Genomic DNA, 113,545 nt, shown 5'->3' on the forward strand with positions numbered 1-113,545 from the left:
CTTGACCACGAACAGGCGCGTCAGCCCGGCGTGGCCGACCTCGCGCTCCATGAGGGCCTTGGGGATCACGCCGGTGGCTTCGCCGCCCAGGCGCAGCACCTCGTCGGCGATCACGCCCATCAGGCCGACCTTGCCGCCGCCATAGACCAGGCCGATGTTGTGCTCGACCAGGGCGCGCGCCAGCGCGCGGGCGGCGTCGGCATACAGGGGATGGGCGCCGTGCGAGGCGCCGCAGTAGACGGCGATGGTTTTCATGGTGCGGCAGCTTACACGAATTCGGCGCCGGGGCGCGCTTCGGCGGACAGCTTCTTCAGGTATTCCTCGGACAGCTTTTCGAACAGCAGCCGGGTGTCGCCGCGCAGGTAGGGCCCGACCATCGACAGCACCTGGTAGCAGCCGCGCGCCAGCGCGTCGGCGATCGCCTGCTGCTCGCTGTACTTGCGCGGGTTGCGCACGTATTCGTAGGACAGCCAGTAGGTCGCCACCACCACCATGTTGGTGGCCATGGCGGCGATCTGCTGGTCCGAGGCTTCCAGCGAGCCTTCGCTGCGCAGGTCTTCGCACAACTGGCGCGCGACCTTGATCTTGTGCGCGAGGATGGCCTTGAAGTGCAGCTCCAGCTTGCGGTTGCGCGACAGCAGGTCGTTCAGGTCACGGTAGAAGAAGCGGTAGCGCCAGATCAGCTCGAACATCAGGTGCAGGTAGAGCCACACGTCTTCCATGTTGGAACGGCGCCCCGCCGGCACCGTCAGGATGCGCTCGATCTCCGCCTCGAACTGGACGAAGATCGAATTGACGATGTCGTCCTTGTTGCGGAAATGGTAGTACAGATTGCCCGGGGAGATGTTCATCTCCTCGGCAATGACGGTGGTCGTGATGTTCGGCTCGCCGAACTCGTTGAACAGCCTGAGCGAGAGCTCGAGGATGCGTTCGCGGGTGCGGCGCGGAGCTTTTTGTTGCATGTAAGGCGCGCGGTAAGTGACTTACCGCAAGCATATCATCGAACGGTCGTTCGTTGGATGCTAACGGTGGCCTTTCGGTCCGGCCGGCGCGTGCGCCATCAGCTCGGCCACCTGGGCCTCCAGCTCGGCCACCCGGCGCTGCAAGGCCTCGACCTCGGCCGCCGCCGGCGCCCCGATGCGCTGCAGCGCCAGGGCCACCCGCTCCTCGAACACCTGCTCCAGCTTGTTCCAGGAACTGGTCCCGCGCCGCTTGGCCCGTTCGGCCGCGCGCCCCACGGTGCCGGTCGCGTCTTCCACCTCGCGCGCATAGCGCTGCAGGGCGGTGCCGTCGCGCACCAGGCGCGAAAACGCGCTGCCGCCCTCGGCCTGGGCCTTGGCGAAGGCGCCCAGGCCGGCCTGCCAGATCTGCTGGGCGGAGGCGCGCACCGCCTGGGCCAGCGCCTCCTCGTCCTCCGGCGGTGCGAGTTTCTTGCTCATGATGTTCTCTTGCTGCGTCGATGGCCCCATTGTAGTGGCGCGCGGTAGAAATCTGCTTCTAAAGCGCGGCCCTGGGGGCCTGCCGGTCCTCGGCCCGGCGCGGCGGCGCGCCGGGGGGCACCGGGAGCGCCTGGCGGCGGCGGTCCGCCTGGCGGTAGTAGCGGGGAGAACACAGGACCCGCAGCGCCACATCGCGCGGCACGCCGGCCTGTTCCATGTAAGTGAGGGCCGGATCCAGCCCGTGACGGGCGCACACGGCGAGGCCCTGCTCCACCCGGCCGGCGGTCGAGACGTCGCTGCGCGCATCGTTTCTGCTCTGTTCGCTCATACCTTCCTCCATGCAAGCCGAGGATGCTAGCAGCGCGGCAGCTGAACTTAAAGTAGTTTCTCAAGAGCGTGTTTTACACGCTTGATTTTCGTAGCTTATTCGCAAACTTACATGTTTGGCATTGCAGGGATCCGCGAGGGATGCTCTCAAGTATTGACGGCTGGGCTCAGGCGGCGGCGCCGCTGCGCCGGCGCTGCAGGCGAAGGGCGTCCTCGACATAGCCCCGCAGCGAGGCGGTGCTGACCGGTTTCGCGTGGTGGGCGTCGACGATGCCGGCCGCGGTCGCCGCCTCGATCTCCGCCAGGTCGGTCTGGCCCGAGAGGATCAGGCGCACCGTCGACGGATGGCGGCGCGCCACCTCGGCCAGCAGCGCGGTGCCGGTCATGCCCGGCATGGCCTGGTCGGCCAATACCACGGCGACCGGCTCGCGCTCGAGCACGGCCAGCGCTTCGGCGCCGGAGGCGGCGCTGAGCACCCGGTAGTCCTGGCCGGCCAGCATGTCGGCCAGCACGCCCAGCATGAAGCCGTCGTCGTCCACCAGCAGCACGCCGGGCGCCACCGCCGCCTGCGCGGCCGGCAGGAAGGCTTCGAGTTCGGCGACGAAGCTCTCGGGTTCGATCGGCTTGCTGATGTAGCCGTCGAAGCCGGCCGCCAGCACCTGCTCGCGGTCGCCCGCCATGGCCAGCGCGGTCACGGCCAGCACCGGCATCTGGGCGAGCTCGGGCTCGGCGCGCAGCGCGGACAGGACCGCGAAGCCGTTCATGCCCGGCAGGTTGACGTCGCAGGCGACCAGGTCGGGCCGCTCGCTGCGCGCGACGGCGACCCCGCGCGCGCCGTCGGGGGCGGTCAGCGGCGTGTGACCATAGGCGCTGAGCAGGAAGGACATCAGTTCTATGTTGGCTGGGTTGTCTTCGATGATGAGGATGCGGGCCAAGGGACGCTCCAGTTTTCGCACTGGTGTCACTGTACCATGGGCCAGCCTCAGCGCGAGACCCCCACGCCCTCGCGGACCGGGGCGCAACGCCCGATCTCGTCCATGACGGCGTCCAGCACGCGCGGGTTGCGGCCGAGCGCCACGTGGCCCACCCCGCCGAAGGCGAGGTTGCGCGCGCCCGCCAGTTCGCTCGAGGTCTGGGGCGAGACGATGTTGTCGTGGTGGGTGTAGATCGAGGTGATGAGGGCGCGGCTGGCCGGCGTCTCGCTGGCGCCGAGCGCCCGCAGCCAGTCGCCATCGCGCCGCATCTGCCGGGCGTTGGCGCCGATGCCGAGCGCCGCCAGCCCGGTGCCCGCATGCGGGCTGCCGAGCGTGATCAGGCGCGCCAGCCGCGCCGTGCCGTAGGCGCGCATCCAGGCCCGCCCCACCAGCCCGCCCATGCTGTGGCCGACCAGGATCACCTTCCCCGCCCCGCTGGCGCAGCGCAGCGCCTCGACCGCCTCCTCGACCTGGCGCGCGAAGCCGTCGATGTCGCCGGTGATCGGCTCCATGTCCAGGGTGGCGTGGCTGATGCGGGCCGCTTCCAGGCGCGGCAGCAGGCGCCGCCAGTAGCCGCTGTTGCAGCCGTAGCCGTGCAGCAGCAGCACCGGCGGCAGCATGCATTCCGGGTAGATGCGGGTGCGCGCCACGCCGCGCACGCCATGCCAGGACGAGTACATCATGCTGGCGGCGAACTCTTCAAGGAACAGGCGCAGGCTGGCCAGCGGGCGCAGGCGGAATTCCTCGGGCGTCGGGCTGGCGCAGCGCGCCGCCATGCGGAAATTGTTGGCGTTGATGGCGGCGCGCACCAGCACCACGCTGCCCAGGCCGGCGGCCAGCGCGGTCCAGCGGCTGGCCTCCAGCCAGTAGAGCACGGCCAGGCCGATGCCGAGCGCGCCCAGGGCCTGCAGGGCCAGCACCAGCTCCAGCATGGCGCGCGCGCTCAAGGGCTTCATGCCAGCGCGACGGCCGGGCGGCCGCTGAGGGTGGCGGCCAGGCCGCTCGCCAGGAGCGCGCTCAGACCGTAGATCGAGAGCTGGGGATTGGCGCCGATCGAGGTCGGGAACAGCGAGCCGTCGTGCACCGACAGGTTGTCCAGGCCGCGATAGCGCCCCAGCGGATCGGTCACGCCCAGCCGCTCGTCGCCGGACATCGCGCAGCCGCCCATTACGTGGGCCGAGGCCACCCGGGTCTGGTGCAGGCGCTGCGGCAGGGCCGCGATCTCGCGCCTGGCCTCCTGCCAGCTGGCATAGGCCCGCGCGCCCTCGTGGACCGGATGGACGGCGCGCGCGCCGGCCGCGAACTGGATTTCGGCCATGCTCAGCAGGCCGCGCCGCGCGCCCTCCCAGAACACTTCGCCCAGCGGGTAGTCGAGCTCCGGGCTGCCGTCCGCGCGCAGGCCCACGCTGCCGCCCGCCGACTCGGCATGGAAGCCGTCGCGCAGCAGCGCCAGCATGCCGTTCATGTGCGGGTACTCGCGCATCAGGGCCGCATGGGCCGGGCCGAAGCCGCTGACCACCGTGGCCAGCAGCACCGGATGCATGGGCGGGGCTTCCAGCTTGTAGCCGAGCGGGCCGTCGATCGGGGCGGCGTGCAGGAAGTGGTCCGAATACACGCTTTGCGGCGCGCCGGCCCAGGGCTCGACGCGCTGGGGGAAGAAGGCGGCCGAGATCACGCTCGGGTGCAGGAAGGTGCGCTTGCCCAGCATCCCGCTGGGGTCGGGCGCGCTCGAGCGCAGCAGCAGCGCCGGCGAATTGATGGCGCCGCCCGCCACCACGTAGTGTCGCGCGCGCAGGCGCAGCGCGCGTCCGCTCGGGCGCAGGCCGTCGGCCGCCAGGGCATGGCACAGCAGTTCTTCGACGTGGTCGCCGCGGATCAGGAAGTTCTGCGCCCTGGCCCGGGTGACCAGGGTCGCGCCATGGTCGAGGGCGGCCGGGATGGTGGTCACCAGCATCGACTGCTTGGCGTTGGTCGGGCAGCCCATGCCGCAGTAGCCGAGGTTCCAGCACCCCTTCACGTTGCGGCGGATGAAGCCGACCGGGATGCCGAGCTGCTGGGCACCGCGGCGCAGGATATCGTTGTTCTCGTTGGGCGCGGCCTGCCAGTCGCCGATCTGGAGGCGCCGCTCGACCATCTCGAACCAGGGCGCGAGCGCCTCCGGGCTGGCCTCGGGCAGGGCGTAGTGGCGGCGCCACCAGGCCAGGGTCTCGGGCGGGGTGCGGAAGCTCGAGGTCCAGTTGACCGTGGTCGAGCCGCCCACGGTGCGGCCCTGCAGGATGGTGATGCCCTTGTCGCGGGTCTTGCGCGCCGCCGATTCCTGGTACAGCGCCGGATAGGCCTCGGCCTCGCGCATGCCGAAGTCGCGCGAGGACTTCAGGCCGCCCTCTTCCACCACGATCACCGACAGGCCCGAGCGGGCCAGGATCTCGGCGCTGATGCCGCCGCCCGCGCCGCTGCCGACGATGACGACGTCGGCATGCATGGTCCGGTCCTCAATCAGGCGCGCGGCGTCGACCACGGTCCAGCCGCGCGCCAGGCCGGCCTGGATGGGGTCGGGGATGAATTCTTCCTTCTTCAAGCCAGCTCCTTCATCGGTCCGGGATAGCCGATCGTCTCCCAGCTGGCCGGCTGGGCGTACCAGGCGGCCATCGCCAGCGCATGCAGGCCCTGGTAGGCGCCGCGCAGCAGGCCGAGGCGGTGGCTGCGCCAGTCCTGCAGGAAGGCGGCGACCTGGGCCGGTTCGGCCCGCTCCCAGCCGCCGCTCACGCCGGTCAGCAGGCGGCGCGCGGGGGCCAGGGCGAGCAGGCCGAACAGGTCCTGGATTTCCTTCTGGGTGGCGGGCGGCAGGCCGAGGATGGCCTGGTGCACGCCGTCGATGGTGGCGGCCAGCGCCTGGGTGCGCCTTGCCGGCTCGGCCGGCAGCGCGCCGGCCAGCAGCGCCGCCGCGATCGCGTCCAGCGCGGCGCGCGCCTCGCCGTCGAGCACGAAGCGGTGCGGCGCGGCCGGATGGGTGGCGCGGTACCAGGCGCCCCCGCCAGCAAGCAGGACGGCGCCCAGGCCGCCCACCTTCAGGAAAGTCCTGCGTGATGTCCCCATGGTCAACCTTTTGTGTTTTTTTCTTAGTGTACGCGAAAGGAATTCACCCAAACGGCCCGCGACTAGAGGGCAGCGTCTAGCCGCGGCGCGACGCTTCGGCCCACGCCGAAGCATGGCCCGGCACGGGGCGGATAGCATGCGGGGCATGGAACTCATCCACTACCTCCAGCACCATTTCCTCACCCGCGAGCAGTTGCTGCGCGCCGCGGGCATCGAAGGCGCCCGGCTCGACGCCCTGCAGCAGGCCGGGAGCGCGCCGCGCCCGTCCTACCGGCTGCGGCTGCGGATAGCCTGCGAATCCTTCTTCGGCCCGCACGGGGAGGAGCACGGCATCGACTACTACGCGCGCGGCTATGCGCAATGGATCGCCGCGCTGCCGACGACGGGCGAACCCTTCGGCCTGTTCGCCGGGCGCTACCGCGCTGCCCTCGGCGCGCTGCCCCTTGCGACGGACGCCGGGCTCGGGCAGGAAGCGCATCTGCGCGAGGAATGGCGCCACTTCCTGGAGGGGACCTACGGGCTGTGCACCCGCTCCGGCCTGCCGGAGGACATCGCGGCCAAGGAGGCCGCCGTGCGCGCCATCGGCGCGCTGACGGCGGCCGAGCCGGTCGACCTGGCGCGCCTGCGTGTGGCGGTCGACCTGCTCGACCGCGCCAGCAGCCCGTTCGCGCCGCACGAACGCGCGCGCAGCTCGCGCCGGCGGCTGGTCGACGATCTCAGGGCGCGTTACGGATTGTGATGCGGGCAGGCCTGCCGTGTGCAAAGAATATTTGCACGCCACGCCCGCGGTGCAAATTTTCTATGCCTGATCTTTCGGCGGCGCATGCTTGATGATTTCGCGCGCAATGCCGCGCAGGATGTTGACCTCTTCCGTCTCGAGCTGGGTGCGGGAAAACAGGCGCTTCAGGCGCGGCATCAGCTTCTTCGGATTGTTCGCGTTCAGGAAGCCCAGCGCCACCAGCGCCTCTTCCAGGTGGGCGTACATGCCCTCGATCTGGGCCAGGCTGGCCGCGTCGCCCTGGAAGCCGACGCCGCGCGGATCGACCCCGTCGCCGACCGCCGCCAGGCGCGCCTCGTAGGCCAGCACCTGGGCCGCCTGCGACAGGTTGAGCGAGGAATACGCGGGGTTGGCGGGAATATTAATCAAGACATTGCACTGCTCGACGATCCCGTTCGGCAGCCCCACCCGCTCGTTGCCCAGCACCAGGGCCGGCCGCAGCTCGGGCTGGCCGGCCGCATGCGCCGAGAAGGCGCGCGGCGTCCACACCGGCGGCGAGTATTCGCGCAAACGGGCCGAGACCGCCGCCGCGAAGTTGCAGCCCTCCAGGGCCTCGCCGATGCTGCCGACGATGCGCGCCGACGCCAGCACGTCGCCGGCGCCGCTGGCGAAGGCCACCGCTTCCGCGTCCCCGAGCGGGTTGTCGCACTTGGGCGAGACCAGCACCAGGTCGGAAAAACCCATGGTTTTCATGGCCCGGGCCACCGAGCCCACGTTGCCGGCGCGGCTGGTTTCGACCAGCACGAAGCGCAGCCGGCCGAAAAGAGAAGTGTCGGTTTGGTTCTGGTTCATTTACAATAGCGCTATCGCGCGGTGTGCGGACGGTTCAAGGACGGGTGAAAAGCTCGCGATTGTAACGGGTTCGGCACCGCTTTGCTCTTTCTTACTCTCATAGCTGACCGTTCACAGCGCCCGCGTGCGTTCGTGGGCCGTTCGCGTTTTTTCACGGAAAGCCTCATGCACCCAATGCTCAATACGGCCGTCAAGGCCGCTCGCCGCGCCGCCACCGTCATCAACCGCGCGTCCTTCGACATCGACCGCATCACCGTATCTGAAAAGCAACACAACGATTTCGTCACCGACGTCGACCAGGCGGCGGAACAGGCGATCGTGGAAACCCTGCTCAAGGCCTATCCGGATCACGCGATCCTGGCCGAGGAATCGGGCGCATCGAGCAACCTGAACGACGAGAGTGAGCATGTGTGGATCATCGACCCGATCGATGGCACCACCAACTTCCTGCACGGCTACCCCAACTACTGCATCTCGATCGCCCTGCAACAGCGCGGCGTGATCACCCAGGCCCTGGTCTACGACCCGGTGCGCAACGACCTGTTCACCGCCACCAAGGGCGCCGGCGCCTACCTGAACGACAAGCGCATCCGCGTGCGCAGCACCGAGCGCGTCGGCCGCGCCCTGCTGTCCTCGGGCCACGGCCCCGATCCGCGCGCGCTGGCCGAATACCTGCGCATGTACGAAGTGGTCGCCTCGCGCAGCCACGGCGTGCGCAGCGGCGGCTCGGCCGCCCTGGAACTGGCCAACGTGGCCGCCGGCCGCATCGACGGCTTCTTCGAGAAGGGCCTGAAGGTCTGGGACATCGCCGCCGGTGCGCTGCTGGTGACCGAGGCGGGCGGCATCGTCGGCGAGTTCAGCGGCGAGTCGGACTACCTGCACAAGGGCGACGTGATCGCCGCCGGCCCCAAAGTGTTCGGCGCGCTCGTCCCTCTCCTGTCGCCTTTCGCGTAATCGCGTAGAATACCCACCGTGCTTCCGGGCGCGCAGGTCCAAGAGTCTGCGTGGCAGAAAATTTCCTTCTGCCGCACAGGCTCCTAGCCTGCGGCGCTTCGCGTCCACCGGCCGGAAAGGCCGTCTCTTACCAAAGAAACTTTCCAGAGTGAAACTTTTTTCACTATAATCCCGGTTAGCCGCTGAAAAGCGCTAGCGTCCGGGCGGATGCGCTCATCCCGCGCCTGCCTACCTGACCAATCGATTTCCCGGCCTGCGCCTTCGTGGCGGCGGGCTGCACTTGACTGAAAATTTATGTCTTTTTCTACACTTGGCCTGTCCGAAGCCATCGTGCGCGCGGTTGCTGAACAAGGTTACACCGCGCCGACCCCGATCCAGGCCCAGGCCATCCCCGCCGTGCTGAACGGTGGCGACCTGCTTGCGGGGGCCCAGACCGGCACCGGCAAGACCGCCGGTTTCACCCTGCCCATCCTGCACCGCCTGTCGACCGACAAGATCGGCGCGGCCCAGCGCAACAAGACCACGCCGCGCGTCATCCGCGCCCTGGTCCTGACCCCGACCCGCGAACTCGCGGCCCAGGTCGAGGAAAGCGTGCGCGTCTACGGCAAGTACACCAACCTGAATTCCGCCGTGATCTTCGGCGGAGTCGGCATCAACCCGCAGATCAAGCTGCTCAAGCACGGTGTCGACATCCTGGTCGCCACCCCGGGCCGCCTGCTCGACCACGCGTCCCAGGGCACCGTCGACCTGAGCAAGATCGAGATCCTGGTGCTGGACGAAGCCGACCGCATGCTCGACATGGGCTTCATCCACGACATCCGCAAGGTCCTGGCCCTGCTGCCGCCGAAGCGCCAGAACCTGCTGTTCTCGGCCACCTTCTCGGACGACATCAAGGCCCTGGCCGACCGCCTGCTGGACAACCCGGCCTCGATCGAGGTCGCGCGCCGCAATTCGACGGTCGAGGTGATCGCCCAGAAGATCCACCCGGTCGACCGCGACAAGAAGCACCCGATGCTCTCGCACCTGATCAAGTCGAACAACTGGCACCAGGTGCTGGTGTTCACCCGCACCAAGCACGGCGCCAACAAGCTGGTCGAACAGCTGGGCAAGGACGGCATCGGCGCGATGGCGATCCACGGCAACAAGAGCCAGTCGGCGCGCACCAAGGCCCTGGCCGAGTTCAAGGACGGCAGCCTGCAGGTGCTGGTCGCGACCGACATCGCGGCGCGCGGCATCGACATCGACCAGCTGCCCCACGTGGTCAACTACGACCTGCCGAACGTGCCGGAAGACTACGTGCACCGTATCGGCCGCACCGGCCGCGCCGGCGCCAGCGGCGAAGCGGTCTCGCTGGTGTGCGTGGACGAGCACCAGATGCTGAAGGACATCGAGAAGCTGATCAAGCAGACCCTGCCGCGCCAGGTGATCCCGGGCTTCGAGCCGGACCCGAGCGCCAAGCCGCAGCCGATCCAGCTGCGCAGCGGCGCCCCGGGCCACCCGAACCGTGGCCGTCCGGGCGGCAACCGCGGCGCCGGCAACGGTGGCGGCGGCAAGCCGCGCGCGCCGGGCGCGCCGGGCGCCGGCAGCGGCGCCAAGCGCAACGGTCCGCGTCCGCCGCAGGCCGCGCGTCCCGCACGCGAGCGCTGATCGCCCTCCCCGGCCTGGTCGGGCGCATGCGCGCCCAGCCAGGCCGGCGCATCGGCGGCAATTCGGCTAGGATAGGGGTCCGATCAGGTTCGCCATCGCCATGCCCCGTTTCGCCGCCAACCTCAGCATGCTGTTCACCGAGGCTCCCTTCCTCGAACGCTTCGCCCTGGCCAAAGCAGCCGGTTTCGAGGCGGTCGAATGCATGTTCCCCTACGGCGTCGAAGCCGACAGCATCCTGCAGCGCCTGGAACGCCACGATCTCGCCATGGTCCTGCACAACCTGCCGGCCGGCGACTGGGCGGCGGGGGACCGCGGCCTGGCCTGCGACCCGCGCCGCATGCAGGAATTCCAGGACGGCGTCGCCCTGGCCCTCGACTACGCCCTGGAACTGAAGGTGCCACGCCTGCACTGCCTGGCCGGCCTCCTGCCCCACGGGCTGGCGCCGGAGCGCGCCTACGCCACCTATGTCGAGAACCTGCGCTTCGCCGCGGCCGCCTGCCGCGCGCACGGCATCGAGTTGCTGATCGAGCCGATCAACGACCGCGACGTGCCGCGCTACTTCCTCACCGGCACCCGGCAGGCGCGCGCGGTGATCGAGGAATGCGGCGCGCCCAACCTCTTCCTGCAATACGACATCTACCACATGCAGCGCATGGAAGGCGACCTGGCCGCGACCCTGCGCGCCTGCCTGAACCTGATCCGCCACATCCAGCTGGCCGACGTGCCCGGCCGGCACCAGCCGGGCACGGGCGAGATCAATTTCCCCTTCCTGTTCCGCCTGCTCGACGAGCTCGGCTATGAGGGCTGGGTCGGCTGCGAATACCTGCCGCAGGGCGACACCCTGGACTCGCTCGCCTGGCTGGACGCCTACCGCGCGGGCGGCTAGCCTGCCGCGCAGACTCCTGGACAGGCTGGCGCCGATCGGGCAAGATCGCTGCTCATCGTCCAGCGAGGAACCGCCATGATCCAGGGTCTGCGTACCGTCGTCTATCCCGTCACCAATTTGCCGGAAGCCGGCGCCTGGTATGCCAAGGTGGTCGGCAAGCCGCCCTACTTCGACCAGGCCTTCTATATCGGCTTCGAGGTCGGCGGCTTCGAGCTGGGCCTGGTGCCCGACGGCCAGCCGGGCGCGGCCGGCGGCACCGCCTACTGGGGCACGGCCGACATCGAGGCCGAGCTGGCGCGCCTGGTCCAACTGGGCGCCAGCGTGCACGAAGCGGTGCAGGACGTCGGCGACGGCATCCGCGTGGCCACGGTGCGCGACCCCTACGGCAACCTGTTCGGCATCATCCAGAACCCGCACTTCGACCTATCCAAGCTTGGATAATTGACGATCAGCAAGGCCGGCATCTGTCCGGTTTGAAACAATAGCGAGGTTCAGGCCGCCACGCCACGCGGCCGGGAGGACCTCCGATGCTGCAACGTCTCGCCTTCCACCTGCTCCTGCTGGCCGGCATGCTGCTGGCCGGCTGCGCCACCCAAGGCCCCGTCAGCCTGGTCGAGGTGCGCGAGTTCGCCGACGCCTCGGCCCGCCTGGGCGGCTACGGCGAGCTGTCGCGGCGCTACCGCGACACCTTCGAGCGCGAACAGCCTTATCTGTCGCCGCCAGCGGAAAAGCTGGCGCGCGAGAACGACGCCAAGCGCCGCGCCGTCTACGACGACTTCGTCGCGATCCAGAAGACCGTGGTGCTCTACATGCAGACCCTGAGCCTGCTGGCCGGGGACAGCCGCTACGACTTGTCCGAGCGCATCGACGATCTGGGCAATGGCTTGAAGGCGAATGCCGATTCCGGCCTGCAGCAGCGCCACATCGCCGCCTATACCGGCATGACGCGCCTGCTGACAAGGGTGATCGCCTCGGGCTACCAGAACCGCAGCGTGGAAACCATGGTGCGCGACGGCGACGTCCACGTGCAGGTCCTGCTGGAAGCCATGATCTCGCTCACGCGGCTCTACTACAAGACCAACGAAAATGAGAAGAAGACGGTGCTCGGCATCTTCGACGTCGAGATTCCCTTCTCGACGCGCAGCGCCGACCGCATGCTGGTGACCCTGGCCAAGGTCCATTACCTGAACAAGTCGACCGAATACAAGCTGGTCGACCGGCGCTACGAGCTGGCGCTGCAGGGCCTGACCAAGGTCGCGCTGGGGCACCAGAAGATGCGCGAGAACCTCAACAAGCTCGGCAGCGACGAAGTGCGGCGCCTGCTGGGCAACTACGGCCGCGACCTGCGCAGCATCCGCGACAATCTCTCCGACTGAGGAGGCACGACCATGGCGAGCACTCCCCCCTCCCCGCCGGCCCCAGCTAGCGCGCCGGAAGGCTCCGGCCTGTCCAGCATCGGGCAGGTCATCGAGCTGGCCGACCAGCTCTCGTCCTGCGCCGACCAGCTGCACGAACGCATCATGAAGGAAATCCGCGGCTATGGCGGACGGGCGGTGCCCGAGAAGGTGCAGAACACTTTGCGCCGGCTGCTCGAGGACGAAGTCCTGCTGCGCCAGCGCGCCAACGGCCTGTATGCCGACGCCGCCACGGTGGTCGTGCAGGGCCTGGGCAAGCCCCAGAGCCAGCTGATGGCGCTCACCGTCGACGCCGCCGAGAAGATCCGCAAGATCGGCCTGATCGGCGAAGTGACCAGCCTGGTGGCCGGCCTGCTCGCCTTCGCCGGCGCGGTCACGACCGGCCAGCCGGCGCCCATCCTGCTGGCGCTGGACAAGATCCGCAAGCAAATCAAACTGGTGGAAGCCTATGCGCCGGCGAAGCCGCCGGCCGATCCGCCGGCGGCGGCCACCTGAGCCGGCGAAGCCGCCGACCGATCTTCCGGTGGCGGCCACCTGAGCCGGCAAAGCCGCCGACCGATCCTCAGGCGTCGGCCACCTGAGCCGGCGCGGGCGGCCGCGCCGCAGCGCCGCAGCGGGCGGCGGCGCACCCAGCTCAGCACATGTGCTGGCCGCCGTTGATGGCGATATTGGCCCCGGTGACATAGCCGGCCTGGTCAGACACCAGATAGGCCACCAGCCCCGCGACCTCTTCCGGCGCGCCCAGCCGTCCCACTGGAATCGCCGGCAGGATGCGTTCCTTCATCACCTCCTCGGGCACCGCGGCCACCATTGCGGTGTCGAGGTAGCCGGGCGACACCGTGTTGACCGTGACCCCGTGGCGCGCCACCTCCAGCGCCAGCGCCTTGGTGAAGCCATGCATGCCGGCCTTGGCCGCCGCGTAATTGGCCTGGCCAAAGGCGCCCGCCTGCCCGTTGACGGAGGAGATATTGATCACCCGCCCCCAACGGCGCGCGATCATGGAATCGATCACCTGGCGGGTCATGTGGAATACGCTGTCGAGGTTGGTGCGCAGGACGGCCTGCCAGTCGTCCGGACTCATTTTTCGCAGGCTGCGGTCGCGGGTGATGCCGGCATTATTGACCAGCACGTCGATGCGGCCGGTCTCGGCCAGCAGGCGCTGCGCCACCATGCCGCAGGCCGCCTCGTCGGCCACGTCGACCTCGTAGACCAGCACATTGACGCCCTCGTCGCGCTGGGCCGCCAGCCAGGCCTGGCGCCGCCCGTTGGACGGCGAGCAGGTGGTGGCGACCAGGAATCCTTCGCGGTGCAGGCGGCGGCACAGGGCCGTGCCGAGTCCGCCCATGCCACCGGTAATCAAGGCTACTTGTTTGCTCATCGATCCTTCCCCTCCTGTGAATCGGCCGCAAGGGATGCGCGGCCAGAAACGGTCAGCGTAGGGGAACAGGTACGGGAGCTATTGATGACGATCAATAGATCGACCACCCGGGTGGCGCGAAGGGGGCGCTGCCGGGGTGGGCCGGGGGGGCGCCTCAGGCGATGACGTCGGGGCGGCTGGTGGGGTCGAAGTCGGCCCAGTCGCCGTCCACGATGTTGCCCTGGGCGCGTTCGATGCGCTGGGCGCCGATCTGGCGCAGGATGTCGACCGCCTTGCCTTCCATCCCGGCGTCGTCGAAGGCGACCGCGACCAGCATGCCGGTCAGGCGCGGCGGCACCCTGTTCTCGCCGGTGCCGCCCTCTTCCGGTTCGCCGGCCTCCTTCATCTTGCTGAAGCTGAACAGCGAGCCGACGTGGCCGCCGACCAGGCCGCCGACGATGGGACCGAGCGGCCCGGTGACCGGCGCCGTGGCCGCGCCGATCGCAACGCCGACCGCGCCGCCGGTGGCGACGCCCTTGACCACGCCCTCAGGCGTTTCCTTGGCGCCTGGCGAGAGCAGGTGATCGCCGCCGATCGGGGTCGAATCGTGCTGGCCCGGCTGGCTGACGTAGAAGCCGCTGACGCGGTCGGGGTCAAACCCGGCATCGACCAGCGCGCGGCGCGCGCGTTCGATGTCTTCCTGAAGCTGGACATGGCCTGCGATGATCGTGGACATAGCGACTCCTCCTGGATTCGTGTTTACGAGAAGGATGCTCCTGTCGCGCACAAGGCTCTGTACGCAAGCGCACGTAGTGAAGATGCTTGTTGGTCGTCATTGGCGCAGTCGGGGATGCAGGCAACTTGGGCACCGGCCTGCGCCGGTGCGACGGTCTTGGGGCTGACGAAACAGGATCGAGGCTACTGGCCGTGCGAGCGCTTGATGTGCAGGCGCTTGTCGGCCAGCGCCGGCGCAGTCTGGATGCGGGCGACTTGGGCACCGGCCTGCGCCGGTGCGACGGTTTTGGGACTGGCGAAACAGGATCGAGGCTGCTGGCCGTGCGAGCATGGAGTGCCGACGCTCGTCGGCCGTCACGGGGCGCAGTCGCGATGCGTGCAACTCGGGCACCGGCCTGCGCCGGTGCGACGGTCTCAAGGCTGACGAAAAAGGCTCAGCGCCACTGGCCGTACATGAAACCGGGCGGGTCCGGCTCCACGACGACGGGTGGCGGCTCCGGCTGCCACTGGCGCGGATCGATCCGGTAATACTTGAGGAACTCACCGTACAGGGCCGGGTGGCGCGCGGCCAGCTGGTAGGGCTGCTCGAAGAAGCTCTCGGTCGCCACCGCGAAGAACTCCGCCGGACTGCTGGCCCCATAGTGGTCCAGCACCCCGCGCATGCCGAACATCGCCTCCTGCCGCAGGGTGGCGAAGTCGCGCGTCAACACCTCGGACCAGCTCCGGTAGCGCTCGGCACTGCCCAGGTAGGGCGCGCCGTTGGTGCTCCCCGATTCGCTGTCGAGCTGGTGCGCGAACTCGTGCAGCACCACGTTGTGGTTCGGCGGCTCCGGATGATCGGCGCGCCGTACATGGTCCCAGGACAGGATCACCCGCCCGTCGCCCCAGGACTCGCCCAGCAGGTCCTGGCGCGTCTCGGTCACCACGCCCGAGGCGTCGACCTCCTTGCGCGGGACCAGGAAGGCGCCCGGGTAGACCAGGATGGTATGCAGGCTCGGATACAGGGCCGCCGGCCCCTCCTTGCCGGCCCGCCCCAGCAGCAGCAGGCAGGCCTGGCCCGCGATGGTGACGCGCATCTCGTCGGTCAGCTCCAACCCGGCGCAGCCGACGAACTTTTTCTCGAACAGGAACTGGCGCACCAGGCGCTGCAGGCGCCGGCGCTGGGTCTCGCCCATGCCCGCGTATTGGGTGACGTTGCGCGCCAATACGCCCACCTGGGCCGGGGTCAGCGGACGCGCCAGGGCGCGCCGCAGGCGCCACTTCGGCAGCAGCCAGGCCAGCAGCACGGCCAGCGCCAGCAGGCCGAGGATCAGGGCGTCCATCACTGCGCCCGGCTGGCGATCCAGGCCTGGACCTCGTCGGCGCCGCCGATCAGCCGGCCGCCCTCGAACACCTGGGGCCAGGTCATGCGCCCGGTGATGCCGCGCAGGACATTGGTGGTGATCATGCGTTGGTCCTCCGGAATATCGTTGAAGGCGATGCCGGCCTCGTTCAAGGCCTTCTTGGCGCGCGCGCAGTGCGGGCAGCCCGGGCGCGAGAACATCACCACGGGGTCGGGCACCTTGGCGTCAGGATTAATATAGCGCAGCATGGTGTCGGCGTCCGAGACTTCGAAAGGATCGCCTTCCTTGTCCGGTTCGATGAAGATCTTCTCGATCACGCCGTCACGCACCAGCATCGCGTAACGCCAGGAACGGCGGCCGAAGCCGAGGTCGCGCTTGTCGACCAGCATGCCCATGCCTTCGGTGAAGTCGCCGTTGCCGTCCGGGATGACGTTGATGTTGGCGGCGTCCTGGCCGGCCTTCCACTGGTTCATCACGAAGGCGTCGTTGACCGAGATGCAGATCACGTCGTCGACGCCGTTGGCGCGCATGACGGGAGCCAGCTCGTTATAGCGCGGCAGATGGGTGGAAGAACAGGTCGGCGTGAAGGCGCCGGGCAGCGAGAACACCACCACGGTCTTGCCCTTGAACAGCTCGTCGGTACTGAGCTCGCGCCACTGGTCGTCAGGGCGGGCCTTGAAACGCACATCCGGGACACGCTTGCCTTCCAGCGCTTCGGCAGTCGGTAACATCGTCACTCCTTATGGTTGAACTGGACAGCCGAGGCCGTCGCATTGCGCACAAGTGAGGATTATTGACCGGTTTTCAACGTGTCACGTGCAAATACTTGCCAATAGAGTCTTTCGAGATAAAACAAAGCCGCGCTCGGGGCGCGGCGAAGTGACGACAGCGATCGTCGGACCGGAGGCCGGTGCGGGTCTCTGCCGCGCCGGCTCCCGGGCGCGCACTCAGGCGCGTTCTTTGGCGGCCTGGGCCTGGCCGGGGGCCGGGCCGAACAGGGCAGCCACCAGGGGATCGCGGGTGACCGGGCTGCGGTTCACGCGGATCGCATAGTGGGTGTCGTCGGCCAGGATATGGAAATGGCGGCCGCTGCCGGCCATGTTCTGTTCGCGCAGGCCCGGACGTTCCTTGCGCGGGGCGACGCCTTCGCGCTTGGGCTGGCAGATCGCGGCCAGGAAGGCCTTGACGCGCTCCTGGTCCGGGCAGATCTGGTACACGGCCTTGCCCAGGTAGGTGGCGGTGCCTTCGATGTAGCGGGCCAGTTCGATGACGCCGGCTTCGCGCAGGTCGCGGATGTATTTGCGCGCGCCGGACGGCGAGAACTTGAGGAACCAGGCGATTTCGTCCGCCAGCATTTCGTGGTTCGAGAGCTCGTTGATCAGCTTCTGCATGTTTTCGATGCGGCGCTGGGTGGCCGAGGTCGAACGCACGCGTTCGATCGGGGCCAGCGAAATCGGTGCGCGTTCGGTCGGTTGCGGCGGGACACGCTCGATCAGTGCCGAGTTGCTGGAAGTGTGCACTGCGCCGGTTTCGCCTGGTGCCGCGTTATGGTGAGTCGTAGCATGCATATTCTTGAGCTCCAATCAAAGAGAGAGACTGTGTGGTCCGGGTCGCTGCGTGTCGTTTCGACACCCTGACAACACCTCGGTTCCGCTTAACTGGACTCAAGATTGCCTGCGTCAGCCCTTGTGGTCTGTGCGCCATCCAACATTCAAGAACATTCCGATAAGCATTGTTGGCATGCTTTTCGGGGCGATTTTGTCGATTTTCAATTTCTAGTTGGCAATTTCCGCACCAACATAGTGCGGTTCGGTTGAAACAGTTGCGTTTTCTGACACTGTTGTAAAATTGCACAGTGCTCCGGCTTAGGTGCGGTATCGCACCGAGTCTGCGGAACTTGCACTGTTAATGTTTATCCAACATCCCTGTCTAGGCACGAGATGTCATCAATTTTCAACCAATGGGAGTAACCTGTGAATAATACGAAGAAGATCGCTCTGGCTGCCGCACTGCTGTGCTCGGCTGGCGCCGCCCTCGCCCAAGAGAACGCCCCGGCCATCAACCCGTCGTGGTACATCCAGCCCAACGTCGTGCACGTGAAGCCGGACGCCGACTTCGGCGTCAACGACCGCGACACCGGCGGCGGCCTGAAGTTCGGTAAGGCCATCAGCCCGGCCTGGGACATCCAGATCGGCGGCAGCCACACCCGCTTCGAAGAGCGCTCCAACGAGTACCGCCAGACCCTGCTGGGCGTCGATGCGCTGCTGATGCTGTCGCGTGAGCGCATCCGTCCCTTCGTGCTGTTCGGCGTCGGCGCCGAGCGCGACAAGGTGAACAACCCGCTGCGCAACGTCAAGAAGACTTCCCCGTACGGCACCGTCGGCATCGGCTTCCAGGCCGACCTGACCCCGCAGTGGGCCCTGCAGGCCGACATCCGCAGCGTGCGCGGCTTCCTGCGTGACGACGAGCAGTTCGGCTTCAAGCGCAGCAACAACAAGTACCTGACCGTGGGCCTGAACTACGCGTTCAACCCGCCGCCTGCACCGGCACCGGCTCCGGCACCGGTCGTGGAAGCCCCGGCACCGGCACCGGCTCCGGCCCCTGTTCCGGAACCGGCACCGCAGCCGCGCTTCGAGAAGGTCACCCTGGAAGCGACCAAGCTGTTCAACTTCGACAAGGCCGAGATCATCCTGCCGGCGCCGAAGCTGGACGAAATCGCCGCCGCCCTGCAGGCTGACCCGAGCGTCACCGACGTCGACATCACCGGCTACACCGACCGCCTGGGTTCCGAGAAGTACAACCTGAAGCTGTCGGAGCGCCGCGCCAACGCCGTGCGCGACTACCTGGTCAGCAAGGGCATCGACGGCAACCGCCTGAAGGCCTACGGCAAGGGCGAAGCCAACCCGATCGTCACCGACTGCAACCAGAAGAAGCGTGCCGAGCTGATCGCTTGCCTGGAACCGAACCGCCGCGTGGAAGTGGAACAGATCACCGTCGAGCGCAAGGTGCAGTAATCCCGAGACCGGCCCTGCCCGGTCGGCCAGTCCCGGCGACCGCCGGACTGGCCCGAGCAGGCCATACTCGGAAACATGGGGGCTGCGGCCCCCATTTCTATTTGGAGGAAGGCTCATGGCTGTCAAGAACTGGCTCCCGTATTCGCGCCAGCTGGTGCACGTGATGCGTTGCGCGGTCATGGAATGGCTGGCCCACCGCGCGTCCAGCAAGGGCGCGGCGCTGGCCTTCTACACCCTGTTTTCGATGGCGCCCATCCTGGTGCTGGTGATCGCCATCGCCGGCTTCTTCTACGGCGCCGAGGCGGCCCAGGGCCAGCTGCTGAACGAGCTGCGCGGCCTGGTCGGCAGGCAAGGCGCCGAGACCATCCAGACCATCCTGGCCGGCGCCCAGAACAAGGAAAGCGGCCGCCTGGCCACCATCATCGCCTCGATCCTGCTGCTGGTCGGCGCGACCAGCGTGTTCGCCGAGCTGAAGGACTCGCTCGACGAAATCTGGGACGTGCCGGCGGCGAAGAACGCCGGGATCTGGGGCGTGGTGCGCACCCGCCTGCTGTCCTTCGGCCTCATCCTGGTGCTGGGCTTCCTGCTGATGGTGTCGCTGGTGGTGAGCGCGGGCCTCGCCGTACTCGAGAAATACATCGGCGGCATGTGGAAGGAAGCCGCCATCATCCTGGGCTGGGTGGCGTCGGCGATCAGTTTTCTGGTGATCGCGACCTTGTTCGGGACCATCTACAAGCTGCTGCCCAAGATCAAGCTGTCCTGGCATGACGTGACCATCGGCGCCCTCGGTACGGCGGCCATGTTTACGCTCGGCAAATTCGGGATCGGCCTCTACATCGGCAACAGCGGCGCGGCCGACAGTTTCGGCGCGGCCGGCTCGCTGATCGCGCTGCTGCTGTGGGTGTATTACTCGGCGCAGATCTTCTTCCTGGGCGCGGAGTTCGCGCGCCAGTACGCCTTGAAGATGGGAAGCCTGCGGCACAAGCCGCCGCATGTCACCGGCGACAAGAATCCGTCGCCGATGCCGGGAACCGTGTAAGCCCGCTGGCGGGCAAGTCACCGTCAGACCGTCGTTGCCGCCGCCGGCGGCGACGGCGCATCGACGCAGCGCAGCCCGCTACTCTCCCAGCAGCTCCGCCACCACTTCCATCCCCTCCACGCGCTCGGCCACGACCTTGAGCACCATCACCACCGGCACACCGAGCAACAAGCCCCACACGCCCCACAGCCATCCCCAGAACAGCAGACTGACGAACACCGCCGCCGGATTCATGCGCGCGATCTTGCCCGTCATCCAGGTGGCGACCACCATGCCGACCAGGGTCGCGATGCCCATCGAGGCGCCCGCCACCAGGATCACCATGCGCAGCGACTCGAACTGCAGGAAGGCCACCATGCCGGTTGCCGCCGTGATCAGGAGCGGACCGAAGTAAGGCATCAGGTGGGCCACCCCGGAAAACGCCGCCCAGGCGCCGGCGTTCTCCAGGCCGATCGCGCGCAGCGCGGCCCACATCAGCAGGGCCAGCAACACATTGGTCACCAGCAGCATGAACATGTAGTTCTGGATCGAGGTGTTGATGTCGTCAAGAATATGCACCGTGACCTTCTTGCGCGTCAGCGAAGGCCCGGTGAGCTTGACCAGCTTGCGCTTGAAGGTGTCCCCCGCCAGCAGCAGGAAGAACACCAGGAACACCACCATCGTGGTCTGGGTCAGGAAGGTCGCGAGGCTCATCGAGCCGGCCAGCACCCAGTCCATCACGCGGATGCTGGTGCCGGCCGCGGCCGCGGGCGGCAGCGGGTTCTGGCGGCGCTGGGCGCGCTTGTTGTCGGAACCGACGTTGTTGGCGGCGCGCTCGATTTCGGCGGCCGCCGCCTGCACCTGCTGGATGGTCGAGCGCTGTCCGCCCTGGTTGTTGGTGAGGATGCGCGTGACCTTGTGGGTGAGGGTCGGCAGTTCGTCGATGATGTTGAAGAATTCGTCCTGCAGGCGGTACAGGGTACCGGCCATCAGGGCCACGATCACGGCCGTCACCAGGGTGGCGCCGACCACGCGCTTGACGTGGATGCGCTCGAGCCAGCGCACGACCGGATTCAGGGTGTAAGCGATGAGGATGCCGAGCAGCAGCGGCACGAAGAATTTCTGCGCCCATTGCAGGGCGAATACGAAGGCGATGGTCGCCAGGATGCCGAGCGCCATGCCACGCGCGTTGACGTGGACCGGCAGGCGCAGGCTGCCGATGTGCAGCGCCATGTCCTCGTCGGCATGGGCGGCGCCATCGGCAGCGACGCCCGGCGCAGCGCCGGGCTGAAGCGGGTCTTCACTGGCCGGCGACGCATCGGCGCCGGACGCTCCCGGGGCGGATTGCTCAGGCGGGTTGGCCGGCACGGAGGCCGGATCGGATTGTGCTAGCTGCATGGTCAAAACGCCTGAACAATGAAACCGGGCCGCCCCGGCGATCCGCTATTATTTCACACGGATGTCGTTCTTCACCGAGGTCACGCCTTTCACGCCACGCGCGATCTCGACGGCGCGCTGGGCATCCTGCGGCTGGGCCACGAAGCCCGACAGTTGGACGTCGCCCTTGTAGGTCTCGACGTTGACTTCGGTCGCCTTCACGTTCGGGTCGGCGGCCAGGGCTGCCTTGACCTTGGTGGTGATCACGGCGTCGTCCACGTATTCGCCGGCGGTCTTGGTGGTCGGATCCGACGAGGAAGCGCAGCCGACGGCGGTGATGGCGACAGCGGCGGTGAAAGCGGCGGTGATGAGGCGTTGTGCGATTTTCATGATGGCTCCTTGTTAGTGGTCATTGATACAGCTTGCCCTGCGGGGCGGTGATGCAGTGCCGGCATACCGGCCTGCGGGGTTTCATTTACCGTATGCGGCCTTTGCAGTGGTCACGCACTGGTCCTTCGCGGCGCCGGCGAAGGCGTCGCATTTCTCGAGCGCCACGCGATACTCGGCGGCGATCTTGTCCTCGCGCGCATCGAGGCGCGCTTCCATGGTCTTGCGGTCGGCCTTGGCGTCGGCCTGGGCGGCGACCAGCACCGCCTTGGCCTGCTCCATGCAGACGTCCTTGTCGTTGCCGGTCAGGGCCGCGCAGCGCACCTTGTCGCGGTCGTAATTGGCCGAGGCGATGCGCATCCGCGCCTGGGTGTAAGCCGCGAGGGTGTTCTTGTAGGCCGCGTTCGCTTCCTCCTCGACGCGCACCCGTGCCGCGCGCGCTTCGGCCACGCACAGGTCGTGCGGATTGCCGGCGATCAGGTTGCATTTGGCGCGCGCCGCCTTGTAGTTCGCTTCGGCCGCTTCGCGTGCCTGGTTATAGGCTGTTTTCGCATCGGGGACCGGCTGCTGGGCGCGGGCATGCGCGGCCCAGGTCAGCGCGGCGCCGAGCAGTAGCACCGCATGGGAGGTTTTCATTTTTTTCTTCTCCATTTGTCAACACGCTCATGCTCTTTTTACACGCCGTGGAGCGTGTCTTCTGTTCGGTGCCGAACACATCTACCTTCGGACAACACTCTTCAGTAGCGAACTCAGCCATCACAAAAGGTGGGTGCGTCATCGCACAGACCCTCGGCCCAGCCGTGCCTATTCTGGAAGCACTATTTTTTGTCAGGAGAACAACATGAAAGCAACCCGTACTCTTGCCGCCATGGCGGTGGCTACCGGCGCCCTTCTCACTGGCTGCGCAAGCAACAGCTCCCAGCCCTACGACAGCGGCTACGGCTACAACAACAACGCCGGTTACAACAATTCGGCCAACATGGGCTATGGCACGATCGAGTCGATCCAGGTGGCCCAGGCCAATGGCGGCCGCACCAGCGGCGCTGGCGCGATCCTCGGCGGCGTGGTGGGTGCGCTGGCAGGCAACCAGGTGGGCAGCGGCAGCGGCCGTACCGCCGCCACGGTGGCCGGCGGCGTGGCCGGCGCGGCGATCGGCAACAAGGTCGAGTCGAACCGCAATGCGACCGGCCAGGAGCTGTACCAGATCAACGTACGCATGGATAACGGCGAATACCGCACCGTGACCCAGGACAGCGTCTACGACCTGCGCGTTGGTAACCGCGTGCGCATCGTCGACGGCCGGGTTTACCGCTATTGATTCGTCGTGGCTGGATGAGCAGCGATGGGCGCGCTCCTGCTCGTCATCCTGCTGGTGGCCCTGGTCGGCAGCATGCCGACCTGGAGCCACAGCCGCAGCTGGGGCTATGGCCCGGTGGGCGTGAGCGGCTTCCTGGTGCTGGTGTTGGTGGTGCTCTTGCTGACCGGATGGCTGTAGCGCGGCGCGCCCTGTCATACCGGTAGGAGGCGATATGGGACAGCATTCTTTCCTGCGGCGCGCGGCGCTGGCGGGATGCATTGGCATGGCCGCGCTCGCGGCGCATGCCCAGGACACCGAGCAGGCGACAACGCCGACACGGACCACCGATGCGGTGGTCGAACCGGCCGCCGCCAGCAAGCAGGCGCGCGAGATCGCGCAAGGCGATCCGGCGCGCTGGTACCGCGAGGACGCGACCCGGCAAGCGCGCATGCGCACCTTGCAGAAGGAGATCGGGGCGGCGTTCCAGGAAGCGCAGAACGCCTGCAAGAAGCGCCCGGCGGCGGAGCGCAGCGCCTGCATGAAGGAGGCGCGGGCGACCTGGCAACAGGATATGGCGCAGGCGCGGGCACAGGTGGACGGCGAGCAGTAAGAGCTGGTTCCGCCCTCTCGCCGGCCTCCCCTGCCCTTCGGTCTCCCAGTTAGCCGAAAAACCGTCGCACCGGCGCAGGCCGGTGCCCAAGTTTGCCCGCATCACGCAGACGCAGTACAGCAAATGAACAGCGAGCAGTGAGGACAGGCTCCGCCCTCTCTTCCGGCACCGATCCGATCGATTTCTCAGTTAACCGAAAAACCGTCGCACCGGCGCAGGCCGGTGCCCAAGTTCGCGCGCATCACGCAGACGCAGTAAGGGACGGCGAAGCAAGCAGTGAGGGCGGGCTCCGCCCTCTCTTCGGGCGCCGATCCGATCGTTTTCTCAGCTAACCGAAAAACCGTCGCACCGGCGCAGGCCGGTGCCCAAGTTTGCGTGCATCACAGAGAACGTAGACCTTGGGCACCGGCCTGCGCCGGTGCGACGTGCGAAAGGCGCGGGACTCGCGTGTGGACGGATTGGAAGACAGCTTCCGCTCCGGCCTCGGCCCTGCCACGAAAAAGTATAGGTTCACGGCGTCGCATGGAAACTTGGGCACCGGCCTGCGCCGGTGCGACGTGCGAGAGGCGCGGGACTGGCGTGTGGAGACCGTGGCCAGCAGATTCCGGCCGGGCCCTGGCCCTGGCCCTGGCCCTCGTCCTCGCCCTCGCCCTCGCCCTCGCGCGAAAAGGTATGTGTTCTGAGTGTTGCATGCGAACTCGGGCACCGGCCTGCGCCGGTGCGACGTGCTGGGGGTGCTGGACTTGCGTGTGGTTGCGTCGAGCTGCCATATCTAACGTGGCCCAAGCATATCTATCCTCGACAGGCACGTCTAACCTGCCCCGCAGGTCCAAGCTCCCGCGGGCACATCTTCCTTGGCCACGGCACAAAAAAAGACGGCGTCCAATCCCCGATTGAGACGCCGCTCAAGCCCCACCATATTCGAAGCTTTTCGTTCTTCTCGTGCGCCGCCGGGACCAGCCCGGACGATACGCTCGCCGCTTACTGCGGCAGCTGTTGCTGTGCTTTCCTGCGGTTCAGGTACCAGCCCATCGCACCGAGGGCCAGCACCGCACCAGCGGCCGGTTTCCCGAGCCGCTTCTGGCGCACGAAGTTCACCAGCGCCAGCGCATACGGCATCAATACCGACACGTTGGTGCCCGTCGGCTTGAGCAGGGCATCCGCCCTCGCCCGCAGCGCCCAAGTGGCGTGGTCGATCGTCGAGTGCAGGATGACCTCGGGCCGGGCCGCGTGCCGGATGTGCGCCTTGGCATGGGCGACGCTGGTGCGGAAGTATTCTCCCTCACGCAGCAGCTCTTGCTTGCGGGCAGCCGGATCCAGGCTGTGCTTGTGACCGGCCAAACCGGTCGTTCCGTCATGATTGTGCATGATTCCTCCCCATCGTGTCGCCGCTTAGAGCAGCATGTCGCGGTCGTTCTTCAGTTCCTTCATCGTCGCCGGGAAAGCCAGCTTGTTCTGCTTGAGCAGGGCCAGTCCCTTCGCCACCAGCACCGCGGTGATGAGCACGAACACGACGAACAGAATCAGGAGGATCTTCCAGCCCATCGCGTCCCAGGCAAGGGCCACGATCATGGCGGTGCCGTAGGCAACGGCGAACCACACGGCCAGCACGGCCACCGCGAACACGGCGACCAGTTCGAGCACGTGGTTACGCACCTCGGACAGCTCAAGGGCAGCCAGTTCGACCCGCGAGACGAGCAGGCCGAACAGACTCTTGCCCAGGCTGGAGATCCCGCCGAACAGGCCGGGGTTGTGCACTACGGTATCGTTTTTATCCACGGCAGCCCCCGGCTCGGATTATTGGTGGTCGGAGTTTCGGCTCAGCAGCACGCCGAGCAGGATGCCGATGCCGGCGGCGACCGCCATCGTACGCCAGGGGTTGTCCCTCACGTAGACATCGGCCGTATGCGCCAGTTCCTTGCTTTTCTCCATGGCCTGGCCCTGCACGTAGCTGGCCTTGCCCAGCGCGCGGTCGAGCATTTCCATGCCGCGGTTGCGCAGCTCCTCGGCCTTTTCGCCGGTCAGGTTGGCCGCCGCCGTCAGCATCGACTGGGCGTCGCGCACCAGGGCCTTCATGTCGGACTGGGTGGCATAGGTGGCGCCGCTGATCGGGTGCACGCTGCCGTTGCTGGACGAGCGATAGGTGTCTTGCATGATCTACTCCTTTGCGTTGTGGTGTCTCTGGTTAAGCTGGCGCGGCGCTGTCTCAGGCCAACAGGTCGCGCATGTCGTCGGCATGCTCCTCTTCCACCGCCATGATCTCGGTCAGCATCCGGGTGGTGGTCGGGTCCTTGTCGCCTATGGCGACGATCATTTGCCGATACGATTCGATGGCCACGCGCTCGGCGATCAGGTCGGCGCGGATCATCGCCTGCACGTCCTCGGAGTCGTCGTACTCGGCGTGGCTGCGCGCCGTCAGCGTGGCCGGGTTGAAGTTCGGCGAGCCGTTCAACTGCACGATGCGCTCGGCGATGCGGTCGGCGTGGTCCTGCTCCTGCTGGGCATGCTCGAGGAACTCGGCCTTGATGGGGCCGATGTTCGGACCGCTCGCCGTGTAGTAATGCCGTTTGTAGCGCAGCACGCACAGCAGCTCGGTGGCCAGCGCGTCGTTGAGCATCGCGATGACCGCTTCGCGGTCGGCCTGGTAGCCCTCGGTCACTGCGCCTTCGTCGAGGTTGGCCGCGGCGCGGCGGATCGCCGCGATGTCGAAGCCATGCGCCAGGTTGGTCTTGTCTTCCATGGTCTTTCCTTATGCGTTGACGCCGGCTCAGCGGCCTGCCGTGCGCGGCGGGATCTGCGCTCCTTCGTTGGACAGCACGATCTCGACCCGACGATTGAGCTGGCGGTTGCCGGCCGAATCGTTGGGCGCCACCGGGAAGGCCTCGCCGTAGGCGCGCATGGCGATCCGGTCGCGCGGCACGCCGAGCTGGCCGAGCGCCGAGGCCACCGCGTTCGCGCGCCGCTGCGACAGCTCCTGGTTGTAGGTGGAGCTGCCGGTGCTGTCCGTAAATCCTTCGACCAGCACGGTACGGTTCGGGTTCTGCGCCATGATGTCGGCCAGCTTGCGCAGGGTCGACATGCCGTTCGGCGTGAGGCTGGCCTTGTCGGTCGCGAACAGCACGTCGCCGATCGTCACCACATAGCCGCGCTCGGTCTTGACCGCCTGCAGGTCGACCAGCAGGGCTTCGAGCTGGGCAGCGCGCTGGGCCAGGGCCGCGTTCTGCTGCTGGGCGGCGTTTGCCTGGGCCTGGGCCTGGGCGGCCTGGGCCTGCGCCGCCTGGGCCTGGGCCTGGGCCGCCTCGGCTTCGCGCTTGGCGCGATCGGCTTCGGCCGTACGCGCCTCGAGGCGCACCTGGTCGCGTTCGCGCGAGGCGTTGGCGATGTCGGCCTCGGCGGCCTTGGCCTTGGCCACTTCCTGGGCGGTCGCGATCTTCTGCTTGGCCACGTAGGCCAGGCGGTCGATGTCGTTCAGGCTCTCGCGCCGGGCGGCGGCCTGGTTGGCCTGGTCGAGCGCGTCGCTGGCCTGCTTGAATTCCATCGGCGCATAGGTCGCCACCGAGGGGTTGTTGTTGGCGCTGACGAAGTCGGCGCGCGCCTGGTCCAGCGTCGGGGTGGTCACCGGGGTGCTGGCGCAGGCGGCCGCCAGGATGGCGGCGGCCAGCATCGAGATGACGGGCTTGCGGTTGTTCATGTTCTGGTCCTCTTCTTGTTAGGCGCCTCGCGGCGCGGACTCATGCTTGCAAGGGCTTACTGCTGGGTGGTCGGCGTCGTGGTCGGCGTCGTGGTCGTGGTGGTCGCGGCGCCGGACTCGGTGGTGCCCGACTGCGAAGCGCCCATGTTGTTGACGCGGTCGACCTCTTCGCGCAGCACGCGCAGGTCTTCGTTCAACTGGTTCGAGGCGGTGGTCGCCTTGGCCGAGTTGGCCTTGCTCTGGGCCAGCTTGGCGTCGGCCTGGGCCTGGATCGCCAGCTCGCGCGCCAGCTTGTAGTCCTTGGCGGCCAGGGCCTGGTTGGCGCGCAGCATCTTCTCGCGCGCGGCGGTGATCTCGGCCGGCGCCAGCTCGGCCGCACCGGCCGATACGGCATTCTCGACAGCGTTGCGCGACACCGCCACGTCGGCGGTCGCCGGCGCCTTCTGGGGGCTGGCGCAGGCCGTCAAGGCCAGCACGGCGCAGGCGCAGGCCAGGCGTGCCAGGTGGGTCGTCGGGACGTTCTTGTTCATTGCAGTCTCCTGGTGACGATAGTGATGGAGACAGTTATAAACCTGTTATCAGCCCAGATCGGTTCGCTGGCGCACATTGATTCGGATCAGGAAGATCTGCGTGCGGCACCGCACATCAGCAGACACCGCCTTGCGCTACGCTCGGGCCAAGAATTCACTCTTCCGAAAAAGGTCCGCTATGGCCGAGTCGTCCACGCCAGCGGCCAGGGCAAGCAAGCCCGGCCACAAGAAAAAGATCCTGTTCAGCTTGCTCGGCATCCTGGTGGCGCTGCCGGTCATCGCCGTCATCCTGATCGCCACCTTCGACTGGAACCGCGCGCGCCCCTGGATCAACGCCAAGGTCAGCGACGCCATCGACCGCCCCTTCGCGATCCGCGGCGACCTCGAGGTGGAGTGGGAACGGCCCGCCAAGCGCATGGCGCCGGCCGCGCGCACCTGGCGCGACCACATTCCCTGGCCCTACCTGTACGCCAACGACGTCTACGTCGGCAATCCGGCCGGCATGCCGGTGCGCGACATGGCGAACGTGCGCCGCTTTTCGTTTTCCGTGAATCCCTTCGCCCTGCTCGATCGCACCATCAATATCCCCCTGCTGAGCTTCGACGGGCCGCGCGTGGACCTGCTGCGCACCGACGCCACCCACAACAACTGGACCTTCAAGCGCAACCAGGAAGAATCGCGCTGGAAGCTCGACCTCGAACGCGTGGTGCTGACCGACGGCGTGGTCCACATCAAGGACGCGGTCACGAAGGCCGACGTCACCGCCCAGGTGCGCACGCTGGAGCGCGACCCGACCTATGGCGTGGGCTTCACCCTCACCGGCACCTACAACGGCGCGCCGGTGCGTGGCGGCGGCAAGGCCGGCGCGGTGCTCTCGCTCAAGCAGCAGGGCGAGCCCTATCCGGTCCAGGCCGAGGCGCGCTCGGGCCGCACCCGCATCGCGCTCGAAGGCACGGTGACCCGGCCCGCGCAGCTGGCGGCGGTCGACCTCAAGCTGGAGCTGGCCGGCGCCAGCATGGACCAGCTGTACAACTTCACCGGCATCCTGTTGCCGACCACCGGCCCGTTCTCGACCTCGGGACGCCTGACCGGCAGCCTGGGCGAGAAGTCGAGCCGCTGGGTCTACGACGACTTCAAAGGCAAGGTCGGCGCGAGCGACATCGGTGGCCGCCTCGAGTTCGTCACCGGCGGCAAGCGCCCCCGCCTGTCGGGCAATGTGCGTTCGCGCCAGCTGGTGTTCGCCGACCTGGCCCCGCTGATCGGCGCCGACTCCAACGCCGCCAAGAAGGAGCGTAACGCCGACACCATGCAGCCGAGCAACAAGGTGCTGCCGGTGGAGGAATTCAAGACCGAGCGCTGGACGGTGCTGGACGCCGACGTGCGCTTCGCAGCCGACCGCATCGTGCGCGACAAGGCGCTGCCGATCAGCAAGCTCAGCACCCACCTGATCATGCAGGACGGGGTGCTGCGCCTCGATCCGCTCGAATTCGGCATGGCGGGCGGCACGGTGCGCTCCAATATCCGCCTCGACGGCAGCGGGCGCGAGGGCAAGAACGCGATCAAGGCCACAGCCAAGGTCGCGGCCCGCAAGATCCAGATCAAGCAGCTCTTCCCCCAGATCGAGCAGATGCAGGCGACGGTTGGCCAGATCAACGGCGACGCCCAGCTTTCGGCGACCGGCAACTCGGTGGCCAGCCTGTTGGCAGCCTCGAACGGCGAACTCAAGACGGTGATCAACCAGGGCACGGTGAGCAAGATGCTGCTGGAAATGATGGGCCTTAACGTGGGCAACATCATCCTCACCAAGCTGTTCGGCGACAAGCAGGTGCAGCTCAATTGCATGGCGGCCGACTTCGCCGTCACCAATGGCATCGCGCGCACCCGCAGCTTCGTGGTCGATACCGAGGAAGCCATCATCACGGTCGAGGGCGCGATCAACCTGGCCGGCGAGCAAATGGACTTGCGCATCAACCCGCAGACCAAGGCCCTGCGCCTGTTCTCGCTGCGTTCGCCCCTGTACGTACGCGGTCCGTTCAAGAAACCCGACGTCTCGGTCGACAAGGGCGTGCTGGCCCTGAAGGCCGGCGGCGCGGCGGCCCTGGCCGCAGCTGCGGCGCCGGTGGCGGCCCTGCTGCCCCTGATCAACGCCGGGCCGGGCGAGGACAGCGATTGCGCCCGCCTGGTGGCCCAGGCCAAGCGCAAGCCGACCGCCCCGCCGCCGGGGCAGACCCAGCGTCGATGACAGCTCAGCAGGAAGTCACGGCATAGGTGTGTTGCCGAACAGATCGGTCTGCCGGGCGTGGTTATGCTGATAACAAGTCATCGAACATTGAAAGCTGGAATGAACGGAAGCCGCACCATCAAGCGCTACGGCGCTGCCACCGCCCTGCTGGCCTGCATGTCGCTGGGTGTCCTGGGAGGGTGCGCGTCGAACGATCCGCGGCGCAGCGTGGCCGAGAGCGTCGACGATGCGGCGATCACCGCCAAGGTGAAAGCGGCCCTGGTGGGCGATCCGGAATTGAAGGCGTCGGACATCAATGTCGAGACGGTCCAAGGCGTTGTCCAGCTGAGCGGCTTCGTGAGCTCGGCGGAGAGCGTGGCGACCGCAGCGACGGTCGCCCGTACCGTAAAAGGCGTGAAGTCGGTCAGGAATGACCTACGCTTGAAGTAGAACCCACCGAAAGGAGATCATCATGAAATCGATCAAGAAAATCATCGTCACCGCATCGCTAGCCACCGTTGCTCTGGGCCTGGCTGGTTGCTCGGGCATGTCGCAGCAGGACAAGAACACCGCGATCGGCGCGGGCGCAGGCGCGGTCATCGGCGGCGCACTGACCGGCGGCAGCGCGGCGGGCACCGTGGGTGGTGCAGCTGTGGGCGGCGTGATCGGCAATCAGGTGAACAAGAACACCAACTGAGCCGGTCAGCGCTAACGTCCCCGTAGTCGTTAGCTTCAATGCCGTCGTCCCCGCGCAGGCGGGGACCCAAGTTGCACGCGTTTCGACAACGCTAGCAGAACTTGGGTCCCCGCCTGCGCGGGGACGACGTTTCGAGGCTGCGGACTAGCGGAGAATATTTCTCAGCCGTAAAGCTGCGGACTTGCGAACGGTGTAGCTCAGCCGCAATTTTGTAAGCGGATGTAAACGGGCCGAGCGCCCCGAAGCGCTCACATGAAGCTCTGCACCGGCAAGGCCCCCGCCTCCCTCACGATTTCGTAGCAGGTGCACGCGGCCGCCGCCAGCCCCTCCGGATCGAGGATCTCGATATTCCCCCGGCTGTAATTGATCAGCCCCTGCTGCTGCAAGGCGCTGGCCGCCTTGGTCACTCCCACACGCCGCACCCCGAGCGCATGCGCCAGGAACTCGTGCGTCAGATGAAAACGGTCCGACTGCAACCGGTCGCGCGTCACCATCAGCGAGCGCGCCAGCCTCGCCTCGAGCACATGAAAACGGCTGCACACCGCGATCTGGATCGCCTGCGCCAGCAACTGGTCCGTATAACGATAAAGCACCCGCTGCAGCGAAGGATTGCGCGCCACCTCGGCGCGGAAGGCTGCGCTCGGCAGGCGGCTGGCGTGGCCGGCGCGCTGCACGATGGCGCGCACCTGGGTGCTGTCGTGGCCCAGGGCCACGGTGGCGCCGAGCATGCCTTCGCGCCCCACCTGCCCCACCTCCAGGGTCATGCGGCCCTCCGCCACACCCAGCAGCGACACCAGGCAATCGTGGGGAAAATAGATGTGATGGATCGGGTCGCCGGCTTCGCACAGCACTTCGCCCACCTCCACTTTGACGGTGTCGAGCAGGGGCAGCAACTGCGCCAGGTCCTGCGGTGGCAGGGCGGCGAGCAGCAGGTTGCTGTGGTGCTCCGCGGCCTGCGGAGGCACCGCGAAATTCAGCGCGTCCTCATGATGCGATTTCATGGTGTCCGTCGTTTGACAATGGATACATTTGCAAACAATTTAGGTCAGCGTAACCGCCTGCTCACGAGCGAGTATGTACGGTGACGCACGGAATAGCTTCTTGTTCCTAGAGACAATGTTTTCTCGAACAGACGCGCCGGGCTGTCGCAGGCACCGCCTCGCGAAACATCGGAAAGGACAAGACATGAACAACGCAAACACTTCCCCCTCCAGGGGCCGACACCACCCCCTGATGCTGCTGGCCGCAGCCGCCATCCTGCTGTTCTGCATGGTCGGCGTGGCCGCCATCATGGGCTGGGTTCCCTCTTCCATCGGCGGCAACGCAAACCGCCAACTCAGCGACGCCGACCGCGCCGCGCTGGCGGCCAGCATGCCGCAGGGCGCACCCCAGCCGGCAGCCGGCCTGGTCGCGCCGCCGCCTCCGGTCGCGCCCCAGGGCTACGTCCAGGCTCCTGCCCAGCCGGCCTACCCTGCCCAGCAGCTCGCCGCCGCGCCGGTGGCCGATCCCGAACCGGTCAGCAAGCCGGTCAAGAAGGACACCCAGGTGGCGTCCGCCGATAACGGCCGCGACTGGTGCTCGAACTGCGGCAACGTGGAATCGGTCCGCACCATCAAGCAGCGCGCCGAAGGGAGCGGTCTTGGTGCGGCCGGCGGCGCTGTGCTGGGTGGCCTGCTGGGCAACCAGGTCGGCGGCGGCAGCGGCCGCACCATCGCCACCGTCGCCGGCGCGGTCGGCGGCGCCGTGGTCGGTAACCAGGTCGAAGGCAATATCAAGGCCACCACCAGCTACGAGATCCGGGTGCGCCTCGATGACGGCACCCTGCGCACCTTCCGCCAGAGCAGCCCGCCGCAATGGCGCAGCGGCGACCGCGTGCGGATCGTGAAAGGACGCCTGCGCTCGGTCGCCTGACCCAGCTCGCATGGCTAGCAAACCGGCCGGGTGCGCGCAAGCGGCCCGGCCAAATTTTTTCTTATTGGCAATGTGCGGCAGCGCACGGAATAACCGCTGAGCTAACCCGACAATGGATTCACGCAGAGAAAGAACCGATGCGGAGATCAACCATCAAAAGGGGAAGCACATGAACAGCCTGGCGTGGATCGGTATCATCATCTGGGGAATCGTATTGACCGGCTTCGGCCTTTTATCGGCCGAGCCGCCGGCAGGCATGGGCAGCCCGGTGCAGGCGCATGACGTCGTGTTCCTGGTGACGGGCGGACTGCTGACCTGCCTGATCGGGGTGACGGGCCTGATGGGCCTGATGGGCTGGATTCCGGGCTTGCGCAAAGAGAAACATTGCGCATAATGTACGCCATCGAACGGTGGACGGCACAGCACGGCGGGATACTGGATCCACGGCGCAAATGCGCATGCTTCAGGAGACTATCATGCTGTACACCATTGCCGTCATTCTCATCGTTCTCTGGCTGCTGGGCCTGGTGACCTCGTACACCATCGGCGGCTTCATCCACATCCTGCTGGTGGTCGCGGTCATCATGATCCTGGTCCGCCTGATCAGCGGGCGCGGTATATAGTAATAATGTAAAGTTTTGTAAGAGCTGTCATCATCCAGCTGTACCGATCCGTTTTGCGGTCGTGTCTGGAAAGGCGCGACCATGAAACGGATTTTTTTATCAAGGAGAATAATATGCATTCCAAACTGACCAAATCGGCCATTGCAGCCACCATCGTGGTGCTCACCGCCACCGGCTGCGCCGAGATGTCCCCGACCCAGCGCGGCACCGCCACCGGCGCCGGCGTGGGGGCGGGCCTGGGTGCAATCATCGGCGCCACCACCAGCGGCGGCGGCAGCGGTCGCGCCACCCGCGGCGCGGTGATCGGCGGTGCGGCCGGCGCCGTGATCGGCAACATCTGGTCCAAGCGCATGGAAGCCCAGCGCCAGCAGATGGAACAGGCGACCCGCGGCACCGGCGTGCAGGTCAGCCAGACCTCCGACAACCGCCTGAAGCTGGAAATCCCGAGCGACATCTCGTTCGATACCGGCCGTTCCGACATCAAGTCGAACTTCCAGCCCATCCTGCAGCGCTTCGCCCAGACCCTGCAGGAAAACCCGGCCACCACCGTGACCATCATCGGTCACACCGACAGCACCGGCTCGGACGACATCAACCAGCCGCTGTCGGTCGACCGCGCCGCCCGCACCCGCGACTACCTGGCGGGCCGTGGCGTGAACCCGAACCGCATCACCATCGAAGGCCGCGGCTCGCGCGAGCCGATCGCCTCGAACACCGACAACTCGGGCCGCGCGCGCAACCGCCGCGTCGAGATCTACGTCGCCGAGCGCGCACAGGGTTGATGGCAGAACGCACGGGATCCCCGTTGTGAAGGCCGGCCTTCGCCATAATGCCGGTTAGTTAGCCGTAAAACCGTCGCCCCGGCGAAGGCCGGGGCCCAAGTTCTCGTGTGCAGACGCGCATGGAAAATTGGGTCCCGGCCTTCGCCGGGACGACGTGGAGGCGCTAACTTAACGGCATTGGGCCTTGCGCCGGCCCTTTTGTTTGCCGCGCCCCGATTCGGTTCGCGCCTGTATCCTGCCTCGACGACAGGAGCTTTCATGCACGACGAACCGATACGCATCATCCGGGAAGACGTTCTTTCCGACGACTACTTCACCCTGAAGAAACTCAGCTACGAACAGCGGCGCGCGGACGGCAGCTGGCAGCGCCAGACCCGCGAGGTCTACGACAACGCCAGCGGCGCCGCGGTCCTGCTCTACGATCCCGAGCGCCGTACGGTGCTGCTCACCCGCCAGTTCCGCGCCGGCGCCCGCCTGGCCGGCGAACCGGGCTTTCTCATCGAAGTCCCGGCCGGCATGCTGGACGACACCAAGCCGGAGCAGCGCGTGCGCGTCGAACTCATGGAAGAAACCGGTGTCGAAGCACGCAAGCTGCGCAAGCTCTTCACCCTGTATGCCAGCCCGGCATCGCTCACCGAGCGCGTGCACTACTTCCTGGGCGAATACTCGAGGGCCGACCGCAAGGAAGAAGGCGGCGGCGAGAAGGAGGAAGGCGAGGACATCGAAGTCCTCGAGATGGATGTCCAGGAGGCCCTACGGCAGGTGGACGCGGGCGGCATCCGCGACGCCAAGACCGTGATCCTGCTGCAAGCCCTCCGGGACGAATTGCGCGGCTAGCGCTTACGAAGCCTCGGTGAAGGCGAGATAGAGCTCGCGTGCACGGCGCGCCACCGGACCGGCATCCAGCGAGCGGCCCTCGAAGCGGGTGCAGGGCGTGACCTTGCCATAATTGCCGGTGCTGAAGATCTCGCGCGCCGATTCCAGCTCTTCCGGCTTGACCGTGCGCTCCACCACCTGCACGCCCTCCTGGGCCAGCAGCGCAATCACGCGCGCGCGGGTGATGCCCGCCAGGAAGGTTCCGTTCAGCGCAGGCGTCACGACCTCGCCGTCCTGGGTGACCAGGAACAGGTTCGAGGCCGCGAACTCGGCCACGTTGCCGTCCGCATCCAGCATGATCGCCTGGTCGAAACCGCGTTCCTTGGCTTCGCGCATGGCGCGGGTCGAGTTGGCGTACAGGGCCGAGGCCTTGGCGTCGGTGGGCGCCATGCTCGGCTGCGGGCGGCGCAGGGTCGACAGGCAGGCCGAGAAGCCGGCAAAGGGCGGCAGCGGCGCATCGAACAGGGTCAGCACGAACTGGCTCTTTTCGGCCACCGGGATCAGGAAACCCTCGGTGCCGAACACCAGCGGGCGGATGTAGAGCTCGGCGTCCGCCGGGAATTTGGCCACGCCCTCGCGCACCAGGGCTTCCATCTCGTCCACGCTCAGCGGGCAGCGCAGGCCGAGCTTGTCGGCGGAGGCGATCACGCGCTCCAGGTGCGGACGCAGGTCCGGCAGCTTGCCGCGCAGCGCACGCGCGCCGTCGAAGACCGAGGAACCCAGCCACAGGCTGTGGTCCATGGCGCCATACAAAGGAGTGTTGCCTTCAGCCCATTGGCCGTTGAAATAAGTGAGGTACATGTTCTTCCCGCGTAGTAACAAAACACTTCAGTGTATCGGGTTCGAAGCTCAGCCGTCCAGTCGGCTGTGTACGTTGCCGAACTATCCAGAAGGTGTGCCTCACGTACACTGAAGACATCCAAGGAAAACCACCCATGCTCGCGATTCTCGAACAGCTCGATCCCGAAAGCAGCGATATCGGCCTGCTGGTGCAGCTGGTCGACTGCCTGCGGCCGCGCCAGCGCTGGATCTGGCAGGAGGAAGACGACCCCGCCCAGGCGGTGCGCACCCTGACCCAGCTCCTGCGCGGCAACCCGGTCCAGGCCTGGGCCCTGCGCCGCTACATCACGACCCTGCTCGAGCAGCGCCGGCACACCAGCCTGTACAGCGACATCGGCATCCTGTCGAACGACGGCTTCGTCACGGAATTCAAGCGCCGCCTCACCTACCGCTTCCTGCCGCCTGCGCTCGACGACACCTACCTGTCGGACACCGTCGACCAGGTGCTGTACCGAGACGACGACTACGAATGGATCCGGCGGGTGCCGAACGCGGACTGGATGGAATTGTTCGACGTGGTGGCCGACGCCCCTCCTCCGCATGATGCGACGCCCGACCGCGCCCGCTACGTAACCCTGATGGGTTTGCTGGATGCGATCCGCACCCTGTCCTGCCGCATCTGCGCCCTGGGCCTGGAGCCGCGCCTGGTGCACAGCTATGGGGAGATCGAGGATTTCGATTCGCCCTTCCTGATGCAGAACATCGAGGTCAACCGCTACCTCGACGAGTACGGGCGCTATCTCGACGGCCATATCGAGCAGCCCGAGGACGCCCGCCACCTGCTGGTGATGATCGACCAGTGCGAGGACGTGGTGCTCAAGATCCGCCGCAGCGCCCTGGCCAACGGCACCAGCGTCGCCCTGACCTATCTGCTGGTGGCCCTGCAGCAGAGCCTGGACCGCCTGCACAAGCTGCTGTATCTGGTGGACCTGAGCGGCACCCTGCCCCCGGCCTCCACGGTCGACCTCGACGCCCTGGCGACCACCACGGCGCGCCCGGCCGAGCCTGTGGTCAGCGACAAGCGCCTGGCGGCCATTGCCCTGGCCCAGGAACTGATCGAGGCCCACAACCGCAAGTACGAGCTGCGCGGGCTGCTGAGCAATAACGTCGACCTGCTGGCGCGCAACGTCACCGAGAACGCCAGCCGCACCGGCGAGCATTACATCGCCGAAAGCCGCAAGGAATTGCGGCGCATGCTGGGCTCCTCGGCCGGGGCCGGCGTCATCGTCGGCTTCATGGCCATGTTCAAGATTTTGCTGGGCTCGCTGCGCACCGCGCCCCTGGTCGAAGCCTTCCTGTTCAGCATGAACTATTCGCTGGGCTTCGTGCTGATCCACGTCCTGCATTTCACCATCGCCACCAAGCAGCCGGCCATGACCGCCCAGCGCATCGCCGCCTCGCTGCACCGGGCGGAAAACGGGCGCGGGGTCGACGTCGACCGCCTCGCCGAGCTGGTCAACAAGGTGCTGCGCACCCAGTTGGTGGCGGTGCTGGGCAACGTGCTGCTTGCCTTCCCCGTGGCCTGGGCCCTGGCCGAGGGCTGGTACTGGTTTACCGGCGCCCACCTGGTCAGTCCGGACAAGGCCCACCACCTGCTGCTGGACGTCGATCCCATCCACAGCCTCGCGGTGTTCTATGCGGCCATCGCCGGCGTCTGGCTGTTCGTAGCCGGACTGATCTCGGGTTACTACGACAACAAGGCGCTCTACACCCGAATGGGCCAGCGCGTGCGCCAGCTGCGCGGCTTGCGCCGCCTGCTGGGCGAGGAGCGCCTGGACCGGCTCTCGCGCTACGTCGAGAACAACCTGGGCGGCCTGATGGGGAATTTCTTCTTCGGCATCCTGCTGGGCAGCACCGGCACCATCGGCTACCTGCTCGGCCTGCCGCTCGACATCCGCCACATCACCTTTTCGACCGCCAATGTCGCCACCGCCATCGTCGGCCTGGACTACCAGCTCACGCGCGAGCAGCTCGGCAATGCCGCGCTGGGCGTGTTCCTGATCGGGGCCGTCAACCTCCTGGTGAGCTTCGGCCTGGCGCTCTGGGTCGCCCTGCGCGCCCGCAAGATCCGTTTCAAGCGCGGCATCCTGCTGCTGCGCGCCCTCGGCCGGCGCTTCCTGCACGCGCCGGTCGAGTTCTTCATCGGCCCGAAATTCCAGCCGCTGCCGCCACCTGCACCCTAGGGGACCGCCATGAACACCACCCGCTTCTCCGCCTGGTTCGCCTTCCTCGCCTTCGTCTGCGTCGTCGCCTCCTGCAAGACCCTGCCCGACGCCGAGAAGCTCCCGGAACAGCCCGCCAAAGCCACCCCGACCGTCGCCACGCCGCGCGGCATGCTCGAACCCAAGCAGGCGGCGGCCCTGCTCAAGAAGCGCTGGGCCAACGCCTCGCCCGACCTCAAGCAACTGGCGGTGCTGGAGGAGCAAGCGACCGGCGTGCCCCTCATCGCCGGCAACAAGGTCGAGCTGCTGTTCGACGGTCCGGCCACCATCCGCGCCATGATGGAGGCGGCGCGCACGGCCACCACCTCGATCAACCTCGAGACCTATATCTTCGACATGGACCCGATCGGGCTGCAGTTCGCCGACCTGCTGATCGAGAAGCGGCGCCAGGGCGTGGTGGTGAACATCATCGCCGACGGCGTCGGCACCCTGGGCACGCCGGCCGAGTTCTGGGAGCGCCTGCGCGCCGGCGGCATCAACGTCCTGATCTTCAATCCGGTGAACCCGGCCAAGCGGCCCGGCAAGTGGCAGTTGAACAACCGCGACCACCGCAAGATCCTGGTGGTGGACGGCAAGGTAGCCTTCACCGGCGGCATCAACATCAGCAAGACCTACGCCAACAGCTCGCTGTTCCGCTCGCGCATGAAGGCCAGCACGGCCGACGCCAACAAGGTGGGCTGGCGCGACACCCACATTCGCATCGAAGGCCCGGCGGTCGCGGCCCTGCAATACGCCTTCATCGACAACTGGGTGCGCCAGGAGGCGGGCGAACTACCCCAGGTCGACTACTTCCCGCGCCTGGCCCCGGCGGGCGACAAGGTGGTGCGGGTGCTGGCCACCACGCCCGACCGCGATTCCGAGATCTACAAGGCGCTGCTGCTCGCGATCAACGAGGCGAAAAAGTCGGTGCACATCACCGCGGCCTATTTCGTGCCCGACCAGCAGACCGTAGACGCCCTCATCGCTGCCGCGAAACGCGGGGTGGACGTCAAGCTGGTGCTGCCGGGGGTCTCGGACCACGACTTCATCAAGTATGCCGGCCAGGCCTTCTACGACCAGTTGCTGACGGGCGGGGTGCGCATCTACCAGCTCCAGGTGGCGGTGCTGCACGCCAAGACCGCGGTGATCGACGGCATGTGGTCGACCATCGGCTCGGCCAACATCGATCGCCGCAGCTTCATCCACAACTACGAGGTGAACGTGGTGGTGCTCGACCCCGCCTTCGGGCGCGACATGGAGGCGGCCTTCAACGAAGACCTGCGCGACTCCAAGGAAGTGACGCTCGAACAATGGCGCGACCGTCCCTGGAGCGACCGCCTGCGCGAAATGCTGTCGCGGCTCACTGAATATTGGATTTGACCGGGATGTTTTGAAGTTACGTCTGCATACTGGAACTTGGGTTCCGGCGGGGCCGCCGAGGCCTTCGCCGGAAGTCGTTTCCGACAGTGTCGGGAACGACGGTTTGAAGCTAGGTTAGGCTGTTCTTTGCACGGCCACGCATCATTAAAGGCCGGCAGCGAGCATGCCGTCGATGTGCGGCGTCCAAACACTGCCGGTGCGCATGAACTTCTCGGTATTTACGATGTGAAAGCCCGTGCGCACGGTGTCCCAGCTGTAGCGGTCGATCTCGACCATCTGCTGTTCGACCCGTAGCACGTTGAAAGAGTTCGTTTCGCCGCGCCCGCGGGTCGAGGTCGCGGTGCCGGCCTGGATCACCAGGGCCGCGTACTCGCTGATCTGGTAGCGCTCGGCCGTGCTGCCGGCATGGCTGTGGTGCATGTGGCCGGCCATCAGGATGTCGACGCCGGTCTCGGCGAACACCTGCATCGCCAGCGGCGCCCGGTTGACCAGGTCGCGTTCCTCGAAATGCTCGGGCAGGTCGAAGGGATGGTGCGTGACGATGATGCGGGTCAGTTCCTTCGGCAAGCCGGCCAGGCGCGCGCGGATGCCGTCGATCTGGCGGCGGCTCACCTTGCCGTCCTTGATGGTCAGCGAACGCGCCGTGTTCACGCCGATCACGGCGATCTCCTCGTCGATGTAGACCGGTTCCAGGTCCTTGCTGATGTAGCGCTTGTAGCGCTGCAGGGGCAGCACGAAACGGCGGAACACGTCGTACAGGGAAATGTCGTGGTTGCCCGGCACGATGATCTGGGGTCCGGGCAGGCTGTCGAGGAAGGCGCGCGCCTCCTCGAACTGTTCCGGCCTGGCGCGTTGGGTCAGGTCGCCCGAGACCACCAGCACGTCGGGGGCGACGCGCTCCACCAGTTCGCGCAAGGGGGCCAGCAAGGCGGGATCGACGCGGCCGAAGTGCAGGTCGGACAGGTGGACGAGCGTACGCATCAAGGCTCCTTGGAGATTTCTTGCGGTGGGGCGCTGCCTTCCTCGCGGCGCTGGCGCGCGGCGCGGCGGCGGTTCAGGGTGGCGGCGGCCGGAATGCAGATCGCCAGCCAGCCGCAACCCTCGGCGAAGGCGGCCAGCACGTCGGACAGGTAGTGGGCGCCCAGGTACATGCGCGAGAAGGCCACCGTGAAGATCATCGCGCCCGCCAGCACGAAGGGCAGCACTCTGCCCCACCAGCCTCGCGCATAGCGCGCCGCGTAGCAGGCCAGCAGGCCGTAGAAGACCGTCGAGGCCATCGCGTGGCCGCTGGGGAAGCTGTAGGTGCTCAAGGTCAGGATGGGTTCCTCGAAATGCGGGCGGGCGCGCTCGAAGGTGTGCTTGAGGCCGACGTTGAGCAGCATCCCGCCCGGCACCGAGGCCAGCAGCGCCAGGATCCAGTAGCGGTGTCCCCGTTTATACAGCCAGATGCCGGCGATGGCCGTGAGTGTCAGCATGCCGGGCGTGCTGTGGATGTGGGTGACGAGCAGCAGGAAGTCGCGCAACAGGCCGCCCTGGCGGGCGTGCTGGTGCAGCCAGTTGGCCACTTCCAGGTCGGTCTGGGTGATCGGCGCGCCGGCGACCACCGCGCCGGCCAGGCGACCGAACACGGCCATGGCGGCCAGCAGCATGAACACCCCGACGGTGAGGTGGAGACCGAACTCGCCCTCGGGCGAGAAGCGTGCCGCGGCGAAGCGGTGCAGGCGGGAATGGTGTGTGTTGAGCATGCTGGACGATATGGGGCCTATTGGCGAAAAAACCACAAAAATAATTTTTTACTGTATGCCCGAACAGTAACTGTGGATTTATACAGTAGTTGTGCTATTCTTCATTCACTCCAACAACAAACGGATAAAAGGAAACACAACATGACCACTCTGAACAGCTCCTTCGGCCTGGAATATGCCCCTGTCCCTTTTATGGTCCGCATCGGCCGCCGCGAGATCCTCGTCACCCGTGACTTCCGCAAGCGCTTCTATGCGGTGAACCCGATCATCGAGTGCGACACCGGCGTCGAGCCAGGCCATGTGGAAATCCTTTTGTTCCGCCGCTGGCTGCTCATCCTGTCGAAGGCGCATTAAAACAAAACCGCATAAGGTTAGCCGAAACTATTCGTTCTCATCCGGTGGGCTGGAACTTACTCTAGCGTTTCCGAACCCACCGAAAGACAACAAATGTTTCGCAAAACCATTTTCACCTCGCTGGCAGCGCTGACGCTGCTGGTCCAGTCCGCGGCCTTCGCGGCCGACGTCACCCTGCTGAACGTGTCCTACGATCCGACGCGTGAGCTGTACCACGACTTCGACGCCGCTTTCGCCAAGCACTGGAAGGCGAAGACCGGCGACAACGTGACGGTGAAGCAGTCGCACGGCGGCTCGGGCAAGCAGGCGCGCGCGGTGATCGACGGCCTGCCGGCCGACGTTGTGACCCTGGCGCTGGCCTATGACATCGATGCTATCAGCGAACGTGGGTTGGTCGCGCCCGGTTGGGAAAAGCGCCTGCAGTACCGCAGCTCGCCCTACACCTCGACCATTGTGTTCCTGGTGCGCAAGGGCAATCCGAAACAGATCCGCGACTGGGCCGACCTGATCAAGCCGGGCGTGTCGGTGATCACGCCGAACCCCAAGACTTCGGGCGGCGCGCGCTGGAACCACCTGGCGGCCTATGGCTACGCGCTGCGCCAGCCGGGCGGCTCGCCGGCCAGCGCACGCGACTACCTGGCCAAGCTGTACAAGAACGTCCCGGTGCTCGATTCCGGCGCCCGCGGCGCCACCACCACCTTCGTCGAGCGCGGCATCGGCGACGTGCTGCTGGCCTGGGAGAATGAAGCCCTGCTGGCGCTGCGCGAGCTGGGTCCGGATAAGTTCGAGATCGTGGCGCCCTCGATTTCCATCCTGGCCGAGCCGCCGGTGACGGTGGTCGACAAGAACGTCGACAAGAAAGGCACCCGCAAGGTGGCCCAGGCTTACCTGGAATACCTGTACAGCGACGAAGGCCAGGAGATCATCGCCAAGAACTACTACCGTCCGGCGGTGGACCGCTTCGCGAAGAAGTACGCGAGCCAGTTCCCCAACATCAAGCTGTTCCAGATCAGCGAGCTGGGCGGCTGGACCCAGGCGCAGAAGGCGCACTTCGCGGATGGTGGGCTGTTCGACCAGATCTACCAGCCGGGCAAGTAAGTTTCCGGATCGGGGAGTGTGAAGAAGGCGCAGCCGGTGGCTGCGCCTTTTGCTTTGGTGGGAACGGATCTCGCATTGTCAGCCCCAGATCCGAGTGACAGCTCAAAATCGCATTGTCAGCCCTCATCGCGTTGCCGCCCTCATCGCGTTGCCGCCCTCACCGCGTTGCCGCCCTAATCGCATTGTTAGCCCCAAATCACATTGTTCGCCCCTAAACCGTCATTCCCGCGCAGGCGGGAATCCAAGTTTGCTCGCGCTGCCGCTTCGGCAAGCATTTGTGGGAACGATTAGAAACTTGGATTCCCGCCTACGCGGGAATGACGGTTCGGGGGGCGTCGCTGAATGAGGCGCAGCAGGTGCCGATGCGCAACAGACACGAAGCGCAGCAGGCATCGATGCGCAACAGACACTGACGTGCAATAGACACTGACGCGCAGCAGCAGACACCGAAGCGCAGCAGGGAGCTGCGCAGCAGACACCGACGCGTAGCTGACGCCGACGCGCGGGTAACACCGAAGCATAGCAGGCACAAATGCGCAGCAGACACGCAGCCGCTGATATTCGCCCCGCGCACACATCGCCCACACACATTGTAAAAAAAGCTTGAAATCCCCCATCCCGCCACGAAGTGAACTGTTCGTCAACTCGTCGCCTGCCGCCTTTCCTGGACACATCTCCGGCGGCAGTCCTTACTGAACCCCAGCAAGGAAAGGAACACGTCATGCCTCTTACACTCCGCAGACTCCCCGAACAAGTCATGGTCATCACCGGCGCCACCAGCGGCATCGGCCTGACCACCGCCCGCATGGCCGCCGCACAGGGCGCCCGTCTGGTGCTGGCCGCCCGCGCCGGCGATGCGCTCGACGAACTGGCCGGCGAACTGCGCGCGCGCGGCGCCGAGGTCGCCACCGTGACCGCCGACGTCGGCGTCCCCGGCGATGTCGAACGCATCGGCCAGGCCGGCATCGAGCGCTTCGGCCGCATCGACACCTGGGTCAACAACGCCGGCATCTCGATCTTCGGCCGCCTCGAGGACATCTCGCCCGAAGACCACCACCGCCTGTTCCAGACCAATTTCTGGGGCGTGGTGAACGGCTCGCTGGAAGCGGTCAAGCGCATGAAGACGCGCGGCGGCGGCGCCATCATCAACATCGGCAGCGAAGTCTCGGACCGCGCCGTGCCGCTGCAAGGCATGTACTCGGCCTCCAAGCACGCGGTGAAGGCCTTCACCGACTCGCTGCGCATGGAACTGGAAAAGGAAGGCGCGCCGCTCTCGGTCACCCTGATCAAGCCGGCCGCGATCGACACCATGTTCGCGGTGCACGCCAGGAACTACATGGACAAGGAACCCGCCCTGCCCCCGCCGATCTACGCGCCGGAAATCGTGGCCGAAGCCATCCTGCACGCGGCCCAGACCCCGAAGCGCGACCTGTTCGTGGGCGGCGGCTCGGCGGCCATCTCGGCCGGCGCACGCCTGATGCCGCGCGTGCTCGACTACTTCATGCGCGGCACCATGTTCAAGCAGCAGCGCTCGCCCGTGCCGACCCGGCCGGGCCGCCGCGATGCGCTCTACAAACCGAATCCGGAAGATGAACTGCGGCAGCGCCAGGGCATGCCGCAGCGGGTCCACGAGCGCAGCCTCTACACCTCGGCCAGCATGCGCTCGACGGCCCTCAAGACCGCCCTGGTGGGCGGCGGCGCGCTGCTAGCGGCCTTCACGCTCTCGCGGCGGCTGGCTCGCTAGGAAATCGGTGTCCTCCTCGGTCAGCGGCAGATCGGGGATGGACTCGATGTGGTCGGTGTCGATGTCGGCGCCGTCCTTGACCACCGCGTCGCGGCCCGCCGCGGCGCGCTCGCCGGTGCCGCCCATGTCGCTGTCGCCCGAGAAGTCGGCATCGCCGACGTCAGGCCCCGCCGTGTCGCCGGCGTGGCTCTGCTCCAGGTCGGAAGTGGTGCCGGTGTCCAGGTCGAGCACCTGGTCCGGATCGAGGTTGCCCGCGAAGCCGGGGCCGCCCACGACGTCGCTGCCGGTGTCGGAAATGTCGCTCGGGCCGAGCGCGTCGATGCCATGCCCCTTGCCGAGGCTGCGGTCTGGACGATCAGGAAAGTTATCCGGGTCGAGTGTGCTTGCGCCAGTCATGATGCCTCCGATAATGTCGTTAATCCATGGAGACAGCCTACTGAAAATGTCGCAAGGGCGGCGCAGCGCAGGCCGCGCGCGCCGGCAGCTCAGAACGCGCGCCGCATGCCCACGTTGATCGCCTGCCCCCTGCCCGGCCGTACGCCCAGCTCCACGCCATTGAGGTGCTGGATGCGCGAATAGGCGGCGTAGAAATCCATGCGCTTGGACACCGCGTAGCTGGCGCCGATGGCGATCTGGCGCGCATCGCGGTTGGCCGGGTCGCGGTCGTTGCGGCGGATAAACGAAGCCAGCACCGTGGTCGCATGGCTCACCGGAATTGCCACCCCGGCCAGCACGTCGCGGCTGTCCGTCGAGGGCGTGGTCGCGATGCCCGCGCCGTAAGGGTTGTCCGGATTGAAGAGCGGCGAGCTGCCCCAGCCGCGGCTGGCGCTGTAGGCCGCATAGGCCGTGCCCCAGCCGAAGCGCATGTTGGCGGCGACGATGGAATTCTTGGCCGCCATGCTGATGCCGACCTGATTGATGCGCGTGACCTTGGCCACGTTGCGGTTCTGGTGGGCGGCGCGGATGGTCAGCGGGCCGGCCGAGAGGCCGACCGACATGCCCCAGGCGCGGCCGGAAGGCGAACCGTCGATGTCGCCCTTGCCCCAGGAAGAGCCGGTGGTCAGGCCGGCGAAACGGCCCTGGTAGTTGACGCTGTCGTCGGCGCGCCGGCCGTCGGGCGCCGCGGCGCCTGCCAGGCCGCCCTGGAAGGGGTCGCCCACGTCGTTGAGCGCCATGTACTCGAGTGTGTACTGGCGTCCGATCGTGAGCGCGCCGCCTCCGCTGAAGGGGTTCAGGTCGCGGTCCTCCACCGTTTCCACGGTGAAGATGGCCGGCGCGTCGCTGCCCTGGGCCGCTCGGGACGCAGGACGGGAACCCTCATCGCAGCGGTCGGTGCAGCGATATTCCTTGAGCGCCGTGGCACCCGCCGTCCCGGATGGGACGGCATCGCTCTGTGCCGCGGCGCAGGCCGCGCTGCTGCTCAGCACGGCACATGCGACGATTGACATTTTCATGGCGTCATCCCTCTCTGACGCTACTTTCCAACGAATTCGCTGAGCGCTCTGTCGGATACCTCACATAGTAGATAGATTACGCCGTTTCCTCCGGCCGGAGAAGCTGCTGGGCAAAACTTTCGCGTTTTCACGACGTTGGTCGCCGTACAATGAGCTGTCGCAAACCTGGAAAAACAAAACAAGGAGACTCATGCGCTACATCCGCCCCCTGTCCATCCTCGGCCTGGCCCTGTGCGCCGCCTTCGCTCCCCTCGGAGCATCCGCCCAGCAAAGCGCGTCGGCGGCCGAGCACGTAACATGGTCGCGCAATGCGAACATTTACGAAGTCAACATTCGCCAATACACCAAGGAAGGCAGCTTCAACGCCTTCGCCGCCCACCTGCCGCGCCTGCGCAAGATGGGCGTAGACATCCTGTGGCTGATGCCGATCCACCCGATCGGCGAGAAGAACCGCAAGGGCACGCTGGGCAGCTATTACGCGGTGCGTGACTACACCGCCGTCAATCCCGAGTTCGGCAGCATGGACGACTTCAAGCGCCTGGTGAAGCAGGCCCAGGGCCTGGGCATGCGGGTGATCATCGATTGGGTCGCCAACCACACCGCCTTCGACCATCCCTGGACGGTCCAGCACACCGACTGGTACCTGAAGAACGAAAAGGGCGAGATCTACCCGGTCACCTACACCGACGGGCCGGAACCGGAATACTGGACCGATGTGACCGGCCTGGACTGGAAGCAGCCGGGCCTGTGGAAAGGCATGAGCGATGCCATGGTCTTCTGGGTGCGCGAGGCGGGCATCGACGGCTTCCGCGCCGACGTGGCGGCCAAGGTGCCGACCGCCTTCTGGCTCCAGGCGCGCGCCGAGATGGAGAAGATCAAGCCGGTCTTCCTGCTGGCCGAAGCCTGGCAGCCCGAGCTGCACCAGGCCTTCGACATGACTTACGGCTGGGACACCCTGGGCATCTTCAAGGACATCGCCAAGGGCAAGGCCGACGCCCGCGCCCTCAAGAGCTTCTTCGCCCAGCCCAAGGTGGCCTATCCGGAGCACGCCTACCGCATGCGCTTCACCAGCAACCACGACGAGAACTCCTGGCACGGCAGCGATAGCGAGCACTACGGCCCCGCCTTCAGGGCGATGGCGGTGCTGGCCGCCACCCTGCCCGGCATGCCGCTTATTTATGGCGGCCAGGAATCGGGGATGGGCAAGCGCCTGGAATTCTTCGAGAAGGATCCCATCGTCTGGGGCAACTATCAGCACGCGGAGTTCTATGGACGCCTGCTCAAGCTCAAGCACGACAACCGGGCGCTGTGGAACGGGCAGTACGGCGGCGGGGTGCAGGTGCTGGAGACCGGCAACGACAAGGTGTTCGCCTTCCGCCGCGAAAAGGACGGCAACGTGGTCGGGGTGGCGGTCAACCTGAGCGGGGCGAGCCAGCAGTACACGCTGCCGGGCAGCAGCGCCAAGCACATCCTGGCGGCCTGGGACTACCGGATCGACGCGCCGAAGAAGTAAGCCGTTTCAGGCGCGCTGCCGGCGCAGCGCGCCGAAGGCGGCCGGCTCCCATTCGCGCAGCGCCAGCAGCAGGGCCGTGCCGCGGCGCTGGGACAGGGGCGCGGCCAGGCTTTCCTCGTGCAATTGGGCGAAGCACACGCGCAACTGGCGCAGCTCGTTGCGCAGCTTGGCCTGGGCGCTCTCGGTCAGCATGCCGTGGGTGAAGTCGAGCGACTCCCCCGCCCCCTTGAAGCCGCCGCCCAGGAAATCCGGCATGCCCTGCTCGTGGAAGTAGCGGCGGATCGGGCCGTCCGGCAGCCAGTCGAAATCGCGCGCCACGTTCAGGCGGATGCGGTTGCCCGGCAAGAGGGTGATCAATTGCAGACGGTCCAGGCGCAGCAGGTGCTGGACGCACTCGGCCTCGCTCAGGGTGTAGGCCGCCAGCATCTCTTCCATGCTCCAGTGGTTCAGGGCGCAAACCGAGACCAGCAGCAGCTTGGCATTCGAGACCAGCTCGGCTTCCTGCTCGGCGCTCAGGGTGCGCAGCCGGCGCTGGCCGTCCTGGGCTTCCTGGGCCAGCTCGGCCAGGGTGAAGCCGAGCAGGTTGCACAGCTCGACCACCCGCTCCAGGGTGAACTGCTCGGTCGCGAACAGGCGCTTGACGCTGGGCTCGGACAGGCCGAGGGCGGCGGCGACGTCGCGATAGGTCATGCCCTGCTGCTTGAGCTGGCGCTTCAGAGTCTGGATGAGCAGGCTGATTTCGGACATGGCTGGGTGGCCGCGAGAGGGCGATGCCGACATGGTAGCATGTCGGACTTGCAGATTGGCAACTCAGCCGTTGCGGCCAGCCTACACGGTGAGCGCGGCCAGCGCGGCGCAGTTCTTGCCCGAGCGCTTGGCCGCATACATCGCGTGGTCGGCGCGCGCCAGCCAGGCGTCGAGGTCGGGCTGGTCGCCCGGCTCGTGGATCGCGACGCCGATGCTGGCGCCGACCACCACCGAGGCGGTGCGCAGGGTGAAGCCTTCGCCGACGCGGGCGAGCAGCTTGCGGGCGGTCTCCTCGGCATCGCTCGAGTCGGCCAGCATCTCCAGCACCACCACGAACTCGTCGCCGGCCAGCCGCGCCACCATATCGGTCTTGCGCACCGTGTGGGCCAGGCGCGCGCCGAACTGGCGCAGCAGCTCGTCGCCCTCTTCGTGGCCGTAGGTGTCGTTGACCTCCTTGAAGCCGTCCATGTCGATGAACAGCAGGGCCGCCGGACGGCTGACGCGCTGGGCCCGGCTCATCGCTTCGGGCAGGGCTTCGAGCAGCGCGCGGCGGTTGGGCAGGCCGGTGAGCACGTCGCGCAGCAGCAGGGCCTGCAGTTCGGCGGTGCGCTCGGCCACCGCGGTTTCCAGGCGCTCGTTCATGGCCAGCAGCGCGTGGCGGCTCTCGGACTCGCTGCGCACCAGGTTGCGCAGCGTGCGCGACAGCATCGAGGCTTCATGGAAGCCTTTCACGATCGGGATCGGCGGCGGCTCGAGGCCGGCAGCAGTGGCTTCGGTGGCCTTCTCGATCGCGCGGCCGAGCTGGGCCATCGGGCGGCTCAGCTGGCGCGCCAGCACCGCCACGGCGCCGGCCAGCAGCACCGCCAGCAAGGCGCTCCACAACAGCATGCGGTGCTGCAGGTCGCGCGCCCCGGCCAGGGCCTTGTGCTCGGTCTGGCGCACCAGCACCGCCCAGCGCAAGGTCGCCGGATTGCTCGATTCGCCGGTCAGGGCGTAGCCGGTCAGGTAGTTGCGGCCATCCGGCCAGGTCTCGCGCAGCGCGCCGGTGTCGCCCAGGCGGGCCAGGCGCAGGCTGGCGGTATCGATCTTCTTTTCCACCAGCTCCAGCGGACCGAGCAGCACGGCGCCGTCGCCGCGCACCACCAGGATCTCGGCGCCGTACTCGCGCAGCGCCGGGGTCAGCAACTGGCGCGCATGCTGGCGCGCCCATTGCCAGCTCAGGTGCACGCCCAGCACGCCCTGCAGCCTGCCCTGGGCGTCGTGGATCGGGCTGGACAGGTCGACGAAGCGCCACGGATCGGCGCCGCGCGGCAGCAGCTTGTCGAGCAGGGCCGCAGGATGATAGTCGGTGGCGCGCAGGCCATAGCGGCCGGCCTGGAACCATGGGCGGGCGCCCACGTCCGCGCCTTCCAGCAGGCCCTTGGTCGAGGCACGCACTTTGCCGTCGAGGCCGGCGACGCCGATCCAGGCATAGTCTGGGAAATTACTCTGTAGTCGATCCAGCACAACGCGGGTGGAGCGCGGGTCATTGGACTGGGTCACCTGGGGCAAGGCCGCCAGCAGGCGGGCGTCGCCAGCCGCTTGTTCGATGATGCGGTTGAGCGAATCGCGCATCTGCCAGGACAGCTGTTGCAGGCGCAGCTTCGCTTCCTCTTCCGCGTGGCGCACGGCGAAGTGATTGACGAGCACCAGCTGCAACGCGACCGTCAGGGCGACGGTGGCGCAGACGGCGAGCGTCATCAGGCTCGACAGCCGGAATTTGCAGAGTAAGCCCTTCATGCGGGATCGTAAAGACGGTAAAGGGCCCGATCATACCTGCAAAGCTTCAGCCTAGATGGTGAACAGCGGAATCTTTTATTTCCGGCCAACTATTTTTGGCGAGAATGCAACACTCTCGCGCATTCTCACACAGGGCTATCCGTCTTGCATGCCAGTTCCGTACTTTCCCGTCAATACAGAGACCTTCGCCAGATGGTGAATCCGACAAAACCCAACTATTATCCCAAGCTAAATAATCTTCCTTCCCAGTGCATACTATTCTTCTTGGACCAATAATATGACGGCGCACATGGACCGTTTCCAGGAGATGCAGGTGTTCACGCGCATCGTCGAGCGCCGCAGCTTCACCCTGGCCGCGGAAGACCTGCAACTGCCGCGCGCCACCGTCACCAACGCCATCAAGCGGCTCGAACAGCGCCTCGGCGCACGCCTGCTGGAACGCACCACGCGGGTGGTCGCGCCCACGCTCGACGGCCAGGCCTATTACGAGCGCTGCGTGCGCCTGCTGGGCGACCTGGCCGAGATGGAAAGCGTATTCTCGCGCGCCGCGCCGGCCGGCCTGCTGCGCGTGAACGTGCAGGCCACCCTGGCGCGCTACGTGCTCGCGCCCGCCCTGCCCGACTTCCTGGCGCGCTACCCGGCGGTGGAACTGCAGATCAGCGAAGGCGACCGCCTGGTCGATCTGGTGCGCGAAGGGATCGATTGCGTGCTGCGCGTGGGGAACCTGCAGGATTCCTCGATGATCGCGCTCCAGCTCGCCCAGCTGGAGCAGGTGACCTGCGCCAGTCCGGCCTACCTGGCGCGCCGCGGCCGTCCCGGCAGCCTGGACGAGCTGGACCGGCACGAGGCGGTCAACTTCGTCTCCTCCGCCACCGGCCGTCCCTACCCGCTCGAGTTCCTGCGCGAGGGCGAGCTGCGCCAACTGATCCTGCCCGGCGCGGTGACGGTGACCGGCGCCGACATGTACACCGCCTGCGCCCTGGCCGGGCTGGGCATCGTGCAGGTGCCGCGCTACCGCATCGAGACCGAACTGCGCACGGGAGCGCTCGAGGTGCTGCTGCCCGAACTGCCGCCGCCTTCCCTGCCGGTGTCGGTGCTCTACCCGCAGAACCGCCAGCTGTCCCCGCGCGTGCGGGTCTTCGTCGACTGGCTCAGGCAAGTCTTCGCCCGGCCGGCGTTGGGTGACATCGACGCGCGGAACTGATTCCCTCAGGCGGCCAGCAGGCGCGTGTTCGCGGCGAGCGCTGCGGGACGGACGGCGAGCTGGAAGCGCGCCACCACCTTCTCCAGCGCGGCCGCCTCGCTCTCGAGCGCGCCCGCGGTGGCCGCCAGTTCCTCGACCAGGGCCGCGTTGCGCTGGGTGATCTGGTCGAGTTCGCTCACGGCGCCATAGGTCTGCTCGATGCCGACCGCCTGCTCCTTGCTGGCGGCGGCGATGTCGGTGATCAGGCGCGATACCTGGGCGATGCCGTGCACGATCTCGTTCATCGTCGCGCCGGCTTCACGCGCCAACGTGCTGCCGCTGCGGATTTCCTGCACCGATTCGTCGATCAGCGCCTTGATCTCCTGGGCTGCCGTCGAGGACCGCTGGGCCAGGGTGCGCACTTCGCCTGCCACCACCGCGAAACCCCGGCCCTGTTCGCCGGCACGCGCTGCTTCCACCGCCGCATTCAGCGCCAGGATATTGGTCTGGAAGGCGATGCCGTCGATGACGGAAGTGATCTCGACGATGCGCGAGGACGAATTGGCGATGTGATCCATCTTGGCGACCACCTGGCGCACGGTCTTGCCGCCCTCTTCCGCGATCAAGGCGGCGTTCGATGCCATGGTGCTGGCGGCCTGGGCATTGTCGGCATTCTGCTTGACGGTCGCCGACAGTTCTTCCATCGAGGATGCGGTCTCTTCCAGCGCGCTGGCCTGCTCCTCGGTGCGTCCGGACAGGTCCAGGTTGCCCTGGGCGATCTCCTGCGAATACACCGCCAGGGTGCGGGCGCCTTCGCGCACCTGTCCCACCACGCCGTTGAGGGCGCCCGACATCCCGTTCAGGGCGCGCAGCAGCGAGCCGGTTTCGCTCCGATCGCGTCCGTGCACATCCACCTCGGTGCGCAGGTCGCCTGCTTCCACCGTCCGCGCCAGTTGCACCGCCGCCGACACCGAACTGCCGATCGAGCGCGAGATCTGCAAGGCGATCAGGGTCCCGCCGGTCAGGGCAAGCAGGGCGATCCCGCCCATCAGCATCCACGCCTTGCGGTAGGCGGCGTGCGCGGCGGCGGCGTCCTCGGCGCCCTTGCGCCTCTGCAGATCCATGAAGTCATGGAGGAGATCCTGCCACTGCGTCGTGGCCGGCCCGACGGTGCCGAGCAGGTAAGCCACCGCCTGCGGGTCGCCCGCCGCGCTGAGCGCGAGAAAGCGGTCGTTCAGCGGGCGCACCAGCGTGCGCGACTCCTCGATGCGGCGCACGAAATCCTGTCCGGCGGCGTCCAGCGGCATGGCGGCCAATGCGCTTGCCGCCTCGTCGTAGCTGGCGCGTGCCTTGTCGATCTTGAGGCGTTCACGCTCGGCCGCTTCGCGATCCTGCAGCAGCGCCATCGAACGGACCACCCGCGATACGGTGTGCACCGCATCCGACATATCCGCCAGCAGTTCGATCTTTACCAGGTTCAGTTCGGCGAGGCGGTCGAGCGCCTTGTTGGCGCGGTTCAGTTCATACAATCCGACGCCGGCGACGAGCGCGAGCGAGGCGAAGACGATGCCGAAGCCTAGCCGTAGCCGGGCGATGATGGATAAGTGCGAGATGGTCATGGGAAGTCCGTTGTGTGAGCAGGTGGGGAATATTCGGGTAAGGGTGAAACAATCAGGAAAGGAAGCGGGCAGGATCGACCTTCCACTTCTCGGGCAATTCGTAGGAAACGATCTTGTCGCCGCCGCCGTAGCCGAGCGGACGGGCCAGGTCGACGGTGAGCGGAGCGATGTAGGACTGGCTACGGGTATTGAAGAAGACCTTGACCTTGGGTGTGAGCAGGCTCGTCTCGTGCGGCTCGACCACGACACCCAGCCGGCCGGATTCGAGCAGCACCAGGGTGCCGACCGGGTAGATGCCGACGCAGCGCATGAACTCCTGGGCCAGTACCGGATTGAAGTGGAACTTGCTCCACTCGTAGATCTTGCGCAGCGCCTGGGCCGCCGGCATGCCCTTGTGGTAGCAGCGGTCGGAGGTGATCGCATCGTAGACGTCGACGATGGCGGACATCTGGACGAGCTCGCTGATCTGGCCCTCCTTCTGCTGTTCCGGATAGCCGGTGCCGTCCATGCGCTCATGATGGTGCAGGGTGATGTCGAGCGGGATCGCGCCGATCTCGGGCGACTGCTTCAGGATGTCATAGCCGTCGCGCGGATGCCGACGGATGATGGCGAATTCCTCGTCCGTCAGGCGGCCCTGCTTGTTCAGGATCGCGTCCGGCACCAGCGCCTTGCCGGTGTCGTGCAGCAGGCCGCCGATGCCGGCCTCGCGCGTCGTCGCATCGTCCAGCTTGCGCGACCTGCAGAAAGCGACCAGCAGCGCGCACACGCTGACCGAATGCAGGAAGGTGTAGTCGTCCTTGGTCTTGATGCGCAAGAGGCCGATCAGGGCGCCGCTGTTGCGCAGGATGGATTCGGTCACGTTCTCGACCACCGGCGTCACGCGATCGAGTTCGACCGCCCTGCCCAGCCGCGCATCCTGCATGACATTCCGCACCAGCTCGATCGCCTGCTTGCGGACATGGGTGGCCCGGCCGCGCTCTTCTTCCAGGCTGGCGCGCTGGGGCAGGACGCGAGCGGCGGCTGCGGCGACGCACTGGACCTCGGCCTCGGTCTGGGCGCTGGCCTGCGCGAGCGACGGGGCATCCTCGACATCCAGGCCGAGCCGACAGTTGATCACCACGCCGCGTATGCCGGCGTCGCGGATCTTGCGGATTTCCGCCTCGTCGCGCAACACGAAGCGACTACGGATGAAAGGATGCTCCATCCACCCGCAATCGAGGTCGTGGATGGCCATCCCCACCTTGAGTTCGCTCGCATCGATTCGCTTCAGCATCCCTGTCTCCTGATCGTTTTTCGTGGTGCGCTGGTCGACACAGCCCAGCGCGTACATACAATTTGATAACGCTCATTGTAGGATGGAAACTATCGAAAAATCACATCAGTTGCTCAAATACATCAATTTTTTGCGTCGAAAAGGCGGGACATTGGCGTTTCGCTTACACAAAACTGACGAAATTGACGCCAAGCGCCCAGACCCACGCGTCGCCGAAGTTTTCGTTGACGCTTCGCCTAGGGCTGATTAGGATCGATCTGCTGAGGAAGCCCGTCCCGCACCAGGCCGAGCGCTTCCCTCCGAGTTTCACTCTGTCTATAACAAACTCCCAGGAGACCCAATGCTGTTCAACCCGCGCCTTTCCCTTGCCGTGTTAGCGGTATCATCCGCCTTCATGTCCCCCTCATCCGCGGCGGCTTCCAAGTCCGCGCTGGTCAGTATCGACAGCGGACCGGTGCAAGGCAGCGTCGAGAGCGGCGTGGCAAGCTGGAAGGGCATCCCATTTGCCGCCCCGCCGGTAGGCGCGCTGCGCTGGCGCGCGCCGCAGCCGGCCGCCGCCTGGACCGAAGTGCGCCAGGCCACCAGCTACGGCGCCGACTGCATGCAGCTGCCCTTCCCCAGCGACGCCGCCCCGCTCGGCACCGCCCCCTCGGAAGACTGCCTCTACCTGAACGTCTGGAAGCCGGCCAAGGCCAAGTCGGCCAAGCTGCCGGTGGTGGTGTGGATCTATGGCGGCGGCTTCGTCAATGGCGGCTCCTCGCCGCCGACCTATTCCGGCGCGCCGCTGGCCAAGCAGGGCGTGATGGTGGTGAGCTTCAACTACCGCCTGGGCCGCTTCGGCTTCTTCGCCCACCCGCAGCTCACCCGGGAAAGCGGCGACGGCGCCCTGGTCGGCAACTATGGCTTCATGGACCAGCTCGCGGCCCTGCAATGGGTCAAGCGCAACGTCAAGGCCTTCGGGGGCGATCCGGCCAACGTCACCATCATCGGGGAATCGGCGGGCGGCATGTCGGTCAACACCCTGCTCACCTCGCCGATGGCCGAGGGCCTGTTCGCCAAGGCCGTGGTGCTGTCCGGCGGCGAAGGCAAGAGCCAGGACCCGGGCCTGGCGGCGGTCGAACAGATCGGCGTGAACTTCGCGGCCAGCAAGGGCATCGCGGCGGACGACCCGCAGGCCCTGGACAAGCTGCGCGCCCTGTCCGGCGAACAGGTCGTCGACGGCATGAATTTGGCCAACCGCGCGATGCCGCCGGCGCCGACCTACCTCGGCCCCTTCGCCGACGGCAAGCTGGCGGTGGAGTCGGGCGCGGCCTTCGCGGGCGGGCGTTTCCACAAGGTGCCGGTGATGATCGGCGCCACCAGCGCCGACATCGGCGGCAAGACCGGCTGGATGGTCGCGGGCGCGCGCAGCCTGGCCGCGACCCTGTCCAGGCACGGCGTACCGGTGTACGCCTACCGCTTCTCCTACGTCGCCGATTCGATCGGCCAGCCGGGCGCGCGCCACGCCACCGACATCCCCTATTTCTTCGACACGGTGGACATCAAGTACGGCGAGCAGAGCACGAAGAAGGACATCGGCATGGGCAAGTCGATGAGCGCCTACCTGGTCAATTTCGCCAAGAAGAGCGACCCGAACGGCGGCAAGCTGCCGCGTTGGAAGCGTTATGCGCCGGAGAGCGACCTGATCATGGACTTCGCCGAGAACGGCAAGGCCGAGCCGAAGAAGGATCCGCTGGGACCGGAGATCGACGCAGCCAAGGTGGCGGCGGCCAGCGCCAAGCCTTGATCCGAGGGTGAACGAAAAACGACGCTGGGCGCAAGCGGCCAGCGTCGTTTTTATTTGGAGGCGCGGGAGCGGATCAGCTGCCGTAGTAGCGGCCGGCGCGGTGCCAGGCCATGACCATGCTGCTCATGGCCACCGCGCTGACGGCCGACCAGCCGACCCGGCCGGGTTCCACCAGGCCCAGGGCGCAGAGCATGATCACGCTGTCGATCATCACCTGGGTGCGGCCGGCGTTGATGGCGTACTTCTTCTGCAGCCACAGGGTGAGGATACCGGTGCCGCCCAGGCCCGCGCCGTGGCGCGCCAGCGCCAGGATGCCCATGCCGCAGAAGGTGCCGCCGGTCAGGGCCGCCACCAGCGGGTGGATGTGGCCGATCACCAGCCCGTTCGGGATCAGCTTCAGGAGCGCCATGATCAGGGCGCTGCCGATCAGCGACTTGACCGTGAAGCGCGCGCCCATGAACAAATAGCCGAACAGGAAGAACGGGATATTAATGAGCAGGAAGAGCTGGCCGACCTGCCAGCCCGAGAGATAGGACACCAGCAGCGCGATCCCGGCCACGCCACCCGTGATCAGGCCGGCGACTTGCAGCAACAGGATGCCGATGGCGGCGAACAGGACGCCGACGGCGATGCCGTAGACATCGTCCAGCAGGGAGTGGGGCTTGATCATTACTTCAGGCGCGGCGACAGCGGGCGCACGATTCCAGGAGAACCGGAGGTAGTCATTCATTCTTTTGCGCGTTCAATAAAACAAAAGCGATCCCCGGGCCTAGCTCGGCCTGATATGTTTTTTATGGGAAATCGGGTCTGTAATACTGTCTCCGGGCGCTATTATCGCTCATGTTGCGGTGCAATGTAATACCCAGCAACAGAATCGCCACATCCGGATACCGGCCCGGCGCACCCAGAGGGCGCCGGGCCGGCTGCTGCGCTTACTTGTACAGCACTCCTGGCAGCCACATCCCGATGGCCGGGAAGGTGTACAGCAGGATTACGCCCAGCACCTGGATCGCCATGAAGGGCAGCATGCCCAGGAAGATCTGGTTCAGGGTCACGTGCGGCGGCGAGACGCCCTTCAGGTAGAAGGCCGACATGGCGACCGGCGGCGACAGGAAGGCCGTCTGCAGGTTCATCGCCACCAGCAGGCCGAAGAACAGCGGGTCGATGTTGAAGTGGGCCAGCAGGGGCACGAAGATCGGCATGAAGATCACGATGATCTCGGTCCACTCCAGCGGCCAGCCGAGCAGGAAGATGATGACCTGGGCCAGGATCATGAACTGCACCGGCGTCAGGTCCATCCCCAGCACCCAGGCGTTGATGATCTCCTGCCCGCCCAGCAGCGCGAAGGCGGCCGAGAAGATGCTCGAGCCGACGAACAGCCAGCACACCATGGCGCTGGTCTTGGCGGTCAGGTGGGCCGATTCGCGCAGCAGGCCGTAGTTAAAGCGGCGGTAGGCGATCGCCAGGATCATGCCGCCCAGCGCCCCCATCGCCGCCGCCTCGGTCGGCGTGGCCAGCCCGAACACGATGCTGCCGAGGACAGCCAGGATCAGCAGCGCCAGCGGGAACAGCGAACCGAGCAGCATCTTGAAGATCTCCAGCCGCGCCACGCTGAAATAGACGTAGAACAGCAGCAGCGCCAGCGCGCCCACGCCCAGCACGATCCAGAAGGTCTTGGACGCGGGCCGCGCGGCCGGCTCTTCGGCGGCCGGGGCGGACTGGGCGGCAGGCTGCGCGGTCTCGGCCGCCGCAGCCGGCGCGGCAGGCGCCGCAGCAGCGCCCTCCTCTGCCGGCGGCTCGGTTACTCCGCCTTCCACCGGCGGCTCGGCCAGTTCGCCTTCCACCGGCGGTTCTGCCAGGCCGCCTTCGACCGGCGGTTCTTCAAGTCCGCCGCTGTCGGAGCCGGAGGTGCTGTCGAAGCTGTCGGCGGCGTCCATCGCCACCAGTTCCGTCGCCGGAGCACTGGGCGCCGTGACGATGCGGTAGCTCAGTCCCATCACGGCGATGAAGACCAGGGCTGGCAGCAGGGCCACGAACAGGTTGTTCATCAGGGTGCGGGTCGGCACCTCGGCCGCGCGCTTGCCCTTGATCGCGGCCAGCAGGCCGGGCACGGCGGGCTTGGCGTAGGCGTTCGGGATCGCCCGGGTGTAGGGCGGCAGCGCGACGATGCGTTCCTCGGCCGACAGCGGCGGAGCGGCGGAGGGCTTGAGCTTGGCCACGATGATCACGTAGCCGACGTAGAGCGCGGCCAGCATGATCCCCGGGAACAGCGCCCCGGCGTAGAGCTTGACCACCGAGACCCCGGCCGTGGCGCCATAGACGATCAGCAGCACCGAGGGCGGAATCAGGATGCCCAGGCAGCCCCCCGCCGTGATCGAGCCGGCCGACAGGCGCACGCTGTAGCCGGCCTTGAGCATGGCCGGCAGGGCCAGCAGGCCCATCAGCGTGACAACGGCGCCGACGATGCCGGTGGCGGTGGCGAAGATCGCGCAGGTGATGATGGTGGCCACCGCCAGCGAGCCCGGCACGCGCGCCATGGCCAGGTGCAGGCTCTTGAACAAGCGCTCGATCAGGTTGGCGCGCTCGACCAAATAGCCCATGAAGATGAACAGCGGGATCGAGATCAGGACGTCGTTCGCCATCACCGAATAGGCGCGCTGCACCATCAGGTCCAGCGTGAGCTGGACCGCCGTGTCGGGGTCGGCGCTGTGGAAGGCGAACCAGGCGAACATCACGCCCATGCCCATCAGGGTGAAGGCGGTGGGGAAGCCCAGCATGATGGCGACCACCACCAGGGCCAGCATCAGGAGGCCCAGGTGGCCGTTGGTCATCTCCGACGGCGCCGGCAGCAGGGCGAAGATGCCGATCACGATGGCGATCAGGATCGACAGGCCGAACCAGATTTCCTTTTTCATGGCGCCTTCCCTTCTTCCAGGTGGACCGAGGCCTTCAGCTTGTCGACATCGACTTCCTCGACGTCGCGTTCGCGCGGCGGCCAGTCGCCCTGGCGCAGGCAGATCACGCAGCGCACGATCTCGGCGAAGCCCTGGAGCAGGAGCAGCGCCCCGGCGAAGGGGATCACCATCTTGAAGGGGTACAGGGGTGGGCCGTTGGCGGTGAGGGTCGAGTGCTCGCGGATGGCGAAGGACTCGGCGGCGTAGGTGTAGCCGGCCCAGACCAGGGCCACCACGCCGGGGATGAAGAACACGATGTACAGCAGCAGGTCCAGGCCGGCCTGCAGGCGCGGCGGGAAGAAGCTGTACAGCACGTCGCCGCGCACGTGGCCGTTCTTGGCCAGCGTGTAGGCGCCTGCCATCATGAACGAGGCCCCGTACATCATGATCATCAGGTCGAAGGCCCAGGGATTGGGCGCATTCAGGGCGTAGCGGGCGAAGACTTCCCAGCTGATGAGGAAGGTCAGCACCACGATCAGCCACGCGAAAGCCTGGCCGACCCAGGTGCTGATGCGGTCGACGAAAAACAGTAGATTCTGCATGACGCTGCTCCAGGTCGTCACAAAAGACCGCCCCGGGGTGAGCGGGGCGGCGTGGTCACTGCATGCGGTCTGTTACGCCTTCTTCGGTGGCGCCTTGCGGCCGAAGTAGTGGTTGTAGGCCATGCGGCGCGGGTTGTTGGTGTCCATGTCCCACTTCACCGCGCGTTCGGCGAAGGCGCGCATGGAGGCCTCGACCTTCTTGAACAGCGGATTGTCGGCGCCCTTCTTGGCCACCACCTGGTCCCAGATCGCCAGCTGCGCCTGCAGCACCGCGTCGGGCGTCTTGTAGAACTTCACGCCCTGCTTGGCCTGGAGCTCGCGGTAGTCCTTGGAATAGCGGTCGACCGCCTTCCAGGACATGTCGGCCGAGGCGGCTTCGACGGCGTTCTCGATGATGGCCTTGATCTGGGGCGGGAGCGCGTTGTACTTGGTCTTGTTGAAGGTGATCTCGAACTGCTCCGAGCTTTGGTGGAAGCTCTGCAGCATGCAGACCTTGGAGACGTCCGGGAAGCCGAGCACGCGGTCGGAGCTGGCGTTGTTGAACTCGGCGCCATCGAGCAGGCCGCGGTCCATGGCCGGCACGATCTCGCCGGCCGGCAGCGCGTTCACGGCGGCGCCCATGGAGGTGAACATGTCGATCGCCAGGCCGTTGGTGCGGAACTTCAGGCCCTTGAGGTCTTCCTGCTTGGTGATGGGCTTCTTGAACCAGCCGAGCGGCTGGGTGGGCATGGGGCCGGTGAGGAAGGACACCACATTGGCGCCGATGCTGTTATAGAGTTCGGCCAGGAGCTCCTTGCCGCCGCCGTACTTGTGCCAGGCCAGGACCTGGTTGGCGTCCATGCCGAAGGCGGGGCCCGAGGTCCAGAGGGCGATGGCGCTTTGCTTGCCGTAGTTGTAGCCCATGACGCCGTGGCCGCCGTCGAGGGTGCCCTTGGAGACCGCGTCCAGCAGGCCGAAGGCCGGGACGACGGCGCCGGCGGGCAGCACCTCGATCTTGAGCTCGCCGCCGGTCATGTCGTTGACCTTTTTGGCGAAGTCCAGTGCGTATTCGTGGAAGATGTCCTTGCTTGGCCAGGTGCTCTGGAAGCGCATCTGCTTCGGCGTTTGCGCCGTCGCGATCATCGGGACCGCGGCGGCCGTTGCGGCGGCTGCGGTGCCCAGAAACTTCCTGCGGGTGCTGACGGTTTGCTGCGACTCCTGCTTCGACTCCTGCATGCCCTTCTTCATCGTATGTCTCCTGTGATTGTTGTAGGTACACGAACGAAATGCTTGGACTGGATCGACAACGCACAAAACTTGGCTTTGAGCCTGGTGCCATTGAGTTAGCCCCCCACCGTCGTTCCCGCGAAGGCGGGAACCCAAGTTGAGTTGCGCAGCCACGCACGCAAACTTGGGTTCCGGCCTTCGCCGGAACGACGGTTTTAAGGCTAGCTCAGTGGCATAGAGCTCTGAACTGGACTCCTTTAACCTGTGATGCCGCGCACCGGGCGCGACTGTTTCCTGCGGGATTACTTACCGTAGGGCTACGAGCATCTTATCCGTTTGTTGCCAACAGAGCCAGTGCTTGTGTTGCTAACGAATCAGCGACTATAGCCCATCGGTAAGTGCTTGATTTTGCTGGATGAATATTTGGCCGACGCGGATATAAGGCGCGCCGGCCGGGACCTTAGATGCGGTACTGGGCCTTGATCTCATCAGCCGCGCGTTCGCCGATCACCACGCACGGCGCCATCGTGTTGCCGGTCGTGATGTGCGGCATGATGGACGCGTCCGCGATGCGCAGATTGCCGATCCCATACACCCGCAGCTTCCCATCCACCACCGACATCGGATCCAGCCCCATCTTGGCGGTGCAGGACTGGTGCCAGTAGGTGACCGCCGCATCGCGCAGGTAGCGCTCCATGCCTTCGCGGTTCAGGTTGCCGGGCATGGACTCGCCCTTCACCAGCCCGCGGTAGGCACTGGCATTGCCCAGCGCGCGGCACATCTCGACGTTGGCGAAGGCCGCCTTCAGGTCGTCCGGATGGGACAGCGTATTGGCCTGGATGATCATGTCGTCGGTCGCATTCGGACCGGACAGCAGCAGCTGGCCGCGGCTCTTGGGGTGGGCCAGGCCGGCGAACATCGTCCAGCCATGCTCGGGCACGCCGCGCGCCGCGTTCTCGGCGCTGGGGACGGGGAACTCCACCTGGCAGTGCAGCATGTCGGGAGCGTCCAGCGACGGGTCGCTCTTCCAGTACAGCGTTGCTTCGGAGCCGCCGTTGCCCACTTCCTGCGGCTCGGCATATTCCCAGATGCAGCCGAAGCTGACGTGGTCCTGGTGGTTCTGGCCGACGCCCGGCAGGAGCTGGCGCACCGGGATGCCGTGGCGCTTGAGTTCCTGCTCCGGGCCGATACCCGACTGCATCAGCAACTTCGGAGTATTCACCGCGCCCAGCGACAGCACCACTTCGCGGGTGCAGCCGAACCACTGCTTGCGGCCGTCCAGCAGGACCTCGACGCCGGTCACGTTCTTGCCTTCAAAGGTCAGCTTGGAGACCAGCGCATGGGTGAGCACCGTCAGGTTGGGCTGGGCCATCTTCGAGTAGGTGTAGGAGCGGAACACCGACAGACGCTTGCCGTCGCGGATGCGCAGGTCGTGCAGGGCCGCGCCACCGTCGCCTTCCATCATCGCGCCGTTCGGGCTGTCGAAGGTGGGGATGCCGAGCGAGCGCGCCGCTTCCAGCATCAGGGTCGCGGTGGGTTTGGGGTCGCTTGCCGGGGCGACGTAGACCGGACCGCCCTGCCCGCGCCGGGTCGGATCTGCCGGGCCGTGCCAGTCTTCGATGCGGCGGTAGATCTCCAACACCGATTCGTAGTTCCAGGCATCGTCGCCGGCGGCGGCGGCGAAGGAATTCCAATCGCTGGCGTGGCCGCGGGCCCAGACCATGACGTTGATGCTCGAGCCGCCGCCCAGCACCTTGCCCATGTTCATGGGGATGGCGCGGCCATTGAGGTGGGCGTTCGGCTCGGCCGTGAAGGCCCAGTCGCGCTCGGTGCCCAGGTTGAGCGGCCACTGGGCCGGTTCGATCACGCTGGCGATCTCGTCGCTGCCGCCGGCTTCCAGCAGCAGCACGCGCACGCCGGGGTTTTCGGCCAGGCGGGCGGCGACCACGGAGCCGGAGGAACCGGCGCCGCACACGATGAAGTCGAAATAGGTCTTGAGGGTGACGAGCTGGGTTGCCTGATTGCGGCGCACCTCGTCGGCGAACTCGCGTTCGTTGGCGTTGGGATGGCTCATGATGTGCTTTCTAAGGTGGGTAAAGGAGCGCCGTCCCAGCGGGACGGCATGCGGGTGCGCCGCACAGGCAATACGAGGGCGCTGCCGGGGCGGCAGACGGGTTCTGTCGGGGGTATGACCCAGGTCCGGCGGCGCCTGCCGTGGCCCGGATCACGAGCCACGGCGGGGAGAGACCTACTTGGTCGCGGCGACCGCGTCGAGGATGACCTTGGCCACGTCGGCCGGACGCGACTGCTGGGGCACGTGGCTGGCCGGCAGTTCAGTGGTGGTGGCCTTGATCTTCTTGGCCATGGCGCGCAGCAGGCCTGGGTCGATCATGCGGTCACGCGAGGCGACGATGAACCAGGACGGCTTGCTGGTCCAGGCGGCGTGGGTCACCTTGTCGGCGAAGGCCTTGGCCTGGATCGGGCCTTGGGTGGCGGTCATGATGGCGGCCTGCTTGGCCGGCACGTCCTGGGCGAAGTCTTCGCGCATCGCGGCTTCGGGCAGGCTCAGGAAACCTTCGGCATCGGCCACGAAGCGCTTGCTGCCGGGAGCGGCCGGGTAGCCTTCGCCGGTTTCGACGGTCGACTTGCCGGCGTCCGGGGCGAAGGCCGCCACGTAGACCAGGCTGGCGACCTTGTCGTGCTGGCCGGCTTCGGTGATCACGGTGCCGCCCCAGGAGTGGCCGACCAGCACCACCTTGCCCGGCTGGGCCGCGATGGCGCGGCGGGTCGCGGCGACGTCGTCGGCCAGCGAGGTCAGCGGGTTTTGCACGGCGGTGACCTGGATGCCCTTGGCTTGCAGCAGCGGGATCACTTTCGACCAGTCGGAGCCGTCGGCGAAGGCGCCGTGGACGATGACGACCGAGGGCTTGGCGTGGTGGGCGTGGGCGGCGTCGGTGGATTGAGCCTGGGCGCCGGTGGCGGCGAAGGCGGCGGCGACGGCGAGCAGGCGGATCGAGGATTTGATGGTGTTCATGGTGGTCTCCCTGTGGGCTGGTTGGTTAGTGAAGCCAGTATAGGGAGGGGGGTATGGGGGCGAAATCGGTTGAACGACCGATACGGGGGCGTATGGTGCCGTCGAAAGCTTGAGGACCTTGGGTTTGAGTTAGGGAATAATGGAGACTCGAATACGCTTGACCTATCAGTGGAGGGGCAATGGAGATCTCGGCTAAGGTTCGCAATTCCTCGGCAACGCATGAGGTGACAGTCAGCACGGCTGGGGTGGTGCGCTCGCTCGACATACCGGCCAAAACGGAGGGCTCGGGCTCCGCAGTGAATGGGGGCGAGTTTCTGATGCTGGCGCTGGCCACTTGCTACTGCAATGACTTGTATCGCGAAGCGAAGCGTATGAACATTGCGATCGACGGTGTCGAGGTGGAGGCTAGCGCATGCTTTGAGGGTGTCGGCTTGGCTGCGAACAATATTCAGTATCGGGCGACAGTGCAGTCGCTCGCATGTGCCTTCGATATTGAACGGCTAATCAGTGAGACGGATGCAGTGGCCGAAGTACATAACACATTGCGTACTGGCGTACAGGTCCTATTGAATCGCCAAAACTAGCCAAGATACCATTCGTCATCGGCAAACAAAGGCCCTGACAGGCTCGTTGGGTCTACTCATCAGGGCGATCATTGCCTCCCCAAATAATCGCGCGGAGCACGGCATCTCAGCGCGCTTGGCCTATTGGCCGATATTTTTCATATTCCGCTTGAAAAAGCTGTGCAGAATCGTCTCGGAATTCCTCGCGTCGGTTAGTTAGCTCGATCAGCTTATCACCGATGCTCTTGTATATGATCTGATGGGCTTGATTCTTCAGCGAAACCTCATCGTACGCATCTATTTGAATCTCCTGGCTGAGCGCCCAATCAATTAAGTTCAGAAGGTCGTCTTTGGAAATCTTATCAAGCGCGGAATACTCGCCGTCTTGTCGCCTAAAATAACCCTGACCATTTTCAATCTTCAATAATCTCATAGTGCCTCTGCCTTTCCAAATAAGTTTTCTGACCAGCCTCGAGCGCATTCAACATCACTGTGTGGGTACTGATTGTTTTCCCGTCCACAGTTGAAAGTACCTTATCGGAAGGGTGCCCTGAATAGATGCGATACACTACGCCTCCGTCGTCCACCACTCGGCTAGCATACAGGACATAATCTGCACCGATTGATGCCCCAACGGTACTATTATGTGTTACGACGACAACTGGCATAAATTGCGAAAGGCTCTTCAAAATCTTATTGACATCGCTGTTTAAGAAAAGATTATCGAATGACGATTCTGGCTCATCAATTAGAAGGATGTCGTAGTCTTTAGCATCCATGATGCTCTGCAAGAGGCGGAACTCGGAGCGTTCGCCACCCGACACAGGGTAGCCATGACTATTCAGAATCTGGTAGTCTATTCTTACGAAAAGTTTGTACAACTCAGAGCGATTGCATCCATCGATTTTAATCAATTCACGCAAATATGCGTAAGCGTCGTCATATCTCTTATAAGCATCACTGAAAGCGAGCTTCGTTCCCGACGCTGCTCTAATCTCCAGCGCCCCAGTAAATGGCATCTTCTTAGCCTCTACCTTAAATCCTTGAATTGACTCCGTAGAAATGGTCGATTCCGCACGAAGATTCTTAGCGATTTCGCGAAACTTATGGACTTTCGATATTGAGATTTTATAGTCATACAGATCAATCTCTTCAATTTGCGTTGCTGATGTCCTAAGCGAAAGCTGCTGCTTTATGTCCTTTAGTAGCTCATTCGCAATCCGCTTTTTCTTACCGTCGAATGCTCTTTGGCGCGCGACATCGATGAGCTCACACATAAGCGCCTGCAGAGCAGCGGGGCTAACATATTTATCAATAACGGAGCGAAACTCAACATTCTCGACAACTTTCCGAACCGCTTCGATCAACTCATGCAAGGTAGCCGCTTCCCCCACATTGAACTCTGCCTCCTTATAAAGGCACACCTTGGAAAAAGCGTCCTGTCTATCGGCCTCAGCTGCGGATGCAAGCAAACTAGTCAAGTATCGATCTAGTCGCCGCTCTAAAGACGACAGATCAATATTTATCATTTCATTTAGAACATTTCTAAATGGACCGAGGTATTCTTCACTAATCAAGCCCCGCTTTTTTTGGAGGTCATTTTGAAATTCCCTTTCATCACCGTAATCATCACGCTGAACCAGCGAGAATTGATCAATATATTTTGAACTTTCAATGTTGTCTCTAATTTTGTTAAGAGTGTACGTCTTCCCCGAAGAACGCTCCCCGAGTAGAATATTTAGGCCAGTTGAAATCTTTTGCCCGTTGAGAAACACCGGCCACAGATTATTTCCATCTCGCTCGGATAACGCCACCTTTTGCTTGTCGGATAGGCATAATCTGATGGCATCAAAAGTAACAGCCCCACAGTCGATGTAGGTATGTCTTGACGGATACTTTGGCTTGTCCGCGCGGATTCTAACATCACTAAACAAGACTGGCGTCGGCCTGGTATCATCCTTTATCGCGCGTATAAACTTCTTCGGACTGTCGACCTCACCAGCAGTTACAAACGGAAGCAATTTTTCTAATGTCGTACCTTGTATAGCAGGATTTTTATCTAGGTGAGGAATAATGATGTAGCGACTTAGGTCGCCAAAGATAGCTTGAAATTGCTCAAATGTAACGCTGTCTCCAATCGCAACAACTTTCTGAGAGATACGATCACATTTTTCTTTAAAACCTTCGATGTCTGAGCCATCCGCAATCACGAGCACGTGTCCTTGCGCCAAGTTGACCTCAATGCCAGGAAAAACCGGAATGCCTAAGGAATGCTTAATTTGTCTAAACTGATCGTCATCAAACACATCGTGGTTTGTCACGGCGACGGCGGCGAGCTTTGCGTCGCTCACGTATCGGACGAATGACTCCAAGCAGAATTCGAACGGTGCATCGCTGATTGTCGCTACGGTATGGATGTGCAAATCAATCTTCTTCACTGCTCCTCCGTCTCTGTTCCTTCGGCATACGATCTTACAGTTAAATTTCGCGCTGGAAAATTCCCACGGCCATAAACTGTTGATTTTCCACCACTGAAACGCTGCGTCGCTGGGTACGCCAGCAGGAGCGTGATACCGGCCAGCGTGCAGGGCCGACCACTGCCGAAGAAGAGCGCATCAAGGCCCTGGAGCGCGAAGTGCGCGAGTTGCGCAAGGCAAACGAGATCCTGCGTTTGGCGAGTGCGTTTTTCGCCCAGGCGGGGCTCGGCCGCCACTTCGAGCCGTAAGGACATTTATCGACCAGTATCGCCATGCCTACGGTGTCGAGCCGATCTGCAAGCTGATGCAGATCGCACCGTCGGGCTACCGGCGTTATGCAGCGCAGCAGCGCAACCCGGCGTTGCGCTGTGCACGAGTCCAGCGTGACGATGTACTGAGCGTCGACATCGAGCGGGTTTGGCAAGCAAACCTGCAGGTCTGCGGCGCCGACAAAGTGTGGCGCCAACTTCGACGTGAGGGAACTGAGGTGGCCCGCTGCACAGTGGGGCGCTTGATGCGCAAGGCCGGCCTGCGTGGCGTCATGCGTGGCAAGGTCGTACGCACGACGGATGCCGATGCGAAGGCACCTTGCCCGCTCGACCGAGTCAACCGCCAGTTCAAAGCACCGCGGCCGAACCAGCTGTGGGTCAGCGATTTCACATACGTCTCGACCTGGCAGGGCTTCGTCTACGTGGCCTTCGTCATCGACATTTTCGCCCGGCGCATCGTCGGCTGGCGCGTCATAGCGACAGGGGCTCGCCATACGTATCCATAAAGTACAGCGAGCGTCTGGCAGAAGCCGGCATCGAGCCGTCTGTGGGCAGCAAAGGCGACAGTTACGACAATGCCCTGGCCGAGACGATCAATGGGCGCTACAAGGCTGAACTGATCCATCGCCGCACTCCCTAAAAAACGCGTGAGGCCGTCGAGCTGGCCACGCTGGAATGGGTATCCTGGTTCAACCACCATCGACTGCTGGAGCCGCTCGGCTATATACCGCCAGCCGAAGCTGAGGCAAACTATTACAAGCAACTGAGCAGTCAAGCCATTCCGGCCTGACTCACACTAACCGGCCTCCGCCAAAGCCGGGGCAATTCAATTAGCGACACATCATTTCCTAAGAGGGCGGGTAGCCTTAGAAAAAAAGGCGTTTGTCCTGATACCCTTCGTTGAACAGCCCGGTACATTTCAAAACCAATCCTTATAGAAAATTGACGGCTATAAGAAATAGTGTTTGTACCCTGTTGCTGTCTTCAATCAAACATCTTCCAGAAGTCGACCTGAACTTGTCCGACAGTTGTCTATAAGGCCCGGAAATTTGAGCAGTACCGGCACGATGACTGCTGGCGCTAATTGTCGATCACCTACCAAACAAATGACGATGCAATGAATGCACTCTGAGGCGCTCTCAACCCTCAGCCTTTGGCTCCATACGTAGGAATGCACGCAGACTCTCATCGCACTCTTTGCACATCTTACGCAGAACAGCGCCTTGCTCATTTAACGATTCGAGCGCGGCTCTTGCCTTGTCCAAATCCGCTGGGGGTTCTCGATGACTTTTCCAAAGATCGCGCATCGCTAGGTACTGGTTGGCCGCGTCAGCAATATCCAGCAAATCTTTAGAAACCCGCTGGGGATAGTAGAACTCGCTAATATTTGCGGCGTCGAAAAACGACCATAAAGCCTCATCAGGCAGGGTGTTGCCTTTCGAGTGCAACTCAAAGTTGAACTTTTGGAGGCTCTTGTAAATCGTCAAGCGCTCGTTGTGCTGAGCGAGATGGTTTGCCAGAGCAGCGCTGTCCGCCGACCTCTCGGAGCTGTTCGCTGAGTTGCTTGCAGAGACGGCAGAAAGAACCGAAACAAGAAGTGCCAGTCCGGCAATCCCATCAGTGAGAGTAAGTTCCATAGTTAAAGATCGCAAGCCTTCGGCTGAGGGTTGAAAGAAGCTGGGCAGTGTAGACGAGTTGCTGTTAAAGCTCTACATCTGCATTGCAGAACCGCGCACGACTGAACCGGCCTGGTTCAATTTGAGTATGCCCCAACTGAACCATTCCAGCCAGTCTAAGGTTAGGCTAGCAAATAAAAATGCACCACTCATACCAGATCGATATTAATAGACCACTTATAATATACCAACCTTAACGGGCGTAGAAAAGACGAAGGCCGCCGGTAAGTACCAGGGGCGCGCAGAGAATATTGAGCGCAACGCTCTGATCCAAAAACACCTCAAAGCGGGCGTGTCCAGTTGGAGCGAAATAATGGCGCTAGTCAGTTGCAGCCGAGGCACTATTGCCAAACAGGCCGCACTCCTCAAAGCGACTACCGACTAGAGCAAACAACTAGTGCTAACTTTATTCAGGTGCGTGATCACCTAGCTTTGCTGCCGCATCCAAAACCTTTTCTCGTAGAGAGTTCAACCAATGGCCAGACATTTTTCCCGATCTTTCACCCGATTTTTCTTTTAGCTGCTCTGCAAGCTTTTCTAGCCATGGCTTTTCCTCTACCAGTTCGGCCCTGAAATGATCGTAGCGGCTCTCCATCGTATAAACAATAGTGCTAAGCGAAGGTGAACTCAAGCCCATCAAGGCATCTACAAACAACTCGACATTTGCATGTGCCAAAACTGGAGTCTGATAATACTTATTACCCTCATGATTGCTAAGCGTTAAATATCGAGCAAACTTCTGAGGATCAGTTTTCAAAACCTCAATTAATTCCTTGGCAATTTTTGGAAGCGACTCTTTTCTCGCCAACTCGACTGCCTCTTTGATATATTGGCTGATCTCCGAAAACTCAGGCAATTCTTTACCATGAAATCCTCGCCCTGCCCAACCGAAGCTGCTAAGAACTTCACCTAGTGGTTCGTTACGAAGCAAATTGTCTCGCTTCCGCATTACATCAATGTTTTTCTTAGCTATAGACACAATTTCTGAAGGTGGAACAGGATAAATGCCAATCGCAGATAATTGAAGAAGCGCCCCAACTATATGCTTAAGATGTCCAACTATTTCATATTCAAAATTCTTGAGTTTCGCTTCAGCCTCTTTAATGACGGAATCCAATTCCTGATCAGATAGTTCGAACGCATCCCACAGGCGCAGCCAGTCGAGTCTGTCCTCTCGCTTCGCGTAATATCTGCTCTCAAGAATAGACTTATTAACCGAGCTAACGGGTATAAGACCACTATCAAGTATTTCCGCCCATACGGATTCTGGCAATACGTTGTCGAGAGCATCAAACATCACATACTTTGTACGCAATGTTGCTAACTTGCTTGCATCGCCTTTGATAGCTGCTTGCATCCAACCACTCATCAAGCCTTCGATTTCCTTTGCATGAAGATTGCCAGCCCTAATCTCAAATGAATAGATTAGAAATGTTCCCAATATGCTCTTGAGCATGTCCTGATTCCGCCTAGCAGGATTGACTACATCTACTAATCTCGCAAAATCTAGTAACGCTTGACGTAGATGACGCAGATTCTGATATTTAGATGCGAGGTAAAGATCCCGGACGAACTGGTGGTTCGACTCAACACAAGTTCGTGCATCAGCCTGGGAGATCTCAAGAAGAAACTCGCTAAGTGCTGAGTCTAAGTCCGGCTCAATTTCAAACGTCTTACCTATAAGTTTTTCCCTGATTCGGAAATAGTTCGCATGCTGCTGAGGGTTCGCCTGCTCGCGCTCAACTATTTCATCTTCGTTTGCCACTACCAAAACTTTATATCCGTGATGCTCAACAAAGTAGTTGATGTAACCAAGGATCTCCGGAATTTTGATATCGCAACGCTCAAGGTCATCAAATACTAAAACAAGACCAGCAGGGTTATCTAAATATTCAGATATATTAATGTCTGGAATACCAACCGTGGCAGTGCCATCATCTCTACCATCCTGATCAAGGTCAATTTTAAGAGTAGTCTTAAGAGCGCCTTTCAAAATACGACCAGTTAGTCGCATGCCTTTCGATGTCAGGATCGGATGAAGTTGCCTAAAGAACTCATCTTCAATTTCCTTTTTACTGCTGACACCGTTCAGGCTGACGTAAAGTGATTTACGCGTATCCCCAAGCGCTGCAATATTTTTCTTTATGAAAAAAGTCTTGCCTGTGCCCCAGCGACCCTTGAGCATGACCGCATATTGTGGCGCCGTAGGAAGTTCAAAGTAATACGTGAGAAAACTAGCGATTTGAGAATTCTTTGTCATCTTCCTTCCGGTCAAGGCGATAATAATGGCGATACCTGCGAATTCTTAGATAAGTTCTCGAGGTTGTTATTAAGCTCAAGGCCAATCTCGACTACCAACTTACTTAACCTCTCAAATTCCGGTTTGAGCAGATCCGATAACGACACTTGCGGATAATTTTTTACCCCGTTCTCCGTAAGCTTTTCAAAAGCAGCGATGTGGAACTCATGCAATTCTTCTCTAGCACCCGTCTGGTCCTCATTCAGTATAGATCGGATTACCGTGCGGTGCTTACTGAGATTCGATAGAGCAGAGAGATGTTCGTAATCCGGACCGCTGCTTACACGAAGAAGCAACTCTACTATCCGCTCGCAACCAGACATCTTCATGGCCACACCGATAACTCTTTGGATATTGACGTTTCGATCTGACAGCGCATAGGGGGACAAATTCATGCCATATCCGAAGTAGACGCTACTCGCCAATATATCCGGTATTGCATGTATTGCTTGAACACACGCCGTAACGTGCGCCCCTGCTGCAACCATGAGTCGCTCAAACATTAGCCTTGTTCGGTCATCTTCATCGGCCAGTGCCCATAGCAGCCCATCCTTTAAATACCTACGCTGAAAAGCTTTAAGTAGGCGGCTCGTCTCACGATAGTGGTACTTGGCGAAGTGCTGCCTATCTACGATTGATCGCAGACAAGGTTTCACCAGGGCACTCTGACCTAAACCAAACACTGTTTCGACAAGAGTAGCGGTTCTCAACAGATCCCAAGGAGGCAACCGCTCTAACTCTGGCTGCCCTATGAACTGTTTACCACTTTGGTCTGTAATGTGACTCATCAGTGATTGCTAGTAAGAACCGCACCGCCATGGGTACGATGGTGGTTAAGTGTGATCGCAATAAAAAAAGCCCTTTTTATCAAGGGCTTATTCTAGATACTGGCGGAAGCGGTGAGATTCGAACTCACGAACGGGTTCCCCCGTCGGCAGTTTTCAAGACTGCTGCCTTCAACCACTCGGCCACGCTTCCTTTGAGGAACCGGCATTATACATAATTCATCTGCACCGGCCACCCTCTTCTCGTCCACGCAGCCTAGCTCAGCAGCAGCCAGTTGTCCCGCAAGCTCCGCTCGAAGTCATACGCCGGCAAGGGCTTGCTGTACAGGTAGCCCTGCACCTCGTCGCAGCCCGAGTCGCGGAGGAAGTCGAGCTGATCTACTGTCTCCACCCCTTCCGCGATCACGCGCAAACCAAGCTGCCGCGCCATGCTGATGATGGTCCCCGCAATCGCGCAATCGCTCTGATCTCCCGGGATCCCGGTGGTGAACGAGCGGTCGATCTTCAGGGTATGGATCGGGAAGCGCTTCAGGTACGACAGGCTCGAATACCCCGTCCCGAAGTCGTCCAGCGACAGCGCCACCCCCAGGGCGGTGAGCCGGTCCATGATCCCGGTCACCCGCTCGAAGTCATGCATCAGCGTGCTCTCGGTGATCTCCAGCTCCAGCCAGGACGGATCGAGCGCATACCGCGCCAGCGTATCCGCCACCCGCGCCGGCAGCGACTGCGTAAACTCCCGCGCTGACACGTTCACGGCCAGCCTGAATGGCGGCAAGCCCGCCCTCTGCCACACCGCCGCCTGCGCGCAGGCCTGCTCCAGCACCCACTCCCCCACCTGCACGATCAAGCCCGTGCTCTCGGCCAGCGGAATGAATTCGCCAGGCGGCACCAGCCCGCGCTGCGGATGCACCCAGCGCACCAGCGCCTCCGCGCCGACGATGCGCCCGCTGCCGATCTCGAACTTCGGCTGGTAGTACAGAATCAGTTCCCCGTTACCGAGCGCATGCCGCAGCCCGGTCTCGATACGCATGCGTTCCTGCATGCCCTGGTTCATGTCGTCGCTGTAGAAGGCCACGCTGCGGTCCGGATTCGCCTCGCCCTTCTTGGCCCGCTCCATCGCGATGTCGGCAAGTCCAAGCAGGGTCTCGGCATCGTTGCCGTTCTGCGGATACACGCTGATGCCGATGCTGGCGCCCACGCGCAGCTCCTGCCCACCGATGTAGAACGGCGCATCCAGCACCGCCTGCAGCTTCTGCGCCACCGTGGTCGCCTCGAAGTGCTGGCGGATGTCGAACAGCCCCACCGCGAACTCGTCGCCCGACAGCCGCGCCACCACGTCCTCGTCGCGCAGGGTGTCCCGGAAGCGCTGGGCCACCTGCCGCAGCAGTTCGTCGCCGATGCGCCGCCCCAGGGTGTCGTTGATGCGCTTGAAGCGGTTCAGGTCGAGGAAGAGCACGCAGCCCAGGGCCTCGTTGCGCTGCGCGACCATTAGGGCCTGGTCGACCAGCCGCCCGAACAGGGTGCGGTTGGGCAGCCCGGTCAGCGCGTCGTAATACGCCAGGTGATGCAGCCTTTCCTCGGCCTGCTTGCGTTCGGTGATGTCGGTCAGGTAGGCGATCAGCCCGATCGGCCGCTCGGCCAGGTCGCGCAGCGGCGACAGCGACAGGCTGGCCCAGAACACTTCGCCCGATTTCTTCCGGCGCCGCACTTCCATCATGCGCCCGCCCTGCTCCGCGAACACGTCGTGGAAGCCTTCTTCCTCGTCGGCGTAGAGGAACAGGATGTTGCGTCCGATCGCTTCCAGCGCCGAATACCCGAACAGCTCTTCCGCCCCACGGTTCCAGCTGGTGATGTAGCCCATCTGGTCCATGGTCAGCACCGACTCGTGGATCTGGTCCAGGATCTGCGACTGGTGCGCCAGCTGCAGTTCCATCTGCGCATAGGCATGGGTCGAGCGCTGGGCCAGGGCCTGCATCTGCATCAGGTGCGCGGTCAGCTTGGCGATGGCTTCGATCTGCCGATAGTCGCCGTCGCAGTAGTCGCGGCCGGACACCTCGTAATAGCCGAACTGCTCGGTGCCCGCGCTGACCGCGTGGCGCAGCGCATTGCCATAGTTGCCGCCCGCCTGTCCCGGCTCGACGCCGCCGGGGCCGGCGACGAAACGCCCCACGGGGCTGCTCAGCAGGTCGCGGATAATGCGCCCCAGTTCCTGGGTCAGCGCCTCGCCGCGCAGGCGGATCACGGCATCGCACACGGCGGTCGTACCGCCGACAAAGTCAACCGATACAACCTCGTGCATATCAGACATTCCGGGCCACCTGGATCGCCCAGTGATACGCGTGGAGCTGGCTGCTCCACCAGGCCCCGCCGTCCAGGCCCGCCGCTTGCAGGTCGTCGTCGGTGGGGTCGATTTCCGTCAGCCGCAGCCAGCCGCCCAGGGTGCCGGAGCGCTGCAACAGCGCCCCGGACACGTGGTCCGGCAGGCACAGGTCGGTCACGATCTCGCCCATCGGCATGCGCAGCAGCCGGTCGAGCAGCGAGAACACGCCGGTCATGAAGGCCAGGTCCTGGGCATCGCGGTCGCCGCCCCCGGCCTTGCACAGGGCTTCGAGCTGGGCGCCGCGACGCGCCGCCAGCGGCAGCAGCAAATTCGGCGGGCCGTCCGGCTGCTGGCGCGCGTACAGCAGCAATTGCAGCCAGCGCTGCAACTGGCGCCGGCCCAGCAGGTTGATGGCCTGGTTGAAGCTGGTGATCTGGGTGCTGACCGCGAAGGCCGCCGAATTCACCAGCTTGAGCAAGTGGTAGGACAGCGTGGGGTCCTGCTTGAGCTGCATCTCCAGCTCGCGCGAATCGGCGTCGCGCGCCAGCAGGCCCAGTAAAGTCAGCAGGCGGCGGCGCGAGCTGCCGTCGTCGCCCGGCGAGGGAGCCGCGTCGGGGTCGTACGGATAGTCGCCGGCGAACCAGTCGAAGCCGGCGTTCTCGCACTGCGAGAAGCGCAGTGCCGAGCCGACGCCGCGCGCCAGATGGGGGCCGAACAGGGCCGCCAGGCGGCCCGGCGCCGGCGCGTCCTGGCTGCAGTCGCGCGCCACCGAACGCAGCGATGCCGGGGCCTTCACGCCTTCGGGCGCCTCGCCGTCGAGCCAGACGCGGTAGCCGTACTCGTGCAGCTCGGCCAGGCGGCGCGCCGCGCCGTCCTGGCCCAGGGCGGCGGCCGGGACCACGAAACCGATGCGGTTGGCCGGCAGCAGGGCCAGCACCGGCGGCGTCAAGGCGGCCGGGCTGGCTATCATCAACAGGCCATCCAGCGGGGCGATCGCGGCCAGCAAATCGGGTGTGCCGAACAGCGCTTGCAGGCGCGCCGGCAAGTCGGCGCCGGGCTGCAGCCGCAGGCACAGCGCCACCCACTCGTTCTGCGCATTGGCGACCGGGTCGATAGCAACCAGCGGAATTGATACAGTGTCCAGCGCAGCCATGGAAATGTTTCTAATCAGTTATTCATTCAATCTTATTGCAGCGATTGATATAAAGCAACCCAAGTGTTCCCCTGCGGATACGGAATCGGTATGTATTTGGTATGTATTACGAATTTTCTTCAAATCCGGCCCGCTGGACGGCGAAACGGATGAGTTCCGCCTGCCCTTCGATGCCGAGTTTGCGCTTGATGTTGAGGCGGTGGGTCTCCACCGTGCGCACCGACAGGTCGAGCTCGCGCGCGATCTGCTTGTTCGATTGCCCGGCCGCGATGTGGCGCAGCACTTCCTGCTCGCGCGAGGTGAGCTGGTTGTCGGCCGCCTGCGGGCTGGCCAGCTGGCGCGCCAGCGCGGCGCTGTAGTAGATGCCGCCGCCCATCACGGTCTCGATGGCCAGCACGATGTCCTTGCCCGGCGCGTCCTTGAGCACATAACCGCGCGCGCCGGCCTGCATGGCCTGGCTCACGTACTCGGGCTTGTCGTGCATGGACAGGAACAGCACCGCGATGCCGGGGTAGCGCTCGGTCAGCCAGCGGGTGGCCTCGATGCCGCTGCCGCCGCGCATGTTCACGTCCATCAGCACCAGGTCGGGCTGGCAGCGGCCTGCCTGTTCCATGGCTTCCTGGGCCGAACCGGCCTCGCCCACCACGCGCAGGTGGGGCGAGGCTTCGAGTCGCGCGCGCAGCCCGTCGCGCACCAGCGGGTGGTCGTCCACCAGCAGGATTTTCACCAGATCGGCGCTCATGCCCCCTCCTCCAGGTCGATGCTGGCCAGCACCCGGGTGCCGGCCGCCGAGGAAGCGATCGCCAGCCTGCCGCCGATCGCCTCCATCCTTTCCATCATGTTGCGCAGGCCGATGCCGCGCTGCGGATGCACCGCCACGCTGTCGGCGTCGAAGCCGGTGCCGTCGTCTGCGATCTCCAGGCTCAAGGCGCGGCCGCGGCGCAGCAGCGCCATCTCGATGCGGCTGGCGCCGGCGTGGCGTTCGGCGTTGGTCAACGCCTCCTGGGCCACCCGGAACAGCACCGTGCCCACCATCTCGGGCAGGCCGTCGAGCTGGCCCTCGGCGCGGAAATGCACCGGGGTGCCGGCATGCTCGCCGAACTCGCTGGCCAGGTGGTCGAGCGCGGGCGCCAGGCCCAGGTCGTCGAGCAGGGTCGGACGCAGGTCGTGCGAGATGCGGCGCACCTCGCCCAGCACCGATTTCACCTGCTCGACGGTGCGCTCCAGCCCCACCTTGGCCTGCTGGCGCTGAAGCTCGTCGCCGCCCAGGCGGATGATGCCCGCCTCCAGTTGCAGCTTGACCGAGACCAGGGCCTGGCTGATCCCGTCGTGCAGGTCGCGCGACAGGCGCGCCCGCTCCTCTTCCTGCGATTCCACCACGCGCTGGGCCAGGGCCTTGAGCTTGGCGTCGGCCACCCGGTGTTCGCTGATGTTCAGGGCCAGGCCGCCGCTGGCCACCGTCAGCGCGGCCAGGATCGCGAAGCCGGCGATCCACAGCAGGGTCTCCTCGATGTTGCGCGACTGCTGGACGTCGATCTGGGCCAGGGCCGCCTCGACGTCGTCGAGGTAGATGCCGGTGCCCATCATCCAGTTCCAGTTCGCGATCGGCACCACGTAGCCGAGCTTGGGCGCCGGCTGTCTGGTGGAAGGCTTGACCCAGCGGTAGCGCTGCAGCCCGCCGCCCTCCGCCGCGCGTGCGATCAGGTGCTGAATGGTGGGCTGGCCCTGGTCGTCGCGCCAGTTCCACATGCTGGTGCCCACCAGCTCCGGCTGGCGCGGGTGCATGATGTTCTTGCCCTGCATGTCGTAGACGAAGAAGTAGCCGTCGTCGCCATAGTTGAGGTTGGCCAGGATGCGGGTCGCTTCCTCCAGGGTGGCCGGGTCGCTGCGCCCGGAGCGCACCAGGTGGTCGATCGACTGGGTGGCCAGCGCCACGTAATGGCGCAGCTCGGCCTCCTTGCTGGCCAGGTAGGCGCGCTGGATGGTGGCGCGCTGCTGCTGCGCCAGGGTCACCCCCTGCTGGCGCACGTAGAGCGCGATCGCGCACAGCGCCACGATCAGCGGCGCGATCGCCAGCACGATCACTTTCTGTCTCAGCCGCATATGTCGCCCACCTTCGCCGCTCACCTTCGGAAATTGCATGTGCGCATTCTACGTCCGCCAGCCGCATCCCGCCTACGCAGTAGTACGTAGTACCTCCGTAATCATGCGCTTGCGGGCCTACCAATAGTGCAAGATACTCGGCGGATGCAGTGATATAAGCTGTCAAAAAACCGCCGGAACCCACCGGCGAACCAGAAGCATCAATCCACTTCGGAGGAGCCACCAATGAATCGTCTCACCAACGCGCTGGGCTGGATCGCGCTATCGGTCCTCGGCGCGTTTTCGCTCGGGGTCGTCGCGGTCAAGCGCGGCGAAACCATCAACGCGGTCTGGGTCGTCGCGGCCGCGGTCTGCGTCTACCTGATCGCCTACCGCTTCTACTCGCTCTTCATCGCCAGCAAGGTGATGCAGCTCGATCCCAAACGCCAGACCCCGGCCTACAAGTACAACGACGGCCTGGACTACGTCCCCACCAACAAGTACGTGCTGTTCGGGCACCACTTCGCCGCGATCGCCGGCGCCGGCCCGCTGGTCGGCCCCGTGCTGGCGGCCCAGATGGGCTACCTGCCCGGCATGATGTGGATCCTGGCCGGCGTCGTGTTCGCCGGCGCCGTGCAGGACTTCATGGTGCTGTTCCTCTCCACCCGCCGCGACGGCCGTTCGCTCGGTGACCTGATCAAGTCCGAAATGGGCGAGATCCCGGGCATGATCGCGCTGCTGGGCACCTTCATGATCATGGTGATCATCCTGGCGGTGCTGGCCCTGATCGTGGTGAAGGCCCTGACCGGCTCGCCGTGGGGCACCTTCACCGTGATGGCGACCATCCCGATCGCGCTCTTCATGGGCCTGTATTCGCGCTACTTCCGCGTCGGCCGCATCGGCGAAGTCTCGCTGATCGGCTTCGTGCTGCTGATGCTGGCCATCGTCGGCGGCCAGTGGGTGCACGATTCGCCGGTCCTGGGCCCGATGTTCACCTTCACCGGCACCGAACTGACCTGGATGCTGATCGGCTACGGCTTCATCGCTTCCGTGATCCCCGTGTGGCTGCTGCTGGCGCCGCGCGACTACCTGTCCACCTTCCTCAAGATCGGCACCATCGTGGCGCTGGCCCTGGGCATCGTGTTCGTGGCTCCGGACCTGCGCATGCCGGCCGTGACCAAGTTCATCGACGGCACCGGCCCGGTGTGGTCGGGTAACCTGTTCCCCTTCCTGTTCATCACCATCGCCTGCGGCGCGGTGTCGGGCTTCCACGCGCTGATCTCCTCGGGCACCACCCCGAAGATGATCGAGAACGAGACCCACGCCCGCTTCATCGGCTACGGCGGCATGCTGATGGAATCCTTCGTCGCCATCATGGCGCTGGTGGCCGCGTCGACCATCGACCCGGGCATCTACTTCGCGATGAACAGCCCGGCCGCCGTGCTCGGCACCACCGCGCAGTCGGCCGCTGCGGCCGTGTCGCAGATGGGCTTCGTGATCACTCCCGAGGCGCTGGACCAGATGGCCAAGGACGTCGGCGAGCACTCGATCATCTCGCGCGCCGGCGGCGCGCCGACCCTGGCGGTGGGCATGGCCCACATCCTGTCGAACGTGATCGGCGGCCAGGCCATGATGGCCTTCTGGTACCACTTCGCGATCCTGTTCGAGGCGCTGTTCATCCTGACCGCCGTGGACGCGGGCACCCGCGCCGGCCGCTTCATGCTGCAAGACCTGCTGGGCGCCTTCGCCCCGGCCCTGAAGCGCACCGAATCGCTGCCGGCCAACCTGCTGGCGACCGGCCTGTGCGTGGCCGCCTGGGGTTACTTCCTGTACCAGGGCGTGGTCGATCCGCTGGGCGGCATCAACACCCTGTGGCCGCTGTTCGGCATCGCCAACCAGATGCTGGCCGGTATCGCGCTGATGCTGGGCACCTGCGTGCTGTTCAAGATGAAGCGCGCCAAGTACGCCTGGGTCACGATCGTGCCGACCCTGTGGCTGCTGGCCTGCACCCTGACCGCCGGCTGGCAGAAGATCTTCGACGCCAACCCGAAGGTCGGCTTCATCGCCCACGCCAACAAGTTCCAGGCCGCGCATGATGCCGGCGAGGTGCTGGCGCCGGCCAAGACCGTGGAGCAGATGGAGCGCATCATCTTCAACGACTACGTGGATGCGACCCTGGCGGGCTTCTTCATGTTCGTGGTGCTGGCGGTGCTGGTGTACGGCGTGCGCACGGTGCTGGCGGCGCGCAACGCGAACGCGCCGACCGCGAAGGAAACCCCGTACGTGGCGATGTCCGCCCCGCAGGTGCAGTGATGTTCGGCTCGCTCGCACAGGCCGGCAAGTATCTCGGGCAGAGTCTGCGCCTGATGGTCGGCCTGCCGGAGTACGACACCTACCTGGCCCACATGGAACGTACCCATCCGGACCAGACGCCGATGAGCTACGAGGAGTTCTTCCGTGAGCGCCAGGACGCACGGTATGGCGGCAAGCGGGCGACCTGCTGCTGATGCTTGATGAAGGGGACGCGAAAGCGTCCCCTTCTGTTTTTGACGTCGCATGCGTCATCTCCGCGGCCCCTGCCCACCACCTCACCCACTACCGGCCTGCGGCCCTCAAACGTCATTCCGGCGAAGGCCGGAATCCAAGTTTCTCCGCAAACCACTTCGTTCGCCATATCCAATACGCACGCAAACTTGGATCCCGGCCTTCGCCGGGATGACGGTTCAACGCTGCGGGCCCTAGTGAGGCTTGGATCCCGGCCTCGCCGGGATGACGTGCTGAAGCCGCAGGGCATGAGGAGGCCTGGCGCTCTTCCCGCTGCGTCGTGCCCAAGGCCTCACCAATTACTAGCCTGCGGCTCAAAAACGTCATTCCGGCGAAGGCCGGAATCCAAGTTTCTCCGCAGACCACTTCGTTCGCCATATCCGACATGCGCGCAAACTTGGATCCCGGCCTTCGCCGGGATGACGTGCGGTAGCCGCAGGGCATGAAGAGGCCTGGCGCCCTTCCCGCTGCGTCGTGCCCAAGGCCTCACCAACTACGAGCCTGCGGCTCTAAAAGGTCATTCCGGCGAAGACCGGAATCCAAATTTCGCCGGGATGACGGTTTATGGCTGCTGCAGAAGTGAGGCAGCCCTTCCCGCTTTGACTCTGCGCAAAATCCCCCTTGCCCCTTGAACGTATATTTTTTTCTTGCGGGAATTTGCATTCCGCAAAGGAGGACCCGCCGCGCCCGTGGCGGGTCCACTTCGCCCTCGCCTGCGGGAACCGCAATGCCGAACTTCGAGCGCTCCAGCCTGAACCGGAAGCTGACCATGATCTCGCTGCTGTCGACGGCGACCGCGCTGCTGTTCGTGTTCGCCGCCTTCGCCGTGAGCTCGGTGATCAACCACCGCAAGGACGAGGCCATGCAACTGGCCTCCTTCGCGCGCGTCATCGGCGCGGCCAGCGCCAACGCCCTGCTGCTGGTCGACCGTCCCCAGGCCAACGCCACCCTGGCCGCCCTCGAGGCCCAGCGCAGCATCTCCAGCGCGGTGCTCTACGACCGCCTCGGCCAGCCCCTGGCCCGCTACCTCGCCAAAGACCGCGACGAACACGCCCTCGCCCCCCTCGACGGCCTGGACGCCGAATCCCTGGCCGACGCCAACCGCAAAGGCCGCGCCCTGTGGTCGCGCCACATGCGGGTCTACCACGCGGTGCGCAGCGGCGAGCTGGCGGTCGGCGTGGTGATGATCGAATCCGACCTGCTGCCGATGTGGCTCGACATCCTCGCCAGCCTGTCGGTGATCGGCCTGGCCATGGCGGCCTCGATGCCGGTGGCCCTGATCCTGGCCGGCCGCTTCAAGCGCAACATCCTGGAACCGGTCACCAAGCTGATCCAGGCCGCCCAGAAGGTGTCCACCAGCCAGAACTACAGCCTGCGCATCAGCCACAAGCGCAGCGACGAACTGGGCACCCTGATCGACAGCTTCAACACCATGATGGCCCAGATCCAGGACCGCGGCGCCGCCCTGCTGCACCACCGCGACGAGCTGGAACGCCAGGTCGGCGTGCGCACCGAGCAGCTGGAAAAAGCCAAGAACGCGGCCGAGGCGGCGAGCCGCGCCAAGAGCGCCTTCCTGGCCACCATGAGCCACGAGATCCGCACCCCGATGAACGGCGTGCTGGGCATGACCGAGATGCTGCTCGCCACCGAACTGACCGAGACCCAGCGCAACTACACCACCCTGGTCAAGCGCTCCGGCGAGCACCTGCTGGTGATCATCAACGACATCCTCGACTTCTCCAAGATCGAGGCCGGCAAGCTGACCATCGAGTACATCAACTTCAACCTCTGGGACCTGCTGGACGACATCCACAACGTCTACACCCCGCAGGCCGCAGCCAAGGGCATCGGCTTCGATTTCGACATCGCCAACGACATCCCGGTGGCGATCTGCGGCGACCCGAACCGGCTGCGCCAGATCATGGCCAACCTGCTGGGCAACGCGATCAAGTTCACCGACCAGGGCCGCATCCTGGCGCGGGTGCGCATGGCCGGCGAAGACGCGCAATCGGCCATGCTGCGCTTCGAGGTACACGACACCGGCATCGGTATCTCGCGCGAGGCCCGCGCGCGCATCTTCAACGCGTTTTCCCAGGCCGACGATTCGACCACCCGCAAGTACGGCGGCACCGGCCTGGGGCTGGCGATCTCCAAGCAGCTGGTGGAACTGATGGGCGGCGCGATCGGGGTCGACAACGCGCCCGAGCGCGGCTCGATCTTCTGGTTCACGGTCAGCTTCGACAAGCGCCGCGTCGACCCCGACGCGCCCGACGCCCCGGGCCGCCAGCAGCACAGCCTGGAGGGCCTGCGTTTGCTGGTCATCGACGAGAACGACCTGACCCGCGAGGAGCTGGTGCACCAGCTCGAAGCCTGGCGCGCCACCTGCGACGGCGCCGCCAGCGCAGCCGCCGGCTACGAGCGCCTGCTGGGCGCGGCGCGCCTCGGGCGTCCTTACGACGCGGCGGTGCTGGACATGGAACTGACCCAGACCAGCGGCCTGGCCCTGGCCGCCTCGATCCGCGCCGAGCCGGCGGCCCGCCACACCCACCTGGTGCTGCTCAGCCCCGAGCGCCTGGCCGCCGATCCAGTGCAGCGGCGCGAGGCTGGCGTGGCCTACCAGCTGGTCAAGCCGGCGCGCGCGGCCGATCTCTACGCCTGCCTGGCGATGCGCGCGGCCCGCCTTCACGGCCAGACGATCGAGACCCCGGCCCGGCCCGGCGCCGCCCTGCCGGCCGCGAGCCAGCCCGCCGCGGACGGCCGCGCGCCGCCCGGCCGGCGCGCCCGGCGCGTGCTGCTGGCCGAGGACAACCCGGTGAACGTCGAAGTGGCCAAGGCCATGCTCGAAAGCCTGGGGCTGGAGACCCACTGCGCGCGCAACGGCGAGGAAGCCTTCAACGCGGTGCGCGAAGGCGGCTGGGACGCGGTGCTGATGGATTGCCAGATGCCGGTGATGGACGGCTTCGCCGCCACCAGCGCGATCCGCCGCCACGAGCGCGAAGCCGGGCGCGCCCGCACCCTGCCGGTCATCGCGATCACCGCCAACGCCCTGCAGGGCGACCGCGAAGCCTGCCTGGCGGCCGGGATGGACGATTACCTCTCGAAGCCCTTCACCCAGCAGCAGCTGGCGGCCGTGATCGCGCGCTGGGTGGCGCTGCCGCTGAGCGCCAGCCGCCACCACGACGATCCCCTGCCGGCGCAGCCGCCGCGCCCGGCCCCGCTGGCCGCCTTCGCGGCGGCGCCGGCGCCGACGCCGCCGCGGCCGCCCGTCCAAGCCGCGCGCCAGGACCCGGTCGACATGGCGGCCCTGGAGAACATCCGCGCCCTCAGCCGCGAGGGCGGCGACGCCCTGGTCAACAAGGTGGTGGCGGCCTACATCAGCGACTCCCCGCGCCAGCTGGCCGCGCTGCGCCAGGCGATCAAGGGCGGCGACGCCGACGCCCTGCGCCGCGTCGCCCACAGCCTCAAGTCGGCCAGCGCCAACGTCGGCGCCAGCCGCGTGGCGGCGCTGTGCCGCGACCTCGAACAGATCGGCCGCGCCGGCGGCGTCGACGGCGCGGCCCCGCTCTTCGCTGACATGGAGCGGGACTACCTCTCGGTGCGCCAGTCGCTTCACGCCCTCCTAGAAAAGGAAACCTAGCATGCCAGCCTCTTCCCAATCCCAGCGCGGGACGGTCCTGGTCGCCGACGACGATCCGGTGATGCGTCTGCTGATGCTCGAGATGCTGGCCCAGGTCGGGCTGGACGCGATCGAGGCGGCCGACGGCCGCGAGGCCGTCCAACTGGCGCGCAGCCGGCAGCCCGACCTGATCCTGATGGACGTCGACATGCCGCACATGGACGGCTTCAGCGCCTGCGCCGAGATCCGCAAGGCCGAGCGCGACGGCGTCTCGGTGCCGATCGTGATGGTCACCGGCGGCGACGACGTGGAAGCCGTCACCCACGCCTACGAGGCCGGCGCCACCGATTTCGTGTCCAAGCCGATCAACTGGCCCATCCTCGGGCACCGCGTGCTCTATGTGCTGCGCGCCAGCGACGCCATCGCCCGCCTGCGCATCGCCGACGCCCAGAACCGCGCCGTGCTGGCGGCCATTCCCGACACCTTCTTCCGCATGAACGCGGATGGCTTCTACCTCGATTATGAGCCCGGCCAGGAACGCAGTGGACGGGGCCGGCCGGCACCCGGCAGCCATGACCGCAACTACGTCGGCCGCCACGTCGGCGACGTGCTGCCCGAGGACATCGCGGCGCGCATGCTGGAGCAGATGAAGGCGGTGCTGGCCACCCAGCAGGTGCGCTCGGTCGAGTACGAACTGCTCGACTGCGGCGAAGTCCACCACTTCGAGGCGCGCCTGGTGGCCACCAGCGCCTCGCAGGTGCTGGGCCTGGTGCGCGACATCAGCGAACGCAAGCGCGCCGAAGAGCAGATCCGGCGCCTGGCCTATTGCGACAGCCTGACCGGCATCCCCAATCGCCAGGCCTTCCTCGAGACCCTGGAGCGCGAGCTGCAGCGCTCCAAGATCGGCAACAAGAAGTTCGCCGTGCTGTTCATGGACCTGGACGCCTTCAAGCGCATCAACGACACCCTGGGCCACAACGCCGGCGACCAGCTGCTCAAGATGGTGTCCGACCGCCTGCGCGACACCACCCGCCCGAGCGACCTGGTCTCGCGCGGCGACGGCTCGGCCGAACGCGCCACCAACCTGGCGCGCCTGGGCGGCGACGAGTTCACCATCCTGATCCCCGACCTGGAGCGGGTCGAGCACGCCCTCAACGTGGCGCACCGGGTGAAGGAAGCGATGCGGCGGCCCTTCCTCATCGAGGGCAACGAGATCTTCGTCACCGCCAGCATCGGCATCTCGCTGTTCCCGGAAGACGGCGACGATTGCGGCTCGCTCCTCAAGTACGCCGACACCGCCATGTACCACGCCAAGAATTGCGGCAAGAACAACGCCAAGCTGTACAGCTCGTCGCTGACCATGCAGATCATGAGCCACGTGAAGCTGGAAGTGGGCCTGCGCAAGGCGCTGCAGAACGACGAGCTCTACCTGCTCTACCAGCCCCAGCGCGACGTCGCCAGCGGCGAGATCGTGGGCGTCGAGGCCCTGGTGCGCTGGCGCCATCCGGAGCGCGGCCTGGTGCCGCCGACCGAGTTCATCCCCCTGGCCGAGGAAACCGGCCTGATCGTGCCGATCGGCGAATGGGTGCTGCGCACCGCCTGCCGCCAGGCGCGCGCCTGGCAGCGCCTGACCGGGCGCACCATGCGCATGGCGGTGAACCTGTCGGCCAAGCAGTTCAAGGACGAGAACCTGTCGCAGATCGTGCTCTCGGCCCTGCACGACACCGGCCTGGAGCCGCGCCTGCTGGAGCTGGAGCTGACCGAAGGCACCTTGATGGACGACGCGCGCGCGACCCTGGTCACGCTGGAACAACTGCGCGGCATCGGGGTGTTCCTGTCGATCGACGACTTCGGCACCGGCTACTCGTCGATGAACTACCTCAAGCGCTTCGACGTGCGTGCACTGAAGATCGACCGCAGCTTCATCAGCGGCCTGCCCCAGGATTCGGAGAACGCGGCCTTCACCCGCGCCATCATCGCGATGGCGCACGGGCTCAAGATGGTGGTGGTGGCCGAAGGGGTCGAGACCGGCGAGCAGCTCCTGCTGCTCGAGGAGTATGGCTGCGACATGGTGCAGGGCTACTACCTCGGCCACCCCTCGAACGCCGAGGCGATCACCGCGATGCTGGGCAGCCTGCCGCTGGCCCTGCCCGCCAAGTAGGCCTCAAGGCACGAAGCGCAGCGTGTGCCGGGCCGGCCCCGGCAGCAGCGGCGTGGCGCCGCCCTCGGCCCAGGTCGCGTGCCCGGCCAGGAAGTAAGGCGAGAGCGGATGCCCGCTCTGCCCGCCCGGCATCGCGTACAAGCCCTCTTCCTCGCGTCCCGGCGACACCGTCATGCGCTGCGACTGGCCGAACTTCGGCCCGGCCACGCGCGGCATGTGGGAGTCGCCCGGCAGGCGGTCGCTGGGCGCGGCCAGGAAGGGCCTGAGCGCCGGCGCGGCCATGCTGATCGGGTGGGCCACGTTTGCCGTGTTGCGTTCGCCCCAGGTGGCCTCCTGCAGGGTCTTTCCTTCCTTGGCGATGGCGGCGATCACACGGTCCACCGCAGCCAGTTGCAGCGCCTGCCAGCTCGGCTGGCCGGCCGGCAGCCAGCCCGGCGGCTGCTCGTCCAGCAGGCGCGCGATGATCAGCGGCCAGTGACGCGCCGCCGCCGCCGCGCTGGCCTGGGGATCGAGTTCCTTCAGTGCCGCATTCGCCTGCCCGAACAGCAGCTCGTGCAGCGCCCACATGTAGTCGCGCGCCAGCCGGTAGCCGTGCGAGCCGACGCTGGCGCGGCCGTCCCAGCTGGTTTCCAGCAGGCGCCGGAACTCGGCCCGCTGCGGGTGGCCGCTCAGGGCGCTGGCGTCCAGCGCCGCCAGCGCGCGGCGCCGCCATTCGGCCATGAACAGGGCGCGGTCGTCCAGGGCCGCGGTGGCGGCCTGGCGCACGTCCATCTTCGGGCCGAGGGCGCGCAGGGCTTCGCCGAGCTGGCGATTGCGCGCGCCCAGGTCGAAGCCGCCGTCGCCGATGCGCTCGGCTCCCTCGCCCATCAGCTGGCGGTTGTTGGCGGTGGTGATCTGGCCGTCCTTCGGGTTGACGATGCGCGGGTAGTCGGCCGCCGGCAGCAGCCCGTCCCAGGTCGGGGCGTCGCCGCTTGCCGCCAGCGGGAAGGTGGCCACCGGCGCGGGCGTGGCGCGGCGCGGCAGCACGCCGGCGATGGTCCAGCCGATGTTGCCGGCGGCGTCGCCGGCGACGAAGTTCTGGGCCGGGATGCCGTCGATGGCGGCGATCGCCAGCGCCTCGTCGACGCTGGCGGCGCTCTCCAGGCGCAGGTGGTTCAGGTTCAGGGCCTCCGGATGGTGGGCCACCCAGTGCACCGCGTACTGGCGTCCGCCCGCCTCGCGGATCGGCCCGATCGAGGTCTCGCGCACCACGAAGCGGGCCGGCTCCTGCCCCTTCACGGCGATCAGTTCGAGGTGCTCGCGCGGGGTCTCCCAGCCGGCCGGCGTGCGCACCTGGCCGCGCCGGGCGGGGTCGGTGTCCAGCTCGACCAGGTCGAGCAGGTCGGCATAGCTGTTGGTGAAGCCCCAGGCCACCTTGCCGTTGCTGCCCACGATCAGCGAGGGCGGCGCGCCCGGCAGGGTCACGCCTACCAGGCGGCGCTGGCCGCCGGCGCCGTCCGGGAAACGCAGCGCCAGGCGGAACCAGATGTTGGGCAGTTGCAGGCCGAGGTGCATGTCGTCGGCCACGATGGCGGCGCCGGTGCTGCTGCGGCTGCCGGCCACCGCGTAGTTGTTGCTGCCGACCGCGTCGGTGAAATCGGCGCCGGCGAGCCGCACCGGCGTCTGGGACGCGGCGCCCCACCAGCGCGGCGCGCGCGGCGGGAGCGGCGGCGGCGGCGCGCTGGCGGCGACGCCGTCGAGGGTGGCGTCGAGGGGACTGGCGTCGGGCAGCAGGAAGGCCAGCTGGGCGGCGTCGCTGTTCTCGCGCATCCAGCCGCGCGCCAGCTCGCGCGGGGCCTGGCTGTCCTGCAGGTCGATGTACATGGCCCACATCACCAGCAGCGAATCCTGGGCGCTCCAGGCGCGCGGCTGAGCGCCGACCAGGGCGTATTCAAAGGGCTGGGCGCGCAGCGCGTTCAGGCCTTCGTTGACGCCGGCGACGTAGCGCGCGAGCAGCGCGCGCTCGGACGCGGACAGGCGCGCCAGCAGCGCGTCGGCGCGGGCACGGAAACGGTGCAGGCGGCGCGACTGGTCGAGCGGCAAGGCGCGCGGCCCGAACAGCTCGGCCAGCTCGCCGGCGGCGGTGCGGCGCAGCAGGTCCATCTGGAAGAAACGCTCCTGGGCGTGCACGAAGCCGGTGGCGTAGGCGAGGTCGCCGCGATCGGCGCCGCTGATCAGGGGCACGCCGTCGGCGTCTCGCTCCACCCTCACCTCGGCCTTCAGGCCGGCCACCCTGCGTTCGCCGTCGAGCTGCGCCAGGCTGGCGCGCAGGTACAGCCAGGCCCCGGCCAGCGCCAGCAGCACCAGGGCCAGCAGCGCCGCCAGGCCGCGCATGGTCCAGGTCTTCCATCCACGCTTGCGCATGTGTCTCCTCCATGTTTTTAGGGGGCGTATCTTGCCAGAAAAACCTATCGCCCGGCGAACGATGCGCGTCGGAAGCGCGTGACGCTGGCCTGGGGCGCTCCCGAACACTATTGATGCAGCGCAGAAGTGGGCGCGGCGGGCTGCCTATGCTGGTAGTGCGTCATCGCAGGACGCGGGAGGAGCATGCATGCAGGTTAATTTCGTCGCGGGAATGCGCCGGGCAGGACGCCCGCTTCGCCTTTCCGTCGCAGCGGCCACCGCGGGTTGCCTGGCCGGCGTGGTGTCGGGCTGCGCCAGCACGCCCCAGGAGCGGGTAGCCCGCATGCAGGCCGACATGGAGCAGCAGATCGTCGTCTACGGGCCCGCTTGCGCCCGGCTCGGCTATGGCGCCAACACCGACCCCTGGCGCCAGTGCGTGCTGCAGCTCAGCATGCGCGAGGAGCTGCGGCGTCTCGGGGATGCGTCGCCCTACCATGGGGGCTGGGGATCGCCGTACTGGCGGGGAGCGGGCTACTGGGGACCCTACTGGTAAGCAGCGCGGCGAAGGCGGCCTTGGTCATGGCGCTGCGCCGCGCCAGCAGTTGCTCGACCTTGCGCTGGGCGTCGCGCAGCAGGCGCGGATGGCCCAGGTCGGGCGGGTGCAGGCTCAGGCGCACGAGCGGCGCACGCGCCAGCATGGCCGCCGTCGTCTCGGCGAACAGCGGCGAACACAGCCGGCCGCTGCGGTTGCGCGCGGCGTAGACGAGCGAAGGCGAAAAGAGCGAGGCCAGCGGCTCGCCCTCGCGCAGCGCATGAAAGCGCGTGAAGGTGGTGGTGTAGGCGAAGTCGAAGCGGCGCAGGGCGCGCCAGCCGCCCTCGCCCAGCAACCAGGCCGGGGCCACGAAGCCGCTCGTGTGCCAGCCGCGCGCGGCGAACCAGTCGAGGCCGAGGTCGATGCGGCGCGCGGCTTCGGCTTCCTGCAGCGCGGCGAATTCGCCTTCGCGCGTATAGGCGCTGCGCAGGATGCGCTCGCGCCAGCCGCGCGCGGGCGGTCCGGTGTCGAGGTGGGTGTAGCCGTGCAGGGCCAGTTCGTCGCCGCGCGCCAGGGCGGCGTCCAGCCCTTCCTCCATGGCCTCGGGCGCGCCGGCGCGATGCGTGCTGCGGTGGTAGTCGGGCACCACCAGCCAGGTGAGCGGAATGTCCGCGACCTCGCGGATCGCGGCGGCCAGGCGCGCGCACTCGTCCCAGGTGGCCGGGGCCACGTCGTGGATCGAGACGCACAGCGCCGGCTCAGTCGGTGACATACAGGCCTTCCAGGGGCGCGGCGGCGGCCTGGCCCATGCCGAGCAGGCTGTGGTAGCGCCGCATGATCTGCGGAAAGATCTGGTTCCAGTCGAAGTATTCGCGCGTCTTGTGGCGCGCATGCCGCCCCATGGCCGCCATGTCGCGCCCGTAGATGGCCTCGATGGCGGCGGCCAGGCTGTCGACGCAATTGGGCTGGGCCAGCAGCCCCGACTGCTCGTCGACCAGCTCGGCCACCCCGCCGCCCAGGGTGGCCACCACCGGCAGGCCGCAGGCCATGGCCTCGAGCACGATCAGGCCGAAGGTCTCGCAATCGCCCGGATGCACCAGCACGTCGCAACTGGCGAGCAGCCGCGCCAGCTCGCGCTGGTCGCGCTGGAAAGGCAGCACGCTGATGCGCTCGTGCAGGGGCGGCTCGGCCCCGCCGCCCACCATCAGCAGGTGATAGGGTGCGCCCAGCTTCTGCACGGCCTCGGTCAGCAGGGACAGTTTCTTGTCCTGGGTAAAGCGTCCGGCATAGACCAGCAGGCGCGCGTTCGGCGGCAGGCCGAGTTCGGCGCGCAGGGTCTCGACCCGGCGTTCGGGCCGGAACACTTCGCTGTCGATGCCCAGCGGCTGGTGCAGCGCGCCCTTCACGCCCATGGCGTCGAGCTGCTCCACCATCAGGCGACTGGGGGCCAGCACCAGGTCGAATTCGCGGTACAGGTGGACCAGGTAGGTGCGCACCGCCTGGGCGGCGGCGTGGCCGAAGCGGTTGTCCACCAGGCGCGGCAGGTCGGAATGGTAGAAGGCGATGGCCGGCACGCCGTGGCGCTCACGCAGGCGCAGGGCGGCCCAGGCGCTGTGGCCGGCGTCACCCACCTCGACCAGGTCGGGCCCGGCCGCGCGCAGGCGGCGCGCGATGGCGGTGACGGAGACCGGCATGCGGTAGCCGTTGATGCCGGGCAGCGGCACGCCGGGAACGCGCACCAGCGAGGGGATGTCGCCGCCCTCGTCCACGTTCGGGCTCATGATGGTATGGCGCAGCTGGCCGTGCCGCGCCAGCCATTGCGATTTGGCGTTCAGGTAGGTGCTGACGCCGCCCCCTTCGGCGGCGTAGAACATCGTGATGTCGACGAGATGCATGTCGGGTCCGCTGAAAGTGCACACAGTAGCAGCGCCAGACGGTCCAGGCTTGCGCGCACGCACAGCTCTGCTGCATCGACTGCTTGTGGCTACCGGGTTGTCGTTACAACCATTATGCGCTTCTACGGTCGATCATGGCGCGCGCGATGGTGCCGGCGTCGACGTACTCAAGTTCGCCGCCCACGGGCACGCCGCGCGCCAGCCGGCTGACCTTCAGGCCGCGCGCCTTGAGCATCTCGCTGATGTAGTGGGCGGTGGCTTCGCCCTCGTTGGTGAAGTTGGTGGCCAGCACCACCTCCTGCACCTGCCCATCGGTGGCGCGCGCCACCAGCTTGTCCAGGTGCAGGTCCTTGGGACCGATGCCGTCCAGCGGCGAGAGCCTGCCCATCAGCACGAAATACAGGCCACGCCAGGTCAGGGTCTGTTCGATCATGAGCTGGTCGGCGGGGGTTTCTACCACGCACAGCAGCGCGCGGTCACGCTCCGCGTCGCTGCACAGGTCGCACACCTCGGTGTCCGAGAAGGTATTGCACATGGCGCAATGGTGCACCGTGTCGACCGCCTGGTAGAGCGCGCGCGACAGCAGGGCCGCGCCTTCGCGGTCGTGCTGCAGCAGGTGGAAGGCCATGCGCTGGGCCGATTTCGGGCCCACGCCGGGGAGGCGGCGCAGGGCTTCGGTAAGAAACTCGAGGGACTTGGACATGGCGCCTACTGTAGACCAGGCCGGCCCTTGCCGGCGCGCTCATCCAGGATACGATGGCCGTGGTGCTTGCTCAAGCTCAGAACGGCATCTTGAAGCCGGGCGGCAGCGGCATGCCGGCGGTCAGGCCGCTCATCTTCTCGGCGGCGGTGGCTTCGGCCTTGCGCACGGCGTCGTTGAAGGCCGCGGCCACCAGGTCTTCCAGCATGTCGCGGTCGTCGCCCAGCAGCGAGGGGTCGATGCTGACACGCTTGACGTCGTTCTTGCAGGTCATCACGACCTTGACCAGGCCGGCGCCCGACTGGCCTTCGACCTCGATCTGAGCCAGCTGTTCCTGCGCCTTCTTCATGTTGTCCTGCATGGCCTGGGCTTGCTTCATCAGGCCTGCGAGCTGGTTCTTCATCATGGTGGTTTTCTCCAAATAGGTTAAGGGTTCAGGACGCCGTCGGCTTGACCGAGCCCGGCACGATGAAGGCGCCGAACATGCGCTCCATCTGCTGCACGAAGGGGTCGCGGGCCACGGTGGCCTCGGCCTGGCGCTGGCGTTCCTCGCGCGCCGCCTTCTGCTCGGCGCCGGCGGTGTACCACACGGGGCCGATCTCGGTGTCGACGGTGACGCGGAAATCCGGGAATTGTTCCTGCAGGGCGGCGGCCAGCTTCTCGCTGTTGCCGCTGGCGCGCAGGGTGTCGACCGGCACGCGCAGGCGGAAGATGACGGCGCGGTCGTTCACGCTGCAGCCGACCAGTTCGGTCTGCAGCGCCAGTTGCTGGGCCACGCCGCGCAGCGGCAGGCTGCCGGCAAGCGCCGGCCAGTTGCCGTCCCAGCCGATCTCCGGCACGGGCGTGATGACGTAGGCGTGCGGCGGCGCGCTGGGCGCGCGCACCGCGGGCGCCGGCGCGACCACGGCCGGGGCTTCGGCGGCGACGGCGGTGTCGTCGGAAAATTCGGTGACCCAGGCGGGCGGCTCGTCGTCGGCCTGCTGCTGCTCCGGCTGCTGCTGGCGCATGGCCGGCTGGGGCGCGGCCATGGCGCGCGCCTGGCCGCCCTCCCAGGGCGGGGCCGCCTGCGGCGCGGCGGGCGCCTGGCGCGCGGCCGGGGCTGGCGGCATGGAAGCGCTGGTCGGCGGCGCTGCGGGCGGAGCCGGCGGTGCGCTGGGCGCGCTCGGCGCCGCCGGTGTGGCGGCCTGGGCGGCAGGCGCGGCCGGTGCAGCGGGCGCTTCAGCGCCCGGACGCTTGGGCGCAGCACCGCCACCGCCACGGTTCGAGGCGGCGCGCGCGGCTTCCAGCGCGGCATTGATGGCCGCGCGGGCCGAGGTCATCGCGGGGGCGCCGGCGGCATTGCCTGCGGGCGCTGCGGGCGCGGGGCCCGGCGCGGGAGCCGGTGGCGCACTCGGAGCGCTCGGTGCGGCCTGGGCCGGCGCGGCAGGACGCGGCGCGACGGCGGCGTGGCTGGCCACGGCCGCGGCGGCGGCGCGCGCGGGCTGCGCGGGTGCGGCGCTGGCGGCGGGCGCGGCTAGGCTCGGGGCTTCCGCCCCGCCCTGGCCGGGACGAAAGGCAAGCATGCGCAGCAGGGTCATCGTGAAGCCGGCGTACTCGTCCGGCGCGAGGCCGATCTCGTTACGTCCGTGCACGGCGATCTGGTAATACAGCTGGACTTCCTGGGGATCGAAGGCCTGGGCCAGGCGCAGGATGTCGTTCAGTTCCGGCAGGTCTTGCGGCACCGCTGCCGGCACGCTCTGGGCCAGGGCGATGCGGTGCAGCAGGGTGCCGAGGTCCTGCAGCGCGCCGTTGTAGGACAGGCTGCGGCTGGCCATCTCGTCGGCCACCGCCATCAGGTCGGCGCCGTCCTGGGCCACCAGGGCGTCGAGCAGGCGCACCAGATAGGACTGGTCGAGCGCGCCCAGCATGCCCTGCACCGCGTCCAGCGTCACCTGGCCGGCGGCATAGGCGATCGCCTGGTCGGTCAGCGAAAGCGCGTCGCGCATCGAGCCGTGCGCGCCCTGGGCCAGCAGGCGCAGGGCCGGCTGTTCGAAGCTCACGCCTTCCTGGCCTAGGATGTTTTCCAGGTGGCCGACGATGTGGCCGGGAGGCATCTGCTTGAGGTTGAACTGCAGGCAGCGCGACAGCACCGTGACCGGGATCTTTTGCGGGTCGGTGGTGGCCAGGATGAACTTGACGTGGGGCGGCGGTTCCTCGAGCGTTTTCAGCATCGCGTTGAACGCGTGGTTGGTGAGCATGTGCACCTCGTCGATCATGTAGACCTTGAAGCGCGCATTGCTCGGCGCGTAGACCGCCTGCTCCAGCAGTTGGGCCATCTCGTCCACGCCGCGGTTGGAGGCGGCGTCCATCTCGATGTAGTCGACGAAGCGGCCGGCGTCGATCGCGCGGCAGGCTTCGCACTGCCCGCAAGGCTCGGCCGTGATACCGCCCTGCCCGTCCGGGCCGGTGCAGTTGAGCGACTTGGCCAGGATCCGCGACAGGGTGGTCTTGCCGACCCCGCGCGTGCCCGTGAACAGGTAGGCGTGGTGCAGGCGGCCAGTCCTCAACGCATGGGTCAGCGCACGGACCACGTGCTCCTGGCCGACCAGCGTTTCGAAGTTCTTGGGACGGTATTTGCGGGCGAGGACTTGATAGGACATGCCGGGATTTTACCGCAGTTGGGCCTTGCCGCGAACAATCTGAGGGGCTGCCGACAAGCAATTAAGACAATGCGCAGGGCATACCGATGGGTCTGTGCGCGGACAGGTCGACCGGCGACTGGAAGAACTGCTTTGGGAGGTGAAACGGGAGGATGCGGAGGGTAATAAGAGGCGAGCCTGATCTGCGGCACTTGCGGTGAACGGCTTTGGCTGCTTCGTTCCCGACCTGACCAGGTAAACCATGCCACAATGCGCAGGGGCCCGCCAGCGGTCATTATACCCCACCGTCAAGCGTTTGGGAAACGGCGGGAGGCACCCCGGTAGTATCGCGTCTTTGAGATCATGAAGACGCTCGGAAAGCGGCGAGCAGCCACTCGAGCAGCACCCGCCCTCAGCCGCAAGACCGTCGCCCCGGCGAAGGCCGGGGCCCAAGTTGACGTGCACGGCCGTTCAGGCAAACTTGGGTTCCGGCCTTCGCCGGAACGACGTTTTGCTGACAATGATGTACGGCGGGCGGCCACCCAGGCATCACCCTGCCCTCAGCCGCAAGACCGTCGCCCCGGCGAAGGCCGGGGCCCAAGTTAGCGTGCGCGGCCGTTCAGGCAAACTTGGGTTCCGGCCTGCGCCGGAACGACGTCTCGCTAACACTAACGGCCTCTTGCTGACACTAACGACGTCTTGCCAACACTAACAACGTCTTGCCAACACTGACGACGTCCCGCTAACAGCAATGAGGACGTTCAGATCCCCAACTGCCCCCAGATCTCGTCGACCTTCCGCTTCACCGCCTCGTCCATGACGATCGGCGTGCCCCACTCGCGGTTGGTCTCCCCCGGCCATTTGTTGGTCGCATCGATCCCCATCTTGCTGCCCAGCCCGCTGATCGGCGAGGCGAAGTCGAGGTAGTCGATCGGCGTGTTGTCCACCATGACCGTGTCGCGCGTCGGATCGACCCGGGTCGTGATGGCCCAGATCACTTCTTTCCAGTCGCGCACGTCCACATCCTCGTCCACCACCACGATGAACTTGGTATACATGAACTGCCGCAGGAAGCTCCACACCCCGAACATCACGCGCTTGGCATGGCCCGCGTACTGCTTGCGCATCTGGACCACCGCCATGCGGTAGCTGCAGCCTTCCGGCGGCAGGTAGAAGTCGGTGATCTCGCTGAACTGCTTCTGCAGCAGCGGAATGAAGACCTCGTTCAGCGCCACGCCCAGCACCGCCGGCTCGTCGGGCGGTTTGCCGGTGTAGGTCGAGTGATAGATGGCGTCGCGCCGCATCGTGATGCGGTCCACCGTAAACACCGGGAAGCTGTCCTGCTCATTGTAATAACCGGTATGGTCGCCATACGGGCCCTCGAGCGCGTGCTCGAAGCCCGAGGGATGGTTCGCGTCCGGATAGATATGCCCTTCCAGCACGATCTCCGCCGAGGCAGGCACCTGCAGCTCGCTGCCGATCGCCTTGGTGAGCACGGTGCGGCTACCGCGCAGCAGGCCGGCGAACTGGTACTCGGACAAGGTGTCCGGCACCGGCGTCACCGCGCCCAGGATGGTGGCCGGGTCGGCGCCCAGCGCCACCGCAATCGGATAGGGCTTGCCCGGATTGGCCAGCGCGTGTTCGCGGAAGTCGAGCGCGCCGCCGCGGTGGGCCAGCCAGCGCATGATCACCTTGTTCGGCCCCAGCACCTGCTGGCGGTAGATCCCCAGGTTCTGGCGCTTCTTGTTCGGGCCCCTGGTCACCACCAGGCCCCAGGTGATCAGGGGCGCGACGTCGCCCGGCCAGCAGTGCTGGATAGGCAGCTTGCCCAGGTCCACGTCCTGCCCTTCCCACACCACTTCCTGGCATGGCGCGCCGCGCACTTCTTTCGGCGCCATGTCCCAGACCGCCTTGACGAGCGAGCCCAGGTCCATGATGTCCTTGAAGCCCTTCGGCGGTTCGGGTTCCTTCAGCCGGGCCAGCACGTGGCCGATGCGGCGCAGCTCGCCGACATCCTCGGCGCCCATACCCAACGCCACCCGGCGCGGGGTGCCGAACAGATTGCCCAGCACCGGCATGCGGTGCCCGGTGGGCTGGGTGAACAGCAGGGCTGGGCCGCCGGCGCGCAGGGTGCGGTCGCAGACCTCGGTCATTTCCAAGTGGGGCGAAACCGGGATTCCGACACGTTTGAGTTCGCCCATGCTTTCGAGCTGGGCCATGAAATCCCGTAAATCTGTATATTTCATCAAGTTTTTGATCGATTTTCGACTGGAAGAGGTGCGTGAAGCCGCCTCGCCAAGTGGTTGATATTGCTGAGCTTTCTCGACAGGGTGGTCAAAAGTCAGAACTAAAAGTAATAAGAGCGACTCGTGCTAGGGTTGACTTGATATAAGCTCGCCCCTACAATCCACCCTACTTGATGAGGCAGGCGAGTCATTTTTGACATCATTCTAGCTGTTCTCATGCATTCACGGGGTCGGGGCCCCACATGACATTTTTGAGGAGTGTTTTTCTTAGGGCGTCTGCCCGCTTCCCCGAGACAGTTGTTGAGCTACTGGTTCCGGTCATTATCGGTCACACCAGCTGAAGCAAAGCAATCACGGCGTTCCGTCGACCGCTGCGCGGCGACAGACGATATTTCTGATGCACGGCACAAGACCATCCACCGAAGCGCCTGAGCGCTCCGAACGGGATCGTTTTTGCCGCGACAAAGGGAGATTCGATGATGCATCGTATCATCGCGGGCGCAAGGTCCGCACAATCCATGGCCAGCCAGCCAGTCACGTGGTCTTCCGTGACGAAAGCGGCACGCGGTCTGTTAACGACTGCACAATACACCCTGACCGCATTCGGTCTCACCGCCATCGCAACACTGGCACTGCTGTACACCAACGACGACGTCGCCAAGCGCGTCTCGGAACTGCTCCATCCGCAACAGGACAAAGTCGCTGTCGCAAGCGCGGCAGCCCCCGCCCCGGTGCTCAAGGCGACGGCCGAAGCCGTGGTCGAGGAAAGCGCGCCCGCCGCCCATCCGGTGGCCGGCAGCAGCAAGCAGCAGAAGTTCGTCACCGACTGGCTGTCCAAGCGTTACCGCGTGGCCAGCGACGCGGCCAACATGCTGGTCTCGACCGCCTACATGACGGCGCACGAGGTCAAGCTCGACCCGCTGCTCATTCTCGCGGTCATGGCGATCGAATCCGGCCTGAACCCCTTCGCGGAAAGCCCGATGGGCGCCAAGGGCCTGATGCAGGTCATGGCCAAGGTCCACCACGACAAGTTCGAGAAGGTGGGCGGCCAGCAGGCGGCCCTCAATCCGGTCGCCAACATCCGCGTCGGCGCCCTGATCCTGAAGGATTACGTGAACCGCACCGGTTCGGTCGAGGGCGGTCTCAAGACCTACGTCGGCGCCGCCGACCTGGAAACCGATTCCGGCTATGGCTCGAAAGTCCTGGCCGAGTACAACCGCCTGAAGCAGGTCGCCAAGGGCCACAAGGTGCCGACCCGCACCGTGCCCACGCCGCAGCCGGTCATGGTGAGCAAGCCGGCCGAGCCGGCAGCCACCCCGGCGCCGGCTCCCGCCCCTGCCCCGGCGCCCGCGCCGGAACAGGCGTCGGAAGTCCTGGCCGGCCTGTAAGCCGCAACGCACTCCTCACGTGCCACCGCTTCGGCGGTGGTTTTTTTTGCGCTGTCCGCGCCGATTGGCCGGACGGCTCGGGGAGTCGACGCGCACCGCGCCAGATCAACCCGCACCGCGCCAGATCAAGTGGCGCCGCGCCATGAAAAAAGCCACCGGCTCGCGCTCGGTGGCTTTCGCACTATATATATAGCAGAGCGTGCTGCGATCAGCCGCGCTTGTCCGCCGCGACCTCGTCCGGACGCAGGCTCGAGGCCAGGCGGTCCAGCACGCCGTTGACGTACTTGTGGCCGTCGATGCCGCCGAAGGACTTGGTCAGCTCCACCGCCTCGTTGATCACGACGCGGTAGGGAGTCTCCGGGTGGTTCTTCAGCTCGTAGGCGCCCAGCAGCAGCACGCCATGCTCGATCGGCGACAGCTCGGTGAGCGGGCGGTCGATCAGCGGGGCGATCGATTCGCGCAGCTCGACCGAGGTCGAGATCGCGCCGTTCAGCAGTTTGGCGAAGAACTCGCCGTCGGCCTTGTCGAAGCCGTGCGCGCCGCGGATGTTGGTGGCGACGGTGCGCGCCGCCTCGTTATTCAGCAGCCACTGGTACAGCCCCTGGAGCGCGAACTCGCGCGCGCGATGACGCGGCGTGCGGTTCTTGCTGGGGTTGGCATGCATACTCTTGTCAGTCATTCGTATACCTTTTCTGATTACTCTTCTTCGGCCGACAGCTCTTCCAGCCCGATCAGCAGGTTGGCCATCTCGACCGCCACGCGCGCGGCGTCCAGGCCCTTCTCGGCCATGCGCACTTCGGCCTGCTCGTCGTTCTCGGTGGTCAGGATCGCGTTGGCGATCGGCATGCCATAGTCCAGGCCGATGCGGGTGATGCCCGCGCCCGATTCGTTCGACACCAGCTCGAAGTGATAGGTCTCGCCGCGAATCACCGCGCCCAGCGCCACCAGCGCATCGAACTGCTGGGTCTCGGCCATCTTCTGCAGGGCCAGCGGCACTTCCAGCGCGCCCGGCACGGTCACGTGCAGGATGTCCTCGTCGGCCACGCCCAGGCGCTTGAGCTCGGCCAGGCAGGACGACAGCAGGCCGTGGCCGACGTCGGCGTTGAAACGGGCCTGCACGATACCGATGCGCAGGCCTTCGCCTGCCAGATTGCTTTCAAAAGTTCCTACCGTCATGGCTGGCCTCTTCTTCTCTCGTATTGGTTGATAAGTATGGTAACGCGTCGCTTCACAGGGCCGGGCACGGCAGGTAGCCGGTGACTTCCAGGTCGAAGCCCGTCATCGACGGCATCTTGCGCGGATTGGCCAGCAGCTGCATCTTGCCCACGCCGAGGGCGCGCAGGATCTGGGCGCCGATGCCGTAGGTGCGCAGGTCCATCGAGGCGGCGCGCGCGCTGGCGCGGCCCTTGACCGGCGGCTCGAACTGGGCGAACAGCTGCTCGGCGCTCTCGCCGCAATTCAGCAGCACCAGCACGCCGCGCTCGCTGGCCTTGATGGTGCGCATGGCCGAGGCCATGTCCCAGGAGTGGGTGGTGGCGCGGTTCTCCAGCAGGTCGAGCAGGGACACCGGCTGGTGCACGCGCACCAGGGCTTCCTTGTCCTTGTCCTGCTCGCCGTGCACCAGGGCCAGGTGGGCCGAACCGCTCGGGGTGTCGCGGAAGGCGACCAGGGTGAATTCGCCGTGTTCGGTCGACAGCGTGCGCTCGGCGACGCGCTCGACCAGGCATTCGTTCTGGCTGCGGTAGTGGATCAGGTCGGCGATGGTGCCGATCTTGAGCTTGTGCTCCTTGGCGAATTCGATCAGGTCCGGCAGGCGCGCCATGGTGCCGTCTTCCTTGATGATCTCGCAGATCACCGAGGCCGGGGTCAGGCCGGCCATCGCGGTGAGGTCGCAGCCCGCCTCGGTATGGCCGGCGCGCATCAGCACGCCACCCTTCTGGGCGCGCAGCGGGAAGATGTGGCCCGGCTGCACCAGGTCGTCCGGGCCCGCATCCTTGGCCACCGCGACCTGGATGGTGCGCGCGCGGTCGGCCGCTGAGATGCCGGTGGTCACGCCTTCGGCCGCCTCGATCGAGACCGTGAAATTGGTGCCGAACGAAGTCCCGTTCTTCGACGTCATCATCGGCAGCGCCAGCTGGTCGCAGCGTTCCTCGGTCAGGGTCAGGCAGACCAGGCCGCGCGCGTAACGGATCATGAAATTGATCGCGTCGGGCGTGACGAAATCGGCGGCGAGCACCAGGTCGCCTTCGTTCTCGCGGTCTTCTTCGTCGACCAGAATGACCATGCGGCCTGCGCGAAGTTCGGCAACGATTTCCTCGGTGCTGGAGATAGACATACGGATTTCCTTGAAACGGGACGGTTGTGCGTAATCCGATATTTTAAAGGATTTGCAGGTTTTCAACCGGCTTTCCCTCCGCCTCTTCCGTCAGAGAAGCTCTGGAATTGACGTGATCATATGCAACTACGTTTCCATTTCACAACGGTAGCCAATGCTTGAAGCATAAATTGTTAATCTTTTGCATATCGGTGCGAAACAACTCGCCTATGCCGGCTTGGGCTCGCTTATGATGGCCGCATGGCCGGCGCCCCCGACATCGGCGCACGGCGGCTTTTTTTGGAGTTGCCATGATGGTAGTTCCACATTTCACGTTGACCGGCCCCTTCCCCGCCGGACGCTGAGCCGATGTCGACCATTCTCATCGTCGACGACCGGCCCAGCAACCGCGCCTACCTGCTGGCGCTGCTGGGTTTCGGCGGTCACCGGCTGCTGGAAGCCGAAGACGGCGCACGCGCCCTTGCGCTCTCGCGCGCCGAGCGCCCCGACCTGATCATCACCGACATCCTGATGCCCACCATGGACGGCTACGAGTTCGTCCAGCAGCTGCGCGCCGATCCGCTACTGGCGCCCACCCGGGTGATCTTCTTCTCGGCCGTCTACGCCCAGCGCGAGACCGAGGCGATGGCGGCGCGCTGCGGCGTGGCCACCGTGCTCAGCAAGCCGGCCGACCCGCAGCAGATCCTCGAAGCCGTCAACAACGAACTGGGCGCGGCGCCGCCGGCCGCGGTTCCGGATGCGGGCGAGGTCGCGCGCGCCCTGCCGGCCGATCTGTCGGCGCGCCTGGCCGAGCTCGAGCGCATGTGCCTGACCCTGGTCGGCGAACGCCGGATCGAGGCCCTGGCCGCCGCCTTCCTTGACGCCGCCCGCCGCGTGCTGAACGCCGACGTCGCGGCGCTGTGCCTGCTCGACAGCACCGAGCGCGGCGTGCGCGAGCTCGGCGCCGAGGGCATGGATCAGGCCCTGCTGGCGCCAGGCGCCCTCGACGAGACCCGCCTGCCCGGCGCCCTGCTGCGCGCCCGCGCGCCGCTGCGCCTGGGGCGCGAGGACGCCCTGCTGGCCACCCTGCCCGCGGGCCACCCGGAACTCGGCCAGCTGCTCGGGCTGCGGGTCCAGGACCCGAGCCACCTGCACGGCTGGCTGTACTGCGGTCGCCGCCCCGGCGCCCAGCCCTTCAGCGACGAGGAAGAGCGCTGGGCCACCACCCTCGCCGCCCAGCTCGCGGTGGCCTACGAAAACCTCAACCTGTACGACGTGGTGCAGCGCCATGCCGCCCAGTTGCGCCTGGAAGCGATCGCGCGCGCCGAGGCCGACGCCGCCCTGCGCGAGAGCGAACACCGGCTGGAGCTGGCGCGCCAGGTGTTCGACAGCACCCAGGAAGCCATCCTGATGACCGACGCCGAGGCGCGCATCGTGGCCGTCAATCCCGCCTTCGAGCAGATCACCGGCTACCGCGAGGCCGAGGTGCTGGGCCAGAACCCGCGACTGCTGCGCTCCGGCCGCCACGACGACGCCTTCTACCGCGAGCTGTGGACCTGCCTGGAGCGCGACGGCCGCTGGCGCGGCGAGCTGTGGAACCGCCGCCTGAATGGCGAAATCTACCCGGCCCACACCAGCATCAGCGCGGTGCGCGACGATGCCGGCAAGCTCAGCGCCTATGTCGCGGTGTCGACCGACCTGTCCGACCTCAAGGCCGCCCACCACCAGCTCGACTTCCTGTCGACCCACGACGCCCTCACCCTCTTGCCCAACCGCTCGCTGTTCAACGACCGCCTGCAGCAGGCGCTGGCAGCGGCGCGCCAGGGCGGCAGCCAGCTCGCCCTGCTGCTGTTCAACGTCGATCGCCTCTCGCGCATCAACGACAGCCTGGGCCACGCCGCCGGCGACGCCGTGCTGCGCGAAGTGGCGCGCCGCGCCGCGGTCCTGGCCGGACCCACCGACACCGTGGCGCGCCTGTCGGGCGACGAATTCGTGCTGCTGCTGACCCGCTGCGAGGACACCGAGGAGATCATCGTCTGCGCGCGCCGCCTGATCGAGGCGATCGCCCAGCCGCATACCGTGGGCGGGCACGACCTGGTGGTCACCGGCAGCATCGGCATCAGCATCCATCCGCGCGACGGCCAGGGTCCGGGCGACCTGCTCAAGGCGGCCGACGCCGCCCTGGCCAGCATGAAGGATTCCGGGCGCAATGGCTTCCGCTTCTTCAAGCGCGAAATGAACGCCGAGGCGCTGCGCTGGCTGGCGCTCGAGACCCGCTTGCGGCGCGCCGTCGCGCGCGGCGAGCTGGCCCTGCATTACCAGCCGCAAGTAACACGCGGCGACGGCCGCATCGTCGGCATGGAAGCGCTGCTGCGCTGGCACTGCGCCGACTTCGGCGCCATCTCGCCGACCGATTTCATCCCCATCGCCGAGGACACCGGCCTGATCCACCCGATCGGCGAATGGGTGATCCGCGAGGCCTGCCGCCAGGCGGTGGAATGGCAGCGCGCCGGCCTTCCGCCGGTGCGCGTCGCGGTCAACGTCTCGGCCAGCCAGTTCAAGGCCGGCACCGTGGCGGCCACGGTGCGCGCCGCCCTGGCCGACAGCGGCCTGGCGCCGCGCTGGCTGGAAGTCGAATTGACCGAGAGCGTGATGCTGGGCGAGACGGCGCTGGCCGAAAACCAGATGGCCGAGCTGAGGGAAATCGGGGTCTCGCTCTCGCTGGACGACTTCGGCACCGGTTATTCTTCACTGGCCTACCTGTCGCGCTTCCCGCTCGACAAGCTCAAGATCGACCAGACCTTTGTCCGCAACATCACCTGCGAACAGCGCAGCGCGGCCATTGCCCAGGCCACCGTGGCCCTGGCCCAGGGCCTGGCGCTGGCGGTGGTGGCCGAAGGGGTGGAGACCGTCGGCCAGCGCGATTTCCTCGACGGCCTCGGCTGCGACGCCCTGCAGGGCTACCTGTACAGCCGCCCGCTGCCGCCCGAGCAGATGGCGGCCCTGCTGGCGCAAGGGAGCATCCTGTCCTGACTCAACGGTGCGCCGGCCTTTCGCGCGGCCGGGCGCGGTAGAATGGATCCGATCACATCACCGGAATGAATCAATGAGCAACAATTTCGTGCGCGGCCTGTGCCTGGCCGCGGTACTGTTCGCGCACTCGCTGGCCCACGCCGCGCTCAGGCTGGACGAGCCGATTCCGGTCGGTCCCCAGGTCAAGGTCGGCAAGCTGGCCAACGGCCTCACCTATTACATCCAGCGCAACGCCCGCCCCGAACGCAAGCTCGAGCTGCGCCTCGTGGTCAAGGCCGGCTCCATCCTCGAAGACGAGGACCAGCGCGGCCTGGCCCACTTCGTCGAGCACATGGCCTTCAACGGCAGCACCCATTTCCGCAAGCACGAGCTGGTGTCCTACCTGCAGTCGATCGGGGTCGGCTTCGGCGCCGACCTCAACGCCTACACCTCCTTCGACGAAACCGTCTACATCCTGCCGATTCCCACCGACCAGCCGCGCAACGTGGCCAAGGCCTTCCAGGTGCTCGAGGACTGGGCCCACGGGGTGCGCTTCGAGGACGCGGCCATCGAAAAAGAGCGCGCCATCGTGCTCGAGGAACTGCGTCTTGGCAAAGGCGCCTCGGACCGCATGGGCAAGCAGATCTATCCCAAGATCTTCAACGGCTCGCGCTATGCCGAGCGCCTGCCGATCGGGCGCGAGGAAGTGCTGCGCGACTTCAAGCCCGAGGCCCTGCGCCGCTTCTACCGCGACTGGTACCGTCCCGACCTGATGGCGGTGGTGGTGGTCGGCGACATCGAGCCCGATCGCGCCGAGAAGTTCATCAAGACCCATTTTGCGCGCCTCAAGAACCCGGCCAAGCCGCGTCCGCGCGAGTACGCCGCCATTCCGGCGCGCCAGGACACCGAGGCCCTGGTGGTGCTCGACCACGAAGCGAGCGGCAATTCGGTCCTGATCCGCTACCCGCTGCGCCCGGTGAGCGAGGCCGGCACCATCCGCGCCTACCGCGACGACCTGGTGCAGGCCCTGTTCGGCGCCATGCTCAACCAGCGCCTGTCCGAGCTGGCCCAGCAGCCCGAGGCGCCCTACCTGGGGGCCAGCAGCGCCCTCGGCAAGCTGACCCCGCGCTACCACTCCTACAACGCCTCGGCCGCCCTGGGCCCGCGCGGCGCGGCTCCGGCGATCGCCGCCCTGGTGCAGGAAAACGAGCGCGCGCGCCAGCACGGCTTCGGCCTGCACGAACTGGAGCGCGCCAAGAAGAACCTGATGCGCACCTACGAGCAGGCCTGGAACGAGCGCGCCAAGAGCGATTCCGCCACCTATGCGGCCGAATACATCCGCAACTTCCTGCAGCACGAGGCGATCCCCGGCATCGATCTCGAATACCGCTACGTGCAGGAGCTGGTGCCCGGCATCACGCTCGACGAGCTGAACGACTATGCGCGCCGCACCATTCCCGCCGACTCGGGCAAGCTGGTGCTCTACACCGGCGTCGACAAGCCGGGCGCCCCGAGCGGCGAACAGTTGCTGGCGGCGCTGGCCGAGGCCGAGCGCCAGCCGGTGCTGCCGCACGACGACAAGGCGGTGGCCGCGCGCCTGATGGACAAGCCGCCCAAGCCCGGCAGCATCGTGGCCGAGCGTCACGACAAGGCCCTGGGCCTGACCCACCTGAGCCTCTCCAACGGCGTCAAGGTGATCCTCAAGCCCACCGACTTCCGCAACGACCAGGTGATGCTGAGCGCGGCGCGCTTCGGCGGCCAGAGCCTGTTCGGCGACCAGGACATCTTGAACGCCCGCTTCGCCAACGCCATCGTCGCCAGCATGGGCGTGAAGGACTTCAGCCCTCTGGACATGCGCAAGATCCTGGCCGGCAAGGCGGCTGGCGTCACGGTCGGCCTGGGCAGCTATACCGACGTGGTGGCCGGCGCCTCGGGCGCCTCCGACGTCGAGACCATGCTGCAACTGCTGTGGCTGAAGTTCGCCGGCGTGCGGCGCGACGAGGACCTGTTCCGCACCTACGTCGGCAAGCAGGCCGAGCTGGCGCGCAACCAGGACGGCCAGCCTGGCAAGCGCTTCGGCGACGCGGTGGTCTCGGCGCTCTACAACGGCCATCCGCGGGCGCCCCGCAGCCTGCAGGCCGACGAGTACGGCAAGATCGACCTCGACCGCAGCATCGACATCTTCCGCCAGCGCTTCTCCAGCGCCAAGGACCTGAGCTTCATCGTGGTCGGCAGCTTCGACCCGGAGGCGATCAAGCCCTTGCTGGCGACCTACCTGGGCAGCCTGCCGACGCCGGACATCCCGGTCGCCTTCCGCGACGTCGGGCTGCGCCCGGTGACGGGCGTGGTCAAGCGCGAGGTGCGCAGCGGCACCGAGCCCAAGAGCACGATCTCGCTCAACTTCACCGGCCAGGCGCCCTTCTCGGAGGCCGAGCAGTTGCGCCTGTCGGCCTTGGTCGAAGTGCTGAACCTGCGCCTGATCGAGGTGCTGCGCGAGAAGATGGCGATGATCTACGGTGGCGGCGCCAGCGGCGCGCTGAGCAAGATCCCCTACGGGAATTACTCGATCGGCATCAGCCTGCCGACCGGGCCGGAACACGTGGACAAGGTGATCGAGGCGACCTTTGCAGAGATCCGCCGCCTGCAGGAGCAGGGGCCGGAAGCGAGCGACCTGGACAAGGTCAAGACCAACTGGATCCAGAACCACCGCCGCTCGCTGCGCGAGAACGGCTACTGGGTGGCGCACCTGCAATCTTCGCTCACCGAGGGGCTGGACCCGGCCTCGATCCTGGACGTGGAAAAGCAGGTGCAGGCCCTGAACGCCCAGGACTTGCAGGCGGCGGCGCGGCGCTATCTCGATACCGGCAACTACGTACAGGTGGTGCTCAACCCGGAGAAGCCGGCGGCGGCGCGGGTGGCGACTACTGGCGAAGGCAACTGAGGACGGGGCGTCCTTCTTTTCGGGCGATCAAGGTGGAACAAGCCTGGCAGCTCAGGTCGGCTGGAGAGTCAAGACGCGCATATCCTCGGGTGAGTACAGCATCCTCGACTCGAGTTCAGCGTCTACCTGTACTTCGCTTCCGTCACCAATGACAAAAGCGCCGTAGACCGGAATGCCCAACAGGGCTGACAAGGCCTTGCGCTGCGCAAGGAGGTCTTCGCCGATCTGCTGGACCTGAGTCGGCGAACTCACCCATTTGAGTTCAACGGCGAAGCGATCGACGCTACCGTCTTGCATCTCCTTACTCACGAGCAGATCAGCAGTGCGACCGCGCCCCACCCGGACCTCTTTTTGAGTCAGGTAGCCGTTGCGGATCAATGTCAGCGCAAGCAGAGACGCCGCAAACTGGTCATGGTCGTTCTCTTCGTCAGCCACCGCACTGCCCTCCCTTTGCTGTGCCACTCCGCTTCCTAACTCAAGGTCGAGGTAAATGAATGCGTCCGACTCGCAAAATACTGGACGACCTCGTCATACAGTGCTTTCCGGACCGCCTTGTCGTTGAGATTCTGCGACCGCGGTACTGTTGCGATCCCAGTCAGGCGATCAGAATCGATACCCCGAATATACACCTGCTCGCGCCGCGCGTTCGAACCGTCGACTGCCGCCAGGTAGGCAGGAGCTTTCCACTGAGCGATGCGTTGCACTTCATCCGCACTGAAGCGGGCGGCGATGGAAAGGTCACCGACGTCGGCCTTAGTGGATGTACTTTTTACCTGCAAGAAGAAGTGCGGACCAAACGCCTTTCCATCCCTGATCAGCAACACCAGAAAATCCATTAACTCCGCCTTCTCTCCAAGAAACCGTGGACGGAATTGAATCGTTGCCCCCTTCCCCAGAGGCCGACGCAGGCAAGCATCGACAGCGGCCTCCCCACGGCTTCCAAGGTCGTCATGGCTTGTCGACATCGAACGGGCTCCCGCCGCTTGGTGCCGATTAATTTCGGGCCGAGAGCATGCGCTCCACGTAGCGCGCGATCAGGTCGATTTCCAGGTTCACCTTGGAGCCAGCGCGCAGATGCTTGAGCGTGGTGACTTCGATGGTGTGCGGAATAAGGTTGATCGAGAAACGGCAGACCTTGCCCGCGCCCGCATCCAGATCCTCGACCCGGTTCACGGTCAGCGACACGCCGTTGACCACGACCGAACCTTTATAGGCCAGGAACTTGCCCAGCTCACGGGGCGCATCGATGACGAGTTCGCGCGACTCGCCCACCGGCTCGAAGCTGTGCACGGTGCCCAGGCCATCGACGTGGCCAGAGACCAGATGGCCGCCCAGGCGCTCGGCCAGCGTCAGGGCTTTCTCCAGGTTCACCTCACCCGGCGCGTCCAGGCCCACGGTCTTGTTCAGGCTTTCGCGCGACACGTCCACGGTGAAGGTCTTGTCCGTCTTCTCGACCACGGTCATGCAGGCGCCATTGATGGCGATCGAGTCGCCCAGGGCCACGTCGGCCAGCGGCAGCGGGCCGGCGTCGACCGCCAGGCGCACGCCCGCGTCCAGGCCGCCCGCCAGCGGCGTGACGGAAGTGATGTTGCCGACAGCGGCGACGATTCCAGTAAACATACGTCTCTTCCTTAATGTTGGTTCTCGGTATTCGTGAATCTGGCCAGGATGCGCAGGTCGCTTCCGACCTGGGCCACGCCATGGAAGCGCAGCTCGCGCTTGTCGGCCAGGCGCGCCAGCGCTGGCAGCTCGAACATGCCCTGCCCTTTCCCGATCAGGCTCGGGGCCAGGTAGACCAGCAGTTCGTCCACGCAGCCTTCGCGCACCATCGAGGCGTTCAGCTTGGATCCGGCCTCGACATGGACTTCGTTGATTTCGCGCCGGCCCAACTCGCGCATCAGGGCCGGCAAATCGACTTTCCCGCCCGGGTTCGGCAGGTGGATGACTTCGTGGCCGGCGGCGGCCAGCGCGGCCTCTTTCTCGGGGTTCGGGACGGCCGCCACGATCCAGCAGGGTTCGCCCTGCAGGATACGGGCGGCGAGCGGAATCTCGAGGCGGCTGTCGATGACGACCCGGCGCGGCGGCAGCGGCGTGTCGACGCCGCGCACGGTCAGTTGCGGGTCGTCGGCCTTGATGGTGCCGATGCCGGTAACGATGGCCTGGGCGCGGGCGCGCCAAACGTGGCCGTCGGCACGCGCCTCGGGACCGGTGATCCACTGGCTCTCGCCGTTGTCGAGCGCGGTGACGCCGTCCAGGCTGGCGGCCACCTTCAGGCGCACCCAGGGCAGGCCGCGGCGCATGCGCGAGAAAAAGCCGATGTTCAGTTCGCTCGCTTCCTCGGCCAGGACGCCGGAGCTGACGGCGATGCCGGCGGCTTCGAGCTGGGCCAGGCCGCGCCCGGCGACCAGGGGATTGGGATCGACCATGGCCGCCACAACCCGGCCCAGGCCGGCTTCGATCAGGGCGTTCGAGCATGGCGGGGTACGGCCGTGGTGGCTGCACGGTTCCAGGGTGACGTAGGCGGTTGCGCCGCGCACATCGTGGCCGCGTTCGCGCGCATCGCGCATGGCCTCGATTTCGGCGTGCGGGCCACCTGCGCGCTGGGTATGGCCGGCGCCAATCACGACGCCGTCGCGCACGATCACGCAGCCGATGCGCGGGTTCGGCGCCGTGATGTAGATGCCCTTCGCGGCCCATTCCAGGGCGAGCGCCATGCCTTCGGCATCGCTGCGGATTGCTACGCTGTCCTTCGTCACGTTGACCTTTCCTTCAGGGCGGCGCTTCGGCGCCTTCACAGCCGCGTTCGCGCGCCGGATTGCACAAGCGGGCACGCCCCAGCATGTTGATTTTAATACGCCGGACATGGTCGCCGTGAAACAGCGAGAGGGTGCCCGGCCGCGAAGCTGCGGGATTGGTGTCGCTGCAGCTGCGCCCGGCGCCATTGTAGGCGATGTAGTGCGCAGGCGTCTTGGAGGGGAAGGAAAAGTCGATGCGCAGGCCGGGTGGCAGCGGCGGATGGCTGGCCAGGATGTCGTCGCCTTCGCCGGGTGTGCGGTCGCCGTCGCGGTCGACGAAGACGGTCCAGCCGGCTGTCCAGTCCTGGCCGGCCTCGTCGTTCGGGACCAGTTTGACGGCTTCGTTGCGGGCGATGGCCTGGGCGCGGGTCAGGGCTACGGCGCCGAAGAAGTCGCCTGCGGCGGCGTGCAACTGCTGGCTGCGGATGAGCTCGTGGAAATTTGGAGCGGCGACGGCGGCGGCAATGGCGGCGACGGCCAGGACGACGCAGAGTTCGGCGAGCGAAAAACCGCGTCGCAAACCGTCGTCCCTGCGCAGGCGGGGACCCAAGTTTGCGCGCATGGCCACGGTCCGCGCTGGCGGCAGGGGACGCGAACTTGGGTTCCCGCCTTCGCGGGAACGACGAGCCAGCTTAACGTGCCTCTCGCATCTCAAACCGGCGTCCCCGCACCTCAAACCCTCGTCCCCGCACCTCAAACCGCCCTCCCCGCGCCCCAAACCGTCGTCCCCGCACCGCAAACCGTCGTCCCCGCGAAGGCGGGGACCCAAGTTTGCGCGCGTGACCACGGTCCGCGCCGGTGGCACGAAACGTGAACTTGGGTTCCCGCCTTCGCGGGAACGACGGGACGGCTGTGCGCCCCCCTCGTACCTAGAACCGGCGTCCCCACAACTCGAAACGTCTTCGCCGTATCTCAAACCGTCATCCCCGAACCTCGAAACGTCTTCGCCGTATCTCAAACCGTCATCCCCGCACCTCAAACCGTCGTCCCCGCGAAGGCGGGGACCCAAGTTTGCGCGCGTGGTCACGGCCCGCGCTGGCGGCACAAAAAGTAAACTTGGGTTCCCGCCTTCGCGGGAACGACGTAGAAGATGCGAACACTTCCCGCAACTTGAACCGTCATCCCTGCACCTCAAACCCTCGTCCCCGCACCTTAAACCGTCGTCCCCGCGAAGGCGGGGACCCAAGTTTGCGCGCGTGACCACGGTCCGCGCTGGCGACAGGAAACGTGAACTTGGGTTCCCGCCTGCGCGGGAACGACGGGCCGGCTGTGCGCGCTGCTCGTACCTCGAACCGTATTCCCCGCACCTCAGCCCGTCGTCCCCGCGAAGGTGGGGACCCAAGTTTGTGCGCGTGGCCACGATCCGCGCGGGCGCCACAAAACGTACACTTGGGTTCCCGCCTTTGCGGAAACGACGGGCTGTGTGCGCGCACTCGCCGTACCGCGATGGTCGCCGCTTCAAGGCCAGCATTTGTCCGAGGTCCCGCTTGATGTCTGCCGCCCCACGCTGTCATAAGTCAGCGCCCCACATTCCGGGTCCTCATGCCCGGCCTTGACCCTCTCGGTCCCCGGCCGCGCGCGCAGCTCGACGCATTGGACAATGGTCTGCCCCGCGCAGGCATAGCCGTCGATCTCATAGGCGCTGGATGCGGCCTCGCGCCCGACCCACCAGCGGAACTGACCCGCATTCGGATCCTCCGCGTCCGCCGAGAACGCCACGTAGGTATGGTGCTGCGCCCTGTACTGCTCCTGCTTCTGCATCGTGTCCACCAGGGCCAGCTGGGCCTCGACCCGGCGCGCCTTGCGCACATGGTCGGAGTACACCGGATAGGCCACGGCACTCAGGAGCGCAACGATCGCCATCACCACCATCAGTTCGACCAGGCTGAATCCACCGATCCCTTTCCTCATCCTCCCCTCCCTGAACTCGTTATCCTGCCCCCTCGCGCAGCGCCGCCAGGTTGCCGATCTCGCGCCAGCCGATCCGCCTGCCCGGCGTGCCCGCCGTCGCCGGCTTGCGGTAATAAGCCTGGACCGCCGCCTGTGTCGTCGGCGACGCGCCGGTGCCCAGGGCCGTGATGCGGTACAGGTGTCCGGCGCCCCGCGCCGGCATTAGCTCGATCAGGTAGCGCGGGGCCTGCACCGGCAGTCCGCCCTCGCCTTGCGGCATGTAGCGGCCAGTGAAGCTGCCGAAGTAGACCGCTGGGCCGTCCTCGGCCGCAATCCGCTCGACCTGCCGCGCCGGTTCGCTCTCAGGGGCGCACAGGCCGTCGTAGGGTGCGCCGCCCTCGCAGGCGGCCGCGAAGGCGGTCGTCAAGCCCGTGGCGAAGGCAGCGGCGCGCGCGGAACCGGGGTCGGTCCCGCCTTCGATGTCACGCTCGGCGTCCGCCAGCGCCGCCTCCGCCATCCGCAGGGCCAGCAGCCGGTCGAGTTCGTGCGCGCAGGCGCGCGCGCCGTACAGGGCGCTGCGAGCGCCAGCCAGGCCGGTCATCAGCACCGCGAGCATCAGCACCATTGCCGTAAGCAAGGCCGCCCCCTGCTCGCGGCGGCAATCCGGCGTGAACTTCCTCGTCGCATCCATGCAAGCCTCAGGGCGCCGCCGCCGGCAAGGCGATCGTGGTGGTGTAGACCTTGCGCATCCGCGCGGCCGTCGTCCGCCCCACTCCTGGTCGCGCCAGTTCGGCTTCGGTGAGCCGGGTCCCGGGGTCGTCGCCGGCGTGCGCTTCGGCATGGTCCGGGCCGAACAGGCTGTACACCGCGTGCGCACCCGCCTCGCGATCGAGCAGCGGCCCGTGCAGCAGCAGCGCCACCTGCACGCTCGCCACCTTCTTCCAATGCGTGCGCCGGTGCAGGTCCTTCTCGCGCTCGGCTTCGCTCGCGCCGTTCAGTGCCAGGCCCGCGTCGAGGGCGGCGAGCGTCGACGCCGGGACGTAGCGGTTGGGTGCGCCGTCGCCGTCGCTGTCCAGTCCGTACAGCACCTGGAAGCCGTCGACCCGACCGGCCACCGCGTCGGCTGACCAGTTGCTCTTGCCACGGTATTTGCAACGCAGCTCAGACTCGCCCTGGGCGTTGCGCGCCACGTGGAAAATGCTCCAGCCTTCCTCGTCGGCGTGCACCGGAAAGCCGGCGCAGTCGACCGTGCCGCCGTCGCCGTCGGGCGGCGCGCCACTGCCGGGAAAGCGCAGCGCCAGCACGTCGCTGCCGTTGACCGCCTCCAGCAGGCCGGTTCCGATGCCGGCGCCGTTGCGGGACACCGTTCTCGCGTCCAGCCCAGCGATCCTGGCCGGCGCCTCCGGGGCCGGCGGCGAGGCCGCGCTCCAGTCCACGTGAGCCGCTTGACGCACCGCGCGGGCAACGGCCTCCAATGCGTAGCGGCCGGCCTCGTCCATGGCCTCGGCTTCGGTCTGGGCCGCGTAGACCCGGCTGCTGCCGATCAGGAGACTGCCCGCCCCCAGCAGCACCGCCAGGCCGAGCGTCATCGCGACCAGGAGTTCGGCCATCGTCAACCCGCGCTGGTGTCGAACACAGCCCTTCATGGCGCCAGCATGCCCACATGAGCGGGCGCGTCACCCGTGCCGCTCCAGCCGAACTTGATCAGGATGGGGGCGTCCGCGCTGCCGCTGCAGCTCCAGCGGTAGCGGCGCGCCGCCTCGTCCCAGGGCGCGTCGTCACGGCAGACGAGGACGCGCCCGCCAGGGAAGGCGTCGTGCACGCGCTGCCGCACCGCATGCAGGTCGAACTGCGCCAGCGCGGCGGGAGCGCAGTCGGACGCGCCGTAACAGGATGCGGGCGGCACACCGGGCGGGCCATCGCTGGCCTCGTAGTCGAGGGCGAGATAGGGATTGGCGGCGTCGGGCACACTCGCGAACGCCGGGTTGGCCTGCATGCGCGCGGCCAGCGCGGCGCCGAGCTGAGCGGCTTCCGCAGCCAAGGCTGACTGCTGACGCGTGCGCGCCGCCGCCAGTTGGGCGGCGCCGGCGCCGACCACGCCGACCGCAAGGACGAACAGCGCCACCAGCACTTCCACCAGCGTGAAGCCTGGGCTGGACGTATCGCCGCGATATGCCTGCACTCCCACCTCCCCGGAACGGACTGATCCTGTGAGCTGCGAGTGTAGGCGGCGTGGCGGACGCTGCGATGAGGTGAGCCAAGCGCAAGCGCCGGGCTGAAGGGAACTTTTTGTTGAGGCGCTCGCAGCCTGCATCGCAAGGCCGAACGCAGGCGCCCCGCCCCTGGTCAGGGTCGGAGCATGCGCGGACGAAGTGAGGGATTACTGCTTGCGTGGATGGCCGACTTCGGCCAAGGCCTGCTGGAACTCGTCCAGGTCTTCGAAATTCTTGTACACCGAGGCGAAGCGGATGTAGGCGATCTTGTCCAGGCGTTTGAGCTCCTGCATCACCAGTTCGCCCACATAGCCGGTGTCGACTTCGCGCCGGCCGCTGGTCAGGAGCTTTTCCTCGATCGATGCGACCGCGCCGTCGATGGCCTCGGCCGCGACCGGGCGCTTGCGCAGGGCCAGCATCAGGCTGCCGCGCAGCTTGCTCGACTCGAATTCGGTACGGCTGCCGTTCTTCTTGACGATGATCGGCATCGACAGCTCGATCCGCTCATAGGTGGTGAAGCGTTTGTCGCACTTGGTGCAACGGCGCCGGCGCCGGATGGAATCCCCCTCCTCCGAAACGCGGGTATCGAGGACCTGGGTGTCTTCATGCTGGCAGAAGGGACATTTCATGGCGCCGGGGTATGCAAAAAAAGGGGCCGGCAGGACCGGCCCCGGGACCTCAAGCCTCGTAGACCGGGTACTTGTCGGTCAGCTTCTTGACCTCACCCTTGACGCGCTCGATGGTGGCGGCGTCGTGCGGGTTGTCCAGCACGTCGGCGATCAGGTGGCCCACCTTGACCGCGTCTTCTTCCTTGAAACCACGGGTGGTGAAGGCCGGGCTGCCGAGGCGGATGCCGGAGGTGACGAAGGGCTTCTGCGGGTCGTTCGGAATGCCGTTCTTGTTGCAGGTCATGTGCGCCTGGCCCAGGATGGCTTCCGCTTCCTTGCCGGTCAGGCCCTTGGAACGCAGGTCGACCAGCATCACGTGCGATTCGGTGCGGCCCGACACGATGCGCAGGCCGCGCTCGGTCAGGGTCTCGGCCAGCGCCTTGGCGTTCTTGACCACCTGCTTCTGGTAGGCCTTGAATTCCGGCGACAGCGCTTCCTTGAAGGCCACGGCCTTGGCCGCGATCACGTGCATCAGCGGACCGCCCTGGATACCCGGGAAGATCGCCGAGTTGATGGCTTTCTCGTACTCGGCCTTCATCAGGATGATGCCGCCGCGCGGGCCGCGCAGCGATTTATGGGTGGTCGAGGTGACGAAGTCGGCGTAAGGCACCGGGTTCGGGTATTCGCCGGCGGCGATCAGGCCGGCGTAGTGGGCCATGTCGACCATGAAATAGGCGCCCACTTCCTTGGCAACCTTGGCGAAACGCTCGAAGTCGATGCGCAGCGAGAAAGCGGAGGCGCCGGCGATGATCATCTTCGGCTTGTGCTCGCGCGCCA

The 113,545-nt window shown here is 66.0% G+C and carries 105 protein-coding genes, 1 tRNA gene, 1 other RNA gene, 2 pseudogenes and 1 other annotated feature (2 of these 110 only partly in view); of the genes and pseudogenes, 37 read left to right on the plus strand and 72 right to left on the minus strand.

Features of this window, described 5'->3' with window-relative positions:
• From B0920_RS09600 to B0920_RS09635, 8 genes are all read right to left on the minus strand, one after another.
• Positions 1-255: the 5' end (the start) of a TIGR00730 family Rossman fold protein gene (locus B0920_RS09600; RefSeq protein ID WP_078032282.1), read on the minus strand. The gene continues 333 nt to the left of window position 1, outside the view; the window shows 255 of its 588 coding nt (coding positions 1-255); the start codon lies at positions 253-255; its stop codon lies off the left edge, out of view.
• Between the two features lie 11 nt (positions 256-266).
• Positions 267-962 (minus strand): TetR/AcrR family transcriptional regulator, encoded by a 696-nt coding sequence (locus B0920_RS09605; protein ID WP_078032283.1) that lies wholly within the window; start codon positions 960-962, stop codon positions 267-269.
• A 60-nt stretch (positions 963-1,022) separates the two neighbouring features.
• Entirely contained in the window at positions 1,023-1,439 is a 417-nt protein-coding gene (locus B0920_RS09610) for a phasin family protein (RefSeq protein WP_078032284.1), read from the minus strand.
• Positions 1,440-1,497: 58 nt separating this feature from the next.
• Positions 1,498-1,767 (minus strand): hypothetical protein, encoded by a 270-nt coding sequence (locus tag B0920_RS09615; RefSeq protein ID WP_078032285.1) that lies wholly within the window; start codon positions 1,765-1,767, stop codon positions 1,498-1,500.
• Positions 1,768-1,933: 166 nt separating this feature from the next.
• A complete protein-coding gene (locus B0920_RS09620; protein ID WP_078032286.1) occupies positions 1,934-2,701 on the minus strand; it encodes a response regulator in 768 nt (255 codons plus the stop codon).
• A gap of 47 nt (positions 2,702-2,748) precedes the next feature.
• Positions 2,749-3,696, minus strand: coding sequence for an alpha/beta fold hydrolase (locus B0920_RS09625; protein WP_307188902.1), 948 nt, complete (start codon positions 3,694-3,696; stop codon positions 2,749-2,751).
• Complete coding sequence (locus B0920_RS09630; protein WP_218669349.1) at positions 3,693-5,318, minus strand: GMC family oxidoreductase; 1,626 nt, start codon at positions 5,316-5,318, stop codon at positions 3,693-3,695. The genes B0920_RS09625 and B0920_RS09630 overlap by 4 nt, the downstream gene beginning before the upstream one ends.
• Complete coding sequence (locus B0920_RS09635) at positions 5,315-5,836, minus strand: twin-arginine translocation signal domain-containing protein (protein WP_078032288.1); 522 nt, start codon at positions 5,834-5,836, stop codon at positions 5,315-5,317. Before B0920_RS09635 ends, B0920_RS09630 begins: the two co-directional genes overlap by 4 nt.
• Positions 5,837-5,981: 145 nt before the next feature.
• On the opposite strand from B0920_RS09635, the gene B0920_RS09640 reads away from it, so the two are divergent.
• The gene (locus tag B0920_RS09640; protein ID WP_078032289.1) at positions 5,982-6,575 is read left to right on the plus strand and encodes a DUF6058 family natural product biosynthesis protein; all 594 of its coding nucleotides are present in this window, start codon (positions 5,982-5,984) and stop codon (positions 6,573-6,575) included.
• Positions 6,576-6,635: 60 nt separating this feature from the next.
• Here the strand turns inward: B0920_RS09640 and B0920_RS09645 are convergent, their stop codons facing one another.
• Positions 6,636-7,406 (minus strand): RNA methyltransferase, encoded by a 771-nt coding sequence (locus B0920_RS09645; RefSeq protein WP_078032290.1) that lies wholly within the window; start codon positions 7,404-7,406, stop codon positions 6,636-6,638.
• A 174-nt stretch (positions 7,407-7,580) separates the two neighbouring features.
• On the opposite strand from B0920_RS09645, the gene B0920_RS09650 reads away from it, so the two are divergent.
• The 6 genes from B0920_RS09650 to B0920_RS09675 all read left to right on the plus strand — a co-directional run bounded on the left by B0920_RS09650 (position 7,581) and on the right by B0920_RS09675 (position 12,803).
• Positions 7,581-8,360 (plus strand): inositol monophosphatase family protein, encoded by a 780-nt coding sequence (locus B0920_RS09650; protein ID WP_078032291.1) that lies wholly within the window; start codon positions 7,581-7,583, stop codon positions 8,358-8,360.
• A 294-nt stretch (positions 8,361-8,654) separates the two neighbouring features.
• Entirely contained in the window at positions 8,655-10,007 is a 1,353-nt protein-coding gene (locus B0920_RS09655; protein WP_078032292.1) for a DEAD/DEAH box helicase, read from the plus strand.
• A 100-nt stretch (positions 10,008-10,107) separates the two neighbouring features.
• Positions 10,108-10,893: a hydroxypyruvate isomerase gene (hyi, locus tag B0920_RS09660; RefSeq protein WP_078032293.1), complete on the plus strand. Its 786-nt coding sequence runs from the start codon at positions 10,108-10,110 to the stop codon at positions 10,891-10,893.
• Between the two features lie 75 nt (positions 10,894-10,968).
• On the plus strand, positions 10,969-11,334 hold the full coding sequence (locus B0920_RS09665) for a VOC family protein (protein WP_078032294.1): 366 nt from the start codon (positions 10,969-10,971) through the stop codon (positions 11,332-11,334).
• A gap of 86 nt (positions 11,335-11,420) precedes the next feature.
• Positions 11,421-12,269, plus strand: a complete 849-nt coding sequence (locus tag B0920_RS09670; protein WP_078032295.1) for a hypothetical protein — start codon at positions 11,421-11,423, stop codon at positions 12,267-12,269.
• Positions 12,270-12,281: 12 nt separating this feature from the next.
• Positions 12,282-12,803, plus strand: coding sequence for a hypothetical protein (locus B0920_RS09675; protein ID WP_229455333.1), 522 nt, complete (start codon positions 12,282-12,284; stop codon positions 12,801-12,803).
• Between the two features lie 139 nt (positions 12,804-12,942).
• Here the strand turns inward: B0920_RS09675 and phbB are convergent, their stop codons facing one another.
• The 5 genes from phbB to B0920_RS09700 form a co-directional block, all read right to left on the minus strand.
• Positions 12,943-13,686 (minus strand): acetoacetyl-CoA reductase, encoded by a 744-nt coding sequence (gene phbB, locus B0920_RS09680; RefSeq protein WP_078032296.1) that lies wholly within the window; start codon positions 13,684-13,686, stop codon positions 12,943-12,945.
• Between the two features lie 154 nt (positions 13,687-13,840).
• Positions 13,841-14,401, minus strand: coding sequence for a hypothetical protein (locus tag B0920_RS09685; RefSeq protein ID WP_078032297.1), 561 nt, complete (start codon positions 14,399-14,401; stop codon positions 13,841-13,843).
• A 433-nt stretch (positions 14,402-14,834) separates the two neighbouring features.
• Entirely contained in the window at positions 14,835-15,722 is an 888-nt protein-coding gene (locus B0920_RS09690) for a zinc-dependent peptidase (protein ID WP_078032298.1), read from the minus strand.
• Positions 15,722-16,474 carry a glutathione peroxidase gene (locus B0920_RS09695; protein WP_078032299.1) on the minus strand — a complete coding sequence of 251 codons (753 nt, stop codon included), beginning with the start codon at positions 16,472-16,474 and terminating at the stop codon, positions 15,722-15,724. Before B0920_RS09695 ends, B0920_RS09690 begins: the two co-directional genes overlap by 1 nt.
• 216 nt (positions 16,475-16,690) lie before the next feature.
• Positions 16,691-17,311, minus strand: coding sequence for a winged helix-turn-helix domain-containing protein (locus tag B0920_RS09700; RefSeq protein WP_078032300.1), 621 nt, complete (start codon positions 17,309-17,311; stop codon positions 16,691-16,693).
• Positions 17,312-17,716: 405 nt separating this feature from the next.
• Here B0920_RS09700 and B0920_RS09705 point away from each other — a divergent pair, with 405 nt between their 5' ends.
• Positions 17,717-18,757, plus strand: a complete 1,041-nt coding sequence (locus B0920_RS09705) for an OmpA family protein (RefSeq protein WP_078032301.1) — start codon at positions 17,717-17,719, stop codon at positions 18,755-18,757.
• A 115-nt stretch (positions 18,758-18,872) separates the two neighbouring features.
• Positions 18,873-19,796 carry a YihY/virulence factor BrkB family protein gene (locus B0920_RS09710; RefSeq protein ID WP_078032302.1) on the plus strand — a complete coding sequence of 308 codons (924 nt, stop codon included), beginning with the start codon at positions 18,873-18,875 and terminating at the stop codon, positions 19,794-19,796.
• A 78-nt stretch (positions 19,797-19,874) separates the two neighbouring features.
• Here B0920_RS09710 and B0920_RS09715 read toward each other — a convergent pair whose 3' ends face one another.
• The 3 genes from B0920_RS09715 to B0920_RS09725 all read right to left on the minus strand — a co-directional run bounded on the left by B0920_RS09715 (position 19,875) and on the right by B0920_RS09725 (position 22,175).
• A complete protein-coding gene (locus tag B0920_RS09715; protein ID WP_078032303.1) occupies positions 19,875-21,173 on the minus strand; it encodes an AI-2E family transporter in 1,299 nt (432 codons plus the stop codon).
• Between the two features lie 48 nt (positions 21,174-21,221).
• On the minus strand, positions 21,222-21,542 hold the full coding sequence (locus tag B0920_RS09720) for a BON domain-containing protein (RefSeq protein ID WP_078032304.1): 321 nt from the start codon (positions 21,540-21,542) through the stop codon (positions 21,222-21,224).
• Between the two features lie 81 nt (positions 21,543-21,623).
• Complete coding sequence (locus tag B0920_RS09725) at positions 21,624-22,175, minus strand: hypothetical protein (protein ID WP_179119134.1); 552 nt, start codon at positions 22,173-22,175, stop codon at positions 21,624-21,626.
• A gap of 205 nt (positions 22,176-22,380) precedes the next feature.
• Between B0920_RS09725 and B0920_RS09730 the strand changes: the two genes are divergently transcribed.
• From B0920_RS09730 to B0920_RS09740, 3 genes are read left to right on the plus strand one after another with little or no spacing between them, the layout of a single operon-like run.
• Entirely contained in the window at positions 22,381-22,857 is a 477-nt protein-coding gene (locus B0920_RS09730; RefSeq protein ID WP_078032305.1) for a glycine zipper 2TM domain-containing protein, read from the plus strand.
• 24 nt (positions 22,858-22,881) lie between these two features.
• On the plus strand, positions 22,882-23,034 hold the full coding sequence (locus tag B0920_RS09735) for a DUF3309 family protein (RefSeq protein WP_078032306.1): 153 nt from the start codon (positions 22,882-22,884) through the stop codon (positions 23,032-23,034).
• A gap of 34 nt (positions 23,035-23,068) precedes the next feature.
• A complete protein-coding gene (locus tag B0920_RS09740) occupies positions 23,069-23,446 on the plus strand; it encodes a hypothetical protein (protein ID WP_078032307.1) in 378 nt (125 codons plus the stop codon).
• A gap of 981 nt (positions 23,447-24,427) precedes the next feature.
• On the opposite strand, the gene B0920_RS09745 is transcribed toward B0920_RS09740, so the two are convergent.
• From B0920_RS09745 to B0920_RS09770, 6 genes and pseudogenes are all read right to left on the minus strand, one after another.
• A complete protein-coding gene (locus tag B0920_RS09745) occupies positions 24,428-24,814 on the minus strand; it encodes a hypothetical protein (RefSeq protein ID WP_078032308.1) in 387 nt (128 codons plus the stop codon).
• Between the two features lie 24 nt (positions 24,815-24,838).
• Positions 24,839-25,204, minus strand: a complete 366-nt coding sequence (locus B0920_RS09750) for a phage holin family protein (protein WP_229455334.1) — start codon at positions 25,202-25,204, stop codon at positions 24,839-24,841.
• A 39-nt stretch (positions 25,205-25,243) separates the two neighbouring features.
• Entirely contained in the window at positions 25,244-25,600 is a 357-nt protein-coding gene (locus B0920_RS09755) for a YqjD family protein (protein WP_078032310.1), read from the minus strand.
• Positions 25,601-25,652: 52 nt separating this feature from the next.
• Entirely contained in the window at positions 25,653-26,186 is a 534-nt protein-coding gene (locus tag B0920_RS09760; RefSeq protein WP_078032311.1) for a bacterioferritin, read from the minus strand.
• A gap of 27 nt (positions 26,187-26,213) precedes the next feature.
• Positions 26,214-27,137 carry an OmpA family protein gene (locus B0920_RS09765; protein WP_078032312.1) on the minus strand — a complete coding sequence of 308 codons (924 nt, stop codon included), beginning with the start codon at positions 27,135-27,137 and terminating at the stop codon, positions 26,214-26,216.
• 149 nt (positions 27,138-27,286) lie between these two features.
• Positions 27,287-27,667 (minus strand): annotated as a pseudogene (locus B0920_RS09770) (DUF4398 domain-containing protein); the annotation flags it as partial.
• Between the two features lie 178 nt (positions 27,668-27,845).
• On the opposite strand from B0920_RS09770, the gene B0920_RS09775 reads away from it, so the two are divergent.
• The 3 genes from B0920_RS09775 (at position 27,846) to B0920_RS09785 (ending at position 30,585) form a co-directional block, all read left to right on the plus strand.
• Positions 27,846-29,909, plus strand: a complete 2,064-nt coding sequence (locus B0920_RS09775; protein WP_078032313.1) for an AsmA family protein — start codon at positions 27,846-27,848, stop codon at positions 29,907-29,909.
• A 156-nt stretch (positions 29,910-30,065) separates the two neighbouring features.
• A complete protein-coding gene (locus B0920_RS09780) occupies positions 30,066-30,338 on the plus strand; it encodes a BON domain-containing protein (protein ID WP_229455583.1) in 273 nt (90 codons plus the stop codon).
• 22 nt (positions 30,339-30,360) lie between these two features.
• Positions 30,361-30,585, plus strand: coding sequence for a glycine zipper 2TM domain-containing protein (locus tag B0920_RS09785; RefSeq protein ID WP_078032315.1), 225 nt, complete (start codon positions 30,361-30,363; stop codon positions 30,583-30,585).
• A gap of 248 nt (positions 30,586-30,833) precedes the next feature.
• On the opposite strand, the gene B0920_RS09790 is transcribed toward B0920_RS09785, so the two are convergent.
• A complete protein-coding gene (locus tag B0920_RS09790; RefSeq protein WP_229455584.1) occupies positions 30,834-31,562 on the minus strand; it encodes a Crp/Fnr family transcriptional regulator in 729 nt (242 codons plus the stop codon).
• A 208-nt stretch (positions 31,563-31,770) separates the two neighbouring features.
• Between B0920_RS09790 and B0920_RS09795 the strand changes: the two genes are divergently transcribed.
• The 5 genes from B0920_RS09795 (at position 31,771) to B0920_RS09810 (ending at position 34,738) form a co-directional block, all read left to right on the plus strand.
• Positions 31,771-32,496 carry a glycine zipper 2TM domain-containing protein gene (locus tag B0920_RS09795; RefSeq protein WP_078032317.1) on the plus strand — a complete coding sequence of 242 codons (726 nt, stop codon included), beginning with the start codon at positions 31,771-31,773 and terminating at the stop codon, positions 32,494-32,496.
• Between the two features lie 169 nt (positions 32,497-32,665).
• The gene (locus B0920_RS09800) at positions 32,666-32,890 is read left to right on the plus strand and encodes a hypothetical protein (protein WP_078032318.1); all 225 of its coding nucleotides are present in this window, start codon (positions 32,666-32,668) and stop codon (positions 32,888-32,890) included.
• An 82-nt stretch (positions 32,891-32,972) separates the two neighbouring features.
• Positions 32,973-33,119 carry a lmo0937 family membrane protein gene (locus B0920_RS25535; protein WP_020652694.1) on the plus strand — a complete coding sequence of 49 codons (147 nt, stop codon included), beginning with the start codon at positions 32,973-32,975 and terminating at the stop codon, positions 33,117-33,119.
• Between the two features lie 113 nt (positions 33,120-33,232).
• Positions 33,233-33,901 (plus strand): OmpA family protein, encoded by a 669-nt coding sequence (locus B0920_RS09805; protein WP_179119135.1) that lies wholly within the window; start codon positions 33,233-33,235, stop codon positions 33,899-33,901.
• A 258-nt stretch (positions 33,902-34,159) separates the two neighbouring features.
• The gene (locus B0920_RS09810; RefSeq protein ID WP_078032319.1) at positions 34,160-34,738 is read left to right on the plus strand and encodes an NUDIX domain-containing protein; all 579 of its coding nucleotides are present in this window, start codon (positions 34,160-34,162) and stop codon (positions 34,736-34,738) included.
• Positions 34,739-34,741: 3 nt separating this feature from the next.
• Here the strand turns inward: B0920_RS09810 and B0920_RS09815 are convergent, their stop codons facing one another.
• A complete protein-coding gene (locus B0920_RS09815) occupies positions 34,742-35,578 on the minus strand; it encodes a branched-chain amino acid aminotransferase (protein WP_078032320.1) in 837 nt (278 codons plus the stop codon).
• Between the two features lie 134 nt (positions 35,579-35,712).
• Here B0920_RS09815 and B0920_RS09820 point away from each other — a divergent pair, with 134 nt between their 5' ends.
• Together B0920_RS09820 and cls are read left to right on the plus strand one after the other, a co-directional pair.
• A complete protein-coding gene (locus tag B0920_RS09820; protein WP_078032321.1) occupies positions 35,713-37,800 on the plus strand; it encodes a site-specific recombinase in 2,088 nt (695 codons plus the stop codon).
• 9 nt (positions 37,801-37,809) lie between these two features.
• The gene (gene cls, locus B0920_RS09825; protein ID WP_078032322.1) at positions 37,810-39,198 is read left to right on the plus strand and encodes a cardiolipin synthase; all 1,389 of its coding nucleotides are present in this window, start codon (positions 37,810-37,812) and stop codon (positions 39,196-39,198) included.
• 144 nt (positions 39,199-39,342) lie between these two features.
• Here cls and B0920_RS09830 read toward each other — a convergent pair whose 3' ends face one another.
• Together B0920_RS09830 and B0920_RS09835 are read right to left on the minus strand one after the other, a co-directional pair.
• Positions 39,343-40,179: a metallophosphoesterase gene (locus tag B0920_RS09830; protein ID WP_078032323.1), complete on the minus strand. Its 837-nt coding sequence runs from the start codon at positions 40,177-40,179 to the stop codon at positions 39,343-39,345.
• Complete coding sequence (locus B0920_RS09835) at positions 40,179-40,943, minus strand: phosphatase PAP2 family protein (protein ID WP_078032324.1); 765 nt, start codon at positions 40,941-40,943, stop codon at positions 40,179-40,181. The genes B0920_RS09830 and B0920_RS09835 overlap by 1 nt, the downstream gene beginning before the upstream one ends.
• 141 nt (positions 40,944-41,084) lie before the next feature.
• On the opposite strand from B0920_RS09835, the gene B0920_RS09840 reads away from it, so the two are divergent.
• The 3 genes from B0920_RS09840 (at position 41,085) to B0920_RS09850 (ending at position 44,139) form a co-directional block, all read left to right on the plus strand.
• Positions 41,085-41,297 (plus strand): hypothetical protein, encoded by a 213-nt coding sequence (locus B0920_RS09840; RefSeq protein WP_078032325.1) that lies wholly within the window; start codon positions 41,085-41,087, stop codon positions 41,295-41,297.
• A 93-nt stretch (positions 41,298-41,390) separates the two neighbouring features.
• Positions 41,391-42,395: a sulfate ABC transporter substrate-binding protein gene (locus tag B0920_RS09845; RefSeq protein WP_078032326.1), complete on the plus strand. Its 1,005-nt coding sequence runs from the start codon at positions 41,391-41,393 to the stop codon at positions 42,393-42,395.
• A 721-nt stretch (positions 42,396-43,116) separates the two neighbouring features.
• Positions 43,117-44,139, plus strand: a complete 1,023-nt coding sequence (locus B0920_RS09850; protein WP_078032327.1) for an SDR family oxidoreductase — start codon at positions 43,117-43,119, stop codon at positions 44,137-44,139.
• Here the strand turns inward: B0920_RS09850 and B0920_RS09855 are convergent.
• Together B0920_RS09855 and B0920_RS09860 are read right to left on the minus strand one after the other, a co-directional pair.
• Positions 44,101-44,535: a hypothetical protein gene (locus tag B0920_RS09855; RefSeq protein WP_078032328.1), complete on the minus strand. Its 435-nt coding sequence runs from the start codon at positions 44,533-44,535 to the stop codon at positions 44,101-44,103. The genes B0920_RS09850 and B0920_RS09855 overlap by 39 nt on opposite strands.
• Before the next feature lie 89 nt (positions 44,536-44,624).
• On the minus strand, positions 44,625-45,593 hold the full coding sequence (locus B0920_RS09860) for a porin (protein WP_078032329.1): 969 nt from the start codon (positions 45,591-45,593) through the stop codon (positions 44,625-44,627).
• 190 nt (positions 45,594-45,783) lie between these two features.
• Here B0920_RS09860 and B0920_RS09865 point away from each other — a divergent pair, with 190 nt between their 5' ends.
• The gene (locus B0920_RS09865; RefSeq protein WP_078032330.1) at positions 45,784-47,106 is read left to right on the plus strand and encodes an alpha-amylase family glycosyl hydrolase; all 1,323 of its coding nucleotides are present in this window, start codon (positions 45,784-45,786) and stop codon (positions 47,104-47,106) included.
• Positions 47,107-47,112: 6 nt separating this feature from the next.
• Here B0920_RS09865 and B0920_RS09870 read toward each other — a convergent pair whose 3' ends face one another.
• Both B0920_RS09870 and B0920_RS09875 read right to left on the minus strand, forming a co-directional pair.
• On the minus strand, positions 47,113-47,853 hold the full coding sequence (locus tag B0920_RS09870; protein ID WP_078032331.1) for a helix-turn-helix transcriptional regulator: 741 nt from the start codon (positions 47,851-47,853) through the stop codon (positions 47,113-47,115).
• Positions 47,854-47,934: 81 nt separating this feature from the next.
• Positions 47,935-49,632, minus strand: a complete 1,698-nt coding sequence (locus tag B0920_RS09875) for a diguanylate cyclase domain-containing protein (protein ID WP_078032332.1) — start codon at positions 49,630-49,632, stop codon at positions 47,935-47,937.
• A 289-nt stretch (positions 49,633-49,921) separates the two neighbouring features.
• On the opposite strand from B0920_RS09875, the gene B0920_RS09880 reads away from it, so the two are divergent.
• Positions 49,922-50,836 carry a LysR family transcriptional regulator gene (locus B0920_RS09880; RefSeq protein ID WP_078032333.1) on the plus strand — a complete coding sequence of 305 codons (915 nt, stop codon included), beginning with the start codon at positions 49,922-49,924 and terminating at the stop codon, positions 50,834-50,836.
• Between the two features lie 5 nt (positions 50,837-50,841).
• Here the strand turns inward: B0920_RS09880 and B0920_RS09885 are convergent, their stop codons facing one another.
• Both B0920_RS09885 and B0920_RS09890 read right to left on the minus strand, forming a co-directional pair.
• Positions 50,842-52,434 carry a methyl-accepting chemotaxis protein gene (locus B0920_RS09885; RefSeq protein WP_078032334.1) on the minus strand — a complete coding sequence of 531 codons (1,593 nt, stop codon included), beginning with the start codon at positions 52,432-52,434 and terminating at the stop codon, positions 50,842-50,844.
• Positions 52,435-52,486: 52 nt separating this feature from the next.
• Entirely contained in the window at positions 52,487-53,707 is a 1,221-nt protein-coding gene (locus B0920_RS09890; protein ID WP_078032335.1) for an HD-GYP domain-containing protein, read from the minus strand.
• 394 nt (positions 53,708-54,101) lie between these two features.
• Here B0920_RS09890 and B0920_RS09895 point away from each other — a divergent pair, with 394 nt between their 5' ends.
• On the plus strand, positions 54,102-55,493 hold the full coding sequence (locus B0920_RS09895; RefSeq protein WP_229455335.1) for a carboxylesterase/lipase family protein: 1,392 nt from the start codon (positions 54,102-54,104) through the stop codon (positions 55,491-55,493).
• A gap of 73 nt (positions 55,494-55,566) precedes the next feature.
• Here B0920_RS09895 and B0920_RS09900 read toward each other — a convergent pair whose 3' ends face one another.
• From B0920_RS09900 to B0920_RS09925, 6 genes are all read right to left on the minus strand, one after another.
• On the minus strand, positions 55,567-56,163 hold the full coding sequence (locus tag B0920_RS09900) for a YitT family protein (RefSeq protein WP_229455336.1): 597 nt from the start codon (positions 56,161-56,163) through the stop codon (positions 55,567-55,569).
• Between the two features lie 262 nt (positions 56,164-56,425).
• A complete protein-coding gene (locus tag B0920_RS09905; protein ID WP_078032338.1) occupies positions 56,426-58,408 on the minus strand; it encodes a TRAP transporter large permease subunit in 1,983 nt (660 codons plus the stop codon).
• The gene (locus B0920_RS09910) at positions 58,405-58,989 is read right to left on the minus strand and encodes a TRAP transporter small permease subunit (protein ID WP_078032339.1); all 585 of its coding nucleotides are present in this window, start codon (positions 58,987-58,989) and stop codon (positions 58,405-58,407) included. The genes B0920_RS09905 and B0920_RS09910 overlap by 4 nt, the downstream gene beginning before the upstream one ends.
• Before the next feature lie 72 nt (positions 58,990-59,061).
• Positions 59,062-60,216 (minus strand): TRAP transporter substrate-binding protein, encoded by a 1,155-nt coding sequence (locus tag B0920_RS09915; RefSeq protein ID WP_078032340.1) that lies wholly within the window; start codon positions 60,214-60,216, stop codon positions 59,062-59,064.
• A gap of 439 nt (positions 60,217-60,655) precedes the next feature.
• The gene (locus tag B0920_RS09920) at positions 60,656-62,269 is read right to left on the minus strand and encodes a GMC family oxidoreductase (protein WP_078032341.1); all 1,614 of its coding nucleotides are present in this window, start codon (positions 62,267-62,269) and stop codon (positions 60,656-60,658) included.
• Between the two features lie 174 nt (positions 62,270-62,443).
• A complete protein-coding gene (locus B0920_RS09925) occupies positions 62,444-63,229 on the minus strand; it encodes an alpha/beta fold hydrolase (RefSeq protein WP_078032342.1) in 786 nt (261 codons plus the stop codon).
• Between the two features lie 179 nt (positions 63,230-63,408).
• On the opposite strand from B0920_RS09925, the gene B0920_RS09930 reads away from it, so the two are divergent.
• Positions 63,409-63,813: an OsmC family protein gene (locus B0920_RS09930; protein ID WP_078032343.1), complete on the plus strand. Its 405-nt coding sequence runs from the start codon at positions 63,409-63,411 to the stop codon at positions 63,811-63,813.
• Between the two features lie 106 nt (positions 63,814-63,919).
• Here the strand turns inward: B0920_RS09930 and B0920_RS09935 are convergent, their stop codons facing one another.
• Both B0920_RS09935 and B0920_RS09940 read right to left on the minus strand, forming a co-directional pair.
• On the minus strand, positions 63,920-64,216 hold the full coding sequence (locus tag B0920_RS09935) for a hypothetical protein (protein WP_218669350.1): 297 nt from the start codon (positions 64,214-64,216) through the stop codon (positions 63,920-63,922).
• Complete coding sequence (locus B0920_RS09940; protein WP_078032345.1) at positions 64,206-66,230, minus strand: phosphotransferase; 2,025 nt, start codon at positions 66,228-66,230, stop codon at positions 64,206-64,208. The genes B0920_RS09935 and B0920_RS09940 overlap by 11 nt, the downstream gene beginning before the upstream one ends.
• Before the next feature lie 101 nt (positions 66,231-66,331).
• Between B0920_RS09940 and B0920_RS09945 the strand changes: the two are divergent.
• Positions 66,332-67,328, plus strand: a pseudogene (locus tag B0920_RS09945) (IS3 family transposase).
• Positions 66,472-66,588: a sequence feature (AL1L pseudoknot), on the plus strand. It overlaps the preceding pseudogene by 117 nt.
• Positions 67,329-67,677: 349 nt before the next feature.
• Here the strand turns inward: B0920_RS09945 and B0920_RS09950 are convergent.
• The 8 genes from B0920_RS09950 to B0920_RS09980 all read right to left on the minus strand — a co-directional run bounded on the left by B0920_RS09950 (position 67,678) and on the right by B0920_RS09980 (position 76,874).
• Complete coding sequence (locus B0920_RS09950; protein WP_078032346.1) at positions 67,678-68,175, minus strand: hypothetical protein; 498 nt, start codon at positions 68,173-68,175, stop codon at positions 67,678-67,680.
• A gap of 445 nt (positions 68,176-68,620) precedes the next feature.
• Positions 68,621-70,474 (minus strand): P-loop NTPase fold protein, encoded by a 1,854-nt coding sequence (locus B0920_RS09955; RefSeq protein ID WP_078032347.1) that lies wholly within the window; start codon positions 70,472-70,474, stop codon positions 68,621-68,623.
• 11 nt (positions 70,475-70,485) lie between these two features.
• A complete protein-coding gene (locus B0920_RS25540) occupies positions 70,486-71,301 on the minus strand; it encodes a hypothetical protein (RefSeq protein ID WP_143745690.1) in 816 nt (271 codons plus the stop codon).
• 100 nt (positions 71,302-71,401) lie between these two features.
• Positions 71,402-71,491, minus strand: a tRNA-Ser gene (locus B0920_RS09960).
• A gap of 63 nt (positions 71,492-71,554) precedes the next feature.
• Positions 71,555-73,597, minus strand: coding sequence for a bifunctional diguanylate cyclase/phosphodiesterase (locus tag B0920_RS09965; protein ID WP_078032348.1), 2,043 nt, complete (start codon positions 73,595-73,597; stop codon positions 71,555-71,557).
• 1 nt (position 73,598) lies between these two features.
• A complete protein-coding gene (locus B0920_RS09970; RefSeq protein WP_179119136.1) occupies positions 73,599-74,771 on the minus strand; it encodes an HDOD domain-containing protein in 1,173 nt (390 codons plus the stop codon).
• A gap of 106 nt (positions 74,772-74,877) precedes the next feature.
• A complete protein-coding gene (locus B0920_RS09975) occupies positions 74,878-75,513 on the minus strand; it encodes a response regulator transcription factor (RefSeq protein WP_078032349.1) in 636 nt (211 codons plus the stop codon).
• Positions 75,510-76,874 (minus strand): cache domain-containing protein, encoded by a 1,365-nt coding sequence (locus B0920_RS09980; RefSeq protein ID WP_078032350.1) that lies wholly within the window; start codon positions 76,872-76,874, stop codon positions 75,510-75,512. The genes B0920_RS09975 and B0920_RS09980 overlap by 4 nt, the downstream gene beginning before the upstream one ends.
• Before the next feature lie 225 nt (positions 76,875-77,099).
• Here B0920_RS09980 and B0920_RS09985 point away from each other — a divergent pair, with 225 nt between their 5' ends.
• The 4 genes from B0920_RS09985 to B0920_RS10000 all read left to right on the plus strand — a co-directional run bounded on the left by B0920_RS09985 (position 77,100) and on the right by B0920_RS10000 (position 85,174).
• Complete coding sequence (locus tag B0920_RS09985) at positions 77,100-79,166, plus strand: carbon starvation CstA family protein (RefSeq protein WP_078032351.1); 2,067 nt, start codon at positions 77,100-77,102, stop codon at positions 79,164-79,166.
• The gene (locus tag B0920_RS09990; RefSeq protein ID WP_078033368.1) at positions 79,166-79,360 is read left to right on the plus strand and encodes a YbdD/YjiX family protein; all 195 of its coding nucleotides are present in this window, start codon (positions 79,166-79,168) and stop codon (positions 79,358-79,360) included. Before B0920_RS09985 ends, B0920_RS09990 begins: the two co-directional genes overlap by 1 nt.
• A 764-nt stretch (positions 79,361-80,124) precedes the next feature.
• The gene (locus B0920_RS09995; protein ID WP_078032352.1) at positions 80,125-83,034 is read left to right on the plus strand and encodes a response regulator; all 2,910 of its coding nucleotides are present in this window, start codon (positions 80,125-80,127) and stop codon (positions 83,032-83,034) included.
• Between the two features lies 1 nt (position 83,035).
• A complete protein-coding gene (locus tag B0920_RS10000; RefSeq protein WP_078032353.1) occupies positions 83,036-85,174 on the plus strand; it encodes a bifunctional diguanylate cyclase/phosphodiesterase in 2,139 nt (712 codons plus the stop codon).
• Positions 85,175-85,177: 3 nt separating this feature from the next.
• Here the strand turns inward: B0920_RS10000 and B0920_RS10005 are convergent, their stop codons facing one another.
• The 9 genes from B0920_RS10005 to B0920_RS25950 form a co-directional block, all read right to left on the minus strand.
• Complete coding sequence (locus B0920_RS10005; protein ID WP_078032354.1) at positions 85,178-87,577, minus strand: penicillin acylase family protein; 2,400 nt, start codon at positions 87,575-87,577, stop codon at positions 85,178-85,180.
• A 425-nt stretch (positions 87,578-88,002) separates the two neighbouring features.
• Positions 88,003-88,860, minus strand: a complete 858-nt coding sequence (locus B0920_RS10015; protein WP_078032355.1) for a DUF2334 domain-containing protein — start codon at positions 88,858-88,860, stop codon at positions 88,003-88,005.
• Positions 88,847-89,983, minus strand: a complete 1,137-nt coding sequence (locus B0920_RS10020) for a glycosyltransferase (RefSeq protein WP_078032356.1) — start codon at positions 89,981-89,983, stop codon at positions 88,847-88,849. The genes B0920_RS10015 and B0920_RS10020 overlap by 14 nt, the downstream gene beginning before the upstream one ends.
• Before the next feature lie 112 nt (positions 89,984-90,095).
• The gene (gene recR / locus B0920_RS10025) at positions 90,096-90,686 is read right to left on the minus strand and encodes a recombination mediator RecR (protein WP_078032357.1); all 591 of its coding nucleotides are present in this window, start codon (positions 90,684-90,686) and stop codon (positions 90,096-90,098) included.
• Positions 90,687-90,762: 76 nt separating this feature from the next.
• Positions 90,763-91,089 carry a YbaB/EbfC family nucleoid-associated protein gene (locus B0920_RS10030; RefSeq protein WP_078032358.1) on the minus strand — a complete coding sequence of 109 codons (327 nt, stop codon included), beginning with the start codon at positions 91,087-91,089 and terminating at the stop codon, positions 90,763-90,765.
• 28 nt (positions 91,090-91,117) lie between these two features.
• Positions 91,118-93,322 carry a DNA polymerase III subunit gamma/tau gene (locus B0920_RS10035; RefSeq protein ID WP_078032359.1) on the minus strand — a complete coding sequence of 735 codons (2,205 nt, stop codon included), beginning with the start codon at positions 93,320-93,322 and terminating at the stop codon, positions 91,118-91,120.
• A 167-nt stretch (positions 93,323-93,489) separates the two neighbouring features.
• Positions 93,490-93,588: signal recognition particle sRNA small type (ffs, locus tag B0920_RS10040), an RNA gene on the minus strand.
• A 474-nt stretch (positions 93,589-94,062) separates the two neighbouring features.
• The gene (ubiD, locus tag B0920_RS10045) at positions 94,063-95,547 is read right to left on the minus strand and encodes a 4-hydroxy-3-polyprenylbenzoate decarboxylase (RefSeq protein WP_078032360.1); all 1,485 of its coding nucleotides are present in this window, start codon (positions 95,545-95,547) and stop codon (positions 94,063-94,065) included.
• Between the two features lie 328 nt (positions 95,548-95,875).
• On the minus strand, positions 95,876-96,085 hold the full coding sequence (locus B0920_RS25950; protein ID WP_179119053.1) for a hypothetical protein: 210 nt from the start codon (positions 96,083-96,085) through the stop codon (positions 95,876-95,878).
• Between B0920_RS25950 and B0920_RS10050 the strand changes: the two genes are divergently transcribed.
• The gene (locus B0920_RS10050; protein ID WP_078032361.1) at positions 96,066-96,935 is read left to right on the plus strand and encodes a lytic transglycosylase domain-containing protein; all 870 of its coding nucleotides are present in this window, start codon (positions 96,066-96,068) and stop codon (positions 96,933-96,935) included. The genes B0920_RS25950 and B0920_RS10050 overlap by 20 nt on opposite strands.
• A gap of 208 nt (positions 96,936-97,143) precedes the next feature.
• Here B0920_RS10050 and nusB read toward each other — a convergent pair whose 3' ends face one another.
• The 3 genes from nusB to ribBA are packed head-to-tail and all read right to left on the minus strand — an operon-like array spanning position 97,144 to position 99,270.
• Positions 97,144-97,614: a transcription antitermination factor NusB gene (gene nusB / locus B0920_RS10055; RefSeq protein ID WP_078032362.1), complete on the minus strand. Its 471-nt coding sequence runs from the start codon at positions 97,612-97,614 to the stop codon at positions 97,144-97,146.
• A 17-nt stretch (positions 97,615-97,631) separates the two neighbouring features.
• Positions 97,632-98,111 carry a 6,7-dimethyl-8-ribityllumazine synthase gene (gene ribH, locus B0920_RS10060; RefSeq protein WP_078032363.1) on the minus strand — a complete coding sequence of 160 codons (480 nt, stop codon included), beginning with the start codon at positions 98,109-98,111 and terminating at the stop codon, positions 97,632-97,634.
• A gap of 52 nt (positions 98,112-98,163) precedes the next feature.
• Positions 98,164-99,270, minus strand: coding sequence for a bifunctional 3,4-dihydroxy-2-butanone-4-phosphate synthase/GTP cyclohydrolase II (gene ribBA / locus B0920_RS10065; protein ID WP_078032364.1), 1,107 nt, complete (start codon positions 99,268-99,270; stop codon positions 98,164-98,166).
• 348 nt (positions 99,271-99,618) lie between these two features.
• Here ribBA and B0920_RS10070 point away from each other — a divergent pair, with 348 nt between their 5' ends.
• Positions 99,619-102,282 (plus strand): EAL domain-containing protein, encoded by a 2,664-nt coding sequence (locus tag B0920_RS10070; RefSeq protein ID WP_078032365.1) that lies wholly within the window; start codon positions 99,619-99,621, stop codon positions 102,280-102,282.
• 73 nt (positions 102,283-102,355) lie between these two features.
• Entirely contained in the window at positions 102,356-105,202 is a 2,847-nt protein-coding gene (locus B0920_RS10075) for a pitrilysin family protein (protein WP_078032366.1), read from the plus strand.
• Positions 105,203-105,253: 51 nt separating this feature from the next.
• Here the strand turns inward: B0920_RS10075 and B0920_RS10080 are convergent, their stop codons facing one another.
• The 11 genes from B0920_RS10080 to glyA all read right to left on the minus strand — a co-directional run.
• Positions 105,254-105,637 carry a hypothetical protein gene (locus B0920_RS10080; RefSeq protein ID WP_143745691.1) on the minus strand — a complete coding sequence of 128 codons (384 nt, stop codon included), beginning with the start codon at positions 105,635-105,637 and terminating at the stop codon, positions 105,254-105,256.
• Between the two features lie 35 nt (positions 105,638-105,672).
• Entirely contained in the window at positions 105,673-106,038 is a 366-nt protein-coding gene (locus B0920_RS10085) for a DUF4365 domain-containing protein (RefSeq protein WP_078032368.1), read from the minus strand.
• 157 nt (positions 106,039-106,195) lie between these two features.
• Entirely contained in the window at positions 106,196-106,822 is a 627-nt protein-coding gene (locus B0920_RS10090) for a riboflavin synthase (protein WP_078032369.1), read from the minus strand.
• An 11-nt stretch (positions 106,823-106,833) separates the two neighbouring features.
• Complete coding sequence (gene ribD / locus B0920_RS10095) at positions 106,834-107,916, minus strand: bifunctional diaminohydroxyphosphoribosylaminopyrimidine deaminase/5-amino-6-(5-phosphoribosylamino)uracil reductase RibD (RefSeq protein ID WP_078033370.1); 1,083 nt, start codon at positions 107,914-107,916, stop codon at positions 106,834-106,836.
• A 55-nt stretch (positions 107,917-107,971) separates the two neighbouring features.
• Complete coding sequence (locus B0920_RS10100) at positions 107,972-108,559, minus strand: GspH/FimT family protein (protein WP_078032370.1); 588 nt, start codon at positions 108,557-108,559, stop codon at positions 107,972-107,974.
• Between the two features lie 896 nt (positions 108,560-109,455).
• Positions 109,456-109,908, minus strand: a complete 453-nt coding sequence (locus B0920_RS10105) for a type IV pilin protein (RefSeq protein WP_078032371.1) — start codon at positions 109,906-109,908, stop codon at positions 109,456-109,458.
• 19 nt (positions 109,909-109,927) lie between these two features.
• Entirely contained in the window at positions 109,928-110,578 is a 651-nt protein-coding gene (locus tag B0920_RS10110) for a hypothetical protein (RefSeq protein ID WP_078032372.1), read from the minus strand.
• A gap of 7 nt (positions 110,579-110,585) precedes the next feature.
• A complete protein-coding gene (locus tag B0920_RS10115; protein ID WP_078032373.1) occupies positions 110,586-111,533 on the minus strand; it encodes a PilW family protein in 948 nt (315 codons plus the stop codon).
• The gene (gene pilV / locus B0920_RS10120) at positions 111,530-112,069 is read right to left on the minus strand and encodes a type IV pilus modification protein PilV (protein ID WP_229455338.1); all 540 of its coding nucleotides are present in this window, start codon (positions 112,067-112,069) and stop codon (positions 111,530-111,532) included. The genes B0920_RS10115 and pilV overlap by 4 nt, the downstream gene beginning before the upstream one ends.
• A 198-nt stretch (positions 112,070-112,267) precedes the next feature.
• Entirely contained in the window at positions 112,268-112,729 is a 462-nt protein-coding gene (gene nrdR, locus B0920_RS10125) for a transcriptional regulator NrdR (RefSeq protein ID WP_078032375.1), read from the minus strand.
• Positions 112,730-112,778: 49 nt separating this feature from the next.
• Positions 112,779-113,545: the 3' portion of a serine hydroxymethyltransferase gene (gene glyA / locus B0920_RS10130; protein ID WP_078032376.1), read on the minus strand. 481 nt of this gene lie beyond the right edge of the window; only the last 767 of its 1,248 coding nucleotides appear in the window; the start codon falls outside the window, past its right edge — the gene reads right to left on this strand; the stop codon is at positions 112,779-112,781.

The organism is Massilia sp. KIM (genome assembly GCF_002007115.1).
Taxonomy (GTDB): domain Bacteria; phylum Pseudomonadota; class Gammaproteobacteria; order Burkholderiales; family Burkholderiaceae_D; genus Telluria.

Coding starts and splice junctions, on each gene's coding strand:
- B0920_RS09905 (WP_078032338.1), bottom strand. CDS start 58,408: ATGAAAAAGGAAATCTGGTTCGGCCTGTCGATCCTGATCGCCATCGTG.
- B0920_RS09955 (WP_078032347.1), bottom strand. CDS start 70,474: ATGACAAAGAATTCTCAAATCGCTAGTTTTCTCACGTATTACTTTGAA.
- B0920_RS09880 (WP_078032333.1), top strand. CDS start 49,922: ATGGACCGTTTCCAGGAGATGCAGGTGTTCACGCGCATCGTCGAGCGC.
- B0920_RS09820 (WP_078032321.1), top strand. CDS start 35,713: ATGCTCGCGATTCTCGAACAGCTCGATCCCGAAAGCAGCGATATCGGC.
- B0920_RS09645 (WP_078032290.1), bottom strand. CDS start 7,406: ATGAACCAGAACCAAACCGACACTTCTCTTTTCGGCCGGCTGCGCTTC.
- B0920_RS09715 (WP_078032303.1), bottom strand. CDS start 21,173: ATGCAGCTAGCACAATCCGATCCGGCCTCCGTGCCGGCCAACCCGCCT.
- ubiD (WP_078032360.1), bottom strand. CDS start 95,547: ATGAAATATACAGATTTACGGGATTTCATGGCCCAGCTCGAAAGCATG.
- nrdR (WP_078032375.1), bottom strand. CDS start 112,729: ATGAAATGTCCCTTCTGCCAGCATGAAGACACCCAGGTCCTCGATACC.
- phbB (WP_078032296.1), bottom strand. CDS start 13,686: ATGAGCAAACAAGTAGCCTTGATTACCGGTGGCATGGGCGGACTCGGC.
- B0920_RS09890 (WP_078032335.1), bottom strand. CDS start 53,707: ATGCTGAAGCGAATCGATGCGAGCGAACTCAAGGTGGGGATGGCCATC.
- B0920_RS10000 (WP_078032353.1), top strand. CDS start 83,036: ATGCCAGCCTCTTCCCAATCCCAGCGCGGGACGGTCCTGGTCGCCGAC.
- B0920_RS09625 (WP_307188902.1), bottom strand. CDS start 3,696: ATGAAGCCCTTGAGCGCGCGCGCCATGCTGGAGCTGGTGCTGGCCCTG.
- B0920_RS09760 (WP_078032311.1), bottom strand. CDS start 26,186: ATGGAAGACAAGACCAACCTGGCGCATGGCTTCGACATCGCGGCGATC.
- B0920_RS09995 (WP_078032352.1), top strand. CDS start 80,125: ATGCCGAACTTCGAGCGCTCCAGCCTGAACCGGAAGCTGACCATGATC.
- B0920_RS09975 (WP_078032349.1), bottom strand. CDS start 75,513: ATGAGCGCCGATCTGGTGAAAATCCTGCTGGTGGACGACCACCCGCTG.
- B0920_RS10100 (WP_078032370.1), bottom strand. CDS start 108,559: ATGCGCGCAAACTTGGGTCCCCGCCTGCGCAGGGACGACGGTTTGCGA.
- B0920_RS10075 (WP_078032366.1), top strand. CDS start 102,356: ATGAGCAACAATTTCGTGCGCGGCCTGTGCCTGGCCGCGGTACTGTTC.
- B0920_RS09745 (WP_078032308.1), bottom strand. CDS start 24,814: ATGCACAATCATGACGGAACGACCGGTTTGGCCGGTCACAAGCACAGC.
- B0920_RS09720 (WP_078032304.1), bottom strand. CDS start 21,542: ATGAAAATCGCACAACGCCTCATCACCGCCGCTTTCACCGCCGCTGTC.
- ribD (WP_078033370.1), bottom strand. CDS start 107,916: ATGGCGCTCGCCCTGGAATGGGCCGCGAAGGGCATCTACATCACGGCG.
- B0920_RS09735 (WP_078032306.1), top strand. CDS start 22,882: ATGGGCGCGCTCCTGCTCGTCATCCTGCTGGTGGCCCTGGTCGGCAGC.
- B0920_RS25535 (WP_020652694.1), top strand. CDS start 32,973: ATGCTGTACACCATTGCCGTCATTCTCATCGTTCTCTGGCTGCTGGGC.
- B0920_RS09655 (WP_078032292.1), top strand. CDS start 8,655: ATGTCTTTTTCTACACTTGGCCTGTCCGAAGCCATCGTGCGCGCGGTT.
- ribBA (WP_078032364.1), bottom strand. CDS start 99,270: ATGTCTATCTCCAGCACCGAGGAAATCGTTGCCGAACTTCGCGCAGGC.
- B0920_RS09805 (WP_179119135.1), top strand. CDS start 33,233: ATGCATTCCAAACTGACCAAATCGGCCATTGCAGCCACCATCGTGGTG.
- B0920_RS09965 (WP_078032348.1), bottom strand. CDS start 73,597: ATGCACGAGGTTGTATCGGTTGACTTTGTCGGCGGTACGACCGCCGTG.
- B0920_RS09780 (WP_229455583.1), top strand. CDS start 30,066: ATGTCGCTGGGTGTCCTGGGAGGGTGCGCGTCGAACGATCCGCGGCGC.
- B0920_RS10105 (WP_078032371.1), bottom strand. CDS start 109,908: ATGAGGAAAGGGATCGGTGGATTCAGCCTGGTCGAACTGATGGTGGTG.
- B0920_RS09640 (WP_078032289.1), top strand. CDS start 5,982: ATGGAACTCATCCACTACCTCCAGCACCATTTCCTCACCCGCGAGCAG.
- B0920_RS09875 (WP_078032332.1), bottom strand. CDS start 49,632: ATGAAGGGCTTACTCTGCAAATTCCGGCTGTCGAGCCTGATGACGCTC.
- B0920_RS09685 (WP_078032297.1), bottom strand. CDS start 14,401: ATGTCCACGATCATCGCAGGCCATGTCCAGCTTCAGGAAGACATCGAA.
- B0920_RS09920 (WP_078032341.1), bottom strand. CDS start 62,269: ATGAGCCATCCCAACGCCAACGAACGCGAGTTCGCCGACGAGGTGCGC.
- B0920_RS09950 (WP_078032346.1), bottom strand. CDS start 68,175: ATGGAACTTACTCTCACTGATGGGATTGCCGGACTGGCACTTCTTGTT.
- B0920_RS09785 (WP_078032315.1), top strand. CDS start 30,361: ATGAAATCGATCAAGAAAATCATCGTCACCGCATCGCTAGCCACCGTT.
- B0920_RS09865 (WP_078032330.1), top strand. CDS start 45,784: ATGCGCTACATCCGCCCCCTGTCCATCCTCGGCCTGGCCCTGTGCGCC.
- B0920_RS10015 (WP_078032355.1), bottom strand. CDS start 88,860: ATGTCACCGACTGAGCCGGCGCTGTGCGTCTCGATCCACGACGTGGCC.
- B0920_RS09895 (WP_229455335.1), top strand. CDS start 54,102: ATGTCCCCCTCATCCGCGGCGGCTTCCAAGTCCGCGCTGGTCAGTATC.
- B0920_RS09800 (WP_078032318.1), top strand. CDS start 32,666: ATGAACAGCCTGGCGTGGATCGGTATCATCATCTGGGGAATCGTATTG.
- B0920_RS09980 (WP_078032350.1), bottom strand. CDS start 76,874: ATGCGGCTGAGACAGAAAGTGATCGTGCTGGCGATCGCGCCGCTGATC.
- B0920_RS09670 (WP_078032295.1), top strand. CDS start 11,421: ATGCTGCAACGTCTCGCCTTCCACCTGCTCCTGCTGGCCGGCATGCTG.
- B0920_RS09610 (WP_078032284.1), bottom strand. CDS start 1,439: ATGAGCAAGAAACTCGCACCGCCGGAGGACGAGGAGGCGCTGGCCCAG.
- B0920_RS09740 (WP_078032307.1), top strand. CDS start 23,069: ATGGGACAGCATTCTTTCCTGCGGCGCGCGGCGCTGGCGGGATGCATT.
- B0920_RS09990 (WP_078033368.1), top strand. CDS start 79,166: ATGTTCGGCTCGCTCGCACAGGCCGGCAAGTATCTCGGGCAGAGTCTG.
- B0920_RS25540 (WP_143745690.1), bottom strand. CDS start 71,301: ATGAGTCACATTACAGACCAAAGTGGTAAACAGTTCATAGGGCAGCCA.
- B0920_RS10070 (WP_078032365.1), top strand. CDS start 99,619: ATGTCGACCATTCTCATCGTCGACGACCGGCCCAGCAACCGCGCCTAC.
- B0920_RS09665 (WP_078032294.1), top strand. CDS start 10,969: ATGATCCAGGGTCTGCGTACCGTCGTCTATCCCGTCACCAATTTGCCG.
- recR (WP_078032357.1), bottom strand. CDS start 90,686: ATGTCCAAGTCCCTCGAGTTTCTTACCGAAGCCCTGCGCCGCCTCCCC.
- B0920_RS09690 (WP_078032298.1), bottom strand. CDS start 15,722: ATGGACGCCCTGATCCTCGGCCTGCTGGCGCTGGCCGTGCTGCTGGCC.
- B0920_RS09860 (WP_078032329.1), bottom strand. CDS start 45,593: ATGAAAATGTCAATCGTCGCATGTGCCGTGCTGAGCAGCAGCGCGGCC.
- B0920_RS09615 (WP_078032285.1), bottom strand. CDS start 1,767: ATGAGCGAACAGAGCAGAAACGATGCGCGCAGCGACGTCTCGACCGCC.
- B0920_RS09695 (WP_078032299.1), bottom strand. CDS start 16,474: ATGTTACCGACTGCCGAAGCGCTGGAAGGCAAGCGTGTCCCGGATGTG.
- B0920_RS09815 (WP_078032320.1), bottom strand. CDS start 35,578: ATGTACCTCACTTATTTCAACGGCCAATGGGCTGAAGGCAACACTCCT.
- B0920_RS10035 (WP_078032359.1), bottom strand. CDS start 93,322: ATGTCCTATCAAGTCCTCGCCCGCAAATACCGTCCCAAGAACTTCGAA.
- B0920_RS10115 (WP_078032373.1), bottom strand. CDS start 111,533: ATGAAGGGCTGTGTTCGACACCAGCGCGGGTTGACGATGGCCGAACTC.
- hyi (WP_078032293.1), top strand. CDS start 10,108: ATGCCCCGTTTCGCCGCCAACCTCAGCATGCTGTTCACCGAGGCTCCC.
- B0920_RS10090 (WP_078032369.1), bottom strand. CDS start 106,822: ATGTTTACTGGAATCGTCGCCGCTGTCGGCAACATCACTTCCGTCACG.
- B0920_RS09855 (WP_078032328.1), bottom strand. CDS start 44,535: ATGACTGGCGCAAGCACACTCGACCCGGATAACTTTCCTGATCGTCCA.
- B0920_RS09700 (WP_078032300.1), bottom strand. CDS start 17,311: ATGCATGCTACGACTCACCATAACGCGGCACCAGGCGAAACCGGCGCA.
- B0920_RS10020 (WP_078032356.1), bottom strand. CDS start 89,983: ATGCATCTCGTCGACATCACGATGTTCTACGCCGCCGAAGGGGGCGGC.
- B0920_RS09795 (WP_078032317.1), top strand. CDS start 31,771: ATGAACAACGCAAACACTTCCCCCTCCAGGGGCCGACACCACCCCCTG.
- B0920_RS09910 (WP_078032339.1), bottom strand. CDS start 58,989: ATGCAGAATCTACTGTTTTTCGTCGACCGCATCAGCACCTGGGTCGGC.
- B0920_RS09885 (WP_078032334.1), bottom strand. CDS start 52,434: ATGACCATCTCGCACTTATCCATCATCGCCCGGCTACGGCTAGGCTTC.
- B0920_RS09925 (WP_078032342.1), bottom strand. CDS start 63,229: ATGAACACCATCAAATCCTCGATCCGCCTGCTCGCCGTCGCCGCCGCC.
- B0920_RS10085 (WP_078032368.1), bottom strand. CDS start 106,038: ATGGATTTTCTGGTGTTGCTGATCAGGGATGGAAAGGCGTTTGGTCCG.
- B0920_RS09840 (WP_078032325.1), top strand. CDS start 41,085: ATGACCACTCTGAACAGCTCCTTCGGCCTGGAATATGCCCCTGTCCCT.
- B0920_RS09730 (WP_078032305.1), top strand. CDS start 22,381: ATGAAAGCAACCCGTACTCTTGCCGCCATGGCGGTGGCTACCGGCGCC.
- ribH (WP_078032363.1), bottom strand. CDS start 98,111: ATGACGGTAGGAACTTTTGAAAGCAATCTGGCAGGCGAAGGCCTGCGC.
- nusB (WP_078032362.1), bottom strand. CDS start 97,614: ATGACTGACAAGAGTATGCATGCCAACCCCAGCAAGAACCGCACGCCG.
- B0920_RS10030 (WP_078032358.1), bottom strand. CDS start 91,089: ATGATGAAGAACCAGCTCGCAGGCCTGATGAAGCAAGCCCAGGCCATG.
- B0920_RS09650 (WP_078032291.1), top strand. CDS start 7,581: ATGCTCAATACGGCCGTCAAGGCCGCTCGCCGCGCCGCCACCGTCATC.
- B0920_RS09775 (WP_078032313.1), top strand. CDS start 27,846: ATGGCCGAGTCGTCCACGCCAGCGGCCAGGGCAAGCAAGCCCGGCCAC.
- B0920_RS09830 (WP_078032323.1), bottom strand. CDS start 40,179: ATGCGTACGCTCGTCCACCTGTCCGACCTGCACTTCGGCCGCGTCGAT.
- B0920_RS09605 (WP_078032283.1), bottom strand. CDS start 962: ATGCAACAAAAAGCTCCGCGCCGCACCCGCGAACGCATCCTCGAGCTC.
- B0920_RS10110 (WP_078032372.1), bottom strand. CDS start 110,578: ATGGATGCGACGAGGAAGTTCACGCCGGATTGCCGCCGCGAGCAGGGG.
- B0920_RS09970 (WP_179119136.1), bottom strand. CDS start 74,771: ATGGCTGCGCTGGACACTGTATCAATTCCGCTGGTTGCTATCGACCCG.
- B0920_RS09710 (WP_078032302.1), top strand. CDS start 18,873: ATGGCTGTCAAGAACTGGCTCCCGTATTCGCGCCAGCTGGTGCACGTG.
- B0920_RS09755 (WP_078032310.1), bottom strand. CDS start 25,600: ATGCAAGACACCTATCGCTCGTCCAGCAACGGCAGCGTGCACCCGATC.
- B0920_RS09765 (WP_078032312.1), bottom strand. CDS start 27,137: ATGAACAACCGCAAGCCCGTCATCTCGATGCTGGCCGCCGCCATCCTG.
- B0920_RS09635 (WP_078032288.1), bottom strand. CDS start 5,836: ATGGGGACATCACGCAGGACTTTCCTGAAGGTGGGCGGCCTGGGCGCC.
- B0920_RS09915 (WP_078032340.1), bottom strand. CDS start 60,216: ATGAAGAAGGGCATGCAGGAGTCGAAGCAGGAGTCGCAGCAAACCGTC.
- B0920_RS09850 (WP_078032327.1), top strand. CDS start 43,117: ATGCCTCTTACACTCCGCAGACTCCCCGAACAAGTCATGGTCATCACC.
- B0920_RS09675 (WP_229455333.1), top strand. CDS start 12,282: ATGGCGAGCACTCCCCCCTCCCCGCCGGCCCCAGCTAGCGCGCCGGAA.
- B0920_RS09725 (WP_179119134.1), bottom strand. CDS start 22,175: ATGAAAACCTCCCATGCGGTGCTACTGCTCGGCGCCGCGCTGACCTGG.
- B0920_RS10005 (WP_078032354.1), bottom strand. CDS start 87,577: ATGCGCAAGCGTGGATGGAAGACCTGGACCATGCGCGGCCTGGCGGCG.
- B0920_RS09845 (WP_078032326.1), top strand. CDS start 41,391: ATGTTTCGCAAAACCATTTTCACCTCGCTGGCAGCGCTGACGCTGCTG.
- B0920_RS09930 (WP_078032343.1), top strand. CDS start 63,409: ATGGAGATCTCGGCTAAGGTTCGCAATTCCTCGGCAACGCATGAGGTG.
- B0920_RS09985 (WP_078032351.1), top strand. CDS start 77,100: ATGAATCGTCTCACCAACGCGCTGGGCTGGATCGCGCTATCGGTCCTC.
- B0920_RS09810 (WP_078032319.1), top strand. CDS start 34,160: ATGCACGACGAACCGATACGCATCATCCGGGAAGACGTTCTTTCCGAC.
- cls (WP_078032322.1), top strand. CDS start 37,810: ATGAACACCACCCGCTTCTCCGCCTGGTTCGCCTTCCTCGCCTTCGTC.
- B0920_RS10050 (WP_078032361.1), top strand. CDS start 96,066: ATGGCCAGCCAGCCAGTCACGTGGTCTTCCGTGACGAAAGCGGCACGC.
- B0920_RS09835 (WP_078032324.1), bottom strand. CDS start 40,943: ATGCTCAACACACACCATTCCCGCCTGCACCGCTTCGCCGCGGCACGC.
- B0920_RS09870 (WP_078032331.1), bottom strand. CDS start 47,853: ATGTCCGAAATCAGCCTGCTCATCCAGACTCTGAAGCGCCAGCTCAAG.
- B0920_RS09900 (WP_229455336.1), bottom strand. CDS start 56,163: ATGATCAAGCCCCACTCCCTGCTGGACGATGTCTACGGCATCGCCGTC.